At 58.9% G+C, this 113,395-nt stretch carries 104 protein-coding genes, 2 tRNA genes and 1 pseudogene (1 of these 107 cut by a window edge); 51 read left to right on the forward strand and 56 right to left on the reverse strand.

Features of this window, described 5'->3' with window-relative positions:
* Positions 1-158 precede the first annotated feature (158 nt).
* Together fdxA and mutS are read right to left on the reverse strand one after the other, a co-directional pair.
* Positions 159-482: a ferredoxin FdxA gene (gene fdxA, locus F7R06_RS17865; protein WP_007908827.1), complete on the reverse strand. Its 324-nt coding sequence runs from the start codon at positions 480-482 to the stop codon at positions 159-161.
* 141 nt (positions 483-623) lie between these two features.
* Complete coding sequence (gene mutS / locus F7R06_RS17870) at positions 624-3,203, reverse strand: DNA mismatch repair protein MutS (protein ID WP_090316999.1); 2,580 nt, start codon at positions 3,201-3,203, stop codon at positions 624-626.
* A gap of 199 nt (positions 3,204-3,402) precedes the next feature.
* Here mutS and F7R06_RS17875 point away from each other — a divergent pair, with 199 nt between their 5' ends.
* From F7R06_RS17875 to recX, 5 genes are all read left to right on the forward strand, one after another.
* On the forward strand, positions 3,403-4,137 hold the full coding sequence (locus F7R06_RS17875; protein WP_090317002.1) for a LexA family transcriptional regulator: 735 nt from the start codon (positions 3,403-3,405) through the stop codon (positions 4,135-4,137).
* A gap of 279 nt (positions 4,138-4,416) precedes the next feature.
* The gene (locus F7R06_RS17880; protein ID WP_090317005.1) at positions 4,417-4,767 is read left to right on the forward strand and encodes a phage holin family protein; all 351 of its coding nucleotides are present in this window, start codon (positions 4,417-4,419) and stop codon (positions 4,765-4,767) included.
* Positions 4,768-4,934: 167 nt separating this feature from the next.
* Positions 4,935-5,435, forward strand: coding sequence for a CinA family protein (locus tag F7R06_RS17885; protein ID WP_090318348.1), 501 nt, complete (start codon positions 4,935-4,937; stop codon positions 5,433-5,435).
* 83 nt (positions 5,436-5,518) lie between these two features.
* Positions 5,519-6,571: a recombinase RecA gene (recA, locus tag F7R06_RS17890; protein WP_090317008.1), complete on the forward strand. Its 1,053-nt coding sequence runs from the start codon at positions 5,519-5,521 to the stop codon at positions 6,569-6,571.
* Positions 6,572-6,579: 8 nt separating this feature from the next.
* Positions 6,580-7,047 carry a recombination regulator RecX gene (gene recX / locus F7R06_RS17895; RefSeq protein ID WP_090317011.1) on the forward strand — a complete coding sequence of 156 codons (468 nt, stop codon included), beginning with the start codon at positions 6,580-6,582 and terminating at the stop codon, positions 7,045-7,047.
* Positions 7,048-7,090: 43 nt separating this feature from the next.
* Here recX and F7R06_RS17900 read toward each other — a convergent pair whose 3' ends face one another.
* Entirely contained in the window at positions 7,091-8,209 is a 1,119-nt protein-coding gene (locus F7R06_RS17900; RefSeq protein WP_090317014.1) for an LOG family protein, read from the reverse strand.
* A gap of 481 nt (positions 8,210-8,690) precedes the next feature.
* On the opposite strand from F7R06_RS17900, the gene F7R06_RS17905 reads away from it, so the two are divergent.
* Positions 8,691-8,891 carry a hypothetical protein gene (locus F7R06_RS17905; RefSeq protein ID WP_090318351.1) on the forward strand — a complete coding sequence of 67 codons (201 nt, stop codon included), beginning with the start codon at positions 8,691-8,693 and terminating at the stop codon, positions 8,889-8,891.
* Here the strand turns inward: F7R06_RS17905 and F7R06_RS17910 are convergent, their stop codons facing one another.
* On the reverse strand, positions 8,892-9,314 hold the full coding sequence (locus F7R06_RS17910; protein WP_090317017.1) for a PA3611 family quorum-sensing-regulated virulence factor: 423 nt from the start codon (positions 9,312-9,314) through the stop codon (positions 8,892-8,894).
* 190 nt (positions 9,315-9,504) lie between these two features.
* Here F7R06_RS17910 and F7R06_RS17915 point away from each other — a divergent pair, with 190 nt between their 5' ends.
* The 3 genes from F7R06_RS17915 to F7R06_RS17925 all read left to right on the forward strand — a co-directional run bounded on the left by F7R06_RS17915 (position 9,505) and on the right by F7R06_RS17925 (position 11,545).
* A complete protein-coding gene (locus F7R06_RS17915; protein ID WP_090317020.1) occupies positions 9,505-10,248 on the forward strand; it encodes a tRNA-uridine aminocarboxypropyltransferase in 744 nt (247 codons plus the stop codon).
* 207 nt (positions 10,249-10,455) lie between these two features.
* Positions 10,456-11,106, forward strand: coding sequence for a response regulator transcription factor ErdR (gene erdR, locus F7R06_RS17920; protein WP_090317023.1), 651 nt, complete (start codon positions 10,456-10,458; stop codon positions 11,104-11,106).
* A 76-nt stretch (positions 11,107-11,182) separates the two neighbouring features.
* Positions 11,183-11,545, forward strand: a complete 363-nt coding sequence (locus F7R06_RS17925) for a diacylglycerol kinase (protein ID WP_090317026.1) — start codon at positions 11,183-11,185, stop codon at positions 11,543-11,545.
* On the opposite strand, the gene F7R06_RS17930 is transcribed toward F7R06_RS17925, so the two are convergent.
* Positions 11,542-12,468: a LysR family transcriptional regulator gene (locus F7R06_RS17930; protein ID WP_090317029.1), complete on the reverse strand. Its 927-nt coding sequence runs from the start codon at positions 12,466-12,468 to the stop codon at positions 11,542-11,544. The two genes, F7R06_RS17925 and F7R06_RS17930, sit on opposite strands and share 4 nt — an antisense overlap.
* 135 nt (positions 12,469-12,603) lie before the next feature.
* On the opposite strand from F7R06_RS17930, the gene fpr reads away from it, so the two are divergent.
* Positions 12,604-13,383 carry a ferredoxin-NADP reductase gene (gene fpr, locus F7R06_RS17935; RefSeq protein WP_003443014.1) on the forward strand — a complete coding sequence of 260 codons (780 nt, stop codon included), beginning with the start codon at positions 12,604-12,606 and terminating at the stop codon, positions 13,381-13,383.
* A gap of 194 nt (positions 13,384-13,577) precedes the next feature.
* On the opposite strand, the gene tsaA is transcribed toward fpr, so the two are convergent.
* The 6 genes from tsaA to rimO all read right to left on the reverse strand — a co-directional run bounded on the left by tsaA (position 13,578) and on the right by rimO (position 18,807).
* Positions 13,578-14,276: a tRNA (N6-threonylcarbamoyladenosine(37)-N6)-methyltransferase TrmO gene (tsaA, locus tag F7R06_RS17940; protein ID WP_090317032.1), complete on the reverse strand. Its 699-nt coding sequence runs from the start codon at positions 14,274-14,276 to the stop codon at positions 13,578-13,580.
* A gap of 184 nt (positions 14,277-14,460) precedes the next feature.
* The gene (locus F7R06_RS17945) at positions 14,461-15,231 is read right to left on the reverse strand and encodes an SDR family oxidoreductase (protein WP_090317035.1); all 771 of its coding nucleotides are present in this window, start codon (positions 15,229-15,231) and stop codon (positions 14,461-14,463) included.
* Positions 15,232-15,429: 198 nt separating this feature from the next.
* Positions 15,430-15,900, reverse strand: a complete 471-nt coding sequence (locus F7R06_RS17950) for a YehS family protein (RefSeq protein WP_090317038.1) — start codon at positions 15,898-15,900, stop codon at positions 15,430-15,432.
* A 75-nt stretch (positions 15,901-15,975) separates the two neighbouring features.
* The gene (locus F7R06_RS17955) at positions 15,976-16,686 is read right to left on the reverse strand and encodes an rRNA pseudouridine synthase (protein ID WP_090317041.1); all 711 of its coding nucleotides are present in this window, start codon (positions 16,684-16,686) and stop codon (positions 15,976-15,978) included.
* A 184-nt stretch (positions 16,687-16,870) separates the two neighbouring features.
* A complete protein-coding gene (locus tag F7R06_RS17960) occupies positions 16,871-17,344 on the reverse strand; it encodes a GNAT family N-acetyltransferase (protein ID WP_090317044.1) in 474 nt (157 codons plus the stop codon).
* Positions 17,345-17,469: 125 nt separating this feature from the next.
* Positions 17,470-18,807: a 30S ribosomal protein S12 methylthiotransferase RimO gene (gene rimO / locus F7R06_RS17965; protein WP_090317046.1), complete on the reverse strand. Its 1,338-nt coding sequence runs from the start codon at positions 18,805-18,807 to the stop codon at positions 17,470-17,472.
* A gap of 351 nt (positions 18,808-19,158) precedes the next feature.
* On the opposite strand from rimO, the gene F7R06_RS17975 reads away from it, so the two are divergent.
* Complete coding sequence (locus F7R06_RS17975; RefSeq protein WP_425415191.1) at positions 19,159-21,000, forward strand: potassium transporter Kup; 1,842 nt, start codon at positions 19,159-19,161, stop codon at positions 20,998-21,000.
* Between the two features lie 251 nt (positions 21,001-21,251).
* Here the strand turns inward: F7R06_RS17975 and F7R06_RS17980 are convergent, their stop codons facing one another.
* From F7R06_RS17980 to F7R06_RS17995, 4 genes are all read right to left on the reverse strand, one after another.
* Positions 21,252-22,550: a virulence factor family protein gene (locus F7R06_RS17980; RefSeq protein ID WP_090317056.1), complete on the reverse strand. Its 1,299-nt coding sequence runs from the start codon at positions 22,548-22,550 to the stop codon at positions 21,252-21,254.
* Positions 22,550-25,192, reverse strand: a complete 2,643-nt coding sequence (gene mprF, locus F7R06_RS17985) for a bifunctional lysylphosphatidylglycerol flippase/synthetase MprF (protein ID WP_090317059.1) — start codon at positions 25,190-25,192, stop codon at positions 22,550-22,552. Before mprF ends, F7R06_RS17980 begins: the two co-directional genes overlap by 1 nt.
* A gap of 276 nt (positions 25,193-25,468) precedes the next feature.
* Positions 25,469-25,545 (reverse strand) — tRNA-Met (locus tag F7R06_RS17990).
* Positions 25,546-25,774: 229 nt separating this feature from the next.
* Positions 25,775-25,851: transfer RNA gene (locus F7R06_RS17995), tRNA-Met, on the reverse strand.
* Between the two features lie 301 nt (positions 25,852-26,152).
* Here F7R06_RS17995 and dinB point away from each other — a divergent pair.
* Positions 26,153-27,214, forward strand: a complete 1,062-nt coding sequence (gene dinB, locus F7R06_RS18000; protein ID WP_090317062.1) for a DNA polymerase IV — start codon at positions 26,153-26,155, stop codon at positions 27,212-27,214.
* Positions 27,215-27,275: 61 nt separating this feature from the next.
* Here the strand turns inward: dinB and F7R06_RS18005 are convergent, their stop codons facing one another.
* The 4 genes from F7R06_RS18005 to F7R06_RS18020 all read right to left on the reverse strand — a co-directional run bounded on the left by F7R06_RS18005 (position 27,276) and on the right by F7R06_RS18020 (position 32,063).
* Positions 27,276-28,229, reverse strand: a complete 954-nt coding sequence (locus tag F7R06_RS18005; RefSeq protein WP_090317064.1) for a hypothetical protein — start codon at positions 28,227-28,229, stop codon at positions 27,276-27,278.
* Positions 28,230-28,246: 17 nt separating this feature from the next.
* Positions 28,247-29,962 carry a proline--tRNA ligase gene (locus F7R06_RS18010; RefSeq protein WP_090317066.1) on the reverse strand — a complete coding sequence of 572 codons (1,716 nt, stop codon included), beginning with the start codon at positions 29,960-29,962 and terminating at the stop codon, positions 28,247-28,249.
* Between the two features lie 143 nt (positions 29,963-30,105).
* Positions 30,106-31,665 carry an AmpG family muropeptide MFS transporter gene (locus F7R06_RS18015; RefSeq protein WP_090317069.1) on the reverse strand — a complete coding sequence of 520 codons (1,560 nt, stop codon included), beginning with the start codon at positions 31,663-31,665 and terminating at the stop codon, positions 30,106-30,108.
* 44 nt (positions 31,666-31,709) lie between these two features.
* On the reverse strand, positions 31,710-32,063 hold the full coding sequence (locus F7R06_RS18020; protein WP_090317072.1) for an MGMT family protein: 354 nt from the start codon (positions 32,061-32,063) through the stop codon (positions 31,710-31,712).
* Between the two features lie 164 nt (positions 32,064-32,227).
* Between F7R06_RS18020 and F7R06_RS18025 the strand changes: the two genes are divergently transcribed.
* Positions 32,228-33,235, forward strand: a complete 1,008-nt coding sequence (locus F7R06_RS18025; RefSeq protein ID WP_090317074.1) for a DUF481 domain-containing protein — start codon at positions 32,228-32,230, stop codon at positions 33,233-33,235.
* A gap of 109 nt (positions 33,236-33,344) precedes the next feature.
* On the opposite strand, the gene F7R06_RS18030 is transcribed toward F7R06_RS18025, so the two are convergent.
* Together F7R06_RS18030 and F7R06_RS18035 are read right to left on the reverse strand one after the other, a co-directional pair.
* Positions 33,345-33,554 (reverse strand): cold-shock protein, encoded by a 210-nt coding sequence (locus F7R06_RS18030; protein ID WP_002554837.1) that lies wholly within the window; start codon positions 33,552-33,554, stop codon positions 33,345-33,347.
* A gap of 155 nt (positions 33,555-33,709) precedes the next feature.
* Positions 33,710-33,928, reverse strand: coding sequence for a hypothetical protein (locus F7R06_RS18035; RefSeq protein ID WP_139204756.1), 219 nt, complete (start codon positions 33,926-33,928; stop codon positions 33,710-33,712).
* Here F7R06_RS18035 and dcd point away from each other — a divergent pair.
* The 3 genes from dcd to F7R06_RS18050 all read left to right on the forward strand — a co-directional run bounded on the left by dcd (position 33,909) and on the right by F7R06_RS18050 (position 35,589).
* Entirely contained in the window at positions 33,909-34,475 is a 567-nt protein-coding gene (gene dcd, locus F7R06_RS18040) for a dCTP deaminase (protein WP_007904652.1), read from the forward strand. The two genes, F7R06_RS18035 and dcd, sit on opposite strands and share 20 nt — an antisense overlap.
* A 106-nt stretch (positions 34,476-34,581) precedes the next feature.
* Positions 34,582-34,791, forward strand: coding sequence for a hypothetical protein (locus F7R06_RS18045; RefSeq protein ID WP_090317078.1), 210 nt, complete (start codon positions 34,582-34,584; stop codon positions 34,789-34,791).
* Positions 34,792-35,208: 417 nt separating this feature from the next.
* On the forward strand, positions 35,209-35,589 hold the full coding sequence (locus F7R06_RS18050) for a hypothetical protein (RefSeq protein ID WP_090317082.1): 381 nt from the start codon (positions 35,209-35,211) through the stop codon (positions 35,587-35,589).
* Positions 35,590-35,642: 53 nt separating this feature from the next.
* On the opposite strand, the gene F7R06_RS18055 is transcribed toward F7R06_RS18050, so the two are convergent.
* From F7R06_RS18055 to F7R06_RS18085, 7 genes and pseudogenes are all read right to left on the reverse strand, one after another.
* Positions 35,643-36,407 carry an ABC transporter ATP-binding protein gene (locus F7R06_RS18055; RefSeq protein ID WP_090317085.1) on the reverse strand — a complete coding sequence of 255 codons (765 nt, stop codon included), beginning with the start codon at positions 36,405-36,407 and terminating at the stop codon, positions 35,643-35,645.
* Positions 36,408-36,420: 13 nt separating this feature from the next.
* A complete protein-coding gene (locus tag F7R06_RS18060) occupies positions 36,421-37,539 on the reverse strand; it encodes a succinylglutamate desuccinylase/aspartoacylase family protein (RefSeq protein ID WP_090317088.1) in 1,119 nt (372 codons plus the stop codon).
* A 12-nt stretch (positions 37,540-37,551) separates the two neighbouring features.
* Complete coding sequence (locus F7R06_RS18065) at positions 37,552-38,262, reverse strand: ABC transporter permease (RefSeq protein ID WP_090317091.1); 711 nt, start codon at positions 38,260-38,262, stop codon at positions 37,552-37,554.
* Positions 38,259-38,987: an ABC transporter permease gene (locus F7R06_RS18070; RefSeq protein ID WP_090317092.1), complete on the reverse strand. Its 729-nt coding sequence runs from the start codon at positions 38,985-38,987 to the stop codon at positions 38,259-38,261. Before F7R06_RS18070 ends, F7R06_RS18065 begins: the two co-directional genes overlap by 4 nt.
* A 57-nt stretch (positions 38,988-39,044) precedes the next feature.
* A complete protein-coding gene (locus tag F7R06_RS18075) occupies positions 39,045-39,827 on the reverse strand; it encodes a transporter substrate-binding domain-containing protein (protein ID WP_090317093.1) in 783 nt (260 codons plus the stop codon).
* Between the two features lie 406 nt (positions 39,828-40,233).
* Positions 40,234-41,015 (reverse strand): annotated as a pseudogene (locus F7R06_RS18080) (ATP-dependent DNA ligase); the annotation flags it as partial.
* A 218-nt stretch (positions 41,016-41,233) separates the two neighbouring features.
* Entirely contained in the window at positions 41,234-43,684 is a 2,451-nt protein-coding gene (locus F7R06_RS18085) for a penicillin acylase family protein (RefSeq protein ID WP_090317094.1), read from the reverse strand.
* A 190-nt stretch (positions 43,685-43,874) separates the two neighbouring features.
* On the opposite strand from F7R06_RS18085, the gene F7R06_RS18090 reads away from it, so the two are divergent.
* Positions 43,875-44,432 carry a cysteine hydrolase family protein gene (locus F7R06_RS18090; protein ID WP_090317095.1) on the forward strand — a complete coding sequence of 186 codons (558 nt, stop codon included), beginning with the start codon at positions 43,875-43,877 and terminating at the stop codon, positions 44,430-44,432.
* Positions 44,433-44,533: 101 nt separating this feature from the next.
* On the opposite strand, the gene F7R06_RS18095 is transcribed toward F7R06_RS18090, so the two are convergent.
* From F7R06_RS18095 to F7R06_RS18110, 4 genes are read right to left on the reverse strand one after another with little or no spacing between them, the layout of a single operon-like run.
* Positions 44,534-44,734 carry an SEC-C metal-binding domain-containing protein gene (locus F7R06_RS18095; RefSeq protein WP_034146774.1) on the reverse strand — a complete coding sequence of 67 codons (201 nt, stop codon included), beginning with the start codon at positions 44,732-44,734 and terminating at the stop codon, positions 44,534-44,536.
* A 5-nt stretch (positions 44,735-44,739) separates the two neighbouring features.
* Entirely contained in the window at positions 44,740-45,225 is a 486-nt protein-coding gene (locus tag F7R06_RS18100; protein ID WP_090317096.1) for an LEA/WHy family protein, read from the reverse strand.
* 43 nt (positions 45,226-45,268) lie between these two features.
* Entirely contained in the window at positions 45,269-45,745 is a 477-nt protein-coding gene (locus F7R06_RS18105) for a YchJ family protein (protein ID WP_090317097.1), read from the reverse strand.
* Positions 45,746-45,749: 4 nt separating this feature from the next.
* Positions 45,750-46,247: a DUF6231 family protein gene (locus tag F7R06_RS18110; protein ID WP_090317098.1), complete on the reverse strand. Its 498-nt coding sequence runs from the start codon at positions 46,245-46,247 to the stop codon at positions 45,750-45,752.
* Between the two features lie 190 nt (positions 46,248-46,437).
* On the opposite strand from F7R06_RS18110, the gene F7R06_RS18115 reads away from it, so the two are divergent.
* The 4 genes from F7R06_RS18115 (at position 46,438) to F7R06_RS18130 (ending at position 49,120) form a co-directional block, all read left to right on the forward strand.
* Positions 46,438-47,133, forward strand: a complete 696-nt coding sequence (locus F7R06_RS18115; RefSeq protein WP_090317099.1) for a PA1041 family peptidoglycan-binding anchor lipoprotein — start codon at positions 46,438-46,440, stop codon at positions 47,131-47,133.
* Between the two features lie 90 nt (positions 47,134-47,223).
* Positions 47,224-47,943, forward strand: coding sequence for a PA1041 family peptidoglycan-binding anchor lipoprotein (locus F7R06_RS18120; RefSeq protein WP_090317100.1), 720 nt, complete (start codon positions 47,224-47,226; stop codon positions 47,941-47,943).
* A gap of 147 nt (positions 47,944-48,090) precedes the next feature.
* Positions 48,091-48,369, forward strand: coding sequence for a DUF1145 domain-containing protein (locus tag F7R06_RS18125; RefSeq protein WP_090317101.1), 279 nt, complete (start codon positions 48,091-48,093; stop codon positions 48,367-48,369).
* Positions 48,362-49,120 carry a collagen-like protein gene (locus tag F7R06_RS18130; protein ID WP_090317104.1) on the forward strand — a complete coding sequence of 253 codons (759 nt, stop codon included), beginning with the start codon at positions 48,362-48,364 and terminating at the stop codon, positions 49,118-49,120. The genes F7R06_RS18125 and F7R06_RS18130 overlap by 8 nt, the downstream gene beginning before the upstream one ends.
* Positions 49,121-49,284: 164 nt before the next feature.
* Here the strand turns inward: F7R06_RS18130 and F7R06_RS18140 are convergent, their stop codons facing one another.
* Complete coding sequence (locus tag F7R06_RS18140) at positions 49,285-49,749, reverse strand: CopD family protein (RefSeq protein ID WP_090317107.1); 465 nt, start codon at positions 49,747-49,749, stop codon at positions 49,285-49,287.
* Between the two features lie 99 nt (positions 49,750-49,848).
* On the opposite strand from F7R06_RS18140, the gene dinG reads away from it, so the two are divergent.
* From dinG to pdxH, 5 genes are all read left to right on the forward strand, one after another.
* A complete protein-coding gene (gene dinG / locus F7R06_RS18145) occupies positions 49,849-51,993 on the forward strand; it encodes an ATP-dependent DNA helicase DinG (protein WP_090317110.1) in 2,145 nt (714 codons plus the stop codon).
* 95 nt (positions 51,994-52,088) lie between these two features.
* On the forward strand, positions 52,089-54,602 hold the full coding sequence (locus F7R06_RS18150; RefSeq protein ID WP_090317113.1) for a beta-galactosidase: 2,514 nt from the start codon (positions 52,089-52,091) through the stop codon (positions 54,600-54,602).
* Between the two features lie 234 nt (positions 54,603-54,836).
* Complete coding sequence (locus F7R06_RS18155; protein WP_090317116.1) at positions 54,837-55,982, forward strand: serine hydrolase domain-containing protein; 1,146 nt, start codon at positions 54,837-54,839, stop codon at positions 55,980-55,982.
* A gap of 113 nt (positions 55,983-56,095) precedes the next feature.
* Entirely contained in the window at positions 56,096-57,094 is a 999-nt protein-coding gene (locus F7R06_RS18160; RefSeq protein ID WP_090317119.1) for an OmpA family protein, read from the forward strand.
* A gap of 24 nt (positions 57,095-57,118) precedes the next feature.
* Positions 57,119-57,766, forward strand: coding sequence for a pyridoxamine 5'-phosphate oxidase (pdxH, locus tag F7R06_RS18165; RefSeq protein ID WP_090317123.1), 648 nt, complete (start codon positions 57,119-57,121; stop codon positions 57,764-57,766).
* Positions 57,767-57,771: 5 nt separating this feature from the next.
* Here the strand turns inward: pdxH and F7R06_RS18170 are convergent, their stop codons facing one another.
* Positions 57,772-58,008 carry a hypothetical protein gene (locus F7R06_RS18170; RefSeq protein WP_090317126.1) on the reverse strand — a complete coding sequence of 79 codons (237 nt, stop codon included), beginning with the start codon at positions 58,006-58,008 and terminating at the stop codon, positions 57,772-57,774.
* A 168-nt stretch (positions 58,009-58,176) separates the two neighbouring features.
* Between F7R06_RS18170 and F7R06_RS18175 the strand changes: the two genes are divergently transcribed.
* Positions 58,177-58,641 carry an outer membrane lipoprotein gene (locus F7R06_RS18175; protein WP_090317129.1) on the forward strand — a complete coding sequence of 155 codons (465 nt, stop codon included), beginning with the start codon at positions 58,177-58,179 and terminating at the stop codon, positions 58,639-58,641.
* 141 nt (positions 58,642-58,782) lie between these two features.
* Here F7R06_RS18175 and nhaA read toward each other — a convergent pair whose 3' ends face one another.
* Positions 58,783-59,970 (reverse strand): Na+/H+ antiporter NhaA, encoded by a 1,188-nt coding sequence (gene nhaA / locus F7R06_RS18180; protein WP_090317132.1) that lies wholly within the window; start codon positions 59,968-59,970, stop codon positions 58,783-58,785.
* A gap of 247 nt (positions 59,971-60,217) precedes the next feature.
* Here nhaA and F7R06_RS18185 point away from each other — a divergent pair, with 247 nt between their 5' ends.
* Positions 60,218-61,315, forward strand: a complete 1,098-nt coding sequence (locus tag F7R06_RS18185) for a PLP-dependent cysteine synthase family protein (RefSeq protein WP_174552472.1) — start codon at positions 60,218-60,220, stop codon at positions 61,313-61,315.
* Positions 61,316-61,431: 116 nt separating this feature from the next.
* Here F7R06_RS18185 and F7R06_RS18190 read toward each other — a convergent pair whose 3' ends face one another.
* From F7R06_RS18190 to F7R06_RS18200, 3 genes are all read right to left on the reverse strand, one after another.
* On the reverse strand, positions 61,432-63,045 hold the full coding sequence (locus F7R06_RS18190) for an NAD(P)/FAD-dependent oxidoreductase (RefSeq protein WP_090317140.1): 1,614 nt from the start codon (positions 63,043-63,045) through the stop codon (positions 61,432-61,434).
* A 95-nt stretch (positions 63,046-63,140) separates the two neighbouring features.
* The gene (locus F7R06_RS18195; protein WP_090317144.1) at positions 63,141-63,806 is read right to left on the reverse strand and encodes a COG3650 family protein; all 666 of its coding nucleotides are present in this window, start codon (positions 63,804-63,806) and stop codon (positions 63,141-63,143) included.
* A 59-nt stretch (positions 63,807-63,865) separates the two neighbouring features.
* The gene (locus F7R06_RS18200; RefSeq protein ID WP_090317147.1) at positions 63,866-64,465 is read right to left on the reverse strand and encodes a short chain dehydrogenase; all 600 of its coding nucleotides are present in this window, start codon (positions 64,463-64,465) and stop codon (positions 63,866-63,868) included.
* A 105-nt stretch (positions 64,466-64,570) separates the two neighbouring features.
* Here F7R06_RS18200 and F7R06_RS18205 point away from each other — a divergent pair, with 105 nt between their 5' ends.
* On the forward strand, positions 64,571-65,479 hold the full coding sequence (locus F7R06_RS18205; RefSeq protein WP_090317150.1) for a LysR family transcriptional regulator: 909 nt from the start codon (positions 64,571-64,573) through the stop codon (positions 65,477-65,479).
* Between the two features lie 182 nt (positions 65,480-65,661).
* Here F7R06_RS18205 and F7R06_RS18210 read toward each other — a convergent pair whose 3' ends face one another.
* From F7R06_RS18210 to F7R06_RS18230, 5 genes are all read right to left on the reverse strand, one after another.
* Positions 65,662-66,363 carry an ABC transporter ATP-binding protein gene (locus F7R06_RS18210; protein ID WP_060541114.1) on the reverse strand — a complete coding sequence of 234 codons (702 nt, stop codon included), beginning with the start codon at positions 66,361-66,363 and terminating at the stop codon, positions 65,662-65,664.
* Entirely contained in the window at positions 66,364-67,131 is a 768-nt protein-coding gene (gene livG / locus F7R06_RS18215; RefSeq protein ID WP_090317153.1) for a high-affinity branched-chain amino acid ABC transporter ATP-binding protein LivG, read from the reverse strand.
* Positions 67,128-68,384 carry a high-affinity branched-chain amino acid ABC transporter permease LivM gene (locus tag F7R06_RS18220; RefSeq protein ID WP_090317156.1) on the reverse strand — a complete coding sequence of 419 codons (1,257 nt, stop codon included), beginning with the start codon at positions 68,382-68,384 and terminating at the stop codon, positions 67,128-67,130. The genes livG and F7R06_RS18220 overlap by 4 nt, the downstream gene beginning before the upstream one ends.
* On the reverse strand, positions 68,381-69,304 hold the full coding sequence (gene livH / locus F7R06_RS18225) for a high-affinity branched-chain amino acid ABC transporter permease LivH (protein WP_090317159.1): 924 nt from the start codon (positions 69,302-69,304) through the stop codon (positions 68,381-68,383). Before livH ends, F7R06_RS18220 begins: the two co-directional genes overlap by 4 nt.
* Positions 69,305-69,536: 232 nt before the next feature.
* The gene (locus tag F7R06_RS18230) at positions 69,537-70,664 is read right to left on the reverse strand and encodes a branched-chain amino acid ABC transporter substrate-binding protein (RefSeq protein ID WP_090317162.1); all 1,128 of its coding nucleotides are present in this window, start codon (positions 70,662-70,664) and stop codon (positions 69,537-69,539) included.
* 351 nt (positions 70,665-71,015) lie between these two features.
* Between F7R06_RS18230 and F7R06_RS18235 the strand changes: the two genes are divergently transcribed.
* Positions 71,016-71,321 (forward strand): DUF2288 domain-containing protein, encoded by a 306-nt coding sequence (locus F7R06_RS18235; RefSeq protein WP_090317164.1) that lies wholly within the window; start codon positions 71,016-71,018, stop codon positions 71,319-71,321.
* A 242-nt stretch (positions 71,322-71,563) separates the two neighbouring features.
* On the opposite strand, the gene F7R06_RS18240 is transcribed toward F7R06_RS18235, so the two are convergent.
* A complete protein-coding gene (locus F7R06_RS18240; protein ID WP_090317167.1) occupies positions 71,564-73,768 on the reverse strand; it encodes a hypothetical protein in 2,205 nt (734 codons plus the stop codon).
* A 198-nt stretch (positions 73,769-73,966) separates the two neighbouring features.
* Here F7R06_RS18240 and F7R06_RS18245 point away from each other — a divergent pair, with 198 nt between their 5' ends.
* On the forward strand, positions 73,967-74,863 hold the full coding sequence (locus F7R06_RS18245) for an NAD(P)-dependent oxidoreductase (RefSeq protein WP_162493921.1): 897 nt from the start codon (positions 73,967-73,969) through the stop codon (positions 74,861-74,863).
* On the opposite strand, the gene F7R06_RS18250 is transcribed toward F7R06_RS18245, so the two are convergent.
* Positions 74,820-77,036, reverse strand: a complete 2,217-nt coding sequence (locus tag F7R06_RS18250) for a putative bifunctional diguanylate cyclase/phosphodiesterase (protein ID WP_281198113.1) — start codon at positions 77,034-77,036, stop codon at positions 74,820-74,822. The genes F7R06_RS18245 and F7R06_RS18250 overlap by 44 nt on opposite strands.
* Positions 77,037-77,327: 291 nt before the next feature.
* Here F7R06_RS18250 and F7R06_RS18255 point away from each other — a divergent pair, with 291 nt between their 5' ends.
* Positions 77,328-78,677, forward strand: coding sequence for a spinster family MFS transporter (locus tag F7R06_RS18255; RefSeq protein WP_090317170.1), 1,350 nt, complete (start codon positions 77,328-77,330; stop codon positions 78,675-78,677).
* A gap of 186 nt (positions 78,678-78,863) precedes the next feature.
* Here the strand turns inward: F7R06_RS18255 and rapA are convergent, their stop codons facing one another.
* Positions 78,864-81,710 carry an RNA polymerase-associated protein RapA gene (gene rapA, locus F7R06_RS18260; protein WP_090317171.1) on the reverse strand — a complete coding sequence of 949 codons (2,847 nt, stop codon included), beginning with the start codon at positions 81,708-81,710 and terminating at the stop codon, positions 78,864-78,866.
* Between the two features lie 218 nt (positions 81,711-81,928).
* Between rapA and F7R06_RS18265 the strand changes: the two genes are divergently transcribed.
* The 3 genes from F7R06_RS18265 (at position 81,929) to ccoM (ending at position 82,791) form a co-directional block, all read left to right on the forward strand.
* Positions 81,929-82,270 (forward strand): aspartate-semialdehyde dehydrogenase, encoded by a 342-nt coding sequence (locus F7R06_RS18265; RefSeq protein ID WP_090317173.1) that lies wholly within the window; start codon positions 81,929-81,931, stop codon positions 82,268-82,270.
* 100 nt (positions 82,271-82,370) lie between these two features.
* Complete coding sequence (locus F7R06_RS30780; protein ID WP_007998358.1) at positions 82,371-82,532, forward strand: hypothetical protein; 162 nt, start codon at positions 82,371-82,373, stop codon at positions 82,530-82,532.
* 142 nt (positions 82,533-82,674) lie between these two features.
* Positions 82,675-82,791: a cytochrome c oxidase subunit CcoM gene (ccoM, locus tag F7R06_RS31260; RefSeq protein WP_046816669.1), complete on the forward strand. Its 117-nt coding sequence runs from the start codon at positions 82,675-82,677 to the stop codon at positions 82,789-82,791.
* Between the two features lie 183 nt (positions 82,792-82,974).
* Here ccoM and F7R06_RS18270 read toward each other — a convergent pair whose 3' ends face one another.
* Both F7R06_RS18270 and F7R06_RS18275 read right to left on the reverse strand, forming a co-directional pair.
* Positions 82,975-84,450 carry an inorganic phosphate transporter gene (locus F7R06_RS18270; RefSeq protein ID WP_090317175.1) on the reverse strand — a complete coding sequence of 492 codons (1,476 nt, stop codon included), beginning with the start codon at positions 84,448-84,450 and terminating at the stop codon, positions 82,975-82,977.
* A 375-nt stretch (positions 84,451-84,825) separates the two neighbouring features.
* Positions 84,826-85,026 carry a hypothetical protein gene (locus F7R06_RS18275; protein WP_090317178.1) on the reverse strand — a complete coding sequence of 67 codons (201 nt, stop codon included), beginning with the start codon at positions 85,024-85,026 and terminating at the stop codon, positions 84,826-84,828.
* A 686-nt stretch (positions 85,027-85,712) separates the two neighbouring features.
* On the opposite strand from F7R06_RS18275, the gene pcaR reads away from it, so the two are divergent.
* The 12 genes from pcaR (at position 85,713) to F7R06_RS18340 (ending at position 97,364) form a co-directional block, all read left to right on the forward strand.
* Entirely contained in the window at positions 85,713-86,555 is an 843-nt protein-coding gene (pcaR, locus tag F7R06_RS18280; protein ID WP_090317180.1) for a pca regulon transcriptional regulator PcaR, read from the forward strand.
* Positions 86,556-86,843: 288 nt separating this feature from the next.
* Positions 86,844-88,190 carry a 4-hydroxybenzoate transporter PcaK gene (gene pcaK, locus F7R06_RS18285; protein ID WP_090317181.1) on the forward strand — a complete coding sequence of 449 codons (1,347 nt, stop codon included), beginning with the start codon at positions 86,844-86,846 and terminating at the stop codon, positions 88,188-88,190.
* Positions 88,191-88,351: 161 nt separating this feature from the next.
* Positions 88,352-89,209 (forward strand): CoA transferase subunit A, encoded by an 858-nt coding sequence (locus tag F7R06_RS18290; RefSeq protein ID WP_090317183.1) that lies wholly within the window; start codon positions 88,352-88,354, stop codon positions 89,207-89,209.
* A complete protein-coding gene (locus tag F7R06_RS18295) occupies positions 89,209-89,988 on the forward strand; it encodes a CoA-transferase subunit beta (RefSeq protein ID WP_090317186.1) in 780 nt (259 codons plus the stop codon). Before F7R06_RS18290 ends, F7R06_RS18295 begins: the two co-directional genes overlap by 1 nt.
* Positions 89,985-91,190 (forward strand): 3-oxoadipyl-CoA thiolase, encoded by a 1,206-nt coding sequence (gene pcaF / locus F7R06_RS18300; RefSeq protein WP_174552467.1) that lies wholly within the window; start codon positions 89,985-89,987, stop codon positions 91,188-91,190. The genes F7R06_RS18295 and pcaF overlap by 4 nt, the downstream gene beginning before the upstream one ends.
* A gap of 36 nt (positions 91,191-91,226) precedes the next feature.
* Positions 91,227-91,931, forward strand: a complete 705-nt coding sequence (gene pcaH / locus F7R06_RS18305) for a protocatechuate 3,4-dioxygenase subunit beta (RefSeq protein WP_090317192.1) — start codon at positions 91,227-91,229, stop codon at positions 91,929-91,931.
* A 1-nt stretch (position 91,932) separates the two neighbouring features.
* A complete protein-coding gene (gene pcaG, locus F7R06_RS18310) occupies positions 91,933-92,499 on the forward strand; it encodes a protocatechuate 3,4-dioxygenase subunit alpha (protein ID WP_090317196.1) in 567 nt (188 codons plus the stop codon).
* A gap of 122 nt (positions 92,500-92,621) precedes the next feature.
* Positions 92,622-93,926, forward strand: a complete 1,305-nt coding sequence (locus tag F7R06_RS18315) for an MFS family transporter (RefSeq protein ID WP_090317199.1) — start codon at positions 92,622-92,624, stop codon at positions 93,924-93,926.
* Between the two features lie 45 nt (positions 93,927-93,971).
* Positions 93,972-95,336: a 3-carboxy-cis,cis-muconate cycloisomerase gene (locus tag F7R06_RS18320; protein WP_090317201.1), complete on the forward strand. Its 1,365-nt coding sequence runs from the start codon at positions 93,972-93,974 to the stop codon at positions 95,334-95,336.
* Positions 95,337-95,347: 11 nt separating this feature from the next.
* A complete protein-coding gene (gene pcaD, locus F7R06_RS18325) occupies positions 95,348-96,139 on the forward strand; it encodes a 3-oxoadipate enol-lactonase (RefSeq protein ID WP_090317204.1) in 792 nt (263 codons plus the stop codon).
* Between the two features lie 11 nt (positions 96,140-96,150).
* Positions 96,151-96,543 (forward strand): 4-carboxymuconolactone decarboxylase, encoded by a 393-nt coding sequence (pcaC, locus tag F7R06_RS18330; RefSeq protein ID WP_090317206.1) that lies wholly within the window; start codon positions 96,151-96,153, stop codon positions 96,541-96,543.
* Positions 96,544-96,884: 341 nt separating this feature from the next.
* On the forward strand, positions 96,885-97,364 hold the full coding sequence (locus F7R06_RS18340; RefSeq protein ID WP_090317209.1) for a hypothetical protein: 480 nt from the start codon (positions 96,885-96,887) through the stop codon (positions 97,362-97,364).
* 197 nt (positions 97,365-97,561) lie between these two features.
* Here F7R06_RS18340 and F7R06_RS18350 read toward each other — a convergent pair whose 3' ends face one another.
* On the reverse strand, positions 97,562-98,821 hold the full coding sequence (locus F7R06_RS18350) for an OprD family porin (RefSeq protein WP_090317212.1): 1,260 nt from the start codon (positions 98,819-98,821) through the stop codon (positions 97,562-97,564).
* Positions 98,822-99,316: 495 nt separating this feature from the next.
* Here F7R06_RS18350 and F7R06_RS18355 point away from each other — a divergent pair, with 495 nt between their 5' ends.
* Entirely contained in the window at positions 99,317-99,826 is a 510-nt protein-coding gene (locus tag F7R06_RS18355; RefSeq protein WP_090317215.1) for a hypothetical protein, read from the forward strand.
* Positions 99,827-99,936: 110 nt separating this feature from the next.
* Here F7R06_RS18355 and emhC read toward each other — a convergent pair whose 3' ends face one another.
* The 3 genes from emhC to emhA are packed head-to-tail and all read right to left on the reverse strand — an operon-like array spanning position 99,937 to position 105,719.
* Entirely contained in the window at positions 99,937-101,397 is a 1,461-nt protein-coding gene (emhC, locus tag F7R06_RS18360) for an efflux RND transporter outer membrane subunit EmhC (protein ID WP_090317218.1), read from the reverse strand.
* Positions 101,397-104,558 carry an efflux RND transporter permease subunit EmhB gene (gene emhB / locus F7R06_RS18365; protein WP_090317221.1) on the reverse strand — a complete coding sequence of 1,054 codons (3,162 nt, stop codon included), beginning with the start codon at positions 104,556-104,558 and terminating at the stop codon, positions 101,397-101,399. The genes emhC and emhB overlap by 1 nt, the downstream gene beginning before the upstream one ends.
* A gap of 3 nt (positions 104,559-104,561) precedes the next feature.
* The gene (emhA, locus tag F7R06_RS18370; RefSeq protein ID WP_090317224.1) at positions 104,562-105,719 is read right to left on the reverse strand and encodes an efflux RND transporter periplasmic adaptor subunit EmhA; all 1,158 of its coding nucleotides are present in this window, start codon (positions 105,717-105,719) and stop codon (positions 104,562-104,564) included.
* A gap of 267 nt (positions 105,720-105,986) precedes the next feature.
* On the opposite strand from emhA, the gene emhR reads away from it, so the two are divergent.
* Both emhR and F7R06_RS18380 read left to right on the forward strand, forming a co-directional pair.
* Positions 105,987-106,619 (forward strand): efflux system transcriptional repressor EmhR, encoded by a 633-nt coding sequence (gene emhR, locus F7R06_RS18375; RefSeq protein WP_090317226.1) that lies wholly within the window; start codon positions 105,987-105,989, stop codon positions 106,617-106,619.
* A gap of 916 nt (positions 106,620-107,535) precedes the next feature.
* Positions 107,536-108,429 carry a transporter substrate-binding domain-containing protein gene (locus F7R06_RS18380; protein WP_090317229.1) on the forward strand — a complete coding sequence of 298 codons (894 nt, stop codon included), beginning with the start codon at positions 107,536-107,538 and terminating at the stop codon, positions 108,427-108,429.
* Between the two features lie 153 nt (positions 108,430-108,582).
* Here F7R06_RS18380 and F7R06_RS18385 read toward each other — a convergent pair whose 3' ends face one another.
* Both F7R06_RS18385 and F7R06_RS18390 read right to left on the reverse strand, forming a co-directional pair.
* Positions 108,583-109,974: an MFS transporter gene (locus F7R06_RS18385; RefSeq protein ID WP_245706669.1), complete on the reverse strand. Its 1,392-nt coding sequence runs from the start codon at positions 109,972-109,974 to the stop codon at positions 108,583-108,585.
* Positions 109,975-110,345: 371 nt separating this feature from the next.
* Positions 110,346-111,098: an SDR family NAD(P)-dependent oxidoreductase gene (locus tag F7R06_RS18390; protein ID WP_090317232.1), complete on the reverse strand. Its 753-nt coding sequence runs from the start codon at positions 111,096-111,098 to the stop codon at positions 110,346-110,348.
* Between the two features lie 109 nt (positions 111,099-111,207).
* Between F7R06_RS18390 and F7R06_RS18395 the strand changes: the two genes are divergently transcribed.
* A complete protein-coding gene (locus F7R06_RS18395; RefSeq protein WP_090317235.1) occupies positions 111,208-112,122 on the forward strand; it encodes a LysR family transcriptional regulator in 915 nt (304 codons plus the stop codon).
* A gap of 258 nt (positions 112,123-112,380) precedes the next feature.
* On the opposite strand, the gene F7R06_RS18400 is transcribed toward F7R06_RS18395, so the two are convergent.
* Positions 112,381-112,686, reverse strand: a complete 306-nt coding sequence (locus F7R06_RS18400; RefSeq protein WP_090317238.1) for a DUF3077 domain-containing protein — start codon at positions 112,684-112,686, stop codon at positions 112,381-112,383.
* Positions 112,687-113,177: 491 nt separating this feature from the next.
* On the reverse strand, positions 113,178-113,395 hold the final stretch of the coding sequence (locus F7R06_RS18405) for an alkene reductase (protein WP_090317241.1). 832 nt of this gene lie beyond the right edge of the window; 218 of the gene's 1,050 nt are visible here — the last part of the coding sequence; its start codon lies beyond the right edge, outside the window; it ends in the stop codon at positions 113,178-113,180.

The following is a 113,395-nucleotide window of genomic DNA, read 5'->3' on the forward strand; positions in this document are numbered from 1 at the left end:
CCCGCCAGCTGATGGCGCTAATGGGCTGAAAGGCCTTTTTTCGTCTGTTGCCCGCACAAAAAACAAACGCCCCGAACAAGTCGGGGCGTTTGTTGGGCTGGCCTTCAGTGTGTTTTCACACAGTCTGACAAGGGGCCTTTTCGTGAACGCGGGGGTAATCAGCGTTCGAGATCTTTGATCTTGCCTTTGACGCCATCCCACTCTTCGGCATCGGGCAACGATTCTTTCTTCTCGGTGATGTTAGGCCAGATTTCAGCCAGCTCAACGTTGAGCTGAATGAATTCCTGCATCTCTTCCGGGACTTCATCTTCGGAGAAGATGGCCACGGCAGGGCATTCGGGTTCGCACAGTGCGCAGTCGATGCACTCATCCGGGTGAATCACCAGGAAATTCGGGCCTTCGTAAAAGCAGTCCACCGGACACACTTCTACGCAGTCGGTGTACTTGCACTTGATGCAGTTGTCGGTGACGACGAAGGTCATTTCTAATTTTCTCCTCAGGCGGCGGCAGCGGAGCCCCTTCACGTTGGGGTCGCCAGGTTCGAGAGCGATAGTCTGCAGGCCAGGCTATAACCTGCAGCATCCCAAACCGCGCGAGATTCTAACAGCTTGCAAGCTTATGCGTTAGATCCGTGTCTTTAGTGTATAGAGCATTTCGAGCGCGCGCCGAGGTGTCATGTCATCCAGGTCGAGTTTTGCCAGTTCATCCAGTACCGGATGGGGCAGGCTGGCGAACATATCGCTTTGTTGCGGCGTGGCCGGCTTGCCTTTGGCGGGCTTGGGCGCCTCATGCGGCAGAGCGGTATCTTCCAGGCGGCTCAAATGCTCTCGGGCACGCAGGATCACTTCACTCGGCACGCCGGCCAGTTGCGCAACCGCCAGGCCATAGCTTTGGCTGGCAGGCCCCGGCAGGACGTGGTGCAGGAACACGATACGTTCATTGTGCTCGGTGGCATTGAGGTGCACGTTGGCCACCAACGGCTGGGCTTCCGGCAGGACCGTCAGTTCAAAGTAGTGGGTGGCGAACAGGGTATAGGCCCGCAGGTGCGCCAGGCGCTCCGCTGCCGCCCACGCCAGGGAGAGACCATCGAAAGTACTGGTGCCACGCCCGACTTCATCCATCAGCACCAGGCTGCGCTCGGTGGCGTTGTGCAGGATGTTGGCGGTTTCGCTCATTTCGACCATGAAAGTCGAGCGTCCGCCCGCCAGATCGTCACTGGAGCCGATCCGGGTGAATATGCGGTCGACCAGGGACAGCTCACAACTGGCCGCCGGCACGAAGCTGCCGATGTGTGCCAGCAGCACGATAAGCGCGGTTTGCCGCATATAGGTGGATTTACCGCCCATGTTCGGACCGGTAATCACCAGCATCCGAGTGTTATCGTCCAGGCTCAGGTCGTTGGCGACAAATGGTGTGGTCAGAACCTGCTCAACTACCGGGTGGCGCCCCTGGGTAATGCGCATGCACGGCTCGCTGACGAAGCGCGGGCAGTTCAGGTCGAGGTTCAATGCGCGCTCGGCCAGGTTGCTCAGCACGTCCAGCTCGGCTAGCGCCGAAGCGGTATCCTGCAGCGGTGGCAACTGTGTGATCAGGTCTTCGAGCAGCGCTTCGTAGAGCATTTTTTCCCGCGCCAAGGCACGGCTCTTGGCCGAAAGCGCCTTGTCTTCGAAGGCTTTTAGTTCCGGTGTAATGAAGCGTTCGGCGCCTTTGAGCGTCTGGCGGCGGATGTAGTCAGCCGGTGCTGATTCGGCCTGCTTGCTTGGCAGTTCGATGAAGTAACCGTGAATGCGGTTGTAGCCAACTTTCAGGTGCGAGAGGCCGGTGCGGGCCTTTTCTCGTGCTTCGAGGTCAATCAGGAACTGCCCGGCGTTTTCGCTGAGTGATTGCAGTTCGTCGAGTTCACTGTCGTAACCGGTCTTCAATACACCGCCATCGCGAATCACTGCTGGCGGATTGTCGATGATGGCTTTTTTCAGCAATGCCGCCAGTTCCGGGTAGGTACTGGTGGTATTGGCCAGTTGGATAATGTGTGGAGCTTCGAGCTCAGTCATCGCCACTTGCAGTTGCGGCAGTGCGCCGAGGGCATCGCGCAACCGCGCAAGGTCGCGCGGGCGAGCGTTGCGCAGGCCGATTCGCGCGAGAATTCGCTCGATGTCGCCAATTTCCTTGAGCTGCGGTTGCAGCTTCTCGAAACGATAGCCGTCGAGCAGGCAGGTGATCGACGTCTGGCGGGCCAGCAATACCGTCAGATCACGCAGCGGACGGTTCAGCCAACGGGTCAGAAGCCGACTGCCCATGGCCGTCTGGCAACGGTCGACCACCGACTGCAGGGTGTTATCACGACCGCCGGCCAGGTTGGTATCCAGCTCCAGGTTGCGCCGGCTTGCGCCGTCGAGTACGACGGTGTCGTCCAGGCGTTCATGACGCAAGCTGCGCAGGTGTGGGAGGGCGGTGCGCTGGGTTTCTTTCGCGTAAGCCAGCAGGCAACCGGCAGCGCCGATGGCCAGGGTCAGGTTTTCGCAACCGAAGCCTTTCAGATCCTGGGTAGCGAATTGCTGGCAAAGACTTTTCAGCGCTGAATCACGCTCGAAATCCCACGGCGCACGGCGACGCACCCCACGACGTTTTTCCGCCGGAAGGTCTTTCGGCCAGTCATCCGGTATCAAAAGCTCCACCGGATTGACCCGCTCCAGTTCCGCCAGCAGGTTTTCCCAACCTTTGATTTCCAGCACACTGAAGTTGCCGCTGGTGATGTCCAGCACCGCCAGACCGAACAGACGTTCGTCACCCAGTACCGCGGCGATCAGGTTGTCCCGACGCTCATCCAGCAGCGCTTCGTCGCTGACTGTCCCCGGCGTGATGATCCGCACCACCTGGCGATCCACCGGCCCTTTGCTGGTCGCCGGGTCGCCAACCTGTTCACAGATCACCACCGACTCGCCAAGCTTCACCAATTTCGCCAAATAACCTTCGGCGGCGTGGTAAGGAATCCCGCACATCGGAATCGCTTGCCCGGCTGACTGCCCGCGGGCGGTCAGGGTGATGTCCAGCAGCTTGGCGGCCTTCTTCGCGTCTTCATAGAAGATCTCGTAGAAGTCGCCCATGCGGTAGAACATCAACTGATCAGGGTGCTGGTTCTTCAGGCGCCAGTACTGCTGCATCATCGGCGTGTGGGAGGACAGGTCGGAAAGGGCTTTATTCATCGGGAATCGGAAAACTCATTGAAAGGTGTGGGGCAAAAGCGGGGCAATCGCCGGGCTTTTCCGCAATGGGCGCAAGATTAACATGGGCGGTCCGCCGGACGCAGGCATGAACGCCACGCGGCTTGCTTCTACTGATTTATGCATTGTTTATGCTAATCGGCATTTGTCTTCCGGGAATAGAACGAGCACTATGTGTGGTATGCAAAAACGCAACGTTTCTACCGTCTTAAGAGCACTGCTCGACCAGCACGGGATTTCCCCCACGGAGCTCCACCGTCGCACTGGCGTGCCCCAATCCACTCTCTCGCGGATCCTCAGCGGGAAGATCGTCGATCCGTCGGATAAGCACATCTCGAAGATCGCCGAGTACTTCGCTGTGAGCACCGATCAGTTGCGCGGTCGTGCAGATGTCGCGTCGGCCTACCATGGGAGACGCGATGAATTGCATCCTGAACTCAAGGACATCAGTCTGTGGGACGACGATACCCCTGTCGATGACGACGAGGTGTCGGTCCCCTTTCTTCGAGAAGTTGAATTGGCTGCGGGATCGGGAAGATTCGTCATCGAAGAGAGTGAGCGCTCTAGTCTGCGCTTCGGCAAGCGCAGCTTGCGCCATAACGGTGTGCAATTCGACCAGGCCAAATGCGTGACCGTGCGTGGCAATAGCATGCTGCCTGTGCTGCGCGACGGCGCCACGGTCGGGGTCAATGCCGGCAAGTGCGGGATTGGCGACATCGTCGATGGCGACCTCTATGCCATCAACCACAACGGTCAACTGCGGGTGAAACAGCTTTATCGCCTGCCTACCGGAATTCGCCTGCGCAGCTTCAATCGCGAAGAGCACCCGGACGAGGACTACACCTTCCAGGAAATCCAGGAGGAGCAAATCGTCATCCTCGGTCATGTCTTCTGGTGGGGCATGTACGCCCGATAATCTTGTCACTGTCAGATGAACCCGTCATCAGGCGGGTTTTTTTTTCGCCTGCCAAAAGGCCCGGCATCCCTGTTTATGGGCATTTTTGTGCGCTGGTGCATTTTTAATGTATGAGCAAATGCATTTAGCCATTGACTGAGTATGCATTGATGCATAAATTTGCTGTCAAGGCGTTCTATAAAGCAGATCTAACCGAAGTTCTCTGCGTATCTAAAGTAAGGCTGCGTAATGGTTAAGTGCACTTGCACATCGCCCATCAATTACCCCAGGAGGCGTGACATGACAATTGAGCAACAAGCGTTGTTGGACATGCCAATCTGGCTGGTCATCGTGCTTGCCTTAGTGGGTGGGCTGTCAGGTGAAATGTGGCGCGCCGACAAGGATGGCGCTCGTGGCTGGACGCTGCTGCGACGGCTGGTCCTGCGCTCCGGGGCCTGTATGGTCGGCGGGGTCTCGGCGATCATGCTGTTGTATGCCGCCGGCCTGTCGATCTGGGTCGCAGGCGTCTTCGGGTGCCTCACCGCGATGGCTGGTGCGGACGTGGCGATCGGTCTTTATGAGCGTTGGGCGGCCAGGCGGATTGGCATTTGTGAAATGCCGCCCCGAGATTCTCGTCCGGACCAACAATGAATCCCGTCGATACACCCAAACGCGTGACTGCGTTTCTTGCGCAGGTCGGTCATGAGTCGTACCTATCTCAGAGCGCGTGCTCGCTAACATTTCGATCGACTCCGTAACTTGCAAGCATGGTTCGCTCGTGTACGGTAGGTTTCATTCCGCCCGATCAGGAGATGACTGTGAAAGAAATCACACAACTGGCCGCCGAACTCGGCAGACGCTTGCAGGTTCTCAACGCCCATGTCACCGCAGCAGAGTCCTGTACGGGCGGCGGAATTTCCGAAGCGATAACCCGGATCCCGGGCAGTTCGGCATGGTTCGAGGCGGGTTACGTTACTTACTCCAACCGCCAGAAGACCCAGCAGTTGAATGTCCCTGCCGAGTTATTTTCAACAGTGGGGGCGGTCAGTCGCGAGGTCGTCGAAGCCATGGTCCGTGGCGCACAGGAAAAAAGCCATGCGCGTTTTGCCGTGGCGGTCAGCGGCATCGCCGGGCCGGACGGCGGCTCGCCAGGCAAACCAGTGGGCACCGTATGGCTGGCCTGGGGCGTGGGCGAGCAAGTGTTCAGTGAGTTGCAACACTTCCCGGGCAACCGCGACGAAGTTCGCCGACAAACGGTGAAGGCCGCGCTAGAGGGGCTGCTGCGACATGCCGCCGGAGAAATCTCAAATCAGGGGTAGGCGATCCTCGAACGCTGTGGAATAATACTGTCTACTTATACAGGTGTTGGCCGTCAGGCCTTATTGATTACGTGAGGACTTTAATGGACGACAACAAGAAGAAAGCCTTGGCTGCGGCCCTGGGTCAGATCGAACGTCAATTCGGCAAGGGTGCCGTAATGCGTATGGGCGATCAGGACCGTCAGGCGATCCCATCCATCTCCACCGGCTCTTTGGGTCTGGATATCGCACTGGGCATTGGCGGTCTGCCAAAAGGCCGTATTGTTGAAATCTACGGTCCTGAATCTTCCGGTAAAACCACACTGACCTTGTCCGTGATCGCCCAGGCTCAAAAAGCTGGCGCGACGTGCGCATTCGTCGATGCTGAACACGCCCTCGATCCTGAATATGCCGGCAAACTGGGCGTCAACGTCGACGACCTGCTGGTTTCCCAGCCGGACACCGGCGAGCAAGCACTGGAAATCACCGACATGCTGGTGCGTTCCAATGCCGTTGACGTGATCATCGTCGACTCCGTGGCGGCGCTGGTGCCAAAAGCAGAAATCGAAGGCGAAATGGGTGACATGCACGTGGGCTTGCAAGCCCGTCTGATGTCCCAGGCGCTGCGTAAGATCACTGGTAACATCAAGAACGCCAACTGCCTGGTGATCTTCATCAACCAGATCCGTATGAAAATCGGCGTGATGTTCGGCAGCCCGGAAACTACCACGGGTGGTAACGCGCTGAAATTCTATGCTTCGGTTCGTCTGGATATCCGCCGTACTGGCGCAGTGAAAGAAGGTGACGAAGTCGTTGGTAGCGAGACCCGCGTCAAGGTTGTGAAGAACAAGGTGGCTTCGCCGTTCCGGCAGGCCGAGTTCCAGATTCTTTACGGCAAGGGCATCTACCTCAATGGCGAGATGATCGACCTGGGTGTTCTGCACGGTTTCGTTGAAAAATCCGGTGCATGGTATGCCTACAACGGCACCAAGATCGGTCAGGGTAAAGCCAACTCGGCCAAGTTCCTGGCGGATAACCCGGAAGTTGCTGCGGCCCTTGAGAAACAACTTCGCGACAAGCTGCTGACCCCAGCGCCGGACGTCAAGGCTTCGCCAGTCAAAGAGACTGAAGATGACCTGGCTGACGCTGATATCTGATAGAGCCGATGACCGCCGTACTCGATACCCTCGTCGCGGTGCGGCGAACCGCGATGGACCTGCTCGCACGTCGCGAGCATGGTCGAGTCGAGTTGACGCGCAAGCTGCGTCAGCGCGGCGCTCTCCCCGAAATGATCGAAACAGCACTCGACCGATTGACGGAAGAGGGGCTGTTATCTGAATCCCGTTATCTCGAAAGCTTCGTTTCCTACCGAGCTCGTTCCGGTTACGGTCCCATGCGCATTCGCGAAGAGTTGAGCCAGCGTGGCCTGCAGCGCAGCGACATCGACCTCGCGTTGCGTGAGAGCGGAATCGACTGGCAGGAACATCTGGAAGACACCTGGCGGCGCAAGTTTTCCGGGCATTTGCCAATCGACACCCGGGAGCGTGCCAAACAAGGCAGGTTCCTGGCGTATCGGGGGTACTCCATGGAAATGATCAGCCGCTTGTTCAGTGGCCGAGGGATGGATGATTGACTGAAACGGCTCGCTATTGCATAGCGGGCCGTTTTTTCATGCCTCAGATAACCTTTGACGTTTCACGAGTGTGCTGTTGCACCTGAGGTTGGGACTGCGCCCAGTTTTCCGGCAGATTGATGAAATCCACCAGTTCTCGCAGCCGGCCATGATCACGGGCATTGAAGTTAAATGCCAGTCTTGCCAGATGACTGAACTCGGCTTCGTCATGTTCCTCGCTGCTGTAGACGTGTTGATGGAAATGATCGCTCAGGCAAAGATCGGCGAACGCCACTTGCATGTGTTCGAGCGCCCGGTCACTGAGTGTGTGATTCATGCGAATCAGGAATTGATGCTTGAGCCAGCGGCTGGAGTGGAAGTTGCTGTAGAACTGGTTGATGTGCTCTACCGCTTCATCGACGCAGTAGACCAGTTTCACCAGTTTCATATCAGTGGGCAGGATGTAGCGGTTTTCCACCAATTGCTGGTGAATGAAGTCTAACGCGACCTGCCAGAATTTGCCGCCGGGAGCGTCCAGCAGCACGACCGGCACCAATGGCGTTTTTCCGGTCTGGATCAGCGTCAGTACTTCCAGTGCTTCATCCAGCGTGCCAAAGCCACCTGGGCATAGCACCAGCGCGTCGGCTTCCTTGACGAAGAACAGTTTGCGCGTAAAGAAAAAGTGGAAGGGCAGCAGGTTGGTGGTGCCGTTGACGGTCGGGTTGGCGTGTTGTTCGAAGGGCAGAGTGATGTTGAAGCCCAGGCTGTGTGTCAGGCCAGCCCCTTCATGGGCTGCAGCCATGATACCGCCACCGGCACCGGTGATAACCATCAGGTCTGAGCGGGCCAGAGCGGCTCCGAGTTCACGGGCCATTCCGTACAGCGGATGCTCTATAGGCGTACGGGCCGAGCCGAAAACAGTGACTTTACGCCGTCCTTTGAATTGCTCCAGTACGCGGAAGGCCTGCTCCAGTTCGCGCAGGGTTTGAAGGGTGATTTTGGCATTCCAGCGGTTGTGGTCTTCCTGGGCCATGCGCAGCACGGTCAGGATCATGTCGCGGTAAATCGGAATATTCGGGCTGTTGGGTGAGACCAGGTTGAGTTGTTCTTCGACCTTGTTGATGAGGTCGTGGCCGCTTTGTTCAAAATGACGGCTCAAGAGGTCATTCGGTTGGTAAGGCATTCAACTTCTCCTTCTGCACAGAACCTTCGGTAGCGACGAATTCGTTCGTCGCTACCACGACACCTCTTGTGTCGTTGTCTGCCCAAGCCCATGCCTGGGCGATCCACATGACCCGAATGATTGGCGGGTCATCCATAGAGGTTCTGTTTTTCCTTGGATGGAAGAAACGTTCGCACAACGCAACACGTTACGGGCGGCCTCTTTCCTGCCCTGAAAAAGTGATTGTGGATACGTTGAAATTTAGACCCTCGCGGAAATTTTCGCTGCCTTGATCATTGCGCCGCAAAGTCTTTCCTGGCAACCGCTATTGACGATTTGCGAGGTGGTTTCACCACTCGTCTGAAGGCACGCCCAAGGAGCAGCATTCTGATTAACTAACCTACAGGTGTATCACGACAACTTGGCGTCAAGGGTAGGCGCACGGTACGAGCGGTTTAAGGATTTGTCGCTCAAAAGAGCGAGGAGCAAGGAGGCGGGAGCCATGGCCAGAGTCATTCTGGAAATAGAGATCGATACGCAACTGTATCGATTGCTGAAGTCATCAGCCGAGACCAATCATCTAAGTCTTGAGGAGGAGTGCTGCCGGCGTCTTATGGGCGCGGAGCGGCGTTCACGTTACTTGCAGGCGTTGGTGGCGGAATTGCGCGCCGAAGATGAACAGCGGCGCGCCAAGTCTCACTGATTACTTTTTCTTCTGAGGGGCTTTCGGGCAATCCGATTCCTGGTAGCTGGCAGAGCCGACCGCGCGATTGGTCTTCACTTCGGTGAAGTCGTAACGCATGGTTGCACCTTTGGCCATCAGCTTGCGGTACGACGGGTTGTTGCATACCGCGGCACCGAGTTGGAAATACACGGCTTTTGGATCGGCGCGCATCTTGTTGGCGTGGCTGCTTTGTACGCTCAGATGGTTAATCAGCGTCGTTCCCTCGACGGTATAGCCCTGATCGAGAATGTCTTCATTGATCGCCCGTGGAGTGCCAACACTGCTTTGGGTGGCGACGTTCTGCAGCTCTTTGTTCAGATTCTGTTCACTCAGGGACGCAGCCTGGGCATTGAAGGACGCCGCCAGCAAAATGGCAGCGGTGGGAACGATAAAGCGCAGCATGAAACTCTCCTGATTCAGTGACTGAGTGCTTCGACCAGTCACGTGACTGTGCGTTCAGTGGCGGTGAATTATAGGGGAGGTGGTCGGGACGGTACAGGATTGCGCTCATCGCTCTGTTAAACTGCCGACTTTTATTGCCTTGCCGAGAATTGTACGTGTCGATTTCCCCATTTTTTCGGCGTTGCACGCGATGAGCCATGCTCCTAACGCCGTAGCCCGCTTGCGCGATCAGCGCGAAGAAGAAGGCATCAAGCCGATTCAGGCCCGTGGCTGGCGGGCGACCCGTTGCCGTGCCTGTCGTGTGATCGAGAGCCATTGCTTGTGCGCGTGGCGTCCGCTGGTGGAAACCCGCTCGGGTGTGTGCCTGATCATGACGAACAAGGAAGTGTTCAAGCCGAGCAATACCGGCTGGTTAATCGCCGATGTGGTCCGTGACAATCACGCGTTCATCTGGTCGCGCACCGAGGTCGACCCAAAGCTTTTGGCATTGCTGTCCGACCCGCAATGGCAGCCTTACCTGGTGTTCCCGGGCGAATACGTCGCGCCTGAGCGGGTGACCCACAGCGTGACGCTTGATAGCACCAAGCGGCCGCTGTTCATATTGCTCGACGCGACCTGGACCGAAGCGCGCAAGATTTTTCGCAAAAGCCCCTACTTCGACGCATTGCCGATCCTCAGCCTGCTGCCGGAAAAACTCTCCCGCTATCAATTGCGCCGCTCTACCCGAAGCGAGCACCTGTGCACCGCGGAAGTCGCGGCGTTGTGCCTCGATCTTGCAGGCGATGCGCAGGCTGCATGGGCACTGGACGCTTATTTCGACGTGTTCAGCCAGCATTACCTTGATGCCAAGCGTCAGCTTGAAATGAACGTTGAAACACCGGCGCACGCCGAGTTGATGCCGTTCGTGCAGGGTAGTGCCGCCTCAATGAACTGATTGTCGCCCATACTGCAAAGAACTGTCCGGGCCATGCACCTTGACCACCCCGGCTACGCTGGGCATGCTTGGCGCCGATTGGGGCGCGGCCAAGGTTTGATACGCCGTTTCTTTAACGTGAGAGCCACGTGATTGGCGTTGAACGTGCCCTGCTGGTGCGGCTCCGTGGCTGCACCTTGAGTGTTTGAAGAACAGGATCATTTGAAAATGGCCACATACGAAATCCTGATTGCCGATGACCACCCGCTTTTTCGTTCGGCCTTGCATCAAGCGTTGACGCTAGGTCTTGGCCCGGATGTCCGTCTTGTCGAAGTGGCGAGCATTGCCGAGCTGGAAACCCGTCTGACAGAAAAGGCTGATTGGGATCTGGTGTTGCTGGATCTGAACATGCCGGGTGCTTACGGTTTTTCCGGGCTGGTATTGTTGCGCGGTCAGTATCCGCAAATTCCGGTGGTCATGGTCTCGGCTCAGGAAGAAGCCACGATCATGGTCAAGTCCCGTGAATTTGGCGCCAGTGGCTTCATCCCCAAGTCCAGCGACCTGAGTGTGATTCAGAAAGCCGTGCGAGCGGTCCTGGATGGCGATGTTTACTGGCCACCGCAAGCGTTCGAGGCCGTCAGTGTTTCCGATGAGGCAAAGGCGGCCAGTGAGGGCCTTGCGAGCCTGACGCCGCAGCAGTTTCGCGTGTTGACCATGGTCTGTGAAGGGCTGCTGAACAAGCAGATCGCTTACGAGCTGAGTGTTTCCGAGGCGACGATCAAAGCCCACGTAACCGCGATTTTCCGTAAACTGAATGTCCGGACCCGAACCCAGGCCGCACTGCTTCTGCAACAACTTGAGTCAATTTCGAGCCATTAAGGAATAGCGTCTTCACGCTTTTTTTACTGTGGCTAATCTAGCTTTCCCACTTCTTTTTTGGTCAGTTGCATACCCTATGTCACCTTTCAAAGGCCAGACCGGCCTGAAACGCATTCTCAACGCCTCTGGTTATTCTCTGGACGGTCTACGCGCAGCCTTCACCGGCGAAGCGGCTTTTCGGCAACTGGTACTGCTCAACGTTATCCTGATTCCGCTGTCTTTTTTCCTGAGCGTAAGCCGTGTCGAGCGGGCGTTGTTGATTGCAGTCTGTCTGCTGGCCTTGATCGTCGAGTTGCTCAATTCGGCGGTGGAAGCGGCCATCGACCGTATCTCCCTTGAATTGCACCCATTGTCGAAAAACGCCAAGGACATGGGCAGTGCCGCGCAACTCGTGGCATTGAGCATGATCGCGCTGGTGTGGGCAGTCATTCTGCTTTAAGCAATCGTCGGCAGTACGATCTCGTCGCTGCGCTGAACCCCGGCGGTGAAGGCGCGGCACAGATCGAGGAACTCACGCATTGCCGATGTCTGATACTTCTGTTTGTGCCAGATGAAATAAAACTGTCGCGCCAGGTCCAGATCCGGTGTCTCCACCGGTACGAGACTACCGCGCCGGAACGCATCCCGTAGCGCCAGCCGCGAGATACAACCGATCCCCAGTCCGGACTCCACGGCGCGTTTGATCGCTTCGGTGTGCTCCAGCTCCAGGCGGATGTTCAGCGCGCTTCGGTGATGGCGCATGGCCTGATCGAAGGTCAGTCGCGTGCCCGAACCCTGCTCGCGCAAAATCCAGGCTTCGTGGCTCAACTCATCCATGGTCGCCGTGCCGCGTTTGGCCAATGCATGCTGGGGCGCGCAGAACACCACCAGTTCATCCTCGACCCAGCTTTGCACTTCGATGTCCGGATGGCTGCAATCGCCTTCGATCAGACCCAGATCAATTTCATAGTGGGCCACTTGATGCACGATGTTGGCAGTGTTCTGCACATGCAGCTTCACTTGGCTTTCCGGGTGGCGTTGCATGAAGCCGCCGATCAGCAGGGTTGCCAGGTAATTGCCAATGGTCAGGGTTGCGCCTACCGCCAATGAGCCGAAACCGGACTTGCCATTGAGCAGGTCTTCGATTTCCTTGGCCTGGTCGAGCATGGCCACCGCTTGCGGCAGCAGCTGTTTACCAAGGGCGTTGAGGCTCAGCCGCTTGCCAGCGCGGTCGAACAATTGGCAGCTCGACTGGCGTTCCAGCTCGGTGATCGAGGTACTCGCCGCCGATTGCGAGAGGTTAAGCAGGCCCGCGGCACGGGACACGCTTTCCTGCTGGGCGACGGCGACAAATACTTGCAGTTGACGGAGAGTAAATCGCATATCGATATAACCGATAACCCTTATCTTAATAATCCATTTAACAGATATTGTCGCTGCCTTTAGAATGCGATGCAATTGTGCGAAGCCAGCTATTTTTCGCAGGGCGCGCAGACAAATCTCCAGGAGTCCCCGTACATGAGCAACATGAACCACGAGCGTGTCCTCAGTGTTCATCACTGGAATGACACTCTGTTCAGCTTCAAGTGCACCCGTGATCCGGGCCTGCGCTTCGAGAACGGTCAGTTCGTGATGATCGGCCTGCAACAGCCCAATGGCCGCCCGCTTATGCGCGCTTACTCGATTGCCAGCCCGAACTGGGAAGAGCATCTCGAGTTCTTCAGCATCAAGGTACCTGATGGTCCGCTGACTTCGCAGTTGCAACACTTGAAAGAAGGCGACGAGATCATCATCAGCAAGAAGCCTACCGGGACGCTGGTACTGGATGACTTGAAGCCTGGCAAACATTTGTACCTGCTCAGCACCGGCACCGGCCTGGCGCCGTTCATGAGCGTCATCCAGGATCCGGAAACCTACGAGCGCTTCGAAAAAGTGATCCTGTGCCACGGCGTACGCTACGTCAACGAAGTCGCCTACCGCGAGTTCATCACCGAGCACCTGCCGCAGAACGAGTTCTTCGGCGAAGCGCTGCGTGACAAGTTGATCTACTACCCGACCGTGACCCGTGAGCCGTTCGAAAACGAAGGCCGCCTGACCGACCTGATGCGCAGTGGCAAGCTGTTCAGCGACATCGGTCTGCCACCGATCAACCCGCAGGACGACCGCGCCATGCTGTGCGGCAGCCCGAGCATGCTCGACGAGACCAGCGAAGTACTGAACAGCTTTGGCCTGAAAGTATCGCCACGGATGCGTGAGCCGGGTGATTACCTGATCGAGCGTGCGTTCGTCGAGAAGTGACCGTAGGTCACCCGTAGGTCACCCGTAGGAGCGAGCCAGCTCGCGATGGAGGTCAACGATAACGCGGGAAGCATGATGCCCCGCGGCGTCCTCAGGTTTTTCGCGAGCGGGCTCGCTCCTACAGTCGTTTTGCAGCGTATCTGAAAAGCCCGCATGGCCTGGTGAGGTCATGCGGGCTTTTTCGTTTCTGGCATTCAGCCCTTTGCAGGAATGACTTCCAGCACACGGATCAGCTCCGGTGTCGGGTAATGCCAACGCACATCCAGGTCCCAGAACTGCGCGCCGTACTCCCGTTCCGGTACAGGCGTCTGGTAGGCCGGGCGAGGATCTTGCGCCAGGCATTGCTCGATTAGCTCGATCAGTGGCTCCTGAAGGCGCTGAGCATGCCCATGAGCCTGTTGCAGCGCGGTGTCCGTCCATTGCACGGCAATCAACCGGGGCGCGGCGCTGGCGATGGTGTTGGTGGCGCTGTCGATGATATCGGCGTAAGGCACGTAGGGCTTGATGTCGAGAATCGGCGTGCCGTCCAACAGGTCGATGCCGGATATCCACAAGCGATTGGCTTCGACCTTGTCCAGCTTGACCACGGACTGGCCAATGCCATTGGGCCGGTGTGTAGCGCGAGTGGCAAACACCCCCATGGATTTGTTGCCGCCGAGGCGCGGGGGGCGGACCTTCAGCCGTGGCTTGTCTTCCAGGGCTTGATGAAACAGGAACAACAGCCAGACGTGACTGACCTGCTCCAGACCCTGCACTGCGTCGCCCTGATCGAATGGCGCCACCAGTTCCAGCACGCCGCGTGCGGCCGGGGCCAGTTGGGGTTGGCGCGGAATGGCGAACTTCTCCTTGAAGCAGGAGCGCACGAAGCCGATGGGAGAAACGCTGTAGGTCATGGTTTGAAATCGAGGCGGGGAGCGGGCAGGCATGATAACCCGATCAACCTTTGTATCGGTGGTGACTGTCAACTCGCCATCGCGGGCAAGCCCGCTCCCACAAGGTTTTGTTTCAGTCGCAGGGTTCGGATACGACAGACAACCTGTGGGAGCGGGCTTGCCCGCGATGGCCGCATCGCTCATTTCAAAGACTGAATCCCCCATCCAGCGGAATGATATTCCCGGTCATGTAAGCCCCCGCCGTACTTGCCAGACTGATCGCCAGGGCCGCCATCTCTTCCTCCCGACCCCAGCGCTTCATTGGAATCAACGCCGTATCTTCGGCCAATGCCTGCTCATCGTTGCCGATGTGCTGGGTCATCTTGCTCGGAAAACGTCCCGGCGCGATCACATTGACGTTGATGTGCTGGCTCACCAGTTCCCGCGCCAGAATGCGCGACAGTTGATGCAGGGCCGCCTTGCTCGGTCCATAGGCATAAGCCTGTTCGCCGAAAGAGGAAATCCCCGCCACTGAGCCAATGTTGATGATCCGTGCCGGATTCGCCGGTGAGCCGGCCTTGCGCAGCAGTGGCAGGAATTGCTGGATGCAGTTGAACACTGACGTCACATTGATCTGCATGACCTTTTCCCAGCCTTTGACCGGGTAACTCTCCAATGGCGCACCCCAGGTGGTGCCTGCGTTGTTCACCAGAATATCGAGGTGGCTGATCTGCTCGCTCAGGCGGATGGCCAATTGCTGCACGCCTTCTTCCGTGGCCAGGTTGGCGGCGACTGCGTGGCAGCGTCCAAGTGCGCCGAGTTCATCAGACGTTTGCCGGCAGGCTTCGACATCGCGAGCGCAGACGTACACGGTCGCGCCCGCCTCGACGTACGCCTTGGCGATCATTTTGCCGATACCACGAGTGCCGCCGGTCACCAGAGCGGTGCGGCCTTGCAGGGAAAAGTAGGGGTGCATGGCGAGTCCTGAGAGCTGAGGGTCTTAACACCCTAGTCGTCAGCTGCTGGAAGCGGAGCCACTATTTTCAAGCGGAATGGAGGGCCATTCGGCCTTGAGCTGGTTTGCCAGCGAAGGTCGCTAACGATAACGCGTATCGACTGGATCGACGCGGCGTTATTGAAGGCTTCGCTGGCAAGCCAGCTCCAGGCGGAGCAGTTACTGCGGGCGTACGCGCAGGGTCAGGCCCTTGAGGAAGTTGCGCAGCAACTGGTCGCCGCACGGGCGATAGTTGGTGTGGCCGAACTTGCGGAACAGGGCGCTCAACTCGGGTTTGGACACCGGGAACTCGGCGGCCTTGAGGATCGCGTGCATGTCGTCTTCTTTCAGTTCGAAGGCTACGCGCAGCTTTTTCAGGATGATGTTGTTGGTCACCGGCACTTCGATCGGCTGCGGTGGACGGCTTTCGTCCTTGCCGCGCTTGAAGATCACCAGGCCGTCGAGGAAATGCGCCATGACTTCATCGGGGCAGCGTACGAAGCCTTCTTCGTCTTCCTCTTTTTTGTCGAGGTAGCTCACCAGATCGGCCAAGGGCACGTCCATGCCACCGAGCTTGATGATCTCGATGACTTTCTTGTCGCTGATGTCGAGCATGTAGCGCACGCTGCGCAGTACGTCGTTATGAATCATGTGAGCAATCCTGATAATTCAGCTATGGGCGTCGCAGAAAACAGCGACGCCGAAATGTGTAGCGGCGCGAGCGTCTTAGAACTTCTCTTTGCCGGTCAGGTAGCGCCATTGCCCCAGGGGCACTTTGCCGATGGACACGCCGCCGATGCGGATGCGGCGGATGCCCACGACCTTCAGGCCGACGGCCTGGCAGAACAGGGCGATCACGCCCGGTTGCGGGTTCTTCATGGCAAACCGCAGGCGGTTTTCGTTTTGCCAGCTGGCCTTCACAGGCGGCAGCTCCTTGCCCTTGTAGGTCAGGCCGTGCTGCAAGCGATTGAGGCCGTGCTCAACCATGTCGCCCTCGACTTCGACCACGTATTCCTGCTCGATCTTGCTCGCGTCGGCGGTGAGTTTGCGCAGGATCTTCCAGTCCTGGGTGAACACCAGCAAGCCGCTCGCGTTGGCCTGCAGGTCGGTGCTGGCGGTCAGGCGCAGGAAGTGACCCTTGAGCGGGCGTTTGCCGTAGCGGTGTTCTTCGCTCAGGGTTTCGGCGCTGATGGTCGCCATGGCAGTGTCCGCGTCCATGCCGGCGGGCACATTGAGCAGGATGGTCACCGGCTCCGGCGCGGTAGCCTTGGCGTCCTTGTCCAGCTCGACTTTCTGGTCGCCGACCTTGAACTGCGGTTCATCGATGACTTCGCCGTCGACGGTCACCCAGCCGCCCTCGATGAACAGCTCAGCCTCCCGACGGGAGCAGCCGACGAGTTCGATGAGGCGTTTGGAGAGTCGAATCGGGTCAGTCATGACAGGGCCGCAAGAAAAAAGGGGTGGGCATTGTACCTGCCTGGCGCCGGTTAATCCCGGATCCATTTTGCCGCAGGGGCTTTTTGTAGGATTTGGCTTGCCAACCAAGGCGGCCGATTGGTCGCTGCAAGGCTCTCGGGTCTCTTCGCTGGCAAGCCAGCTCCTACAGTTGTTTTGTGCTGTGTCAGCCGTGCTGCGAACGTGTGTGGTTTTGGCGCATCCGCATATGCAGCAACGGATACGGCTGCCCCATGCCGTCGACTTCTGAGCGACCAATGACTTCGAAGCCCTGTTTGAAGTAAAAGCCGATGGCTTGCGGGTTCTGTTCGTTGACGTCCAGTTCATCGGCGTTGAGGTTTTCCATGGCATAGCGCAACAACTGCTTGCCCAGGCCCTGACCGCGATGCGCCGGGTCGATGAACAGCATTTCGATCTTGCCAGCCGCTACCCCGGCAAATCCGGTAATGCGCTGGCGTGGGTCTTTGGTGCAGATCAGCATGACCGCGTCGAGGTAACGGGTCAGTACCAGGTTCTTCAACAATTCGATGTAACTCTCTGGCAGAAAGTCGTGGGTCGCGCGTACTGAAGCTTCCCAAACCCGTGTCAGCTCTTCGTAGTCGCTCTGTTTCGGCGTATGGATGACCGAATGTTGGCGCATGCCTGACTGCTCCTTCTTTTTTCCAACCGACTGTAAAGGGATGAGAATCCGTTCTTTATCAAACGATAGCCGTAAAAAAGCCCCGCATCTCGTCAAGAGAGCGGGGCTTTTCGTATTTTGGGCGTTTAGATCTGTTCAGCCCACAGGTCGTATTCGTCGGCGTCGGTCACTTTGCACCAGACTTTGTCGCCCGGCTTCAAATTGCTGCCATTGTCGATGAACACGTTGCCGTCAATTTCCGGGGCATCGAAGAAGCAACGGCCAACGGCGCCTTGCTCGTCGACTTCATCGACCAGCACTTCGATTTCACGGCCGATGCGCAGTTGCAGGCGCGCCGAGCTGATCGCCTGCTGGTGCGCCATGAAGCGCTCCCAGCGGTCCTGTTTGACCTCGTCCGGAACGACTTCCAGATCCAGGTCGTTGGCTGGAGCGCCTTCAACCGGCGAATACTGGAAGCAGCCGACGCGGTCGAGTTGCGCTTCGGTCAGCCAGTTCAGCAAGTACTGGAAGTCTTCCTCGGTTTCGCCCGGGAAGCCGACGATGAAGGTCGAACGGATAATCAGGTCCGGGCAGATCTCGCGCCAGTTCTTGATGCGCGCCAGGGTCTTGTCTTCGAAGGCCGGGCGTTTCATCGCCTTGAGCACTTTCGGGCTGGCGTGCTGGAACGGGATGTCCAGGTACGGCAGGATCTTGCCGGCGGCCATCAGCGGGATCAGTTCGTCAACGTGCGGGTACGGGTAGACGTAGTGCAGACGAACCCAGACGCCCAGGGTGCTGAGGGCCTCGCAGAGTTCTGTCATGCGGGTTTTCACTGGCGCGCCGTTCCAGAAACCGGTGCGGTATTTCACGTCGACGCCGTAGGCGCTGGTGTCCTGGGAGATCACCAATAGCTCTTTTACGCCGGATTTGACCAGGCGCTGGGCCTCGTCGAGCACGTCACCGACCGGGCGGCTGACCAGCTTGCCGCGCATCGACGGGATGATGCAGAAGCTGCAGCTGTGGTTGCAGCCCTCGGAAATCTTCAGGTAGGCGTAGTGGCGCGGGGTCAGTTTGATGCCTTGTGGCGGCACCAGGTCGATCAGCGGGTTGTGATCCTGACGCGGCGGCACGACTTCATGCACGGCGTTGACCACTTGCTCGTACTGCTGCGGGCCAGTCACGGCCAGCACGCTCGGGTGCACGTTGCGGATGTTGCCTTCTTCGACGCCCATGCAGCCGGTCACGATGACCTTGCCGTTTTCCTTGATGGCTTCGCCGATTACTTCCAGGGATTCCGCCTTGGCCGAATCGATGAAGCCGCAGGTGTTGACCACCACTACGTCAGCGTCCTGATAAGTGGACACGACGTCATAGCCTTCCATCCGCAGTTGGGTGAGGATGCGCTCGGAGTCGACCAGTGCTTTCGGGCAACCCAGGGATACGAAGCCAACCTTTGGATTGGCCAGCGCAGGAGTGGTGGACATGTCTAACCTCGGTATTTTGTGACGCCTCCAGCCATAATCGGCAAGGCGACAGAAGGACGCTCTATCGCGCCTCTGATCAAAAAGTGCGCAATTCTATCGATGGGAAGCGCACTTGACCAGCTTTATGCAGGGAAATACGACGAGTGCTGCGCTATGCTTCGCGCCGTTGGGCTTTACCGAATTTTTACAGTCAACAAATCGTCTGTAACTTGAAGTAAAACAGCGCATGCTGCACGACAAAGCATAGTGCTTCATTCAAAGAAGCCGGGTCTGAGAAGTAGGGAGTGTTGGATGGGGCAGGCAAGTAGTCAGACGGCAGATGCCGGACATTCGGTAGCAAGACCGTTGAGCATGCTGGTCGCGGCAGTCGGGGTGGTTTACGGCGACATCGGCACAAGCCCGTTGTATACCCTTAAAGAGGTTTTTTCCGAGCATTACGGAGTACCGGTCAATCAGGACGGGGTCTTCGGGATTCTTGCATTGATTTTCTGGTCGTTGGTCTGGGTGGTCACGATCAAGTACGTACTGTTCGTATTACGTGCCGACAACCAGGGAGAGGGCGGGATCATGGCGCTGACGGCGCTGGCCCGGCGTGCCGCACACGCTTACCCGAAGTTGCGTGCAGTGCTGGTGATTCTGGGGCTGATTGGTGCGGCGCTGTTCTACGGCGACAGCATGATCACACCTGCCATTTCTGTATTGTCAGCGGTTGAAGGTCTGGAACTGGCGTTCGACGGACTAGAGCGCTGGGTCGTGCCCATGTCGCTGGTGGTTTTGGTCGCGTTGTTCCTGATCCAGAAACATGGCACCGATCGTATCGGCAAGTTGTTCGGTCCCGTCATGGTGGCGTGGTTTCTGGTGCTGGCCATTCTCGGTATCAGCGGCATCATCAAGCACCCAGAGGTATTGAGTGCGCTGAACCCGATGTGGGGCGTGCGTTTCTTTATCGTGCATCCTGGCATGGGCGTGGCAATCCTGGGCGCAGTCGTGCTGGCATTGACCGGTGCCGAAGCTCTTTACGCCGACATGGGCCACTTCGGACGCAAGCCGATTGCCCGCGCCTGGCTGGCGCTGGTGCTGCCGGCCCTGGTGCTGAACTACTTCGGTCAGGGCGCTTTGTTGCTGGAGAATCCTGAGGCGGCGCGTAACCCGTTCTATCTGTTGGCGCCTAATTGGGCGTTGGTGCCATTAGTGGTGCTGGCCACTCTGGCAACGGTCATTGCTTCGCAAGCGGTGATTTCCGGTGCTTTCTCGTTGACTCGACAGGCCATTCAGCTGGGCTACATTCCACGCATGCACATCCAGCACACTTCCAGCGCCGAGCAGGGACAGATTTACATCGGGGCGGTGAACTGGGCGCTGATGGTCGGTGTAATTCTGCTTGTCATCGGCTTTGAGTCCTCCGGGGCGCTGGCTTCGGCCTATGGCGTAGCGGTGACCGGCACCATGCTGATTACCAGTTTTCTGGTGGCGGCGGTGATACTCCTGCTCTGGAAGTGGCCGCCATTGCTGGCAGTGCCGATTCTGATCGGCTTCATTTTGGTCGATGGACTGTTCTTTGCGGCCAACGTGCCGAAGATCATTCAAGGCGGTGCGTTCCCGGTGCTGGCGGGGATCGTACTCTTCATTCTTATGACCACCTGGAAGCGCGGTAAGGAGCTGCTGGTGGAGCGTCTGGACGAAGGTGGCTTACCGCTGCCGATTTTCATCAGCAGTATCGCCGTACAACCGCCGCATCGTGTTCAGGGTACCGCTGTATTCCTCACCGCACGGCCAGATGCCGTGCCTCATGCCCTGCTGCACAATCTGTTGCATAACCAGGTGTTGCACGAGCAAGTGGTGCTATTGACGGTGGTGTACGAGGATATCCCGCGTGTGCCGCCGTCACGCCGGTTCGAGGTCGACTCCTACGGTGAGGGTTTCTTCCGGGTGATCCTGCACTTCGGTTTCACCGACGAGCCAGATGTGCCGCAAGCGCTGAAGCTGTGCCATCTGGATGAACTGGACTTCAGTCCGATGCGCACGACCTACTTCCTCAGTCGTGAGACGGTCATCGCCTCTAAAATCGAAGGCATGGCCCGCTGGCGTGAGGCGCTGTTCGCTTTCATGTTGAAAAACGCCAACAGCAATCTGCGCTTCTTCAATCTGCCGCTGAACCGGGTGATTGAGCTGGGTACTCAGGTCGAGATGTAAGCTTGAATCAACAGCCCCCGATGCCTCGCGGTATCGGGGGCTTTTTGTTGCCTGGCAATTGAATGAACCTTGCGCGGATACCGCTGTGTGCAAGCGTGCTCGCGAAGGCGGACTGACATTTAACTTCTATGTTGACTGACCCATCGCTTTCGCGAGCAGGCTCGCACACACTGGATATGCAGTACTTGCTGAAATGAAAAAGCCCCCACGCTTATGTAGCGGTAGGGGCTTTTTTGTTTGCGCGGCTCACATCACTCCTGCGCTGTCGCCTCGTCCTTGGCCTGGCGTTTTATGATGATGTCCACCAGGCGCTTGGCCAGGGCCGGGTAGTTCTCGTCGAAGTGGTGACCCCCAGGCAGCTTGATAGCTTCGCCCACGGCGGTCTTGTCGGTGCAGCCACTTTCATTGACTTCTTCTTCACCGTAGATGCACACCACTTTGGCGGCGGGCAGCTTGGCCATTTCCGGGCCGGTGGCGGCTTCTTTGCCGGCGTTGCCAAGCCAGCCTTCGACTTCGATTTCGAAGCTGCCGGTGCGGGCGAAGGCCAGCAGGATGATCGCGTCGATACGCTGCTGCTCGGACTCTGCGAGGCGGTTGTAGATCGCAGGCAACACATCGGCGCCAAACGAGTAGCCGGTGAGGATGAAGCGCTTGGTGCCCCATTTTTGCCGGTAGTGCTGCATCAGTTCGGCAAGGTCCAGCGCGCTTTGCTCGGGGCTCTTGTGCTGCCAGTAGTAGCGCAGGGTGTCGATGCCGACCACCGGGTAGCCGATCTTCGCCATTTCGCCCGCCACGTCGCGGTCGAGGTCACGCCAGCCACCGTCACCGGACAGGAACAGGGTCACGGTGTCCTTGGCCTGGCCGGCCGGCACTTCAACCACGGGAATCTGCAGCCCGCCGGAGGCCTTGTCGCCACCGACCAGGAGCTTGCGCAGTTCATTGTTCAACACTTGCGGCAGGTTGATGTCGTAGTCACTGATACTGGTTTCGGCGTTGGGTTGGTCGCGCACGAAGCCGGCACTGGTGTCATCCGGGTTGTCGTTCCACGCCACCAGCCAATGGCCGTGAGAAGCGCTTTTGGGTAGCAGGTGAGTGCAGCCACCCTTTTCCAGGGCCAGGTCGACCGAGACGGCTTGGGCGTTGTCATTTTTCTGCTCGGACAACCAGCGCCAGGCGAGTACCGCACCTGGGCCGATACCGCTGACCAGGGTTGCCGGGCCTTTGAGTTCCCTCAAGCCCGATTGCAAGGCGCGGCTTTGCAGCAGACAGTCCTGGGGCAGGATTACCTGGACAATCTGCGCCGAACCGCTGCGACTCAGGGTCATCAATTGATTGTCGCTGAGCTTCTGTTCCTCAGTGACCGCCACCAACACCTGGGCGCGAGGCGTGTTGCCCGGGATCACACGGGTCATGGCCGTGCCGTCGGCCGGGGTCAGCTGTTCGAGGGTCGGTTCCGGTGCCGGGCGTTTCAGGTACCAGTAGCCACCACCGAGAATCAGGGCCAGCACCACCAGTGTGCCCAGAACGTACCGCAAGGAGCGTCGAATCATCAGCGTTTCACCAATCCAGTCAAGCCGCCCGCGATCAGGGCAGCAGTATCGGCCAGGGCAACCAGCGGATCGAGTCCGGCGGGCACGGCCATATAACGGGGTTCCCAGTCAGGCTGGAATTTGTCTTTGAAGCGGCGCAAGCCTTGGAAGTTGTAGAGCTGCTCACCACGGCGGAAAACCATCGAGCCCAGACGCTGGGTCAAGGGGGCGCCGCGACGGGGCTGCAACCCCGACAAAGGCACCATGCCCAGGCTGAAGCGCGCGTAACCATGATTTTTATAATGTTGAATCAGGCCGACCATCATGAATTCCATGGTCAGCTTGGGGGCGTCCGGGTGGGCGCGCATCAGGTCGAGGCTGGCCAGGTCGTGGCTGTAGGTCTCGAGCAGGTTGGCGAACGCCACCGGACGGCCTTCGAAGCGGATGACCGCAATGCGGAAGTGCTTGAGGTAGTCATCACTGAAGCGGCCGAGGGAGAAGCCTTTTTCGCGTACGTTCTTGCCGGTCAGCCAGGCATCGGAAATCACCTTCAGCTCGTCCATCGGCGCCTGGCCCGGCTCGAAGATCTCCAGCGACAGGCCATCCCGTGTGCCGCGGTTCCAGGTGTAGCGCAGGTCCTTCATCTCTTTGCCCTTGGCGTCGAGATCAAAGCGGTGCAGGTCGACCCTGGCTTCTTCGCCGAGTTTGATCGCCGTCAGGCCGATGTCCATGTAGTACGGCAGGTTTTCCGCGCGCACTTGATAGAACACGGGGCGCGCATGGTGGATATCGCACAGATCGCGGAACTGCCAGATCATTTCCGCCCGTTGCTGGCTCGGACCGATCGGGTCATACAGCGCTACCAGGCTGCGGCCGCGGCGGGCGTACATCAGGAACGCTTGATCGTTGGGGTGAAACAGCAGTGCCTTGTCGCCGGTCAGGGCCAGGCCGCCATCCGGTTGCGACGAGGCCATCAGGATCTTGCTCGCGCGCTCCAGTTCGTCCGGGGTCGGCAGATGGATGACCGGACGGGCGGTACGCAGCAGCCAGGTCAGGGAAACCACCACCAGCAACACGGCGGCACCGAGCAGCGAACGCAAGCCACGTGGGGCATCGGCGTCGAGGGTGAATTGCCACCAGAGTTGATGGCTGTACGGAACATCCTGATAGGCGAACAGAAGCAGCCACATGGAGGCGCCAAGCACGCACAGGCTCGACACCAGATAGAGTGGCGAGAAAGGCACTTCTGTCAGGCGGCTGGGGCGATAGAACGAACGCCGGAAAACCCCCAGCAAAGCTGCGGTCAAGGTCATCAGGCAGGCTTCTTCCCAGTCGAAGCCCTTGAGCAGCGAGAGCAGGGCGCCCACCAGCAACAGAATGGTGGTCAGCATCCAGGCAGCCGACAGTCGACGACGCAGGCCCTGGGCCAGTAGCAGGCACAGTACGCCAATCAGGCTGGCACCAAAGTGCGAAGCATCAACCAGTCGATGGGGAATGAGAAAGCCGATGTGTTCCAGGCGAGTGTCGATTTCCGGTGTCGCGCCGGAGAACAGCAGGACCACGCCGGAGAGAAACACCAGCACAGCCAGAATCGGTGCGGCCATGCCCGATGCTGCACGCAAGGACTGGCGGGTCTGGAAGATGCGCTGACCTTCGTTGATCAGCAACAACAGGCAGGCCACCAGCATCGGCAGGACGACGTAGATCAGGCGATACAGCAGCAGGGCAGCGGCCAGTGGGGCGGCGCCGAGTTTGTCGGAGAAGGCCGCCAGCAAAATCGCTTCGAATACGCCGACACCGCCCGGAACATGGCTGAGAACGCCAGCAGCCAAGGCCAGCAGATAGACCAGCAGGAACGCACCGAACGGCGGTGCTTCCGGCAGTAACAGGTAAAGCACGGTCGCGGCGGCGGCCACGTCCAGCGCGGTAATGATCAGTTGCAGGAAGGTCAGGCGGCGTCCCGGCAGGCGCAAGGTACGACGGCCGACCTTGACCATCAGGTTGTCCGGGTAGGGTTGTTCCGGCAGGCGGCGGCGGTAGATGCCGATGGCCAGTACCGAAAACAGCAGTAATACAGCCGTGGCTACCGAACCCAGCAGGACTTCGGACAGACCCAGTGCAACGGAGGCTGCTGGCAGGTCGCTGAGCGTTGCCAGTGCGGCGAGCGGTGGCAAGGCGCAGCCTAGGGAGAGGCTGGCGAACAATGTCATGTGGGCGACCTCAGCGGCCCCCAGACCATGACGTGCATACAGACGGTAGCGAACCGAGCCGCCTGACAGCATCGAAAGACCGATGGCATTACCGATGGCGAAAGCGGTGAAGCCTCCCAGGGCCAGGGTTCGTGGTGCCAGGTTCGCGCCGGCATAGCGACTGGCTGACCATTCGTACCCCAGCAAAATGATGAAGCCCGCTACGGTTGCGCCCAGGGCGCCCAGCAATGCGGGTTTCGGAACGTCGAGGATCGAGTCGTGCAGAGCATCCAGATCGAGCTCGCTCAACAGGTGACGACAGGCAATCAGCGCAATCGCGAACAGCAGCAGAGTGACCGCCAAGCCGATGGGCTGTCGGTATTTGCTGATCAGATCGAGCAGGCGCAAGCGCTCCGCCTTGATCGGATGTGTCGCTGTGACGGTGTCTTGTGAATCAGACGAGTTGGCGCGCATCAATCACCTCTTGGATTGTGCGCGACAGGATGGGGGTATCCAGCCAAGTTACCAATCCCTGTAGAAAAAAATAATCACAAATATTAACGCTATCACCGGCTCTCGGCGACGGCATGTCATCAGTCGTGGGGGGAAAGTGTGCGTTTGAGCATAGTCGGAACTCAGCGCTTCGGTGACCCCGGACGGCTCACTACACAGTGACAGATCATTGTTGCGAAAGGGCTTTTTCAACAGATACAAAAAAGGCCACTCTTTCGAGTAGCCTTTTTTGATGTTTGGTTGCGGGAGCCGGATTTGAACCGACGACCTTCGGGTTATGAGCCCGACGAGCTACCAGACTGCTCCATCCCGCGTCTGTGTGGCGGCATTCTATAGAGATACGCCTGAGTGTCAACCGTTAATCCTGAACCCGGTCAAATAAACGTAAAAGAGCGGCAAACGGTCGCGGGGAGCGGCTTAAGATTCGGAACCAGAACGACTTCTGATTTCTGTGGCGCGGGTGCCTGCGCTAATGTCGCACCTTCTGAACAAAACAGGCGCGCACAAAAAAGGCCACTCTTTCGAGTAGCCTTTTTTGATGTTTGGTTGCGGGAGCCGGATTTGAACCGACGACCTTCGGGTTATGAGCCCGACGAGCTACCAGACTGCTCCATCCCGCGTCTGTGGATCGGCATTCTATAGAGATACGCCGGGGTGTCAATCACCAATTTCGATAAAACCTGTTCCTGTTCAAACGCTTAGCTTGATTTGAAGGTGGTCTAGTATCGCTGTGAGGCAGGCGTGGCAAGGGTTTCAGCTCTATTGGTGCACGCCTTTCGATTAAGAAAATAAATTTACTGGGAGCTTTCCCACAATTGGAAAAGAACATTCTGAGTACTGGTGCTATATACAGGTGTCAGTGAGATACTGAATGTCCGACACGGCAAGACGGCATTTCCTCTTCATGAACACCGCGTTGATATGACTCAGCGAAAAATCATCCACGTCGACTGTGACTGCTTCTACGCCGCCATCGAGATGCGTGACGATCCGCGCCTGGCCGGCAAGCCGCTGGCGGTGGGTGGGTCAGCGGATCGGCGTGGAGTGATCGCCACCTGCAATTACGAGGCGCGGGCCTATGGTGTGAGGTCCGCGATGTCGTCCGGGCACGCGTTGAAGATGTGCCCGGACCTGACCATCGTCAAGCCGCGAATGGACGCCTATAGAGAAGCATCGAAGGAAATTCATACGATCTTTCGCGATTACACCGACATCATCGAGCCACTTTCCCTGGATGAGGCCTACCTGGATGTGTCGGACAGCGCGCATTTCGGTGGAAGTGCCACCCGAATTGCCCAGGACATCCGTCGAAGGGTCTCCAATCAGTTGCATATCACCGTTTCGGCGGGCGTGGCGCCAAACAAGTTTCTCGCCAAGATCGCGAGCGACTGGAAAAAGCCCAATGGGTTGTTTGTCATCACGCCGGATCAGGTCGAGGACTTTGTCAGTGGCTTGACGGTCAATAAGCTGCATGGCGTTGGCAAAGTGACTGCCGACAAGCTGGCCAAGTTCGGGATTGTCGACTGTTTGCAACTGCGTGAGTGGGACAAGTTGGCGCTGGTGCGCGAATTCGGCAGTTTTGGCGAGCGGCTCTGGAGTCTGGCCCGCGGGATCGATGACCGTCTGGTGCATAACGACAGTCGTCGGCAGTCGATCAGCGTCGAAAATACTTACGATGTCGATTTGCCGGATCTGCGCAGTTGTCTGGATAAGCTGCCGGAGTTACTGGAAACCCTCAGAACCCGCATGGATCGAATCGACAGCAGCTATCGACCGGGCAAGCCGTTCGTCAAAGTGAAGTTCCATGATTTTACCCAGACCACACTTGAGCAGGCAGGGGCAGGGCGGGACTTGGGCAGTTACCAGTTGATGCTGACGCAGGCGTTCAATCGAGGTGGCAAGCCGGTGCGATTATTGGGCGTGGGAGTAAGGCTGGAGGATTTGCGGGGCGGGTTTGAGCAGATGGAGTTGTTTGAGCGGTAGTTATGCGGTGCCTGTGAGGCCGCTTCGCGGGCGATTCGACTTGCCCGCGAAGCTTTGAGCGTTAGTTCGGCCCTGGATCCGCCACCAGGCGTCCGGCATTCTTGGTCAGGGACTTGAGGAATTCGGTCTGCAGCTCAGGATCGTTGCGGGTCAACTCGACCAGGCTCTGTTCCAGTTCGCTGGCTTCTTCTTCGAGACCCAGCTCCGACAGGCGTTTGACCCGGTGTACCCACTGGCTCACTTCGTCGTCTTCGAGGTCGTCGTAAATCAGACTGTGAGCTTCGAGCAATTTGCCGCGCAGGGTGCTGCTGAGCACAAGGGACGAGTCGGTATGCACATCGCCCTTTGAGTCACTGACACTGATCTGCAGCTTGCCCAGATGATTGAGGTCATATTCGGCGAACGGACTGTCCAGCAGATTCAGGCGGAGCACGCCGTTCTTGTCGGTGGTCAGCTCGAAGGTTTCCTTGCCGGCCTTGACTTCGACCGGACGCTCGCTCCAAGGCAGGCTCGAGTATTCCATGCGCTTGTCGCGCTGGACTTCGTCGATGCCAGCCAGGTTCTGCTGCGCGCGACCGTTGGATTGCATGTTCATGAACGGATTGAGTCCGGCGAAACCGTAGCTGAGCCAGTCCTTGGTCATGCTGTCGGGCAGGTTGCCGAAGGCAAAGACGTTGACCACGTTCGCACAGGCACCACCCACCACAGCTACCGCGCCGAGCGGGATCTCGTAGATCTTCCGCCAGGGTTGGTATGGGGTGTAGCGATCATAATGACGGGTGACGTCGAACTCGGTGACTTCGAAGGTCTTCTGCTCGTGGATTTTCACCCGGCGTTGCGGCAGCTCAAGTACCTTGGGCTCACCGACATCGATCTGCAGACTGTGGTCGAGCAATTTGCGCTCGACCCGTTCCTCGTGCTCGCTCCGCTGTGACATGTGATTGGCACAGCCGCTGACCAACAGGGTGCCGCACAGGGCGGCACCACCGAGGCCTAAGGTGTTTCGCTTGAACATGACGTCTCTATCTGGTTTCAGCGGCGGATACGGGCCTGCAGGAAAGACAGTACGTCAGCGACCGGGAGCGCTTGGGGCTCGGCCTCGGTACGACTCTTGTATTCCAGGTTGCCTTCGGCAAGGCCGCGGTCGCTGACCACGATCCGGTGAGGAATGCCGATAAGCTCCATGTCCGCGAACTTGATGCCCGGGCTGGTTTTCTTGTCGCGATCATCCAGCAGCACTTCGAAGCCGGCTGCAGTCAGTTCTGCATACAGCTTGTCGGTGGCTTCGCGAACCAGATCGGTTTCGTAGCGCAGTGGCACCAGGGCGATCTGGAACGGTGCGAGCGCGTCACTCCAGATAATCCCTTTTTCGTCGTTGTTCTGCTCGATGGCAGCTGCAACCACACGGGAAACGCCAATGCCGTAGCAGCCCATTTCCAGGGTGATCGGCTTGCCGTTCTCGCCCAGCACTTCACACTTCATTGCTTTGCTGTACTTGTTGCCCAGCTGGAAGATGTGCCCGACTTCGATGCCGCGTTTGATTTCCAGGGTGCCCTTGCCATCTGGGCTTGGGTCGCCGCTGACAACGTTACGCAGGTCGGCAACGGTCGGAACCGGCAGGTCGCGTTCCCAGTTCACGCCGAAGTAGTGCTTGTCGTCGATGTTTGCCCCAATGCCGAAGTCGCTCATCAGTTCGACCGAGCGGTCGATAATGATTGGCAGTGGCAGGTTCAGCGGGCCGAGGGAGCCGGCGCCAGCGCCGATGGCGTCGCGCAGTTCGTTTTCGGAGGCCATGACCAGCGGGCTGGCAACGCCAGGCTGGTTGGCGGCCTTGATTTCGTTCAATTCGTGGTCGCCACGGATGATCAGGGCAATCAGCTTGCCTTTCTCTTCAGCGTGAACCACGAGGGTCTTGATGGTTTTCTCGATCGGCAGGTTGAAGCCTTCGACCAGTTGCGCGATGGTCTTGGCGTTCGGCGTGTCGACCAGGCGCAGTTCTTCGGTCGGCGCTGCTCGAGAGGTTTCGCGCGGCACGGCTTCGGCTTTCTCGATGTTCGCGGCGTAGTCGGAACCGTTGCTGAAGACGATATCGTCTTCACCGGACTCGGCCAGTACGTGGAACTCGTGGGAGCCGGCACCGCCGATGGAGCCGTTGTCGGCTTCAACCGGGCGGAATTTCAGGCCCAGGCGGGTGAACACGTTGCAGTACGCCTGATGCATGCGGTCGTAGGTGACTTGCAGCGATGGCTGGTCAGCGTGGAACGAATAGGCGTCCTTCATGATGAATTCGCGACCGCGCATCAAACCGAAACGTGGGCGGATTTCGTCACGGAACTTGGTCTGGATCTGGTAAAGGTTGATCGGCAGCTGTTTGTAGCTGCTCAATTCGTTGCGCATCAGATCGGTGATGACTTCTTCGTGGGTCGGGCCGGCGCAGAAATCGCGACCGTGGCGATCCTTGAAGCGCAGCAATTCAGGACCGTACTCTTCCCAGCGACCGGATTCCTGCCACAGCTCTGCCGGTTGAGTGCTCGGCATCAACACTTCAAGCGAGCCGGCGGCGTTCATTTCTTCACGAACGACGGCTTCGACCTTGCGCATTACTCGCAAGCCCATCGGCAGCCAGGTGTACAGGCCCGAGGCGAGTTTGCGGATCATGCCGGCGCGCAGCATCAGCTGGTGGCTGATCACGACCGCATCGGAAGGCGTTTCTTTCTGTGTGGCGAGCAAAAATTGACTGGTGCGCATGGTTGGCCGTTGTCGGTTGCTGATGACGAGAAATGACGGAGCATTGTACGGGCGAGATCCGCTGTCGTACAGGAGTGCGGTCGGCGGTATGGCAGGAGGGCGGGAATCTCAGCGCCCTCTGCAAGGTTTCCTGCGGATGTTTCCTACGATTCTTCCGCGACCTGGGTCGGAACCGGTTCCGGCGTCGGTGTCGGTCCAGCGCGGCGGCTTTCCTGGAACCAGTGCAGGGCGATCAATACCAGAGTCGGAACGCCCAGCAGGGCGGTGATCAGGAAGAAGTTGTGGTAGCCGAATTTCTCCACCATGACGCCCGAGTAGCCGCCAATCAGGCGTGGTAGCAAAAGCATGATCGAGCTGAGCAGGGCATATTGGGTCGCGGAGAATTTGAGGTTGGTCAGGCTCGACAAGTAAGCAACGAAGGCTGAAGTCGCCATGCCTGAACTGAAGTTATCCAGTGAAATGGTCACGATCAGCATGTTCAGGTTGGGGCCCATGTCCGCGAGCATCAGGAACAGCAGGTTGGTCGCTGCCGATGCGGCGCCACCGATGAACAGGATTGGCAGAATGCCGAAACGCACGATCAGCAGGCCACCCATGCCCGCGCCGACCAGGGTCATGATCAGGCCGAAAATCTTACTGACACCGGCAATCTGATCCTTGGTGAAGCCCTGGTCGATGTAGAAAACGTTGGCCATCACCCCCATGACCGTATCGGACATCCGATAGGTGGCGATCAGCCCAAGCAGCAGCAAGGCTTGCCAGCGGTAACGAATAATAAAGTCGTTGACCGGCGTCAGCACTGGCGCCAACCCACGGCGACCCATGGTCGACAGGCACAGCGCGGTCAGCGTGGTGTAGAGGATTGCCCGCAGAAATGCGCGGTCCTCCAGCAGAAGGTCGAGCAGGCTCACGCCTTTGAACAGCACGCTGGCAAAGTCGGTGTTGTACAGCTGGGTGAACATGGCCGGGACGGACACCAGCAGTACAATCAGCACGAACACGGAAGCCAGCTGATGCGCGAAGCTGTAACGCCCGGCCTGCAGTTGGGTGCGCAGCGGGACCGGTGGTTCGCGCATGAAGAAGGAGGTCAGCAGCGCCGGGATCATCAGGACGCCGAACAGTACGTAGGTGCCGGTCCAGGCGGAGTGCTTGTAGTTGAAGCCGGTTGAGCCAAAACCTTCAGCGAAGAACAGCGCGCCTGCCGTAGCCAGCAAAGCGGCAATCCGATAACCGGACATGTAACTGGCGGCCAGCGCGGCCTGGCGACTGTCTTCGGCGATTTCCAGGCGGTACGCGTCCACGGCGATGTCTTGCGTCGCCGAGGCGAATGCGACAACGACTGCGATGGCGATCAGCCAGGACAGATGTTTTTGCGGGTCGCAGAAACCCATCCCGATCAGTCCCAGTATTACCAGGGATTGGGACAACACCAGCCAGGAGCGGCGTCGACCGAGCTTGCCCAGCAGGGGCAGGCGCCATTGGTCGAGCAGTGGCGACCAGACCCATTTGAAGGCGTAGGCCAGACCGATCAGGCTTGCATAACCGATGGTTTCGCGAGCCACGCCGGCTTCGCGCAGCCAGACTGAAAGGGTCGAAAACACCAACATGTAGGGCAGGCCGGCGGCGAAACCCAACAACAACAGTACGAGCGTCGAGGGGCTGGCATAAGCGGCGAGCGCGGCGCGCCAGGTTTTACGGGGCATGGGCTGGAGTCTGCCTCAAGAAATACGGAAACAAAGCGCGCACTCTAACCGCTGTGCTCTACTGGACGCCAGCCATGGCGCTGAATATCAACACGATTGTTCAGGATACTGATGCCCTCCATGCGCAATCGGGCGCGTTGTTCATCCCCGGATGGACTGCCCGCAGGCAGGCTGATGCGCCCTCCGGCTGCGAGAACGCGGTGCCAGGGTAGTTTACTGTCGCCAGGTAATTGGCTAAGTGTTCGTCCGACCCAACGGGCGGCGCGACCCAATCCGGCCAGTTCGGCCAATTGGCCATAACTCACTACTTTGCCTTCTGGCACTTGCGCGAGTGTCAGGTAGAGTGCCGTGCGTCGGATTTGTGCCGCGCTCTCGGGGGCAGTGGTGGGGTCGATCACGTCCGGGCTTCCTGAAAAAAATTCGCAGTACTGTCTGTAGAGTAAATCCTCGATCGCCCATTTAGAAATGAACTCAGCAGATAGCGTCGGGGTCAGTCCTTGCTAGGGGCTTATTCCAGCGGATAATGCCGACTTTTTTCGCGTACCTGAGCCTTTGTTTGCTTATGTTCTCCAAAACCTTGCTGTGCCTCGCCATCGTCAGTGCTTCCACCCCCGTGCTCGCGGATACCGTCTGGTTGAAGAACGGTGACAAGTTGAGTGGCAAGATCATTCTGTTCGACGGTGGCAAGCTGTTGATCCAGACCGAGTATGCCGGCGCGGTGCCGATTGACTGGAAGCAGGTCAAAACCCTGGCAAGTGATCAGGAGTTGTTGGTCAAGCAGGACGCCTACACGGGTGAGAAGGCCAAGTCGCTGCAGGCGGCTGATGAGGGCAAAGTCACTTTGGCTAACGGTGAGGCACCCAAGACGGTAGAGCTGGCCAGTGTCCAGCAGATCCTCAAGCCCAAGCCGGTGGTCGAGGATCTGGTATGGAAGGGCAATATCGACGCGGCCCTGGATTACCAGCGTGCGGACAAAGATACCGATGATTACGACATCGACTTCAAGACCACTGCGCGCCATGGTCGTTGGCGGCATATCGCGGAAGGCGAATACAACCGCGAGTTCCAGGATGGCGTCGTCACCACGGATAACTGGCGGGCCGAATACTCCCTCGACGGCTTTATCACCGACAAATGGTTCTGGGAAGGTCGCCTGGTTTACAAGCGCGACAAGGTAGAAGACCTGTCTCGTCAGCGTACTGTGGGTACTGGTCCCGGCTATCAGTTCTGGGATGACGAATTGGGTGCCTTTTCCCTGGGGTCGCTGGTCAACCGCACCGATTACGAGTACCGCGATGGCAGCCAGGAGAATTTCTATTCTTTGGCCATGAAGTGGGATTACAACCGTTACCTGATAGGCAAGAAGGTAGAGTTCTTCACCAATGGCGAGGTGGGCAAGCCGTTGTCGGGCGTGGCCGACTACGCGCTGGATGCCGAGATGGGCTTGCGCTACAAAGTGACCGACTGGGCGTCGCTGAACCTGAAGGCGGAGAGGGATATCGTCAGTGGTTCCGATGAGGCTGACTTGAGCAAGACCCGTTACACCGCAGGGTTTGGCGTTACTTGGTAAATGCTGAAAACGCAGTTTGGGCTGCGTTTTTTCATGACTGGAAAAAAGCACGCAGGCACAAAAAAGCCCCGCTGTTGAGGGCGGGGCTTTTTACTAAAGCAAGTACAAGTTAGATAACTTGAACTTCTTCAGCTTGCATGCCTTTCTGACCGCGGGTAGCGATGAAAGAAACCTGTTGGCCTTCTTTCAGGCTTTTGAAGCCGTCGGATTGGATAGCTTTGAAGTGAACGAACAGGTCGTCACCGGATTGTGGAGTGATGAAGCCGAAGCCTTTTTCATCGTTGAACCACTTAACGGTACCGGTTTGGCGATTAGACATGGTGTAACTCCTTGAACAAAGATAACTGCGACTCAGGAAGAACCCTGGCCGAGACTGAGTGCAAAGAGCAGGAAAAATTCTTGTAGATGGTTGGATCGAAATTCAACATATCGTGTAGAGATTCTCAGTGACACAAGCAGCACAGTGACGTCACCTTAACCCTTTTTCCGGAACGTGCCAATGTTTCTTGCGAAGGTTTCTCTGTTTTCATGACTGACGGTGCGGGGTATTGCTTCGAAGGTCCGTAAATCCGGCAGGATCGTCGAGAATTGTGCCTCGCGCTTTGAACCCGGCGGCGCGCCCCGGTAAGATGCCGGACAGATTTTTTCCACCACGTTATTCAGGACACCCGCCATGAGCATCAAATCGGACAAGTGGATTCGCCGCATGGCGCAAGAGCACGGCATGATCGAGCCCTTCGTAGAGCGCCAGGTGCGCGGCAGCGACGATAGCCGGGTGATCTCCTACGGTGTTTCGAGCTACGGCTACGATGTGCGTTGCACTAATCATTTCAAGGTGTTCACCAACATCAATTCGGCAATCGTCGACCCGAAGAACTTCGATGCAGGCAGCTTCGTCGATATCCACAGCGACGTGTGCATCATTCCGCCCAACTCCTTCGCCCTGGCCAGTACCGTCGAATACTTCCGCATTCCGCGTAATGTGTTGACCATCTGCCTGGGTAAAAGCACCTACGCGCGCTGCGGCATCATCGTCAACGTCACGCCGCTGGAGCCTGAGTGGGAAGGCCACGTGACCCTGGAGTTCTCCAACACCACCAATCTGCCGGCGAAAATCTACGCCAATGAAGGCGTGGCGCAGATGCTGTTCCTCGAGTCTGACGAAGAGTGTGAAGTTTCCTACAAGGATCGCGGCGGCAAGTACCAGGGCCAGCGTGGCGTGACCTTGCCGCGGACCTGAGTCAGCCGTCTGACAAACCGTGGGAATTCTTGAGTGAGCGTACACTCTATGGAGTGTACGCTCCGATTCGCGCAAGGCGGATCGGGCCATCGCTCAGGAGTGCTTTATGAAGATCGACCCGCGAATAAGTGCCGAACTGGCAAGGCTGGAGCCCAATCAGGTTGGCGTCTTGGCCTGGTCCTTGTTGGCACACCCGCCGATCAACATGGCAGGGGGCATCCCCGGTCAACCCGATCCCGATACGCCCAACGAACAACCCAACGAGCCTGGTGAGCCCACCCTGCCGGATGAGCCGCCTCCCACGCCCGTGGTCTGATTCCCTGCGCAGAAAAATGAATGGCCAGTCAGATGAGGTCTGCGAAGACTTCAGCTGACTGGCCATATTTCGTTGTCGCCGATGACACCGCTCTACAGTTGTCGCCCCGGCGGACTTCATAGCCACCAGTAAACGCATCGGGCCATAGCCCACTACAGTTGCACGCCACGCTTGTTGCCGGGCAATTCGTGCCATTTATCGACCACCACCCTGCGTAATGCCGAGAGTGCTGCTTGTGCTTCGGTACGGGCGAGGCTCGCTCCCGTGTTGATCGATTCATATCCGGCAATAACTGTAATCGCCGTCGAAACCACTTGGTGATCCTGCCATGTTCTTATCCCGGAGTTACTCGTTCTGCGACCTTTTGGAAAGGGTCGGCATCGAGCAGTTATCCATGTCTATGAAAAGGACATTCAAATGAGTACAAATCGAGCAGGGCATTTAAGTGCCGATGTGGACACGGCCGGCGGTCCCCAGCCGTTTCGCGTGACGCATGGACTCTACTTCTATGATCGGCCAGGTATCCATTGTATCGAGGCTGATAACGGGCAAGGGACGGCGTTTTATGTCTATCTGCCGGTTGGCATCCAGAGCGGCAGTTTCAATTTGGGGCTTACTGAAAGCTCCCCGATGATTATCCACGTGACAGGCACCTCCGAAGCGGATTTGTATCGAGGCGTGCTTGAGTTGACCGTGGGCGGGGGAGCAAAGTTTGCCGGGAGCTTCAGTGGTATGGATGCTGACGGTCTGGAAGTGACCAATGGCCGTTTCAGGCTTGAGCACGAAGCGACTGTTTGACGTTTGAGTGGGGGGGAGCCGGGAATACGGCTCCCCCTTTTTTCGCTCGGCGTTTATTTCAGGTTACCGCTGAGGAATTGCTTCAACCGCTCACTCTTCGGATTGCCCAGTACGTCTTCCGGCGCGCCTTCCTCTTCCACTAGACCCTGATGCAGGAACAGCACCTGGCTCGAGACCTTGCGGGCGAAGCTCATTTCGTGGGTCACCATGATCATGGTCCGGCCTTCTTCGGCCAGGCCCTGGATCACGCGTAGCACCTCACCCACCAGTTCCGGGTCCAGCGCCGATGTGGGCTCATCGAACAGCATGACCTCCGGCTCCATGGCCAGCGCCCTGGCTATGGCCACCCGCTGTTGCTGACCGCCGGACAGGAACGCCGGATATTGGTCCGCCACGCGCGCCGCCAGGCCAACCTTGTCCAGATAGCGGCGCGCGCGGTCTTCGGCTTCCTGCTTGCTGCAACCCAGCACCCGGCGCGGAGCCATGGTGATGTTCTCCAGCACGGTCATGTGGCTCCACAGGTTGAAATGCTGGAACACCATGGCCAGGCGGGTACGGATCCGTTGCAGTTCATCCGGATCGGCGACATGCATGCCGTGTCGATCCTTGATCATGCGGATCGCCTGGCCATCGAGGCTCATGGCGCCGTCGTTGGGTTGTTCGAGAAAATTGATGCAGCGCAGAAAGGTACTTTTGCCCGAGCCGCTGGCGCCGATCAGACTGATGACGTCGCCGGTGTTGGCCTTGAGGGAAACGCCTTTGAGCACCTGATGATCGCCATAGCTTTTATGCAGGTCTTCGATGGTCAGTTTGTACATGGAACAGACATCCTCAAGGCGAAAGTAGGTAACCGCTGCGATAGGCTTCGGTGCCCGCGACATGGGCGATCACCATGCCGGCAGTGGCCATGCGGCGCAGCGAGCGGGCGTACATCAACCCGGCGGCGGTGCAATGAACAGGAGTGACGCGATCAGCGATCGGATCAATGATTTCAGCGATCAATTGCCCGGCTTCCAGGTACTCTCCTGGCAGCGCGGCGAACACCAGCAGCCCGCCGACAGGCGTGGCCACAGGTTCGACACCGGCCAGTGGAGTGGCCGGGTAGGGCAGTTCGGGCAGGGACGCCGGTTCGCCGGCGATCGCTCCGAAATGAATCAGGTAATCGATCAGTGCCTGGCTGTCCAGGCTGGCCAGCGGGTGGTTGACGTCGCCCTGACCGCGCAGTTCGACGGTGACGGAAAAGCTGCCGGGCGGAATCTCGAACTGTTCGCCGAAGCGTTCTTTCAACTGCCACCAGAGCAAGGTGAAGCATTCGTCGAACGACTGACCGCCGGAGTCGGTGGCCAACAGGCTGGCCTCGGCGCCGATATAACGGGCCAGTGGCTCGACCTGCGGCCAGGCATCCGGCGTGGTGTACAGGTGCGCGACGGCTTCGAAATCGCAATGCAGGTCCAGCACCATGTCGGCATCGCAGGCCAGTCGTTGCAGAGTCAGGCGTTGGGATTGCAGTTGGGTGCTGGCGGTCTGCCGGGCAAGTGCGTGGCGCAGGCTGATGCGGATCAGTTCGAGATTGCGCTGCGGGTCGTCGCCCAGTTGGCCTTCGATCTCGTTGCCGACCTCTTCGCTCAGATCGACGAACCAGCGGTTGAAGTTCTGACCGCTTTCCAGTTCGTAGCGGCCCAGCGGCACGTCCATAAGCACTTGCTCCAGGCCGACCGGATTGGCCACCGGCACCAGAACGATTTCGCTGCGCAGGCGGCCGGCGGCTTCCAGCTCCGCCAGGCGTTGCTTGAGGTGCCAGGCCACCAGCATGCCGGGCAATTCATCGGCGTGAAGGGATGACTGGATGTAGATCTTGCCTTTGGCCGGTTGCGGCCCGAAGTGAAAACTGTGGATCTGTCGTGCGGTCCCCGGCAGCGGGGACAGCAAGTCATGTATCTGGTGGCGCATGTGCGAGAAGTCCTAGTGGGTCGGCCCGAGGAAGGCCAGCCATCGGCGTTCGGCGAGACGGAACAGGCCGACCAGCGCAAAGGTGACGGTCAGGTAGATCAGCGCGGCGATGCCGAACGACTGGAAGGTCAGGAAGGTCGCCGAGTTGGCGTCCCGAGCGACTTTCAGAATGTCCGGGATGGTCGCGGTGAACGCCACGGTGGTCGAGTGCAGCATCAGAATCACTTCGTTGCTGTAGTACGGCAACGAGCGACGCAGGGCCGACGGCATGATCACGTAGGCATACAGCTTCCAGCCGGTCAGGCCGTAAGCCTTGGCCGCTTCGACTTCACCGTGGTTCATGCTGCGAATCGCCCCGGCGAAGATCTCCGTGGTGTAGGCGCAGGTGTTCAGGGCGAAGGCCAGGATGGTGCAGTTCATCGCATCGCGGAAAAAACTGTCGAGCAGCGGCTGCGCGCGCACGGCGGCCAGGCTGTAGATCCCGGTGTAGCAGATCAGTAGCTGGATATAGAGCGGCGTACCACGGAACAGGTAGGTGTAGAACTGCACCGGCCAGCGAATGTAGAGCTGCGGCGAGACCCGGGCGATGGACAGTGGGATCGACACCAGGAAGCCGAAGAAGATCGACGCGCTGAGCAGCCACAGAGTCATGGCCAGGCCGGTGATGTTCTGACCGTCTGTGTAGAGGAAGGCTTTCCAGTATTCCTGCAAGAGTTCGATCATCGCACGGCCTCCCGTGTACCGGCGGAGTACCGGCGTTCCAGCCTGCGCAGAATGAAGTTGGAGGCACTGGTGATCGCCAGGTAGATCAAGGCGGCGAGTACCAGGAAATAGAACAGCTGATAGCTGCTTTTACCGGCGTCCTGCGCAGCCTTGACCAAGTCGGCCAGGCCAATGATCGATACCAGCGCGGTGGCCTTGAGCATGACCATCCAGTTGTTGCCGATACCCGGCAGGGCAAAACGCATCATCTGCGGAAACACCACGATCCAGAAGCGCTGGCCGCGTTTGAGGCCATAGGCGGTGGCGGCTTCGACCTGACCCCGCGGTACTGCGAGAATCGCGCCACGGAAGGTTTCGGTGAAATACGCGCCATAAATGAAACCCAGGGTAATGACCCCGGCGCTGAACGGGTTGATCTCGATGTATTCCCATTCCATGTAGTCGGTGAACGACGTCAGCCAGGTTTGCAGGCTGTAGAAGATCAAGAGCATCAGTACCAGATCCGGCACGCCGCGAATCAGCGTTGTGTAGCACTGGGCAGGCAAGCGCAGCAATTTGACTTTTGACAGTTTGGCACTGGCGCCGAGCAGGCCGAGCAACACGGCCACCAGCAGCGACATCGCCGATAATTTGATGGTCATCCAGGTGCCTTCCATCAGCAACGGGCCGAAACCCTTGAGGCTGAAGGCTGCGAGCCCCAGATTTTGCAGGAGGTTTTCAAACATAAAATCAGCAACCAGATCGGAAGAAAAAAGCGCCCATCGCGAGATGGGCGCCGGGCATTATTTGCCGCTATACAGATTCAGATCGCCAAAGTGTTTCTTCTGAATGGTGGCGTAGGTGCCATCATCGTGTAACGCTTTGATACCTTTATCCAAAAGTGCTTTCAGCTCAGTGTTACCTTTCTTAATACCGACCGCTGTTTTAGCCGGCAGCAGTTCGTTATCGACCGGCTTGCTGATTTCGAAATTGGCACCGTTTGGCGACTTCAGGAAGCCCAGTTCGGCTTGCAGCATGTCCTGGATACCGGCGTCGAGACGACCGGAAGTCAGGTCGGAATACACCTGGTCCTGGTTTTGATAGGCCTGGGTTTTCACGCCAGCCTTGTCCAGAACGGCTTTGGCATAGGCTTCCTGAATGGTGCCTTGCTCGTAGCCGACGGTTTTGCCTTTGAGCGAAGCGACGTCTGCGGTGATGCCAGAACCTTTCTTGGACACGTAGGCAGTCGGGCCGGAGAACAGCTCGCTGGAGAAGTCGATGACTTTTTCGCGGGCCGGGGTGACGGTCATCGAAGAGATCACGCCGTCGAATTTATTGGCCTTCAGGCCAGGAATCATGCCGTCGAAATCGCTTTCGACCCATTTGCACTTGACCTTCAGTTCGGCACAGATTGCGTTCCCCAGATCGATGTCGAAACCTACCAGGCTGCCGTCGGCCGCTTTCGACTCGAACGGTGCGTAGGAAGGGTCAACGCCAAAACGCAACTCTTTGTATTCCTTTGCCAGCGCGGAGCCAGCAGCTACGCACAATGCCAGTGCAGAAAGGGTCAGCAATGCTTTTTTCATTATTCAATCCCTAAGAACCAATATGAGCGCTTGTGGCGCAGATTTATTGTTACTGGTAAGCGTAAGACCTACTGAAAGTAGCAATTTCCGAACCAGAGTGCCGAACAAGCGTTTTAAAAGGTGTTCAGGAAATTGCCGGATGGGATTAGTGCACGAAAATGGGCGGCGTGGGAAGCCTGCACTATTTCGGTTCGACTTGCTGCCAATGCCTGTGGCGAGGGCGCTTGCTCCCGCTGGGTTGCGAAGCGACCGCAAAACCTGTGTACGCAATTCTGTAGTCGGCCCTGATGAGGCGCGATTACGGCTGTTTCGTAGCCGAGCGGAGCAAGCTCCCTCGCCACAGGGGACTGGTGTTCACAGGGGCTGGTTAACTGAGTAAGTCCTGCAACGTGCCGAGATGGTCAGCCTCGTCGGTCAGCCCCGAGTAAGCCTTGGCGAAGGGCACCAGCGAGCGCTCTCTGGCATCGGGCGGGCCGTCCCAGACGGCGAAAGTGTAGTCGCTGTAGAGGCTTGCCCGGCGGCCATGACCGCGTTGCGCGTAAATGAGCACCGCGTCGATGCTGAACGGGTCGACTTTCCATTTCCACCACACCCCCATGTCCTTGGTGCGACCAACGCCATACAACGCCTCCCGGGCCTTGAGCATCATGCCTTCGACGCCCAGGCTGCGCGACGCTTCGCGCTGCCGGGCCAGGTCGAACCAGTCGTTGCCGGTCAGCAGTGGCGAGGCGAGCAATACCGGGTTGTTGCTTCGGACGATGACCTGTTCCAGCTGACTGCGCCGCCGGGCCTGAGGCTGGTTGCGCCAGCCCTGGCCTTTCCACTCCAGCAAAACGTAGGCAAGGTTCACTACCGGCACGTCATTGAGTATTTTTCTGCCAAGGTTTTACGGCCAATCCGCTGCTGCAGAAGGGCGAACGGTTGCACGGCGGGTGCTGCCGGTAACTGTGGATCGAAGGCATCCGCGGTCTCGGCTTGAGCAGTTTTCCAGACGACGATTTCGCCATCGACCACCGTGCCGGCGGGCAGGCAGTGAATCAGGCTCTCGAACTCAGGGAGGCACTCGGTCACCAGTTCCTCCCCCCGCGAACAGACCCATAGCCGACCATCGCGTTTGATCAGTTGGGCGCGGATGCCATCCCACTTCCATTCCACTTGCCACTCGTTGGCGGGGCAGTACAAACCTTCGGGACGCGCGATAACAAGATCCACGATGGTGACCGGAATGGATGGCTTGTTAGCCAGGAGGCTGGCGTGGAGCGAGAAGTTCTATCGGGATTTGATGGGGTGGCGCTGTACCGATGTGGGAGCCTGCTCGCGATGGCGGCATGTCAGTCACCACTTGAGTTGACTGGCATGGCCTCATCGCGAGCAGGCTCGTTCCCACCGGGTATGGGTGTCGGTCCTTATTTGCCCGGCGTCAGGGTCAGACGCTGGGTTCCGTAGACCTTGTCAAAGTTCTGCGGCTGCATCGGCAGGCTCATGTACTGGCCTTTCAGCCATGGGTCGATACTGTTCAGGTAATTCGCACTGGCCGGGTTGCCGGACTGGCCGGTGGCGTTCTGCCCCATCAGCGGTTCGGCCAGGCCGAAGTCGACGATAAAGCGCATGGCAGGCGCCAGCGTGGTGTTGAAGTCCTGGCCCCAGGCGAACGCAGCGGTGTTGAGCGTGGTGTGATCGCCGCCGGCCGGCAGCGGACCGCGCACGGTCTGGCCACTGGCATTCTTCCATTCGTAGCGGTGCAGTTTGCCCCACTGCCAGGCTTTGTGGTCGCCACCCAGCTGATTGTCCCCGGCGCTGATCGCCGCTGCCAGGCTGCGGGCGAGAATCGCCGGTTTGTCTTCTTTTTGCGCGGTGCGCACGTCATCCCAGAATGGACTGTCTTCACGACCCAACAGGTGATCGGCCTGGGCGGAGTAGGACAACTTGCCGTTGGCGACAAAGGCCTTCCACGCCGGGCTGCTTTCCGGTCCCAGTTCGTCGAGGAAAATCTGCTTGGCGCTTTCCTGCAGGAACAGCTCGTAGATCGCCGCGTCGGTGGAGGTCGGGCTGAGCTTGCCATCGAATGCCATCAAGCGGCTCAGTGCCTCTCGTGCCTTGGCTCCATCCGCTGCGGGCAATGCCGCGATGGCTTGTTTGAGCGGTTGCGACATGCCCGGCGCTTCGAACATTTTTTTCAGTTTGGTGGCGAAGGTGGTGGTCTGGTCATACTGCATCGCGATAAGGCTTCGGGTGTCATGCTTGCCCACGCCGGCCAGTTCAGCCAGGCGCTCGCCACGTTCCGGTGCCGACCAGGAATTGGACAGCTGCATGCCATAGCCATGGGGGATGACCCGCTGGTTTGCGGTGCCGAGCCAGCCCTGTGCCGGGTCTTGATCGTAGGGGTGCAGCATCGGGTCGGCATAGCCGTCCCAATCGTAGCGACCTTCCCAACCCGGCGACGGCAGCAGGCCTTCACCCTCGCGACGGTTCGGGTAGCGACCGGTGACTTGCCAGCCAATGTTGCTGGCATCGGCAAACACCAGATTCAGTGCAATGGCGCGGATCTCGCGGCTGGCGTCCGACGCCTTCTCGACATTCTGTGCGCGGGACAGGTCAAAAAAAGCATCCAGGGTTTTGTCATCGGTGAAGCTCGGCGTCTGCAAGGCCAGGCCGAAGCCGCTGCCCTGGGCAAGACCCTGGGCGCTGTTGAGCAGAGGGCCGTGGCGGGTTTCGTACACCGCTTCGCGAATCGGCCGCTGGCCTTTGATGAAGTAGGTTTCGTTACGCACGATTGCCGGCTGCCACTTGCCGCCGCTTTCGTAGGCCAGGCCGTTGCCCTGGCGTTTGATTTTTTCCAGGAACAGGTCCTGGTTGTCGCCCATGACGCTGGTCGTGCTCCACGCGACTTTGCCGTTGAACCCGCCGAGCACCATTGGCAACCCGGCAATGGTCACGCCGGACGCCTGGTATTTCGGTGCGCGAATCTGCACGTAGCTGAACAACGACGGCACGCCCATCGGCCCATGGCTGTCGCTGGCCAGCAGGCTCTTGCCGCTACGGCTGCGTTGCGGGGCGATGGCCCAGTTGTTCGATGAAGTGGCACCGAGCAGATTCAGCTCGGCGAGCTGGCTCGTGGCTTTGCTGATTTCCGCCAGCCCCGGTACTTGTCCGTTGAGTTTGATGCCTTGCAGCTTTTCGCTTTCGGCCACTGGCAATTGTTCATCGGGGGCGGAAGGGGTCAGCCACGGCAGTTTGTCGGTAGACACCGTTTGGGCCAGCACCAGCTCGGAGATTTCTTCGGGCAGGTTGGCTGACTGGCTGAAGTTGAGCAGGCAGAAAATCAGCGCCGAATCTTCCGGTTGCCAGTATTCAGGTTTGTAGCCGCTGGCGGCGAGATCGGCCGGCAGCTTGTCGCGGTAGCGGAACAGGTAAGCGTTGACCCCGCGGGCATAGACCTCAAAGAAACGCTTGAGGCGTGGCGAAGACGCCTTGTATAGCTCTCCTGCGCTTTTCTTCAGGTTGACTGCGCGCATGTAGCGGTCGGCATCGAGCAGGTCCGAACCGCGCATCTCGGCCAGACGGCCCTGTGCCAGCAAGCGCAAGGTGACCATCTGCGTGATGCGGTCGCTGGCGTGCACGTAGCCGAGGGTGAACAGGGCGTCATGGAAGCTGCTGCTTTCGATCAGCGGCATGCCCATGGCATTGCGGCGTACCGAAACGTTCTGCGCCAGACCTTTGAGCGGCTGTACGCCGGAAGTCGGCGGAACGGTGTCCTGTGCGTTGAAGTTCTGACAGCCGGTCAGGCTCAAAACACCTGCAACTGCTGCGGCAACGCCGAACCGGGGTAGAAAATGTGTAAGGGCTGGCGAGGCCATGGCAAAGCTCCTGCGGGGCGGTAACGTCAGTAAAGGCGCTACGTTAGTGAGCAGGAGGTGGCCGCGCAAGCAGGTGGCGAGGTTATTTCAGGATTTGTCCGGGATCCGGTTTGCATTCGATGGCTTGCCACCGGCCGGGGCCGATGTTGAAGTGCAGCGAATCAACTGACCTGGCGTGAGAAGAGCGAGCATGGAGCTTGAGAAGAACGCGGCACTGATCATCATCGATCAACAAAAAGGCATCCTTCACCCCAGACTCGGCCGGCGCAACAATCCTCGGGCCGAAGATCGCATGTTGGAGCTGTTAGCCCACTGGCGTCGCAGCGGGCGGCCGATCATTCACGTGCAACACCTGTCCCGCTCGCAGGATTCGGTGTTCTGGCCGCAGCAATCGGGCGTGGAGTTTCAGGAGCGCTTTCAGCCATTGCCTGGCGAGCAGTTGATTCAAAAACAAGTGCCGGATGCGTTTTGTTCGACGGGGCTGGAAGCGCGTTTGCGTGAATCGGGGATCGAACAATTGATCATCGTCGGCGTGGCGACCCACAACTCCGTGGAGTCCACTGCGCGTACCGCGGGCAATCTGGGGTTCGATGCGTGGGTGGTGGAGGATGCGTGCTTTACCTTCGACAAGCCTGACTTTTTCGGTAAGGCCCGTTCCGCCGAGGATGTACACGGGATGTCGCTGGGGAATCTGCATGGCGAGTATGCGACGGTCGTCAGTACCGCACAGATCTTGATGGCCGACTGAAAACCTGAGGGAGCTGGCTTGCCGGCGAAGCGGTGCGTATGACAAAACGCGTCGCATTGATCGCCAGCAAGCCGGTTCCACAGGGAAATGGGTCTAACCCATCAAGCGCCGTGGCACTTCTTGAACTTCTTGCCATTGCCGCATGGGCACGGGTCATTGCGGCCAACATCTTTCAGGGCGTTGCGCACCGGTTCCTGGTGAGCATGGCCGCAGTTCGGGCCGTGGACATGGCCGTGGTCGTGATCATGGTGGTCATGATCGTGGTTGCAGTCTGGGCCATGTACATGGGGTTGCTGGGTCATCGGGGTTACTCCGGAATTAGATCGGCGGGGATTATCACGCCATTACGCGCCAGGTGCACGTAGTGGGCGATGAATAAACCGGTTTCCATTTCACCTTCCAGCCGATAGGGGACGGGTTGTCTGGGGCTTTTCAGTTGCTTGACCAAATCCCTCACTTTCGACCACAGGTTGGTGCGGATCGGTACTTTGTAAAAACCGCTGCTTTTGGGCCCGACGGTGATCCAGTGTTCATGCTCGCCTTCGGCCAGCAGGAGGTCGCCAAGATGAATGCGATACTCCAGCCCTCGCACCGTCAGGTCGCTGTCGTTGGGATTATCGATCCGGAAATGCAGCACAAACCGCTGCTCCAGCAACTTGGCCCGCACGACTTCGACCCTGACCAGATGGACCTCGGGGTCCGGTTCCTCATCGCTGAACCACGACGCACAACCGCCGAGCCCAAGAAACACCAGCAGGATGAGGGATTGAAGTGTGCGTCGTCGACTGAGCATGGCGGGACTCCTTTGATGCCCAGTCTAGCTCCCTGGATTTACCTCAACGGGCGAAATAACCTGAGCAGCACTTCTTGAACTTTTGCCCGCTGGCGCAGGGGCAGGCGTCGTTACGCCCGATGTCGAGGGGCACGGTGGGGTCGATGAAATACCAGCGACCGGCGTTCTGTACGAATGACGAACGCTCACGATGACTGTGTTCGCCGCTGCCATCGTGCCAGCGTGCGGTGAAGGTCACGAAGGCGTGTTCCGGTTGACCGCCGAGGACTTCGGAGCTTTCCACCTCAAGACCCAGCCAGGTGCTCTGGGCGCTCCAGTTGCTGATCGATTGCCGATCAAGGCCGGCCTGCTGCGCGGGCAGGGTCGTCGCCACCAGATAATCGATCAGGCCCAGCACGTAAGCGCTGTAGCGCGAGCGCATCAGAGCTTCGGCGCAAGGGGCCGGGTGCCCGGCATGGTAATGACCGCAGCAAGCATCGAGCAGAGTGCCGCTGCCGCAAGGGCAAATGGATGTACTCATTGCGTTACCACCAATATTTCCCGAAGTTTTCCGGATTGGCCCAGAACCGCGAGTTGAGCCAGTCGGGGACTTGCTTGTAGTCAAGCAGATCATAGGTGAACAGTGTCAGCACTTGATCGTCACGCTGGAAACGTTCGCTGGCTTGCAGGGCCAGGGAGAAAAAGTCCGTTTCTTGCCAGCCGCTGGCGGGCAGGTCTGCCAGCACCGCGATGCGGCTGGCATTGAGGTTGCGGATACCGCCGAGCAAATTCAGGCCGTCACGCTTGGGCAAGTGCTCGAGGCAATCGACCACCAGTGCCAGGTCAAATCGGCGCGCCGCCAGTTCGGCCGGCAATGGCCCTGGTGCCGCGTGCGCCACGCAGGTGTCCGGATGGGCGAGCTTGAAAGCTTCAAGCGCGGGGAATTCGCTGGCGCCGATCAGCAACAGGCGCGAAGGGGCGTAAAGATCCAGCAAAGCGGCCAGCGCTTGCTGCGGCGTGCGCGAAGAGTTACCTGCAATCATCAAAGATCCTCAATCAGATCTGCCAAGACTAGCTTGCCTGCGAGTCCGAGCCTAGAGCGGCTTTGACGCAAAAGTGGCGATTGGTCCTGAACACTGGACAAAACAGCAATGGCCTATTGCTGGCGGAGATTAAAACTCCGGTCTTTACTCCCTGAATCGGTTCTAAGCCGATCCTTCAGGAGAAAACTAGATGAGCATAGTTCGGACAGCATTACCCCTGGTTCTGCTTACCAGTGTGTTGACTGGTTGCGCAGGTTTGCAAAAAACCGACTGGCCGACCTGTGCGGCCGTCGGCGGTGTCGTAGGTGCGGGTCTCGGCGCAACCGAGAGTTCGTCCTGGGCGGGTTATGGCGCGCTGCTTGTCGGTGGTACGGCAGCAGCCTATTGCTGGGTTCACGGCGATGGCGACGAAGACGGCGATGGTGTGCCGGACAGCCGCGACAAGTGCCCAGGCACGCCTCATGGCGTGAAGGTCGATGCCAATGGTTGCCCACCACCGGCACCTGCACCAGTGGTCGAAGAGGCCGTGGTGGTCAAGGAAGAAACGATTGTCATCCGCGATGTTCACTTCCAGTTCGACAAAGCGACACTCACCGCGTCGGACAAGCAGGTGCTCGATAAGATCGCCACTCGCTTGAAAGCCGAAGCCCCTACCGCACGGATGACCGTTGTGGGTCATACCGACAGCGTGGGCAGTGCCACCTACAACCAGAAACTGTCGGATAAACGCGCCCACTCGGTGGTTGATTACCTCATCCAGCAAGGTGTGCCGCGTAGCAACTTCGTGTCTGTTTCCGGTGCCGGTGAAAGCCAGCCGGTTGCCGATAACAAAACCGCCGACGGCCGTGCGCAGAACCGTCGCACGGAAATCAAAATCGAGCGCTAAGCCCCTCGCATCCGCGCCTTGTGCAGTCGCGGATGCGGGTCTTTACTCCTGTGTAACCGGCACTGGCCGGTGACACAGGAGCTTCTGAAAATGACCAGACTCACACGGACCGTCTTGCCGGTTCTGCTGCTTGGCAGCCTGTTGACCGGTTGCGCCACTCACAGTGATGGTACTGCCCCCCTCAATCAACGTACCTGGCCGATCTGCAGCGTCATTGGCGGACTGGTCGGTGGAGGCCTGGGCGCATTCGAAAGTGGTGGATGGGCGGCCGGCGGAGCGGCGCTCGGTATTTTGACCGGTGGTTTGATTTGTTATGCCCAGGATGGCGACGAGGACGGCGATGGCGTTTTCGACCGTCGTGATCGCTGCCCTGACACACCGGCCAATACCCCTGTCGATCATCATGGTTGCCCTTTGCCGCAGTATCCGGCCAGCGTGAAGCCAGCCGAACCGGTGCAATCGGAGGTCATCACCCTGAGCGATGCCGGCGATGTCCTGTTTGCCTTTAATCAGTCCGAGCTGACGCCCGCCGCGAAGAGTCAGCTGGACGCGATCATGGGCAAGCTCGAGGACGCCGATGTGGTCAGCATCAAGGTGGTTGGCTTCACCGACAGCGTCGGGTCCGATACCTATAACCAGGCACTCTCGGAGCGGCGCGCCAGCAGTGTCGCGCAATACCTGTTGAGCCAGGGCGTGGCGCCGAACAAACTCACCAGCGAGGGCAAGGGCGAAAGTCAGCCCGTGGCCGATAACGAAACCGATGCAGGACGCGCGAAAAACCGTCGGGTGGAATTGCATATCAATCGCTAAACCACGGAATAGAGCTGTCGGGCTTTTTTTGCGGCGTTCCGGCAGCCATTCGGCGGTCTTCTTGAAGAATTTTTGTTTGCCCTCTGGCTTATCCCGAGCGGAAGCCGTTACTGTGCGTGCAAATAATAATTCTCACCGGGGGAGCGTATGAAGGTGATATGGGGGCTGGGGAAGCTGTTGTCCCTGCTGTTCTGGTTAGTGGTGCTGGTCAATCTGCTCACGCCGTTCATCCATCCGCTGCATCTGTTGGTCAACCTGGCCGGCAGCCTGCTGGCAGGGCTCCATCTGCTGGAGGCCGTCTTCAGCTTCCGCAGCCTCAGGGGCCGCGACCATCCCTGGCGTGATCGCTTGAAAATCCTCTTTTTCGGCGTTTTCCACCTGCAAACCATTCCCGCTCCGACCGCACCGAAGGCTTCTCATGCGTAAACTCTGTCTGCTCGCCGTACTCATCAGCCCTCTGGCCTGCGCGCAGGTAGTGAGTGTTGAAACCAACTCGCTGATGCGCCTGCCCAACTCCGCCAGCACCTTGCAGCTGGAACGTCTGGACGTGGCCGATTACGGCACATTGCTGATCCCGTCGAATGTCACCGAGGTCACCGTCGGTGAATTGCACCTGGGCCGTGATGCGCGGATTGCTATCGTGCCCAGTGAACAGGCGCTGGAGTTGAAGGTCAGTCGTGCGGAGTTGTCCGAGGGCAGCCAGATCACCGCTCGCGGTGCACCCGGCACTTACCAGAAGGCGGCCCGCTCCGGGCGTAATCTGAATTTGCAGATCAAGGCACTGAAGGCGCCGCAATTATTGGTGGATGCTCGTGGTGGCGCGGGAGCGCCGGGATTTGTCGGCCTTGACGGGGCCAATGGCCAGGCGCCGGGCTGCGCCTGGGGGCAGGCCGGTCGCGGTGCTGATGGCAGCGATGGCAGTAATGGTCAGCCAGGTGCGCCGGGGGCTTTGGTCAAGCTGGCAGTGCCGCGCGATTACCCTGCGCAGCAAATCAAGGTTCAGGTGGCCGGTGGAGCCGGTGGCTTGGCCGGCCCTGGCGGCAAGCCAGGCGCGGGCGGCAAAGCCAAGGGTTGCTTCATCTACGAGGCCGATGGCGGCAAAAGCGGAAAACCTGGCGCCGATGGTCAGCCAGGGCCGGCCGGTGCGGCAGGGGCAGTGACGGTTCAGCGGCTGTAAGAACAACCGACAACCCTGGTGGCGAGGGAGCTTGCTCCCGCTGGGCTGCGCAGCGGCCCCGACATCGGCAATCGTGTTTTTCCAGAATGTACAGGGTCGCTGGATTACGACTGCTATGCAGCCGAACGGGAGCAAGCTCCCTCGCCACAGAACTTATGTATTCATCAAAACATCGGACGCGCTGCGGCAATCGCCACCAGCAGCAAGCCGACAATCAGATTGATCCCCACCAGGCGCCGAATCTTCCCGAGCACCGCCGCCCCGACCGGCCAGTCCTGTGCGGTGACCGCCGTGCGTAACTCAGGCAGCATCAGCGCCTGAATCCGGATGAACAGCGCCGTCATCACCACATACAAGCCCATCATCACCTGCACATATCGCGGGGCGGTTTCAAAACCGTTGAAGTGCATATGCAACATGCCTACGCCGCTGACGGGCAGCAGTACGACGGCGACCCAGACCCAGCGGAAAAAACCTTGAAACACTTCTACCCATAACTTCAGTCGGGCAGGGCCCTCAAGGGCCTTCACAGCCGCGGGGCGCAAGACCATCCAGGCGAAAAACATGCCGCCCACCCACACCAGTGCGGCGAGGACATGCAGGCTATAGACAAGGCTAAAAGCGGTCATTGGGGTACTCCGTTCTGCGCGGGATTAATTAGCGGGGTATGATAGCCGTCGTTCCGAACCACTGAAAATTTATCCAGCGTTTTTTGCGCCCGACAATCCATGATCAGCACTGAACTCAAAACCACGATCCAGGGCGCCTATTCGCGTTTTCTCGAAGCCAAGAGCCTCAAGCCGCGCTACGGCCAACGCCTGATGATTGCCGAAGTGGCCAAGGTCCTCGGGGATATCGACACCGATGACGAAGGCCGGCGCAGCGGCGAGCCCGCGATTGTCGCGGTGGAAGCCGGCACCGGTACCGGCAAGACCGTCGCCTACAGCCTGGCCGCCATCCCGACGGCGAAAGCGGCCGGCAAACGCCTGGTGATCGCCACGGCCACCGTCGCCCTGCAAGAGCAGATCGTCTACAAGGACTTGCCTGACTTGATGCGCAACAGCGGGTTGAATTTCAGCTTTGCGTTGGCCAAGGGGCGCGGGCGCTATATGTGCCTGTCCAAACTCGACATGTTGCTCCAGGAAGGTCATGCACAGACCGCCACGGCACAGTTGTTCGAAGAGGAAGGCTTCAAGATCGAGGTCGATGAGGCTAGCCAGAAGCTGTTCACCAGCATGATCGAAAAACTCGCCGGCAATAAATGGGACGGCGATCGTGACAGCTGGTCCACCGCGCTGGAAGACGCCGACTGGGCGCGCCTGACCACCGATCACAGCCAGTGCACCAACCGACATTGCCCGAACTTCGGCCAGTGCGCCTTCTATAAGGCCCGCGAAGGCATGGGCAAGGTCGACGTCATCGTCACCAACCACGACATGGTCCTGGCTGACCTGGCCCTGGGCGGCGGCGCCGTGCTGCCGGACCCGCGAGACACTATTTACGTATTCGACGAAGGCCATCACCTGCCGGACAAGGCCATCGGCCATTTCGCCCACTACACGCGCCTGCGCTCCACCGCCGATTGGCTGGAAACCACGGCCAAGAACCTCACCAAGTTGCTGGCACAACACCCGTTGCCCGGCGATCTGGGCAAGTTGATCGAGCAGGTGCCGGAGCTGGCGCGGGAGATCAAGACCCAGCAGCAGTTCATGTTTACTGCCTGCGAGCAGGTCGCTGAGTTCAAACCCGGCGAAGATGTCGAAGGTCGCGAGCGGCCGCGCCACCGGTTCGTCGGCGGGGTCATCCCCGAGCACATGCGCGAAATGGGCATCGAGCTGAAAAAAGGCTTCGCGCGCCTGACCGACCTGTTCACGCGCCTCACCGATTTGCTCAAGGAAGGCATGGACGGTGAGGTCAACATCGGTATTGCCAGCAATCAGGCCGAAGAGTGGTATCCGCTGTTCGGCAGCCTGTTGTCGCGTTCTTCGGGCAACTGGGAGTTGTGGACCGCCTTCACCGTCGAAGATCCGGAAGACAACCCGCCCATGGCGCGCTGGCTGACCCTGGCCGAGAGCGGCTCGCTGTTCGACATTGAAGTTAACGCCAGCCCGATCCTCGCGGCGGAAATGCTGCGACGCAACTTGTGGAACGTAGCCTACGGTGCGCTGGTGACCTCAGCCACATTGACCGCCCTCGGCACCTTCGACCGCTTCCGCATGCGCGCCGGTCTGCCGAAAAAAGCGGTGACCGCCGTGGTGCCCAGCCCGTTCCATCACGCCGATGCCGGAGTGCTGCGGGTGCCGAATCTGAATGCTGACCCGCGGGATGCGGCGGCGCACACGGCCGCGATCATCCGCGATCTGCCGGAACTGGTAGAAGGCTCTCGTGGCACCCTGGTGCTGTTTTCCTCGCGCAAGCAGATGCAGGACGTGTTCGACGGCCTGGATCGCGATTGGCGCAAGCAAGTGTTCATTCAGGGCAACCTGTCGAAGCAGGAAACCCTGAACAAGCACAAGGCGCGGGTTGATGGCGGCGATTCCAGCGTGCTGTTCGGCCTGGCCAGTTTCGCTGAAGGGGTCGACCTGCCCGGCGCCTATTGCGAGCACGTGGTGATCGCCAAGATTCCGTTCTCGGTGCCGGATGACCCGGTCGAGGCGGCGCTGGCCGAATGGATCGAAGCCCGTGGCGGCAATCCCTTCATGGAAATCTCCGTGCCCGACGCTTCGCTGAAGCTGGTACAGGCTTGCGGCCGCTTGCTGCGCACCGAAGAAGACCGCGGCACCATCACCTTGCTTGACCGGCGCCTGGTCACCCAGCGCTATGGCAAGGCGATCCTCAATGCGTTGCCGCCATTCCGTCGTGAAATTTCCTGACACATCGGTGGGCAAATCAGCCCACCGTGTTGTCTATCTCTCTGTCATTGCTTTTCCACTGGCCCATCCGGGTCGCTAGGGAGAATTCCGTTCTCATGATTCGCCGTTCGTTGCGTCAATCGTTACCTGCCGTTTTTGCCCTGTTGTTTGCATCGCCTTTGCTGGCGGCTACTGCCAACCAGCAGACGCTGTTCAACTTTGTGCGTCCCGCCGATGTGGTCCAGGTAGCGACCCAGGATGCGAGCCTGCCGCAATCCAACGCCGAGCAAACCGCCGAAGGTGAAGTGCTGCGCCGGGTGACATTCAATCCGGTCGCCCGGCCAACCTTGCGTTTGAGTCCCCAGAACGGGGCCTGGGACTGGTCTCAGTCAGGCTTCATGAGCTTGCGCGTGCAAAACGCCATGGATTGGGCGCTGACCCTGTACGTGGCCATCCAGAGCAACGATGGCAAGACGCTGGTCAGCCGTGTCGATCTGCCGGCCGGCCCGGCGCAGACCCTGTTGGTGCCGTTGCAGCCGACGTCGCCGTTGAGCATGGGCATGAAAGCCGGGCCGCCCATGCCGATGACGGTCGAGGGGCAGCGCATCCTTCTGGCCAGCAGCGCTGGTGATCTGGATCGCGGCCAGGTCGTGTCGGTGAGCGTGTCGATGGATCAGCCGAAAGTCGCCCAGAGTATTCTGCTGGAGCGCTTCGGTGTGCAGAATGCCGAGGCCGTGACCCAGGCCGTGTATGGCGGATTGGTGGATGCCTACGGTCAATCGACCCGGGCCAAATGGCCGGAAAAGGTCAGCAGCGACGAACAACTGAAAAGCGCTGCGGCCAAGGAACAGCAACAGCTGAAAACCTGGCTGGCCGAGCGCGAGAAGTCTTCGCTGGACAAATTCGGTGGCTGGACCAAAGGCCCGTCATTCAAGGCCAGCGGTTTCTTCCGCACGGAGAAACGCGACGGTCGCTGGTACCTGGTCACGCCACAAGGGCACCCGTTCTATTCGCTGGGGGTCAACACCGTTACCCCGGACGTCAATCAGACCTACACCGCCGGTCGCGAATGGATGTTCGAGTCCCTGCCCAAGGCTGATGAGGCACTGGCTCATCACTTCGGTGAAGGCGACAACCGTGGCGGTAACGGCGTCGACCTGGGCCGGGGCTTCAATTTTGGCCAATGGTATGACTTCTACGGCGCGAATCTGCAGCGTTTGTACGGCGACCCTTGCGTTTTGGATCGCGATACCAAGTCTGGCGTGGCTGAAGCGGCCAAGGCCGAAGCGGTAGAGGCGACGACCGAGGAGGCTGCCGAGCAACCGGTGGTTCCTTCAACCGCCGAAGCCGGTATCGCCGAAGCCGCCAAGACCGGCGCCGTCGATGCCACGGCAGCGAAAGTGGCTGAGACAACCCCTTCTTGCCCCTGCAAAACGACGATCGATGAGCCGCGCTGGACCCGACACACCCTTGATCGACTGCAAGCCTGGGGTTTCAACACCATCGGCAACTGGAGCGCGCCGGTGCTGGGTGATGCTGAACGGGTACCCTACACCTTACCGCTGTCAATCGTCGGCGATTACGCCAGCATCAGCACGGGGACCGACTGGTGGGGCGGCATGCCAGACCCGTTCGATCCGCGTTTCGCCATGGCCACCGAGCGCGCGGTGGCCATTGCGGCCCGCGATCATCGTGATGACCCTTGGCTGATCGGTTACTACGCCGATAATGAACTGGCCTGGGCTGGCCCGGGCGACGACCCGAAAGCCCGCTACGCCCTGGCCTACGGCACGTTGAAAATGACCACCGACGTGCCGGCCAAACGAGCGTTCCTTAAGCAATTGCGCGACAAGTACCGCAATCAGGCAGGGCTGTCGAAAGCCTGGGGCATTGATCTGCCGGCCTGGGAATTAATGGAAGACCCCGGTTTCGTGCCGCCGCTGCCAAGCGCTGACCACCCGGAAATCGAGGCCGACTTCAAATACTTCCAGAAGGTCTTCGCCGACACTTACTTCAAGACCATTTCCGATTCGCTCAAGTGGCACGCGCCAAACCAGTTGTTGCTCGGTGGCCGTTTTGCCATCAGTACGCCAGAAGCCGTGGAGTCCTGTGCCCAGTATTGCGACGTACTGAGTTTCAACATGTACACCCTGCAACCCCAGGACGGCTATGACTTCGCCCAACTGAAAAGCCTCGACAAACCGGTGCTGATCACTGAGTTCAACTTCGGTTCGACGGATCGCGGGCCATACTGGGGCGGCGTGACTCAATTGGCGAAGGAAGAGGACCGTGGGCCGGCCTACGCGAATTTCCTCAAGCAAGCACTGAGCGAGCCGTCGATTGTCGGGGTGCACTGGTTCCAATACCTCGACCAACCGGTAACCGGGCGACTGCTGGATGGCGAAAACGGTCATTTTGGCCTGGTCGGTATTACCGATCTGCCATTCCAGGGCTTTGTCGACAGTGTGCGCAAAAGCAACCTGGCAGCCATTGAACAGTTGGGCAAAGAGGCGCAGAAGGCCAGTACCGAGGCCAATAAAGCCAACCATGACACCGAGGGCGGGCGCAAAGGCGAAGCTGGCCAAGGGCCAGGCAAGGCCACTGGCGGGCATTCCGGCAAGGGGCACTGAGTCCAGACGGACCGCGTTATCGTATATCGCGAGCAGGCTCGCCCCACAGGAACCTATGAATCGATTGAAATCCAGTGTGTGCGAGCCTGCTCGCGATGACGTCTGTACGGACGCCAGAAACAATTTGATCACTTCCAGGGGCAGCTGACCGCCCGGCCTGGCCCTGTTCCCAAATCCCTCAAAGGCTGGAACAATGCGGGGCATTTTGTAGAACGCTTATCCGGAGAGTAGCGGGTGCAGATTCAGGGTTATTACGAGCTCAAGTTCGAAGCGGTACGCGAGGCGTTCGCGGCGCTGTTCGACGATGCTCAGGAGCGTGGCGCGGCGTTGTGCATCCGGATCGGTGGCGAAACCGTCGTCGATCTCTGGGCCGGTACTTCCGACAAGGACGGCGCGCAAGCCTGGCACAGCGACACCATCGCCAACCTGTTTTCTTGCACCAAAACCTTCGCTGCCGTTACGGCCCTGCAATTGGTCGCCGAAGGAAAGCTGCAACTGGATGCACCGGTTGCCCGGTACTGGCCGGAATTCGCCGCAGCCGGCAAAGAGTCTGTGACGTTGCGCCAATTGCTCTGTCACCAGGCCGGTTTGCCGGCGCTACGGGAGTTGCTGGCGCCCGAAGCACTTTACGACTGGCAAACCATGGTCGATGCCCTGGCTGCCGAAACTCCGTGGTGGACGCCGGGGCAGGGGCACGGGTATGCGGCAATCACCTATGGCTGGCTGGTCGGTGAGCTGTTGCGTCGTGCCGATGGGCGCGGGCCGGGTGAGTCCATCGTGGCACGGGTAGCGAAGCCTTTGGGACTGGATTTCCACGTCGGCCTGGCCGACGAAGAGTTTCATCGGGTGGCGCATATCGCCCGTGGCAAGGGCAACGTCGGTGATGCAGCGGCCCAGCGGCTGCTGCAAGTGACGATGCGCGAACCAGCGGCCATGACCACCCGGGCGTTTACCAACCCTCCGTCAGTGCTGACCAGCACCAACAAGCCGGAGTGGCGGCGCATGCAGCAACCTGCGGCCAACGGCCACGGTAACGCCCGTAGCCTGGCCGGGTTCTACGCCGGCCTGCTCGATGGCAGCTTGCTCGAAGGCGAAATGCTCGACGAACTGACCCGCGAGCACAGCCTCGGCGAGGATAAGACTTTACTGACCCGGACCCGATTCGGTCTGGGTTGCATGCTCGATCAGCCGGATGTGCCCAACGCTACGTTCGGCCTGGGCCCGCGAGCGTTCGGACATCCGGGCGCGGGCGGTTCCATCGGTTTTGCTGACCCGGAGCACGATGTAGCTTTCGGTTTTGTGACAAATACACTGGGCCCGTACGTCTTAATGGATCCGCGCGCGCAAAAGCTTGTGCGGGTATTGGCCACTTGTCTGTAAATCAGGCTTTCGGGTTTCGGAGCTGGAACCCGAAAGCCTTTTAAGTTTCCAACCGTCTGTTTTAGCGGGCCAATCCGGCCTGATTTTTATGACTTCATTTTTGTGGATATCCAATGTCATCCAAACCAACCCTCGCTTTGGCACTGTGCTTCGCTATTACCGGTTGTGCACAGACTCCTAAAAATGATGCAGATGGCGGCAGTTGGTGGCCGTTTGGTTCATCCGACAAAGTCGCAGCCAAAGCCCCGGCGCCTGCCCCGCTGAAACCTGCCGTTGCCGCTCCGGTTGCCAAGGCCGATGCCGATGCCGGTACCAAGTGGTGGTGGCCGTTCGGTGGCAAGGAGCAGAGCACCACCAAGGAGCAGGGCACCGCCAAGGCCGTGCCGATGCCGGACCCTAAAGTGACCCAGGCCTGGCTCGACGACTACGAACCGCGCCTGCGCGAAGCGATCAAGGGCAGCAACCTGCAACTTGAGCGTCGTGAAAACGTGCTGGTGGTGACGGCACCGGTCGAAGGCTCGTTCAACCCGGCTCGCCCGGCGATGCTGCTGCCCGTGACCCTTGGCCCGTTCACCCGCGTCGCGAAAGTCCTCGAAGTCGATCCGAAGACTGCTGTACTGGTGCTGGGCCACAGTGATACCTCGGGAGCCGCAGCGGCCAACGTAACGTTGAGTCAGGAGCGCGCGCAAGCGGTGGCCGCGATTTTCCGTCTCAGCGGTCTGCAGCGTGATCGCCTGATGCTGCGCGGCATGGGCGGTGATGCCCCGCGTGCCGCCAACGACAGCGCTGAAGGCCGTGCCTTGAACCGTCGTGTAGAGTTGCTGGTCACTCCGCAGAACACCATGGTTGCATTGCTGAGCAAGTACAACATGCCGGCCCCGGCGCCGGTGACGATGGTTGCCGCGCAAGACGTCAAGCCAGCTGCCAAGCCAGTGACCCCGGCACCGGCGGCCAAGAAAGCTACGGCTTCAGCGAAGAAAAAAGCGCCGGCCAAGAAAGCCACCGCCAAGAAGACTCCGGCTAAAACCGCGACTCCAGCGAAAAAGACTGCACCGGCCAAAGCTGCTGCAGACACGAAAAAAGCCGCCGACGCCGATACCACTAAGCAGTGATTCGTTAACCAAAAGGAAAATGCCATGACCAAGGCCCTGGTTGATATGCGTCGCGATTACACCCGTGATGGCTTGACCGAGGCGCAAGCCCCGGCCGAGCCGTTTGCGCTGTTCCACCAATGGTTCGCCGAGGCGGTGAAAACCGAACAGGCGCCGGTGGAGGCAAACGCCATGACCTTGGCCACGGTCGATCAGGACGGTCGACCGCACTGCCGTATCCTCTTGCTCAAGGGGCTGGATGCGCAGGGTTTTACCTTTTTCACCAATTACGACAGTGCCAAGGGCCAGCATCTGGTTGCGAATCCGTTCGCGGCCATGACCTTTTTCTGGCCAACCCTGGAGCGCCAGGTGCGCATCGAGGGGCGGGTGGAGAAGGTCACGCCTGAAGAGTCCGATGCTTACTATCAGGTTCGCCCGTTGGGCAGCCGCCTCGGTGCCTGGGCTTCGCCCCAGAGCCGGGTGATTGCCGACCGCGCCGAACTGGAAGCGCTGCTCAAGGACACCGAACAACGTTTCAGCGACACCCAGCCGCACTGCCCGGAACATTGGGGCGGTTACCGTCTGCTGCCGGAGCGCATCGAGTTCTGGCAAGGTCGTCCTAGTCGCTTGCACGACCGCCTGAACTATCGCTTGCAGGGCGCCGACTGGACGCTTGAGCGTCTGGCGCCCTAAGCAGTCTACTGATCGGGATAGTCTGCCGCAGCGGCTTCCAGCCATTGCGGCAGGTCTCGACGCTTGATCTTTTGCGCTTGAGCGTTCGCCAGTTGCTGGAGCATGAACGCTTTTTTCCGCTCGTCCTTTCCGGCCAGTGCCAGAGCCAGATCGCGGTCCATCCAGCGTTTGATCCGCACGTACAACCACCCATGGAAGTACAAACCGGCAACCGTAGTGACGACAATGATAAAGTAATCCATGAAAATCCTGGGTCAGTCGCGCAGATCGAAGAATTTCCCGCTACCGTGTGATGAAATTCGTGAAAGTGCCTGTACATGTCCTGAATCAAAACATTTTTATCCGGGCGATGCCGTGACAGGCGTCAAGCCTCGGAGTTAAATGATTACTTGTCCTTTGGAGTTGATGCTATGCGTAAGTCTGTTTTGCTGGTTGCTTCCTTTTCCACGATGGCGATGTTGCTCGCCGGCTGCCAATCGAGCCTGACCGGTGACTCCTACTCCCGTGACGAAGCGCGTCGCGTGCAGACCGTTCGCATGGGCACCATCGAATCCCTGCGTCCGGTGAAAATCGAAGGTACCAAGACCCCAATCGGCGGCGCTGCCGGTGCAGTCGTTGGCGGCGTTGGCGGTAGCGCCATCGGTGGCGGCAAGGGCAGCATCGTCGCTGCGGTCATCGGCGCAGTCGCCGGCGGCCTGGTGGGTTCGGCAGCCGAAGAAGGCCTGACTCGTACCCAAGGTGTCGAGATCACCGTACGCGAAGACGACGGCAGCATGCGCGCCTATGTCCAGGAAGTTCAGCCGAACGAAGTGTTCCGCGTGGGTGAGCGTGTACGCATTTCCACCGTTGGCGGGACCAGCCGCGTTTCGCACTAAGCCAGAATAAGCGTTAAAGAAAACCCCGATCAGGTGAACTGGTCGGGGTTTTTTGTTGGTGAAGCGGTTGTTCTGGCTGAGCCGGGCTACCTTGTGGCTTCCGGTTGGCTCTTTGACGACCTTAAAAGTGGCCTCTGATTCTCAGGATGGCAACGCAGCGTGCTTGCGACTCGACATCGCCGTCACCGCATAACCGATCAACGCAGCCAGTATCGAACCGGTCAAAATCCCCATCCGATCCATACCCGCATAGTCGCTGACACCCGGTTCGAAGGCCAGGGAGCCGACAAACAGGCTCATGGTGAATCCGATCCCACAGAGGACCGCTACACCCAGCACCTGACCCCAGTTGGCACCTTGGGGCAGGGCGGCGATGCCGATTTTTACCGCGAGCCAGGTCAGGCCGAATACGCCGAGGGTCTTGCCCAGCAACAGGCCGACCGCGATGCCCATTGGCACGTGGTGGGTGAAGCTCTCGACGGTGACGCCGCTTAGGGACAGGCCGGCGTTGGCGAAGGCGAACAGTGGCAGGATGCCGTAGGCCACCCATGGGTGGAGGGCATGCTCCAGGTTCAGCAGTGGTGAGGGTTCGGCGTTTTTCGTGCGCAACGGGATGCAGAACGCCAGAGTGACGCCGGCCAGCGTCGCGTGGACACCACTCTTGAGAACGCATACCCACAGGATCAAACCGATGATCATGTAAGGACCGAGCTTGACCACGCCGAGCCGGTTCATCGCGATCAATGCAACAATGCACGTCCCGGCGAGTGCCAGTGAAAGGGTCGACAGGGTTCCCGAGTAGAAGATCGCGATGACGATGATCGCGCCCAGGTCATCAATGATGGCCAGGGTCATCAAAAACAGTTTCAGTGATACCGGCACGCGCTTGCCCAGCAGTGCAAGGACACCAAGGGCGAAGGCGATATCAGTCGCCATTGGAATGGCCCAACCACTGAGCGCGGCGGGGTTGTCACGGTTGAAAAACCAGTAGACCAGAGCCGGCACGACCATGCCGCCAATTGCTGCGGCACCGGGCAGGACGACCTGCGAAGGTTTCGATAACTGACCGTCGAGGACCTCGCGCTTCACCTCCAGGCCGATCAGCAGGAAGAACAGGGCCATCAAGCCGTCGTTGATCCAGAGTAGCGCCGGTTTGGCGATTTGCAGCGCACCGATCTGCGCCACCACCGGAGTATCCAGAAAGCTGCTGTACAGCCATGACAGCGGCGAGTTGTTGATGACTAAAGCGAGGGCAGCCGCAGCGATCAGTAACAGACCGCTGGCAGCTTCCAACTGAAAGAAACGCGTGAAAGTGCTACGCAGAGGCAAGGTTGCTCTCCATCGATGAATTAAAAAGGTGGGACACCCTAACCCGTACGGTTAGTTGTTAAAACAAAAGTTATATTCTTTTTTGTTATATGTCGTTACAACGCGATCGTCCTGCAAGGTCATGAGCCTAGCAGTTGCCGGGCGTATTGAAGCTCAGCTGTACCTGTGCGTGATGTAGGATTTTTCCTAAGCTTGATGGCTGAGGCTTGCGACAAGGCCGACTCCTGCCCGATTTCACGAGAAAACCATCATGAGCGACAACCGACAGTGGGCCCGCGAAGCCATCCGGATCATTGAAGCCGACTTCCAGCGCAGCGCCGACACCCACCTGATCCCTTTGCCGCTGCCGGGTTTTCCGGGCATCGAGTTGTACTTCAAGGATGAATCAAGCCATCCCACTGGCAGCCTCAAGCACCGTCTGGCCCGTTCATTATTCCTTTATGCCCTGTGTAACGGCTGGCTCAAGCCCGGCGCGCCGGTGATCGAGGCGTCCAGCGGCTCGACGGCGATTTCCGAGGCGTACTTCGCCCGCATGCTGGGCTTGCCGTTCATTGCCGTTATGCCGGCAACCACCTCCAGGGAAAAAATCGCACAGATCGCTTTCTATGGCGGCCAGAGTCATTTGGTGGATGATCCGACACAGATCTATGCCGAGTCCGAGCGCCTGGCCCGTGAACACGATGGGCATTTCATCGATCAGTTCACATACGCCGAACGCGCCACCGACTGGCGGGCGAACAACAACATCGCCGAATCAATTTTCCAGCAGATGCGTTTCGAGCAGCACCCAGAGCCGAGCTGGCTGATTTCCAGCCCTGGCACCGGCGGCACCACGGCGACCCTGGGGCGCTATGTGCGTTATCGCCAGCATTGCACCCGCGTGCTGTGTGCCGATGCCGAGCGTTCGGTGTTTTTTGATTATTACCAGAGCGGCGACGCCAGCTTGCGCCTGCCTCATGGCTCACGCATTGAGGGCATAGGCCGGCCACGGGTAGAGGCATCGTTTCTGCCCAAGGTGATCGACGCGATGGTCAAGGTGCCGGATGCATTGTCACTGGCGGCCATGCATTACCTGGCCGAGCGTCTGGGTCGTCATGTGGGCGGATCAAGCGGGACCAATCTGATCGGGGCATTGATGGCGGCACAGCAGATGGCCGCGGCGGGAGAGACAGGGTCGATCGTGGCGATTTTGTGCGATGGCGGTGAGCGCTATGCCACGACTTACTACGATCAGGATTGGCTCAAGGCCGAGGGGTACGCGTTGAGCGGGTTGATCGAATCGGTTGCGGCAACGGTCGAGCGCGGCGAGCCCCTGCCGGCCAGCATTCTGCGCGCCAATATCTGACACACCGAAAACCAATGTGAGAGCGGGCTTGCTCGCGAATACCGGGTCACATTCAATAGAGATATTGACTGATCAACCGCATTCGCGAGCAAGCCCGCTCCCACCTTTGATTTGTATCAGGCTTGCAGGCCGAGAATATCCCGTGCCACGGCTTCGGCAATGCGAATGCCATCGACACCCGCCGACAGAATCCCACCCGCATAACCCGCGCCTTCACCGGCCGGGAACAAGCCCTTCACGTTCAGGCTTTGCAACGACTCGTTACGGGTAATGCGTAGCGGCGACGAAGTACGGGTTTCGATACCGGTCAACACCGCATCATGCAGCGAATAACCACGGATCTGTTTCTCGAACGCCGGCAAGGCTTCGCGAATCGCTTCGATGGCGAATGCCGGCAGGGCCAGGGCCAGGTCACCCAAGGCAACGCCCGGTTTGTAGGACGGCTCGACAGTGCCCAGTTCGGTGGACGGCTTGCCGGCAATGAAGTCGCCGACCAGCTGCGCCGGGGCTTCATAGTTGCTGCCGCCCAGCACAAAGGCGTGGGACTCCAGGCGTTCCTGCAACTCGATACCCGCCAGTGGACCGCCCGGGTAATCGACTTCCGGGGTAATGCCGACGACGATCCCGGAGTTGGCGTTGCGCTCGTTGCGCGAGTACTGGCTCATGCCGTTGGTAACGACGCGATTCGGTTCGGAGGTCGCCGCCACCACCGTGCCGCCTGGGCACATGCAGAAGCTGTACACCGAGCGACCGTTCTTGGCGTGGTGCACCAGTTTGTAGTCGGCGGCGCCGAGTTTCGGGTGCCCGGCGTATTTGCCAAGGCGTGCGCGGTCGATCAGCGATTGCGGGTGCTCGATGCGGAAGCCCACCGAGAACGGCTTGGCTTCCATGAACACGCCGCGGCCATGCAGCATGCGGAAGGTGTCGCGGGCACTGTGGCCGAGGGCCAGAATCACATGCCTGGAGTGGATTTGCTCGCCACCATTGAGTTCGACACCAACCAGTTGACCGTCTTCGATCAACACATCGGTAACCCGCTGCTGGAAGCGTACTTCGCCGCCCAGGGCGCGAATCTGCTCACGCATGTTTTCCACAACGCCAGTCAGTCGGAACGTACCGATGTGCGGTTTGCTGACGTAGAGGATTTCTTCCGGCGCACCGGCCTTGACGAACTCATGCAGGACTTTGCGACCGAGGAATTTCGGATCCTTGATCTGGCTGTAAAGCTTGCCGTCGGAGAATGTCCCGGCGCCGCCTTCACCGAACTGCACATTGGACTCGGGATTGAGCACGCTTTTGCGCCACAGGCCCCAGGTGTCCTTGGTGCGCTGGCGCACTTCGGTACCGCGTTCGAGGATGATCGGCTTGAAACCCATCTGAGCCAGCAGCAGCCCGGCAAAGATCCCGCAGGGGCCGAAGCCGACGACGATCGGGCGGACGCTCAGGTCAGCCGGCGCCTGGCCGACCATTTTGTAACTGACATCCGGTGCCACGTTGACGTTACGGTCATCGGCGAACTTGTGCAGAACCGAGACCTCATCGCGCACGGTGAGGTCGATGGTGTAGATGAAGCACAGCTCGGAAGATTTCTTGCGCGCATCGTAGCTGCGCTTGAACAGGGTGAAGTCGAGCAGGTCATCACTGGCAATGCCCAGGCGCTGCACAATGGCAGGGCGCAGGTCATCATCGGGATGGTCGATCGGCAACTTGAGTTCGGTGATTCGTAACATGACGGGATCCGGTTCGCGGGGCGCACAACTGCGCCAGGGCGTTTGAAGCCGGCGATTATAAGCCTCAAACGCCCGGTCCCGTGAGGCAAAAACGATCAGTCGTTGCGCGAACCGCCGAAATACCCGCAGCCACGCTGTACCTGCCCATCGATGCGCAACTCGGCACTCATGTGCTGAATACTGCCGGTGCTGCCGTCGACGCAGCGTTGCGGCGCGACCCACAGTTCGATGTGCTGATTGTTGGCTTCGGTGCTGAGGTTGAAGCGGCCATCGCCCAGTTGTTCTTCGACATACGGGACGGCGAGGGGAGGCTGGCCGGCACGGTCGATGACCATGCCCTTGCCGCTGACTTTGACGTTCCACTCCGGGGAATGGCCGGCGGCGCGCAGGATCAGCAATTTGAAGTTGGGATCGTCACAGGCCGTGCCCGAGCGCTCGACGCGGTACAGCGTTTCCAGGTCGAACTGACCGTCGCCGCTGCCGGAAACGATCCGCCCGCGCACGTCGGCAAACAGCGTTCCCCGGGTATCGGCCAGGCTGGCCGCCTGTTGCAGGACGCTGGTGCCGCCTGTGTCGTTGACCACATAACGACGCTGTTCGCCGCAAGGCTGGAACAACAGCTTGCCATCGGCTGCGCTCAACTGGCCTTGCAGGCGGGTCTGGCCGACATGGGAGGCGCTTTCACGCGAGCCGTCGACTAACTGGCAGGCGGCGAACAACGGAAGCAGGGCAACGAGGACTAAGGAACGGGCGGCACGCATCTTGGGGTCTCCTGACAAGTGCCGCCACGTTACTCAGCCTGACCGTTCATCACAAGGCTTTAGCCCACGTGAATGGTCTGGCCTGTCTGCAGGCCTTCCACGCTTTTGGCGTAGGCCAGTGCGACATCCGCCGCAGGAACCGGTTTGAAACCACGGAAGTACGGCGCGTATTTGCCCATGGCTTCAGCCAGCACGTTCGGGCTGATCGAGTTCACTCGCAGGCCACGTGGCAGTTCGATGGCGGCGGCGCGGACGAAACTGTCCAGTGCACCGTTGACCAACGCTGCCGAGGCACCGCTACGGATCGGGTCGTGGCTGAGTACGCCGGTGGTGAAAGTGAACGAAGCGCCGTCATTGGCGAACTCGCGACCGATCAGCAGCAGGTTGACCTGGCCCATCAGTTTGTCTTTGAGGCCCAGGGCGAAACTCTCCTCCGTCATTTCGGCCAGCGGTGCGAAGGTCACGTTACCGGCGGCGCAGATCAGCGCATCGAATTTTCCGGTTTGCTCGAACAGCTTGCGAATCGACCCGCTGTCGCTGATGTCCACTTGAAAATCACCGCTCTTGCGGCCGATGCGGACGATTTCGTGGCGTTGAGACAGCTCCTTGTCGACCGCTGAACCGATGGTGCCGCCTGCGCCGATCAAAAGAATTTTCATGGTGCTGATCCTCGAGTGGGTGGAATGAGGCTTCAGTTTAGAGTGGTTTTTTACGTTGATAAGCGCGCTAATAGGCAACCTTTGGTTTTCTATTGGAAACAATCCATGAGCGAAATGGATGATCTCGCGGCGTTCGCGGTGCTGGTCGAGGCGGGGAGTTTTACCCTGGCGGCGCAACAATTGGGTTGCAGCAAGGGGCAACTGTCCAAGCGGATCAGTCAGTTGGAAGCGCAGTTTTCCGTGGTCTTGCTGCAGCGCACCACACGGCGCTTGAGCCTGACGGCCGCTGGCGCTGCCATGCTGCCGCAGGCGCAGGCGCTGGTGGTGCAGGTCGATCGGGCGCGTCAGGCCTTGGCACGACTGAAGGACGACATGGCCGGCCCGGTGCGAATGACAGTCCCGGTTTCGCTGGGAGAGACCTTTTTCGATGGCTTGCTGCTGGAGTTCTCGAGCCGGTACCCACAGGTGCAGGTCGAATTGGACCTGAGCAACAACTATCGTGATTTATCCCGTGATGGCTATGACCTCGCGGTTCGCTCGGATGTGGCCAATGACCAGCGCCTGGTGGCGCGCCCGTTGCTGGCGTGGCACGAAATGACCTGCGCCAGCCCGGCGTATCTCGAGCAATACGGCGAGCCGCTGACGCCTCAGGCATTGGCCGACCATCGCTGCCTGCTCAACAGCCACTACAGCGGTCGGGAAGAATGGCTGTATCACCAGCAACATGAATTGTTGCGGGTGCGCGTGTCCGGGCCCTTTGCCAGCAACCATTACAACCTGTTGAAGAAGGCCGCCCTGGCCGGCGCGGGTATTGCGCGTTTGCCGTCCTACTTGCTGCCCGCGGAATTGGCTGACGGACGTTTGCGCTGGCTCCTGCGCGATTATCAGACCCGGAGCATGCCGATGTACCTGGTGCATCCGTATCAGGGTGGGCTGCCCAAGCGTACGCAAGTGTTGTCGGATTATCTGATTGGCTGGTTCAAACGCAGTGGGGAGGCGCTGGATCGGCTGTAGGAGCAAGCTTGCTCCGGGCGGGTCCGACGATGGTCGTCAACGCTAACGAGGACGGCCTTGATGAACGCGGCGCTCTCAGGTTCTTCGCGAGCAAGCTCGCTCCTACAAAGGATCTGTATGGCTATAGAGGTGGCGGGCATAAAAAAACGGCCCGAAGGCCGTTTCTTGTCTGCCGTAAAGCCTTAGCCGCCGAGGTACGCTTCGCGCACTTTCGGATCGGTCAGCAGTGCTTCACCGGTGCCTTGCATCACCACACGACCGTTTTCCAGCACGTAGGCACGGTCGGCGATTTTCAGCGCCTGGTTGGCGTTTTGCTCTACCAGGAACACCGTCACACCGTCCTTGCGCAGTTGTTCGATGATGTCGAAGATCTGCTGGATGATGATCGGTGCCAGGCCCAGCGATGGCTCGTCGAGCAGCAGCAGCTTGGGTTTGCTCATCAGCGCACGGCCGATGGCAAGCATTTGCTGTTCACCGCCGGACATGGTGCCGCCGCGTTGGTTAAAGCGCTCTTTCAGGCGTGGGAAAAGTCCGAGGACCTTGTCCATTTGCTCCTGATAATCGCCCTTTGCGGTGAAGAAACCACCCATGGAGAGGTTTTCTTCCACGGTCAGGCGCGAGAACACCCGACGGCCTTCCGGAACCACGGCAATACTCTTGCGCATGATCTGTGCCGAGGTCTGCCCCACCAGCTCTTCACCCATGTAACGGATGCTGCCGCTGTGAGCCTGCGGCGAGCCGCAGAGGGTCATCAGCAGGGTGGATTTGCCCGCGCCATTGGCGCCGATCAGCGTCACGATTTCGCCCTGGCGGATTTCCACGTTGACGCTGTGCAGGGCCTGGATCTTGCCATAGAAGGTGGAAACGTTTTCGAACTGCAGCATTTACGCTTCCCCCAGGTAGGCTTTGATCACTTCAGGATTGTCGCGGATCTGTTCCGGCGTACCGTCGGCCAACGGCGTGCCCTGGTTGATCACGACGATGTGGTCGGAAATGCTCATGACCAGTTTCATGTCGTGTTCGATCAACAGCACGGTGACGTTGTGTTCTTCGCGCAGCACGCTGATCAGCGCCTTGAGGTCTTCGGTTTCCTTCGGGTTCAGGCCGGCTGCGGGCTCGTCGAGCATGAGGATCCGCGGGCGGGTCATCATGCAGCGGGCGATTTCCAGGCGACGCTGCTGACCGTAGGCCAGGGTGCCGGCCGGACGGTTGGCGAACTCCTTGAGATGAACCTTTTCCAGCCAGTATTCGGCGAACTCCATGGCCTCGCGTTCGCTTTTGCGAAACGACGGAGTCTTGAACAGGCCGGACAGGAAGTTGGTGTTCAGGTGACGATGCTGGGCGATCAAGAGGTTCTCGACCGCGGTCATGTCCTTGAACAACCGCACGTTCTGGAAGGTGCGCACTACGCCTTTGAGGGCGATCTTGTGGCCAGGCAGGCCTTCGATCGGCTCGCCGTCCAGCAGGATGATGCCGCCGCTTGGCTTGTAGAAGCCGGTCAGGCAGTTGAATACGGTGGTCTTGCCGGCACCGTTGGGGCCGATCAGGGCAACCACTTGTTTCTCTTTCACGCTCAAGGCTACGCCGTTGACCGCCAGCAAGCCGCCGAAGCGCATGCTCAGGTTTTCTACTTTCAGGATCTCGCGGCTCATTTGCGCAGCTCCATGTGAGGACGTTGCATGGGCAGCAGACCCTGAGGGCGCCAGATCATCATCAGTACCATCAAGGCACCGAACATCAACATGCGGTACTCACTGAACTCACGCATCATTTCCGGCAACAGGATCATCACCACGGCCGCGAGGATCACACCCAGCTGCGAGCCCATGCCACCCAGCACGACGATGGCGAGAATGATCGCCGACTCGATGAAGGTGAAGGACTCTGGCGTCACCAGGCCCTGACGGGCAGCGAAGAAGCTGCCGGCAAAACCGGCGAAGCTGGCACCCAGGGTAAAGGCCGAAAGCTTGATGACGGTCGGGTTCAGACCCAGTGCGCGGCAGGCGATTTCGTCTTCACGCAATGCTTCCCACGCGCGGCCCAGCGGCATGCGCAGCAAGCGGTTGATGACGAACAGCGCACCCAGAGCCAGGAGCAACGCAACCAGGTAAAGGAAGATCACCTTGTTGATCGAGTTGTATTCCAGGCCGAAGTACTCGTGGAAGGTCTGCATCCCTTCAGCGGCTTTACGTTCGAATGTCAGGCCGAAGAACGTCGGTTTCTCGATGTTGCTGATACCGTTCGGACCGCCAGTGAGGCCGGTCAGGTTACGCAGGAACAGACGGATGATCTCACCAAAACCCAGGGTCACGATCGCCAGGTAGTCACCGCGCAGACGCAGTACCGGGAAACCGAGCAGGAAGCCGAAGGTGGCGGACATCAGGCCGGCGATTGGCAGGCAGATCCAGAAGCTCAGACCGTAGTAGTGCGACAGCAGCGCGTAGCTGTAGGCGCCGACGGCGTAGAAGCCGACGTAACCGAGGTCGAGCAGGCCGGCCAGGCCGACCACGATGTTCAGGCCGAGGCCGAGCATCACGTAGATCAGCACCAGGGTCGCGATGTCCACCGCGCCGCGCGAGCCGAAGAACGGCCAGACCAGCGCACCGGCGATCAGCGCAATGATGATCCAGCGCTGGGTGGTCGGCAGGGTCAGGAAGTTACTGGCCTTGGCCGGAATCAGCGGCACGCCGGGCGAGGAGCGCCAGGCCGAGCTGATCTGCCGGTCGAAGATCACACGCAGGAACATCAGCACCGAGCACACGGCGATGGTGATCAGCGTGGCGTTGCTGGTGCCATGGACTTCGAGGTTGATGCCGACGATGGTCAGCTTCAGACCGAGTACCGGGTAGGCCACGGCCCACACCAGCAAGGCGCTGAACAACGCCTGTTTAAGATTCCTAGTCATACTTTCTCAACCTCCGGACGGCCCAGCAGGCCGGTTGGCCGGAACAACAACACCAGAACCAATAGGCCGAACGCCACGACGTCCTTGTACTGGTCGCCGAAAATATCGGCACCGAAGGCTTCCGCCACGCCAAGTACCAGCCCGCCGAGCATGGCGCCCGGAATGCTGCCGATACCGCCCAATACCGCAGCGGTGAAGGCCTTGAGGCCGACCAGGAATCCGGCGTTCGGGTTGATCACGCCGTATTGCATGCTCAGCAGCACGGCAGCGATGGCCGCCAGCGCGGCACCGATGACGAAGGTCAGGGCGATGATGTTGTTGGTGTTGATACCCAGCAGGTTGGCCATCTTGATGTCTTCGGCGCAGGCGCGGCAGGCGCGACCCAGGCGAGAGCGGGAGATGAACAGCGTGAGGCCGAGCATGGCGACCAGGGTCACCACGAACACCACGATTTGCATGTAGGAAATCAGCACTTCATGTGCGCCACCTGGCCCGATGGAAAAGTTGCCCGGAATCAGGTTGGGAATGGATTTGTCCTTGGAGTCTTGCGCCAGCAGAACCGTGTTCTGCAGGAAGATCGACATGCCGATGGCGGAAATCAGCGGGATCAGACGGTTGCTGCCGCGAAGTGGGCGGTAGGCGATCCGTTCGATGCTGTAACCGTAGGCACTGGTTACCACGATGGTGGCGAGAAAAGCGGCGGTCATCAACAGTGGAACACTGTCGAGTCCCAGCATGGACAGTCCGGCGATGGCGATGAACGCCACGTAGGAACCGATCATGTACACCTCGCCGTGGGCGAAGTTGATCATTCCAATGATGCCGTAAACCATCGTATAGCCGATGGCGATCAGGGCATACGTGCTGCCAATGGTCAGACCATTAACCAGCTGTTGGAAAAAGTGATAGATGTCAGGCATTACAGCGCTCCTAAAAACCTGATACGCATTTCACTGGTGGAGTCATTTTCCCGCTCGAGCCCCATGGATCTGCATCCACTTCGAATTCGAGGTTTGCCAGCGAACCGCTGATGACGGTTTTGAGATTTTCAGGTGGGGAGACTAGCGGATCACGCCAGCGCGGCCCAATACGTTCGTAAAACAAAGCCCACGGCACGCCGTGGGCTTTGTTGGCAGTCAGTCAGGCAAGGCCTTACTGAGGCGAAACTTCAGTTTTAGGTTTGCCGAAGTGCCACTCGTAAACCACGAATTTGAAGTCTTTCAGGTCGCCCTTGGCGTCGAAGCTCAGGTCGCCAGTTGGAGTCTTGAAGGTACCGGCGTGGATGGCAGCAGCCACTTTGGCAGGGTCTTCGCTCTTGGCGGCGGTGATACCACCGGCAATGACTTCAACAGCCGAGTAGGCCGGGAACACGAACGGACCGCTTGGGTCTTCTTTCTTGGCTTTGAACGCATCAGCCAGGGCGACGTTGGCCGGATCCTGGTCGAAGGATTTCGGCAGGGTCACCAGCAGGCCTTCGGAAGCGTCCTTGGCGATCTGCGAAATGGAGTCGTTACCCACGCCTTCCGGACCCATGAACTTGGCTTTCAGGCCTTTTTCCTGGGATTGACGCAGGATCAGACCCAGCTCCGGGTGGTAGCCGCCGTAGTAGACGAAGTCGACGTTGGCTTGCTTGAGCTTGGAGATCATCGAGGAGAAGTCTTTGTCGCCAGCGTTGATGCCTTCGAATACGGCAACCTTGACGCCTTTGCTTTCCAGGGTTTTCTTCACGGCGGTGGCGATGCCTTCACCGTATTGCTGTTTGTCGTGCAGCACAGCAACGATTTTCGGTTTTACGTGATCGGCAATGTAGTTACCGGCGGCAGGGCCCTGGGCGCTGTCCAGGCCGATGGTGCGGAACACCATTTTGTAACCACGGTTGGTGATGTCCGGGCTGGTGGCAGCCGGGGTGATCATGATCACGCCTTCGTCTTCGTAGATGTCCGAAGCCGGTTGAGTGGAGCTGGAGCACAGGTGGCCAACCACGAATTTCACGCCGTCGTTGACGACTTTGTTCGCGACCGCGACCGCTTGTTTTGGATCACAGGCGTCATCGTATTCAACGGCTTCGAGTTTCTTGCCGTCGACGCCGCCCTTGGCGTTGATTTGCTCGATGGCCATTTTGGCGCCACTGAACTGCATGTCGCCGTATTGGGCTACAGGGCCGGTTTTAGGGCCGGCGATGCCGATCTTGATGGTGTCAGCTGCGAACGAATGGCTGGCAACCCCGGCCAGAACCATAGCGGCAAACAGTTTGGAAATCTGCTTAGTAGCCTTAGTCATAGTGCTCCACTCTTACTGTTGTATTTTTTATAGTCCTGGCGCCGTTGGCAGCAAGAACCGGGTCAGATATCCACGACATCCCCCGGAAAAGCCCCCCGGCAACTGTACCGGTACAGTGTAGAGCGCCGATTGTCAGCCTGGGAAGCTGGCGGCGGGGGGCAAAACTCGGGGGTGTCGCTTTTTTGAAAGAAAAAGACAGAATTGCGGCGGGTCTTTGGAGGGCTAATAGCCAGATTCCGTGCATTCCTTGGCATTCCTGCTCTTTTCATTCGGTGACTCCACGTGTATCTGGGTTTTTCTGCCAGATGACCGACGTTATCATTGCGTCGATTTCTTTTCCGGACAGGACCCATGACTCAAGAACCTAGCACCCTCTATGCCAAGCTGCTTGGAGAAACTGCATCTATTACCTGGAAGGAGTTGGAGCCGTTCTTCGCCAAGGGTGCCCTATTGTGGGTCGACCCTGGTCTGGATTTGATCGCCGCCGCCGAGGCTGTGGCCACTGATGAGAGCGAGAAAGTGGCTGCCTGGTTGGCTGCCGATAAGGTCGCCAAGCTCTCTGAAACGCGGGCGCTGGATCTTTTTGAACGTGATCCCGAGCTGTGGGCGGTGGTCGTTTCGCCGTGGATAATGATCCAGGAAAGAGCAAGGGCGTAAATGTCTGCACTTGTTTGGTGCGCCGTGCTGACGATTAAAAGTGTGTAGGCGAGTAGCGTGATGGCACGTTGCCGTAGAGAAAGACCACAGCCTCACGGTGACGTAAACGTAACGGGAACAGTTAAGAGAGTAGCCTGAGGGCTGCTTAATTGTTTCTGGATGTTGAGATTTGTATGGTTTGCGAGGCCGTCATCGCGAGCGAGCTCGCTCGCGATTGGCCAAGACGCGGTATGGCGTCGGTGTCAGTAAGCGGTTTTACCCGTATGGTTATTCAGCGAAATAACCTTGGTTTTGCCAATGCGGTGACGGTAGATCTCGCGCAGGTACTTGATCGCTTTCTTCACACAGTCCCGGGACAGGCGAATGTCGTTGATCGAGACAAACTTCTCCTTGTCGTTGATCAGTTCGCGATACTTTTTCTCGTACATCGGCTTGATCGCATACCAGTTGGTGTCGAGGATCTTGGCCGGGTTTTCGAACTCGTTGAGCAGGTCGTCAATCAGGTCCTCGTCGAACTGTTCATTAATGATGAAGTCCAGGATCGAGTTGTCGAGGGTGTCATCGAAGCGGTACGGAGTTTTCGCAAAGCAACGCTTGATGAACGCCACGATCAGCGTCAGGAAGTCGTCCGACAGGCATGGGCTCTTGGCGATCAGCGTGGTCAGGGACAGGTTGGCCGAGGCGCCGATCACCAGTGCATAGCGCTTGAGCGTGGTGTTGGGGAACAGGCTGTTGAGGTGGGTCTTGAGCCGGTTCAGATCCATGTAGGACAGTTTGTAGTCCTTCGGCAGGGAGACGATCGACACCACCGACGAGCAGTTCTTGAAGAAGTGCAGGTCGTGCAATGCGGCCGCGTCATACCCTGAATTCTTGTACTGCTCCAGCGACGCCCGATAACGCTTGGACTCGATGGGCAGCAGGCTGATGCCCTCGATGGCCTGGGTGACCTTGTTGAAGTGCGGCAGGTCGATGGAGCGGAAGAACAGGTCGTCGATGTTCAGGCGCTGCGGCTCTTTCTCGAACACCTTGAACTTGTCGCTGGTCGGCGGCGGGGTTTCCGGTACGACGGATTCGGCGTAGGCAATGGCCACCGGGCCGGCCAGACTCATGAACAGGTCGTTGGCATCGAGACGAATGGTCTCGCCGATGTCGATGCCCGCGCGACGGAAATAATTCTGGTCGTAGTCGGTGGTGACCGCTTGCGCCGTCAGAATGTTGAAGATCTGCTGCGAGATGTATTGGTTGGCATGCTTTTCCATGGCATTGACATCAATGTTCTGGATGTTGCCGTCGTCGCTCTCTTCGGCGTAACGCATGATGTCGTTGGAGATCAGCATCATGGCGTTCCATGGGCGGATACGGCCCATGACGCTGGCTTCGCTGCTGTCTTCATTGGCGAAGTTGTAGGAGAAGTCCCACTCTTCCGACAGGTATTTGCACAACAGGCGACCGGCGTTGATATGCAACGCTTCGGACATTTCGCTGCGGTGATCGGAAATGTTCGGCAGCACGCAGATGCCGCTGGTGAAGATCGGCTCGAAGACGAAGGAATGACCACTCTTGCCGTCATGCTCATCCATCGGCTTGGTGTCGAACGTCTTGTTCATGTACGAGTGCTGTTGGGCCAGGCCGAACTCCGAAGCCATGCCCGAACCGGTACCGCCACCGGCACTGAAGATAGAGAAGTAAAGACGCGACTGGTTGGCTTTGATGCCGCAGCTGTCGATCAGGTACGAGTGAATCATTTTCCAGTCAGGGCTGGAGAAACGCTGGGTGTCCTTGTTAAGGATGATCTTGGCCAGGTACTGACCCAGGATCGGCGCGTTACCGGCACCTCCGGCGTGGACTTCCGACAAGTCCATGATTTTCATCTTGCTGTAGTCGCGCAGGAATCCGCTCTTTTCGCCCTTGCGCGAGAAGCGAATACGGCCGGCGATGTCTTTGTCCAGGTCTCCGAGCATGACCAGCGGCTCTACCAGGAACACCGGTTTGGTGGCCTTGTTCGGCCCCAGGCGCAGATTGTTGCGAATCCACTGTGCCGGGCTGTAGCCCTTTTCGGCAAAGCGTTTGTCCGGCGACAAACGATCTTCGTTATTGAATTCGTTGAGGTAGAACTTGCGGGCGTTGTACACCAGCTCCGCGACGTCCAGGGCGATGTTCGAGCCGCAACGACCCAGGCCGATCAGGCACACCGACGGGAATTCCTGATCGTTGTGCTGTTCGTTGTCGCCTTCCAGATGCGGTGGGCGCGGGAACACCATGTCGCGCAGTCCATCGAGGTTATCGAGGATGCGGTCGGTATTGGTTTCCGTGAAGTACAGGTATTGCTGAGTCCCCAGCGGGCGTGACGGCAGCAGAGGCTTTGACGGAGCAAGGGCAGGCGCGTTCGCTGCGGGGCTCAAGGTCAGGTCGGATACCGCAGTGGCCGGATTGTTTTTAGAAGTCATTGTTCGCCATGTACCTGGGCAGGATGGTCGGGCGACTCACTGTCGTCGACCGTCACGGAATGAGAACTCGCGTCTTTTTTCAGCGCGTATTGGGTCCAAGCGTCAGTGGCCGTGGCCTGAACGTCGCTCGGGAGAATCCTTTCCTAAGTCATGATGAATCGGCCACTATTCAGCGATCTTTAATCAAAAGGAGGCCAAATGATGTCAACGCTACCTTCGTTGGGGTTCGCCGGTATCGGTTTGATGGGGTTGCCGATGTGCCGGCGCCTGCTCGCGGCGGGTTATCCGCTGACGGTGTGGAACCGTCATCCGGCCAAGTGCGCATCACTGGTCGAAGCCGGCGCTCGCCAGGTCGCGACGCCCGCCGAGCTGTGCCGGCACGCCGATGTGGTGATGCTGTGCCTGGCTGACACCTCGGTGGTACGTGAGGTGGTTTTTGGTGTGGCAGGGGTTGTCGAGGGCGCGAAAAAGGGCCAGTTGCTGGTGGATTTTTCCAGCCTGGAGCCTACCGCAACGCGGGAAATGGCTTCGGAGCTTGTCAGTAAAACCGGTATGGGCTGGCTGGATGCGCCGGTATCCGGCGGCGTGGTCGGTGCCGAGGCCGGCAGTCTGGCGATCATGGTCGGTGGCGATGCGGCAAACCTTGAGCGGGTCAAACCTGTTTTATTGAGCCTGGGTCAGCGAGTGACGCACATGGGCGCAGTCGGCGCGGGGCAGGTGACCAAGGCCTGCAACCAGATGATCGTGGCGTGCAACGCCCTGGTGATTGCCGAAGTGGTGGCGCTGGCTGAGCGCTCCGGTGTCGATGCGAGTCTGATCGCCGAGGCGCTGGCCGGTGGCTTTGCCGACTCGAAACCCTTGCAGATCCTCGGCCCGCAAATGGCTGACAGCCGTTTCGAACCGGTCAAATGGCACGTGCGAACCCTGCTCAAGGATCTGGATACAGCGGTGAAGTTTTCCCGCGAGCAAGGCTCGGCAACCCCGATCAGTGGCCTGGCTGCACAGTTGATGCGATTGCATGGCAGTCAGGGTTTCCTGGAAAAAGATCCCGCTACATTAGTGCAGTTGTACCGTGAACCAGGCTCAGGGGCGTAACGCTGAAGGTGTGCCTGCGCTGGTTGATTTCATCCAGCACCGGACGTAAGCCAGCCAGTGGTATCGGGCGGCTGAGCAGGTAGCCCTGGACGTAGTCGCAGCCGTGGTGTTCGAGAAGCTGGTACTGCTCGAAAGTCTCGACGCCCTCGGTGACCACCTCCAGGTGCAGGGTGTGGGCCATCACAATAATGGCCTGGACGATTTCCATGTCCTGGGCGGACCTGGGGATGTCGACAATGAACGAGCGATCGATCTTCAATGTGTTGAGTGGCAAGCGCTTGAGGTACGCGAGGGACGAGTAGCCGGTGCCAAAGTCATCGATCGACAGCGACACGCCCAGGGCGCGAATCTGCTGCAGCAACACCAGCGTATCGGCGATTTTGCCCATCAGGGCATGCTCGGTCACCTCCAGCTCCAGCCGTTGCGGTGCGACCCCGGCACTGCGCAGCGCCTGCTCGATTTCACTGGGCAACTCTTCGCGCACGAGGGTCAGGGGGGAGCAATTCACGGCGATCTTCAGGCTTTCGCGGCCCTGGCGCGATAGCTCGCCGAGGTCCTCGCAGGCCTTGCGCAGCACCCACTTGTCGAGTTCGGTGATCAGGCCATTGGCCTCGGCGATGGGAATGAAGCGGTCCGGTGCGAGAAATCCGTGGATCGGATGCTGCCAGCGAATCAGCGCTTCAAGCTTGCTGACTTGCCCGGTCTTCAGGTTGTAGATGGGTTGGTAATAGAGCATCAGGCCGGCATCTTCTCGCAAGGCGTGGCGCAGCTCTTCTTCCAGTTGCAGCTCCAGCGTGGCCCGGGCCTTGAGATTGGCGCTGAAAAAATTCAAGCCGTTACGCCCGCTACCCTTGGACTGATACAGCGCCAGGTCGGCATTCTTCAGCAGCTCCTCGCAAGTCTTGCCGTCCTCCGGGAACACGCTGATGCCGATGCTGGTGGTCATCACCATGCGCCTTCCGGCCAGTTCGATGGGGTCTTTCATTTTCTGCATGATGCGCTGGGCCATCTGCCGGGCCTCGTCGCGATCGTGCAGATCGATGAGGATGCAGAACTCGTCGCCACCGAAGCGCGCAACCACATCTTCGTGGCTGCGCACCGAGGCCTTGATGTGGCTGGCCAGTACCTTGAGCAGTTCGTCTCCAGCGTCATGGCCAAGGCTGTCGTTGATCCTCTTGAAATGGTCGATGTCGAGGAACAGGACCGCTAGCATGCCGCCTTCGTGGGTTTTCTCGATGAGCTTCTCGGCGAAGATCTGGTTGAAGCCGCGTCGGTTGATCAGGCTGGTCAAGGCATCGTAATGCGCGACCTGTTGCAGGGATACTCGAGCCTGGTCGAGTTGGCTGAGCAACGAGTTCACCCGTTGCAAATCGTGATCCTTGATTTGCAGTTTCTTGTCCGCCAGGGCTGCGCTGATGCAGCTGCCAATGATGAGCAGCGTCATGATCGCGACAGTCACCCCCAGCTGCAGGTGGTTGTGTTCCCCCGGCTGCGGCAAGGGGGTGCCGCTTGGCAGCGCCAGATTGAAGGCCGCCATTCCCGTGAAGTGCATGCTGATGATGCCGGCTCCGAGCACCAGGCTCGCGCTGTACTTGAGCAGCTGATGAAACATCCCGGTGCCGTTGCGCAAATGGCGAGCCAGTAACAGTGCCGCCAGACTGGCGCCTATCGCGACCAGTATGGAGAGTGCGAACAACACTGGCTGGTAGTAGACCATTGCCTGCGACTTCATGGCGCCCATGCCCACGTAATGCATGGTCGAGATGCCCATGCCGATCCAGACCGAGGCTTTAAGGCATCGCCAAAAGCTCAGGGCGGGACGGCTGAGGGTGTACATCACCAGCCAGGAGGTGAGCAGGGCGATCAACAGGGACAACAAAGTAACGGGCAGTTGGAAATGAACATCCACCGGCACTTTGAACGCGAGCATGCCAATGAAATGCATGGCCCAGATACCGCCTGCCAGGCATCCGGCACCGACCCAGCGCCAAAGGCGTTGGGAGGAGGGATTTTCTGCATGAGCAACCCGCTCGGCCATGTCCAGTGTGGCAAAACTGCCAGCACAGGCGACGAGATAGGCCAGTAACACCAGAAATGGGTCGTGCATGCAATTGAGTATGACTTGCCCGCTTTCCGATAGCTCGGTAATGAAATGCAAACCAAGCCACTCCATAGCATGCCCCATCAAGATCATCCCGGCCCGCGCAATCGGCGCTGGCGAATGCATTGGAGTATAGAAGCCATGTGCGAAGCGCAAGCCGTAGTGGCTAATTGAACCCAACCTTTTTGGAATTAGGTTTAGAGCGTTTGGAAATAAATTGTTGCATGGGCTGCGCCCGTCCCCATGGTTGGGTATCAGTCTTGCGAATAATGACAGACAGCATTGGAGGGGCTGACTAGATTGCAAACTCCGGGCTCGGATGCGCTGGCAGTGAAGCCCCATAACAATAAAAGAGATGGACCCATGCAGAACTCGACCCAAGCGGCGAATGCCTGGCGCATTCTGTTCCTGCTGTTCCTGGCCAACCTGTTCAACTTTTTCGACCGCACCATCCCGGCCATCATCATTGAGCCGATCCGCATGGAATGGCACCTCAGCGACTTTCAGCTGGGGATCATCGGCACTGCCTTCACCCTCGTCTACGCCATCGCCGGCCTGCCATTGGGGCGGATGGCCGATACCGGTTCGCGCAGCAAGTTGATGGGCTGGGGGCTGGCCGTGTGGAGCGGGTTGACCGCAATCAACGGCATGGTCGGCAGTTTCTGGAGTTTTCTGGTCGTGCGCATGGGCATCGGCATCGGTGAGGCCAGTTACGCGCCCGCCGCCAACTCGTTGATCGGTGATTTGTTTCCAGCTCACCGGCGGGCGCGGGCCATGGGTATCTTCATGCTTGGCCTGCCTTTGGGGCTGTTGCTGGCGTTCTTCACCATCGGTGCGATGGTCAAGGCATTCGACAGCTGGCGCGCACCGTTCTTCATCGCTGCCGTGCCGGGACTGATCCTGGCGGTCTTCATGTTCTTCATCAAAGAGCCGAAACGGGGCGCTGCCGAGAGCGTACAGGTCTCGCAGGAGCGCGTAGACCGACCAATTCGCCGGGTGCTGGCGGTGCCGACTTTCCTGTGGCTGGTGTTGGCCGGTCTCTGCTTCAACTTCGCGACCTATGCCTGCAACTCGTTTCTGGTGCCGATGCTGCAGCGTTACTTCCTGATGCCGTTGCAGGAGGCGGCGGTGGCGACCGGTGTGATTGTCGGTGTGACCGGGTTGGTCGGCTTGACGCTGGGTGGCTGGGTCGCGGACAAGATTCATCAGCGCGTCGCCAACGGACGTCTGCTGTTTGCCGCGGTGAGCCTGATTATTTCGACCCTGTGCACGGCCTGGGCGCTGCATGCGGGGCGAATCGATATTGGCGTATTCGTGGCGGTGTTCAGTCTGGGCTGGTTGTTTGCCTATAACTTTTACACCTGCGTGTACACGGCGATTCAGGACGTGGTCGAACCGCGCCTGCGAGCGACGGCCATGGCGCTGTTTTTTGCCGGGTTGTACCTGCTGGGCGGTGGACTGGGTCCGGTGGTGGTGGGCGCGTTGTCTGATCACTTCGCCCATACAGCGATGCTTGCCGCCGGTGCCGAACAGATGACCGAGGCGTTCAAGGCCGTCGGCCTGCATGATGCGATGTACCTGATCCCGGTGGCGCTGTTTTTCACCATGGTGTTTCTGTTCCTGGCTTCGCGGTGTTTTGTGCGCGATGCCAAGCGGATGAAGGAGGGGTTGATTGCTGTGGTTGAGCCAGACGGGGTTGCCGCGACTGCATAATCGCTTTCGCGAGCAAGATCGCTCCCAGGGGTGTTGAGGTATTTACAGATGCTATGCACGACTCGAACACCGTAGGAGCTGGCTTGCTCGCGAAGAGGCCATCAGCAGCAGCCGATGAAATTCAGGTAACAAAAAAAGGCCCGCATCGCTGCGGGCCTTTTCATTTATAGCGGTGGAGCAGGGGACTTAACCCGCCACCAACACCCGGATCGCTTCCAGTCGTAGCGCGGCCTTGTCGAGCATGGCCAGGCCTTGCTCGCGTTGTTTGCGCAGGGCAACCAGTTCGCTGTCACGTACGGTCGGGTTGACCGCTTGCAAGGCGGTCAGGCGAGCCAGTTCTTCATCGGTATCGGCCGCCAGACGACGTTGCGCCTCGGCCACACGCTCGGCGTGACGCGGGTAGATCTTGTCTTCGCCAGCATTGATCCGTGGCGTCAGCTGATCGCGCTGGGCCTGGATGAATTTGTTGGCGCTGGCGCGCGGTACGCTTTCCAGCTGATCGTTCAAGGTCTCGAACGACACCCGGGCCGACAGGTCGTTACCGTTCGGGTCGAGCAGGCAGCGCAGGGCGGCCGGTGGCAGGTAGCGGCCCAGTTGCAGCGAACGCGGGGCAACCACTTCGCTGACATAGAGCAATTCGAGCAACACCGTGCCGGGTTTTAACGCCTTGTTCTTGATCAGTGCCACGGCGGTGTTACCCATGGAGCCGGACAGCACCAAATCCATACCGCCCTGAACCATCGGGTGTTCCCAGGTGATGAACTGCATGTCCTCGCGGGACAGCGCCTGGTTGCGGTCGTAGGTGATGGTCACGCCTTCGTCGTCGCCCAGCGGGAAGCTGGCGTCAAGCATTTTCTCGCTCGGCTTGAGGATCAGGGCGTTTTCCGAATGGTCTTCGCTGTCGATGCCAAATGCATCGAACAGGGTTTCCATGTAGATCGGCAGGGTGAACTGGTCGTCTTGCTCGAGGATGGCTTCGACCAGTGCATCGCCTTCGCCAGCGCCACCGGAATTGAGTTCCAGCAAGCGGTCGCGGCCGGTGTGCAACTCGGCTTCCAGGCGCTCGCGCTCGGTGCGGGCTTCGTCGATCAGCGCTTGCCATTCAGCGTCGTCGGCTTCTTCCAGCAGCGGCAGCAGACGCGGGCCGAATTGATGCTGCAGAGCGTTGCCGGTCGGGCAAGTATTGAGGAACGCGTTCAGCGCTTCGTGGTACCACTGGAACAGGCGCTCTTGGGGGCTGGTTTCCAGGTATGGCACATGCAATTCGATGACGTGCTTCTGACCGATACGGTCCAGGCGACCGATACGTTGTTCCAGCAGGTCCGGATGCGACGGCAGATCGAACAGCACCAGGTGATGGGAGAACTGGAAGTTGCGACCTTCGCTGCCGATTTCCGAGCAGATCAGCACTTGCGCGCCAAATTCCTCGTCGGCGAAGTAAGCAGCGGCGCGGTCACGTTCGAGGATGTTCATGCCCTCGTGGAACACCGTGGCCGGAATTCCCGAGCGCACGCGCAGGGCGTCTTCCAGGTCCATGGCGGTTTCGGCGTGGGCGCAGATCACCAGCACCTTGGTGCGCTTGAGCATCTTCAGGGTGTCGATCAGCCACTCGACGCGCGGGTCGAATTTCCACCAGCGCTCTTCTTCGTTGGCGTCCGGTTGCGCCTGAAAGCTGACTTCCGGGTAGAGCTCGGCGTGATCGCCCAATGGCAGCTCGAGGTATTCGTCCGGGCACGGCAGCGGGTACGGATGCAGTTTGCGCTCCGGGAAACCCTGCACGGCCGCGCGGGTGTTACGGAACAGCACGCGGCCAGTGCCGTGACGGTCCAGCAGTTCGCGCACGAGACGGGCGCTGGCTTCGGTATCGCCATCGTTGACTGCGCTCAGCAGGGCTTCGCCTTCGTTACCGAGGAAGCCATGGATGGTCTTGTGCGCTTCAGGCGACAGACGCCCCTGGTCCAGCAATTCCTGAACGGCCTCTGCCACCGGGCGATAGTTTTCGCTCTCGGCGCGGAAGGCGTGCAGATCATGGAAACGGTTTGGATCGAGCAGGCGCAGACGGGCGAAGTGGCTGTCCTGGCCCAGTTGTTCTGGGGTCGCGGTCAGCAGCAGCACGCCGGGGATGGTTTCGGCAAGTTGCTCGACCAGCGAGTACTCGGGGCTGACCTGATCTTCGTGCCACACTAGGTGATGCGCTTCGTCGACAACCAGCAAGTCCCAACCGGCTGCGAACAGCGCGTCCTGGGCTTTTTCATCTTCCACCAGCCATTCGAGTGCCACCAGCGCGAGCTGAGTGTCTTCGAACGGGTTGCCGGCATCGCTTTCGATGAAGCGTTCTTCGTCGAACAGCGCGACCTGCAGGTTGAAACGGCGACGCATTTCCACCAGCCACTGGTGCTGAAGGTTCTCCGGCACCAGGATCAGCACGCGATTGGCGCGCCCCGACAGCAATTGGCGATGGATCACCAGACCGGCTTCGATGGTCTTGCCCAGACCCACTTCGTCGGCCAGCAGAACCCGTGGAGCGATACGGTCGGCGACTTCACGGGCGATGTGCAGCTGGTGCGCGATCGGTTGCGCACGCACGCCACCCAGGCCCCAGAGCGCGGATTGCAATTGGCGGCTGGTGTGTTCCAGGGTGTGATAGCGCAGGGAGAACCAGGGAAGCGGGTCGATCTGCCCGGCGAACAGGCGGTCGCTGGCCAGGCGGAACTGGATGAAATTCGACAGTTGGGTTTCCGGCAGGGTGACCACTTCGTTCTGTGCGTTGAGGCCGTGATAGACCAGCAACCCATCGATGTCGTCGACTTCGCGAACGATCAGCTTCCAGCCTTCGAAGTGAGTGATGGTGTCACCCGGCGAGAACCGCACGCGGGTGAGGGGCGCATTCCGAAGCGCGTACTGGCGGGTGTCGCCAGTGGCCGGGTAGAGCACGGTCAACAAGCGGCCGTCCTGTGCCAGAACGGTGCCTAAACCCAGCTCGGCTTCGCTGTCACTGATCCAGCGTTGCCCCGGTTGATACTGCTGCGCCATGCTGCCTGACTCCCACCTTGAAAAAGCGGGCTATCTTAACGGAATGAGGGCTTGAGGGCCAAAAGACTCTCATAAAAACTCTGAGTCTTACGTTAGCCCACCCACGTCAGGTGTGCGGGGAAGGGCACTCTTTCGTGCCAATTGGGTCACAGTTTGCGACCGATGGCTCAAGTCGCCCTCTGCGCGGCCGACAGCCTGCTCACAGGAGACTGATAAATATGCTGCCACCGATGCTCCCCTTGAGTGCCGTACCAATCACCTCACAGCATGACCCGGTCCGTCCGCGCCCTGACATCGCGCCCGTGGTTCCTGCGCAGGAGAGTTCCAGCGACAGCACGATCGACCTGAAACATCGCGATTCTGACGAAGCTACCTTGCTGTTGCGTGAGGAGCAGCGTCGGCAGCAGGAACGCCGGCGCCGCCGTCGGGAAGCCGATGATGACCCCGAAGCGCACTTGGCGATTCCGGGCGATGAACTTAACGCCGATAACACCGTGCCGGTGGCGCCACTGATGGAGGATCAGCCCCGTCAAGGTTTGTGGGTGGATATCGAGATTTGAGTTGGCGGCTGGTCAGCGCCGTCGTCAGACCGCATTATTGGCAAAATCCTGCCAACCGATGCGGCAGCGCACCCTCAATTCAAGCGATGCACTTAACGCCATGAGCCAAGACGACAAGCTGATCGACCTCAACGCCGAACGCGCCAAGCGTATCCATGACCTTAATGACAAACGCCTGAATGAAGTGCGCCAGGCGTTCGAGCAAGCGATGCCTTTGGGCAAAGCCAAGAAAAAGCCAAAAAACAAACCGAAAAAGCGTTAAACCCGTAGCGCTAATTGATGTAGGTCAGTTTTTCCCCTCCTTTATCCCCGTTATCGGGCGACATTGACCCCGGTCAATATTTTCTCCTGCCTGTTTGGTTAACTTAATCCCATCGCAACAAGGCAACTGCAGGAGACGCGTCATGTTTTTCGACAACGTGGTGATCGCTGGAGTGCTGACCGTCAGCCTCATGTTTGTTTTTTTTGCAGGATTCGGATTGTTTATCTGGAAGGACTCGCACAAGCGGAAAAAACCGTAAGTCTTTCTCGATGTAATGGGCACGCAAGGCATTTTGGGCAACTTCGGTTGCCCTTTTTTTTGTCTGCGAAAAACTGACCGACAATGCAGGGCTCGTACACAGGAGGATTGCTGTTTCTGCAGAATTGCAGCAATAAAAAAGGCGCGGTCCTTGCGGAGCGCGCCTTTTCCGTTTGGCTGCGTATCAGCTGCCGAGTGCCTTCGAGGCCAGCCAGAACAGACCGGCCGACAGGCCCACCGTGGCTGGCAGGGTCAGGACCCAGGCCAGCAGGATGTTTCTGACGGTGCCGCCTTGCAGTCCGCTTTTGTTGGCGACCATGGTACCGGCCACACCCGAGGACAGGACGTGAGTCGTGGACACCGGCAGGCTGAAGATGTTGGCCATGCCGATCAGGCTCGCGGTGGTGATCTGTGCCGACATGCCCTGGGAATAGGTCATGCCCTGCTTGCCGATCTTCTCGCCGATGGTCAGTACCACGCGTTTCCAGCCGACCATGGTGCCCAGGCCGAGGGCCAGTGCGACCGCCAGAATCACCCAGAACGGGGCGTATTCGGTGGTGGTGGTCAGGTCTTTGCGCAGCTTGTCCAGGTCAGCTTTTTCTCGTGCTGCCAGGCCAGGCAACTTGCTGACTTTCTTCGCCGTGTCGTCCAGGCAGAGCAGGTAGCGACGAACTTCGATGCGGTGTTCCGACGTCAGCGAGTGGTAGTCGGCTACGCCCTTGAGCGTGCCAAGCAGGGCGGTAATGGTCGGTTCGGTCTGTTGCGGGTTGCAACGGAATTTCTCCGGAAGATCGCCTTCCACGCTCTTGCCCAGGGCCAGGAACTCACCCAGGGTTTCGTGGTTGCGCTGGTAGAACTGACTCAGGTGCAGGGTCGCGTCGCGGGTGCGCTCGATCTGGTAAGTGGTGCTGTTCAGGTCAAGCACGAACTGCGCCGGCACGATACCGATCAATACCAGCATGATCAGGCCAATACCTTTCTGGCCATCGTTGGAACCGTGCACGAAGCTCACGGCCATTGCCGAAATCACCAGCACCAGGCGGTTCCAGAATGGCGGATGTTTCTTGTCGTCGATCTTGCGGCGCTCTTCCGGTGTCTTGTGCATCTTCGACAGCGGACGCCACCATTTGAGACCGATCAGGATCAATGCGGCGATCAGGAAACCCGCCATCGGCGAGAACACCAGCGATGCGCCGATATCAATCGCTTTCTGCCAGTTCACCCCGTCGGCCAACGGAATGTCGTTGATCAGGGCGTTGGCCAGACCGACGCCGAGGATCGAGCCGATCAGGGTGTGGGAGCTGGAGGCGGGGATACCGAAATACCAGGTGCCCAGGTTCCAGGCGATGGCGGCGGCGAGCAACGAGAACACCATTGCCAGGCCGTGGCCGGTATTCACATTGATCAGCAGCTCCACCGGCAGCAGGTGAACGATGGCATACGCCACGCCAACGCCGCCCAGCAATACGCCGAGGAAATTGAACACACCGGAAAAAAACACGGCCAGATGGGGCGGCATTGCTTTGGTGTAGATAACAGTGGCGACCGCGTTAGCGGTGTCATGAAATCCATTGATGAACTCGAAGGCGAGGACAAAAGCCAGGGCGAGCAAGAGGCTCACAAGCACCCAAGCATCCAGTCCGCTGAATAAATCGATCATGAAGGTTTTCTGACCCGGTCATAAGGGGGCGCGATTATGCCAGAAAAGACTGTGAATCGATGCACTTGCTGCTCATCGGTAACATTCTTCAACGAATTATTTTGTATCCATACCCGAAGCGTCAGTGAATTTTCGGGTTTCACAAGTCGTTGAATTTATTTGGAAAGCCTTGCGCCACAAGGGTTTCCCTCACCGGCAGGCGGGGCTGAGTACTTGTGTGAAAATTCTGAAATGAGGGTCAGATATGAGCCTTTTACCTCGTCCGATGGACAAGATAGCTTCAGCCCGCTCGTGGCGGGCGTAAAAGGCAACATCAGTACATCCCGCTTTTAACGGGGCAAATGCAGACCCTTGAAAGGATTCAGGCCGAAGCAGTCATGGCTCTTCGGCTTTGAGTTCCTTTTCCATTTTCTGCAATTCCTGAATGAAAGCCTGATCCTGAACGGTGGCGCGTTTACGCCAGGGTTTGCGTTCCGGCTCGGGCTGGGCGGCGTAGGTGGTGACTTCCCCGCCGTAAACTTCCTTGTAACGTTGTTCCTGGCGCTCAAGTTCCGCGCGCAGTTCGTCTTTCGTCACAGTGCTACCTGATTGAGTTGAGATGAATTCTGGTGAATCGCGCTGCGTTCAATGTATTGACCACACTCGTCGAACCAACGAGGCTCGAAAACCATCGTTTTCGGTTGTGTGATCGATACTTCCGTTTTGCAGGCGGCTACGGCACCAGAGATAAACAGCTGACGTAGCATCAGTATCCTATTTCGGCGAGCGCGATGGCGAACCTTGTGCGGTCAGCGTCGGGCACTTGCCGGGGGCAGCAGCGATGGAACATCGCGCCACCGGGTAGCGTGTTCGGCGAATAAAATGCCGCTTGGCTACTGTTTGTATTATAGCGAGCGAATCACAGAACACTATCGCCAACTCAGTAAAAGTAGATATTGATGTGTGATTGTGTTGTTGCAGGCAACTTTTAGTGTGAACTAGATCGTTGGCCGGTATCACTTTGCAGCGATGCCTTTCTGGCGCCATTAAGTCGAACAAGTAAGGCAACTATAGCGAAGCCTGAAGTCCGCATTGGCGCCTGGGTAAAAGCGTATTAAGGAAGACAGCACGACCCGGTCAGTGAGCGTACGGTTCACGGACTGCGTCAATTGCGATTATCGGTCGATGGTTCGATAATCGCCCAATGTTGGCGGTGCGGGCTTGTATAGCAGGTCGATAGCCGCTTGTAATAGTCGCTGATCCGTGTGGGAAAAGGACCTTAAATGAACGATCAAATGCGTAACTCCTTCGCTTCAGTGGCACCGCCGATCGTTGCCTCGCCAGCCAAGCGGATCCAGGCCCTGACCGGCGATCCGGATTTCATGACCTCCCTGGCGCGTGGATTGGCCGTCGTGCAAGCATTCCAGGAGCGCAAGCGGCACCTGACCATCGCCCAGATCAGTCATCGCACGGAAATTCCCCGCGCCGCCGTGCGCCGTTGCCTGCACACGCTGATCAAACTCGGCTACGCCACCACCGACGGGCGCACCTATTCCCTGCTACCCAAAGTGCTGACCCTCGGGCACGCCTATGTCTCTTCCACGCCGCTGGCAGTCTCTGCCCAGCCGTATCTGGACCGCATGAGCGAGCAACTGCATGAGGCCTGCAACATGGCGACCCTGGAAGGTGATGACATTTTGTACATCGCCCGTTCGGCGACCACTCAGCGTCTGATTTCCGTTGATCTCTCGGTGGGCGGGCGCTTGCCGGCCTATTGCACGTCGATGGGCAGGATCCTGCTCGCTGCGCTGGACGACACGTCGCTGGGTGAATATCTCGACCACGCCGACCTGCAAGCCAAGACCAGTCGAACCATCCACACCCCCGAAGCACTGCTGGAGTGCCTGCAAGAAGTGCGGCAACAGGGCTGGTGCATCGTCGATCAGGAGCTGGAACAGGGGCTGCGCTCGATTGCCGTTCCGGTGTACGACGCGTCCGGCCAGGTCGTCGCGGCCCTGAACGTCAGCACCCACGCCGGGCGAGTCAGTCGCAACGAACTGGAGCAGCGCTTCCTGCCCGGCCTGCTGAGTGCCAGCCGCGACCTCAGTTCCCAGCTGTTCACCTAAGCTGTTCGATAAACGCACAGAGTCGCGTTTGGCGAATTGACGCTCTTTCCTCAGGCTCATTAATGTCGCGGCAGCGTCACCCGGCGCTGTCGATGCCGATTCGGCGACGGACGACGACCCCATAATAATGAGAAGAGGCCCCCCTATGCGCATGTTCCCCACCTGCTGGCGTTCCCGTTGTTTTTCTTGCCAGACCTGGATCGCCTGATCCCGACACCCCTTTCCCAGTAACAGCGTCAGCCGCGGCTGGCAGCTGTTCGACTGCGTTTTTTGCGTGGAATAAAAACAATGAACCAGCCTCAGTCTGCTGTAGGTCACTGCCTTGATGTGCAGTCCTTCATCAACGCTCAACCCATTTCGCGCTATCAGTGGCGCGTGGTGATCCTGTGTTTCCTGATTGTCTTCCTCGATGGCCTCGACACGGCCGCCATGGGGTTTATCGCGCCGGCCCTGTCCCAGGATTGGGGCATTGATCGGGCCAGCCTTGGACCGGTGATGAGTGCGGCACTGATCGGCATGGTCTTCGGAGCACTGGGCTCCGGTCCCTTGGCTGACCGCTTCGGGCGAAAAGTCGTATTGGTGGGGGCGGTGCTGTTGTTCGGTGCGTTCAGCCTGGCCTCGGCCTACAGCACTAATGTCGACCAGTTGCTCGTGCTGCGTTTCCTGACCGGCCTGGGACTGGGGGCGGGTATGCCCAACGCCACGACGCTGCTGTCGGAATACACCCCGGAGCGCAAGAAATCCTTGCTGGTGACCAGCATGTTCTGCGGTTTCAACCTTGGTATGGCCGGGGGCGGATTCATCTCCGCCAAGTTGATACCGACGTTCGGCTGGCACAGCCTGTTGCTGATCGGTGGGATCCTGCCCTTGATCCTCGGTGTCGTGTTGCTGCTGTGGCTGCCGGAATCGGCGCGCTATCTCGTCGTGCGCAACCGTGGCACCGACAAAGTGCGCAAGGCGCTGGCGCCGATTGACCCGACAGTGGTGGCCCAGGCTTCCAGTTTCAGCGTGCCGGAACAGAAAACCGTGAAGGCGCGCAACGTGTTCGCGGTGATCTTTTCCGGCACCTACAGCGTCGGCACTTTGTTGTTGTGGCTGACCTACTTCATGGGGCTGGTGATCGTGTACTTGCTGACCAGTTGGTTGCCGACCCTGATGCGTGACAGTGGCGCGAGCATGGAACAGGCAGCCTTCATCGGAGCCCTGTTCCAGTTCGGCGGGGTGTTGAGCGCCGTGGGTGTGGGTTGGGCGATGGACCGGTTCAATCCGCACAAGGTCATCGGCACTTTCTACCTGTTGGCCGGGGTGTTTGCCTACGCGGTGGGGCAGAGCCTGGGCAACATCACGATATTGGCGACCCTGGTGCTGATCGCCGGGATGTGCGTCAACGGTGCGCAATCGGCAATGCCTTCGCTGGCTGCGCGGTTCTATCCGACCCAGGGGCGTGCCACCGGGGTGTCGTGGATGCTCGGTATTGGCCGCTTCGGCGCCATCCTTGGTGCGTGGATGGGCGCAACGCTGTTGGGCCTGGGCTGGAACTTCGAACAGGTGCTGACTGCGCTGGTGATTCCGGCGGCTCTGGCCACTACGGCGGTGGTGATCAAGGGCCTGGTCAGCCATGCGGATGCGACCTGATCGACGATCGGTAGTTAGACAACAATGTGTTCGATAAACGAACACTCAGTCGATTATCGGATTGTTTGGCGTTTTTCAGGGGCTTAATCTTCAGTCATTCCGGCGCCGCGCATCGGCGCCTTCTTCCACTGTCGGTTAATAACAAACGGGAGCCTGCCCCAATGGCTGAAATTCTTTCGCTGCACGACGCGGTGAAGCAATTCGTAAACGACGGCGATACGGTCGCGCTCGAAGGCTTCACTCACCTGATCCCGACGGCGGCGGGTCACGAAATCATTCGCCAGGGCAAGAAAGACCTGACCCTGGTGCGAATGACCCCTGACTTGATCTACGACCAGTTGATCGGTGCCGGTTGTGCCCGCAAGCTGATTTTCTCCTGGGGCGGCAACCCGGGTGTCGGTTCTCTGCACCGCCTGCGCGACGCCGTCGAAAAACAGTGGCCGCATGCGCTGGAAATCGAAGAACACAGCCACGCCGACCTGGCCAATGCCTACGTCGCGGGGGCTTCCGGCCTGCCGTTTGCGGTACTGCGCGCCTACGCCGGTTCCGACTTGCCGAAGGTCAACCCGCTGATCAAATCCGTCACCTGCCCGTTCACTGGCGAAGTGCTGGCCGCCGTGCCTTCGGTGCGTCCGGACATCACCGTGATCCACGCGCAGAAAGCCGACCGCAAAGGCAACGTATTGCTGTGGGGCATCCTCGGCGTGCAGAAAGAGGCCGCCCTGGCCGCCAAGCGCTGCATCGTGACCGTTGAGGAAATCGTCGACGACCTCTACGCGCCGATGAATGCCTGTGTCCTGCCGACCTGGGCCTTGAGTGCGGTCTGCCACGTACCCGGCGGCGCGCATCCTTCCTACGCGCACGGCTACAACGAGCGCGATAACCGTTTCTACCAGGCCTGGGACCCGATTGCCCGCGACCGTGAAACCTTTACCGCCTGGATCAACGAGTACATCCATGGCAGCGCTGACTTCAGCGAGTTCCAGGCCAAACTGGCCGCCGCTTCGGAGGCTAAGTAATGACTTACACCACCAATGAAATGATGACCGTCGCCGCCGCTCGCCGTCTGAAGAACGGTTCGGTGTGTTTCGTCGGTATCGGCCTGCCATCGAAAGCGGCCAACCTGGCGCGCCTGACGTCCTCGCCGGATGTCGTGCTGATCTACGAGTCGGGTCCGATCGGTGCCAAACCGAGCGTACTGCCACTGTCGATTGGTGACGGTGAACTGGCGGAAACCGCTGACACCGTGGTGCCGACCGGTGAGATTTTCCGCTATTGGCTGCAGGGCGGGCGCATTGACGTCGGTTTCCTCGGTGCCGCGCAGGTCGACCGTTTCGGCAACATCAACACCACCGTGGTCGGTGATTACCACGCGCCGAAAGTGCGTCTGCCGGGTGCCGGTGGGGCTCCGGAGATTGCTGGTTCGGCCAAAAGCGTACTGATCATCCTCAAGCAGTCGTCCCGTTCGTTCGTCGACAAGCTCGACTTCATCACCTCGGTCGGCCACGGTGAGGGCGGCGATTCGCGCAAGCGTCTGGGTCTGCCAGGCGCCGGTCCGGTCGGCATCATTACCGACCTGTGCATCATGGAGCCGGAGGCGGGTACCAACGAGTTCGTGGTGACCGCGCTGCATTCGGGCGTGACCCGTGAGCAAGTGGTTGCTGCCACCGGTTGGCCGATCCGTTTTGCCGATCACGTCGAAACCACTGCCGAACCGACCGAGGTCGAACTGACGGCATTGCGTGACCTCGAAGCCCGCACTGCAGCGGCCCATGGCCAAGCCCCCGGAGAAGCGTGATGCGTGACGTTTATATCTGCGACGCGATTCGTACCCCCATCGGCCGTTTCGGCGGTGGTCTGTCGGGTGTTCGCGCCGACGACCTGGCCGCCGTGCCGATCAAGGCGCTGATGGCGCGTAACCCGTCGGTGGACTGGAACGCGGTGGACGAGGTGTTCCTCGGCTGCGCCAACCAGGCCGGTGAAGACAACCGCAACGTGGCGCGTATGGCGCTGCTGCTGGCGGGGCTCCCGGAAACCATTCCGGGCGTGACCCTCAATCGCCTTTGCGCTTCGGGTATGGATGCGATCGGCACCGCATTCCGGGCGATTGCCAGCGGTGAAATGGAGCTGGCGATTGCCGGTGGCGTCGAGTCGATGTCCCGCGCGCCGTTCGTGATGGGCAAGGCCGATGCCGCGTTCTCGCGCAACATGAAGCTCGAAGACACCACCATTGGCTGGCGTTTCATCAACCCGTTGATGAAAGCCCAGTATGGTGTGGATGCGATGCCGCAGACCGCCGACAACGTGGCTGACGATTACAAAGTCTCCCGCGCCGATCAGGACGCCTTCGCCCTGCGCAGCCAGCAACGCACCGCCGTCGCCCAGGCTGCCGGCTTTTTCGCCGAAGAAATCGTCGAAGTACGCATTGCCCACAAGAAGGGTGAAACCGTGGTCAGCCAGGACGAGCATCCTCGCGCCGACACCACCCTCGAAGCCCTGACCAAACTCAAGCCGGTCAACGGTCCTGACAAAACCGTGACCGCTGGCAACGCTTCCGGCGTGAACGATGGTGCGGCGGCGCTGATCCTGGCCTCGGCTGAAGCGGTGAAAAAACACGGCCTGACCGCTCGCGCCAAGGTGCTGGGCATGGCCAGCGCCGGTGTTGCACCACGGGTGATGGGCATTGGCCCGGTGCCGGCGGTGCGCAAACTGACCGAGCGCCTGGGCGTGGCGGTGAGTGATTTCGACGTCATCGAACTCAACGAAGCCTTCGCCAGCCAGGGGTTGGCGGTGCTGCGCGAGTTGGGGATCGCGGACGACGCGCCGCAGGTCAACCCGAACGGTGGCGCCATTGCCTTGGGTCATCCATTGGGCATGAGCGGTGCTCGGCTGGTCTTGACTGCTTTGCACCAGCTGGAAAAAACCGGTGGCAAGAAAGGTCTGGCGACCATGTGCGTCGGCGTTGGCCAAGGGCTGGCGTTGGCAATCGAACGCGTCTGACACGCTTCGAAGAAAAGAACAACAGAGGAATGCTTCATGACTGACAAGCCTGGTTACCGTCGTCCGCAGGAAGGCACTCAGCCGCCTTACCTGCACCCGACTTATCAATCCACCAACCTGCGCTCGCCGTCCAAGCCTCTGGTGTTCTTGCCCCATTCGCTGTCGGAAATTACCGGGCCGACCATTGGCGCCGAGCGCATCCACGAGCAGGACAATGACCTGACGGCTCAGCATAAGGGCGAGCCGTTGGGTGAGCGCATCATCATCCACGGCCGCGTGCTGGACGAGAACGGTCTGCCGGTGCCGGGGATTCTGGTGGAAATCTGGCAGGCCAATGCTGCCGGTCGCTACAACCATGCTCGCGATCTGCACGACGCGCCCCTGGACCCAAATTTCACCGGCACCGGCCGCACCGTCACTGACGCCGATGGCTGGTACCAGTTTCAGACCATCAAGCCCGGCGCCTATCCGTGGGGCAACCACCACAATGCCTGGCGCCCGGCGCATATCCATTTCTCTCTGTTCGGGCCGAGCATCCTGACGCGCCTGGTCACGCAAATGTACTTCCCGGGCGACCCGCTGTTGGCGTACGACCCGATCTACAACTGCGTGCCCGACACCCGCGCCAAGGAACGCTTGATCGCCAGTTTCGATCTGGAAAAAACCATCCCTTCCTACGCCCTCGGTTATCGCTGGGACATCGTGTTGCGCGGCCGCGATGCCACGCCGATGGAGAAATAAGATGACGCTGACTGCGACCACGTCCCACACCGTTGGACCGTACTACCACATCGGTTTGACCTGGTTGAACCGCGAAAACCTGACGGTCGAAAAAACCCTGGGCGAGCGCGTGGCCATCACCGGGCAGGTGCTCGATGGCAACGGTGACGTTGTCAACGATGCGATGCTGGAAGTCTGGCAGGCCAATGCTGCCGGCAAATACGACCATCCGGAAGACGACCAGGACAAACCCCTGGACCCGCACTTCGAAGGCTTTGGTCGTATACCCGTGGATGCCGAAGGGCGTTTCCGTTTCACCACCATCAAGCCAGGCACGGTGGAAGGCCTCAAGGGTACGACCCAGGCGCCGCATCTGGTGGTGCTGGTGTTTGCGCGCGGTTTGGTGAAGCACTTGCTGACGCGGATTTACTTCGACGGCGAACCGGCCAATGTGTCGGACCCGCTGCTCGAGTGCGTGCCGGCCGAACGCCGTGGCACCTTGCTGGCGAAGCAGGATGCGTCCGGTGTTTATCAGTGGAACGTTGTTCTGCAGGGTACCGATGCCGAGACGGTGTTTTTTGATTATTGAGTGAACAATGCATCCCCTGTAGGGGCTGGCAAGCCAGCTCCTACAGGGGATTGATGCATCTGCGGAACGGGGCTGTTGCAAAGTGTGTCTAGACTCTCACTGTCCCCCTTGAGTGAAAAACAATGACAACCAACACCGTTACAGAACCTCTATACACCGGCGAAGAACGTAACAAAAGGATCTTCGCCATTGTCGGCGCCTCGTCCGGCAACCTGGTTGAATGGTTCGATTTCTACGTATACGCCTTCTGTGCGATCTATTTCGCGCCTGCCTTTTTTCCGTCCGATAACCCTACGGTACAGCTGGTCAACACGGCGGGTGTGTTTGCCGCCGGGTTCCTGATGCGGCCGATTGGCGGATGGATCTTTGGCCGAGTCGCGGACAAGCACGGGCGCAAGAATTCGATGCTGATCTCGATTCTGATGATGTGCTTCGGCTCATTGCTCATCGCTTGCCTGCCGACCTACCACAGCATCGGCGTCTGGGCACCGATCATGTTGCTGTTCGCCCGTTTGCTCCAAGGGCTTTCGGTGGGTGGCGAATACGGCACCACCGCCACCTATATGAGCGAAGTCGCGCTCAAGGGGCAGCGTGGCTTCTTTGCTTCTTTCCAGTACGTGACGTTGATTGGCGGGCAGTTGCTGGCCGTTTCCCTGGTGGTGATCCTGCAACAGTTCCTCAATGAGGACGAATTACGTGCTTACGGCTGGCGGATCCCGTTCGTGGTCGGTGCGGTGGCAGCGCTGATTTCGTTGTTCCTGCGTCGTACGCTCAAAGAAACCACCAGCAAGGAAATGCGTGAAAACAAGGACGCCGGCAGCATCGGCGCGCTGTTCCGCGACCATAAAGCCGCGTTCATCACCGTGCTCGGCTACACCGCCGGCGGCTCGCTGATTTTCTACACCTTCACCACCTACATGCAGAAGTACCTGGTGAACACTGCCGGCATGCCCGCCAAGACCGCCAGTTACATCATGACGGGCGCACTCTTCCTTTATATGTGCATGCAGCCATTGTTCGGCATGCTCGCCGACAAGATCGGCCGCCGTAACTCGATGCTCTGGTTCGGCGCCCTCGGTACGCTGTTCACCGTGCCGATTCTGCTTAGCCTGAAAAGTATCAGCAGTCCGTTCCTCGCCTTCATGCTGATTACCGTGGCGCTGGCGATCGTCAGTTTCTACACCTCGATCAGCGGTCTGGTGAAAGCCGAGATGTTCCCGCCGGAAGTCCGGGCACTGGGCGTGGGCCTGGCTTATGCGGTCGCGAATGCGATCTTCGGCGGTTCGGCGGAATATGTGGCCTTGAGCCTTAAAGCGGGAGGCATGGAAAACTCTTTCTACTGGTACGTGACCGTGATGATGGCGATCGCGCTCCTGTTCAGCCTGCGCCTGCCCAAGCAAGCGAAGTACCTGCATCACGACCTTTGAACCATACCCGCGGGCCCGAGCGGCCCGCGCCTTCAGGGACTGTTTATGAACGAGCGACCGGGCAATCAATTGTTCGATGCCTATTTCACTGCCCGCGATATGCGTGAAGTGTTCTGCGATCAGGGCCGGGTTCAGGCCATGCTCGATTTCGAAGCGGCGTTGGCCCGGGCCGAGGCGCGGGTCGGGCTGATTCCGCAGACGGCGGTGGCACCGATCGAAGCGGCGTGCCAGGCCGGGCATTACGATTTTGCCGCTCTGGGCGAAGCCATTGCCACGGCGGGTAATTCGGCGATTCCGTTGGTCAAGGCCTTGGGCAAACAGATCGCGGCGAACGATGCCGAAGCCGAGCGCTATGTGCACCTGGGCGCCACCAGTCAGGACGTGATGGACAGCGGCCTGGTGCTGCAACTGCGCCGGGCGCTGGAACTGATCGACAGCGATCTGGCGCAACTGGGCCAGACCCTCGCCACCCAAGCCCAACGCTATGCGGCCACACCGCTGGCCGGTCGAACCTGGTTGCAACACGCGACGCCGGTCACCCTCGGCATGAAGATCGCCGGCTGGTTGGGTGCAGTCACCCGCAGCCGCCAGCGTTTGCTCGAACTCAAACCGCGTTTGCTGGTGCTGCAGTTCGGTGGCGCCTCGGGCACCCTCGCGGCACTCGGTGAGCAGGCAATGCCGATTGGCCAGGCCTTGGCCGAAGAACTGCACCTGACCTTGCCCGATCAACCCTGGCACACCCAGCGTGATCGTCTGGTGGAATTCGGTTCGGTGCTGGGTTTGATCGCCGGCAGCCTCGGCAAGCTCGGGCGCGACATCAGCCTGTTGATGCAGACCGAAGCCGCTGAAGTGTTCGAGCCTTCGGCACCGGGCAAGGGTGGTTCCTCGACCATGCCGCATAAACGCAACCCGGTGGGCGCGGCGGTGCTGATCGGCGCGGCGACTCGCGTGCCGGGCCTGCTCTCGACGCTGTTCAGTGCCATGCCGCAGGAACACGAGCGCAGCCTGGGGCTGTGGCATGCCGAATGGGAAACTCTGCCGGAGATTTGCTGCCTGGTGTCCGGCAGCCTCAAACAAGCGCTGTTGGTGACCCAGGGCCTGGAAGTGGACGCCGATCGCATGGCGCGCAACCTCGACCTGACCCAGGGCCTGGTGCTTGCCGAAGCGGTGAGCATCGTTCTCGCCCAACGGGTGGGGCGCGATACAGCGCATCATCTGTTGGAGCAATGCTGCAAACGCGCGGTGGCCGAACACCGGCACCTGCGCGCGGTGCTCGGCGACGAGCCGCAAGTGACCGCCGAGCTGTCGGCGGCTGAACTCGATCATCTGTTGGACCCCGCCCATTACCTCGGTCAGGCCCGTACCTGGGTCGAGCGAGCGGTGGCTGAACATTCTGCGTTGACTGCCTGAAGGAGATTGCTGTGGCTTTCGTACAACTCGCCGAGGGCGAACTGCATTACCAACTCGACGGCCCGGCCAATGCGCCGGTGCTGGTGCTGTCCAACTCCCTGGGCACCGACCTGCACATGTGGGACGCGCAAATGGCGGCCTTCACCGAGCATTTTCGCGTATTGCGTTTCGACACCCGTGGCCACGGCCAGTCGCTGGTAACGCCGGGGCCTTATAGCATCGAGCAATTGGGTCGCGACGTGCTGGCACTGCTGGATGCCTTGCACATTGAGCGAGCGCATTTCTGCGGCCTGTCCATGGGCGGCTTGATCGGCCAGTGGCTGGGAATCAATGCCGGCGAGCGCCTGAATTCGTTGGTGGTGTGTAACACCGCGGCGAAGATCGGCGATCCGTCGGTGTGGAATCCGCGCATCGAAACCGTTCTGCGTGACGGTGCGGCGGCCATGGTTGCATTGCGCGATGCGTCGATTGCGCGCTGGTTCACCCCGGACTTCTCTGCCGCCAACCCGGCGGCGGCCAAGCAGATCACCGACATGCTGGCGGCCACTTCGCCTGAAGGCTATGCAGCCAACTGCGCCGCAGTGCGCGATGCCGATTTCCGTGATCAATTGGCCTCGATCAAGGTGCCGCTGCTGGTGATTGCCGGCACCGAAGATGCGGTGACGCCGCCGTCCGGCGGGCACTTCATTCAGGAGCATGTGTCGGGCGCCGAGTACGCCGAGTTCTATGCGGCGCACTTGTCCAATGTTCAGGCCGGCGCCGCGTTCAGTGAGCGTGTGCTGGCGTTTTTGTTGGCTCATTAAGGGGATCTGTCGTGGACGAGAAGCAACGTTACGACGAGGGCATGAAAGTCCGTCGCGCCGTACTGGGCGACGCCCACGTCGATCGCAGCCTGAACGCATTGACCGAGTTCAACTCGGAGTTTCAGGAAATGATCACCCGCCACGCCTGGGGCGACATCTGGACCCGCCCAGGGCTGCCGCGCCACACCCGCAGCCTGATCACCATCGCCATGCTGATCGGCATGAACCGCGAGGGCGAGCTCAAACTGCACCTGCGCGCCGCCGCCAACAATGGCGTGAGCCGGGGTGAGATCAAGGAAGTGATCATGCAGAGCGCGATTTACTGCGGCATCCCGGCGGCCAACGCGACGTTCCACCTGGCTGAGTCGGTGTGGGATGAGTTGGGGATTGAATCGCGGGATTAAGCGGCAAGAATGCAAACCTGTGGGAGATTCTATGTTTGGGGGGAACCCCCAAACATAGAATCTCCCACATTTGATTTCTGCTTACAGCCGGCTGATCGGATAGCTGATGATCAGGCGGTTCTCATCGAACTCGTTATTACTGTAATCCCGGCGCATGGTCAAGTTGCGCTATTTCACACTGATAGTTCAGTGTGGAATCAGCTTGTTGAGTGAAAAATATTAAAGTCTACTAGTTTTGCGTGCCTCATGCTCCTAGCAGTTCTGACAGTAGTATTTACGTGCTTTTGTATTAAGATTTTGTAGGTAAATATCTTTCAAGTTCTGCTATCGAGGTCACTGTAATGAGCGAAGAATTTTTTAAGTTGAATTCGGATTTAGCTTCGGCTGAGGCTGATAAGGATTTTCCCAGTTTGAAAGCAGCTACTGGGGAAATGAAGTTGGAGCTCATTAGGGGTGCTAATGTTGAAAAACTTGTAGCTACCAGTTTTTATATGGGGGCGGGTGAGAATAGGGCTCTAATTTACGCGCACTTTGACGATAAAGCAGATGGTCGTAAAGTTAAATTGGACTGTTATAAAAAGCTGGAAGCGGGGAAGAGCTACAAGTTCTATCCTCACAGCGGCGCAGAACTGTATGTATGGTTTGTTGATAATTATCATGATTCCTTCGGTACAGGAATTCTGGATGTTGAAAAAATTCTAATGCAACCACCTGAGCCTTATATTAAGGGTTCGTTCAATTTTGAGTGTGAAGATACGTCCGGGAGTGGGTTTATGACGGTGGTGGTGAAAGACTTTTGGATTAAAGGCGATATGTCGTAAAGTTAGTAAAGGTTCGTTGTGAAAAGCATGGCATTAACATGCACTGGGCAACTTTACAGCTGCAACCCGGCGACCCACGCGACGTTCCACCGGGCTGAGTCGGTGTGGGATGAGTTGGGGGTTGAGTCGCGGGGGTAAGCGGTAACGGTGAACAACCTGTGGGAGCGAGCAAGCTCGCTCCCACATTTGTTTTGTATTTACAACAGGCTGATCGGGTAACTAATGATCAAGCGGTTCTCATCGAATTCGTTATTGCTGTAATCCCGGCGCATGGTCGAATTGCGCCATTTCACGTTCAGGTCTTTCAGCGCACCGCTCTGCACGGTGTAGCCCAGTTCACTTTCACGACCCCATTCCTTGCCGTCGGTGATGTTGCCAGTATGCACGTTGTCGCCGCTGATGTAGCGGTTCATCAGGGTCAGGCCCGGCACGCCGAGGGCGACGAAGTTGTAGTCGTGACGCACCTGCCAGGATTTTTCCCGGGCGTTGTCATAGCTGGAGTTGTAACTGTCGTTGGCCAGGGTGCCGCCGCTGGTGCCGTTGACCCGCATCCACGGACTGTCGCCGGTGAGCTTCTGCAGGCCGACGTAGAAGGTGCTGCCGCCGTACTTGGCCGAGAACAGGCCGTACATGGTTTTGTTGTCCAGCTCACCGGCGCGGGCGCTGCCGTCATCCTTGCCGTAGAAGAAGCCGAGGTTGGCGCCCAGGGTCCAGTCGCCCAATGGCTGGGTGTGCACCAGGTTGATGAATTGCTGGCTGTAGATGTCCTTGAGTTCAGCGTTCCACACACCGATCTGGGTGCGTTTTTCGTTGAACAGGTATTCGCCGCCCTGGAAGTTGAAACGGTCAGAGGTGAATGCCGCTTTGCCGGTCATCGACATGTCGCTCATGCTGCTGTCGTCACGCGGGCTGTTCTGCCGGAATTGGCCGCCGTAGAGCGTCAGGCCGTCGATTTCCTTCGACGTGATCTGGCCGCCGCGGAAGGTTTGCGGCAGGGAGCGGCCGTCGTCCGAACGAAGGATCGGCAGCACCGGCATCCAGTCTCCCACCTTCGCTTCGGTCTGCGACAGCTTGGCTTTGAACGCCACGTTGGTGCGACCGAAGTTGTCCGCCGGACGGCCATCGTGATCCAGCGGCAGTAACTGTGTACCACCGGTACCTTTGCCGCCGTCGAGTTTCACCGAGTACAGCCCCAATACATCCATGCCGAAGCCGACGGTGCCTTGGGTAAATCCGGATTTGGCATCGAGGATGAAACTCTGCGTCCACTCCTCAGCCTTGCCTTGAGCCTTGGTCGGGTTGGTGAAGTTGCGGTTGATGTAGAAGTTGCGCAGGTTCAGGTTGACCTTGGCGCCTTCGACAAAGCCCGACTCCTCGGCCTGGGCAGGGAGGGTTGCGCTCGCCAGGGCAATGGCGATCAGGCTGGGAACGAAATACGGCGCGGTGGAAGGCTTCATGGGCTCGGGTCTCTCTAATTCTTGGGGGTGAACGGGGGCATGCCGCTACCCGATGGGTGCAGACAAAAAACGGGTTAATTCGGGGGATGAAACCTTGGGGTCAGCCGGACAGGGCAGGGCGCGGGGGCATGGTGTCGAACCTGTTGTTATTGGTCTTGTGGAGCGGATGGTGCGGGGAATGTACTAGATGGTTCAATTGCTGGGAGCGGATTTTGGGCGATTATCGAACGAAAGATTGGACAATGGTTAAGCGCGGCGTAACGGGCTTTTTCACGAGTAGGCTTGCCCACCAATATTATCGATAAAAGCAGAGATTACGATTCGCGTTTATGTGCCGGTATATTTCGTAAAAATATTCAACTCTAAATTGTCGCCTTCCCTTTGTAACTGGTATTTCTGACAGTGGATTAGTCGTTTTTTGGGGAGTAGTGTTTTGTCTCGGATGGTTCAGTAAGTAAGTTTTTCGTAGCAATTTATATATTTGGAGGAAATGACATGTTCAATCTAGATGCTGAAAAGCGTTCATTTACTACTATTGACGTTGCGCATCCACTGTATGAAAAACCAAAAGTCGCTCAGGGCTTTATCAGGCTTGAAGTTACAAGAGGTGATGGCGCTCCGGTATCGATCGAAACTAATTGGATCAGCTTCGCAATGGGGCAGACGAGTTTCGCATTCGAAGCGTATTTTGGGGAGGATACCGGTCATCTGGTGGAAACGGTCGGTTTGATGACCATCATTAAAATGGCGAAGGGAAGTTACGAGATAAGGGATCCATTTGGAAATAAACCTTGGAAGGTGGCTGCGTTATTTGGCAAGGGAAGGCCAGATGAAAATTTGCAAGGTGATAATTTTGGGCAAGGAAAGTTTGTCGTCTCTGAGGTTCTCGACGGGCCCGCGAGAAAATATATTAAAGGTGTATTTGAGTTTACTTTTCTTGATCGAAATAAGGAATTGGTAAGAGTAGAGGCAAAGGAGTTTTTTGCTGAGAGCAATAACGGATGATGTGTTTGAGTTTGTGGTGAGTCAGTTTGAAAGTGCTTTATCGTATGGCAGGGAGTTGTTTTGATAAAGAAGCCCACCAATCGGTGGGCTTCTTATGTTTCACAGCGCTATCAGAAATACTTCATCTTCGGCGCTTCTTCCTTCAACGGCTCGTTCTTCGCCGTCTGCTCGTTCCAGCCACCACCCAGTGCCTTGTACAGATTGACCTGGCTGACCAGTTGCGCCAGACGATCGGTGACCAGCGCTTGTTGGGCGCTGAACAGCTGACGCTGGGCATCGAGGAAGGTCAGGTTGCTGTCGACACCGATGCGGTAGCGGCGCTCGGCCAGACGGTAGTAGTCCTGGTTGGCACTGACGAAGTCTTGCTGTGCCTGCAACTGCTGGACGTAGGTCTGGCGCGCGGCCAGGCCATCGGCGACTTCCTGGAAGGCCGTTTGAATGGACTTCTCGTAGTTCGCCACGCCGATGTCTTTCTGGATCTTCGAGTAGTCCAGGCTGGCGCGCAGGCTGCCGGCGTTAAAGATCGGCAGGTTGATCTGCGGCTGGAACAGCCAAGTGCCCGAACCGCCCTTGAACAGACCGGACAGATCCGGGCTCAGGGTGCCGGCGTTGGCCGTCAGGCTGATGCTCGGGAAGAACGCGGCCCGTGCGGCACCGATGTTGGCGTTGGCAGCCTTGAGGTTGTATTCGGCCTGGAGGATGTCCGGACGACGTTGCAGCAAGTCCGACGGCAGGCCTGGCGGTACATCGGCCAACAGTTCGTCAGACAACGGTCTGGCGGCGGGCAGGTTGGCCGGCACGCCCGTGCCGAGCAGCAGCACCAGGCTGTTTTCATCCTGGGCGACCTGACGGGTGTACTTGGCCAATTGCGCGCGGGCGTTTTCCACCGAGGTACGCGACTGCGCCAGGTCCAGGGCCGAGGCGACCCCCACTTCGTTGCTGCGGGCGGTGAGCCTGTAGCTCTCCTCGAACGCGGCGAGGGTGTCCTGGGTGACTTTCAGCAGTTCCTTGTCGGCTTGCCAGGTCAGGTAGGCATTGGCCACGCTGGCCACCAGACTGATCTGCGTGCTGCGACGGCCTTCTTCGGTGGCGAAGTACTTCTGCAAGGCTTCTTCGCTCAGGCTGCGTACCCGACCAAACAGGTCGAGCTCGTAAGCGCTGATACCGACTGTCGCCGAGTAGGAGCTGTTGATGCCGGCCTGACCGGTTTGCGAGGAGTCGGCCGGAACGCGTTGACGGCTACCGGTGCCATTGGCCGAAACGGCCGGGAACAGGTCGGCGCGCTGGATGCGGTATTGAGCCGCGAACGCATCGATATTCAGGGCCGCGACGCGCAGGTCACGGTTGTTTTCCAGGGCGACCTGGATCAACTGCTGCAGCGCAGGATCATGGAAAAACTGCTTCCAGCCTTGTTCCGCGGCGGCTTGGGCGGGCGCAGGGGCCGGCGAATACGCCGGCCCCTGCGGGTATTGATCCGCCACCGGTGCTTGCGGCTGCTGATAATCTGGTATCAGCGAGCAGCCACCGAGTACGAAGGCGGCGACTGCCAGGGAGAGTAGCGACTTGCTCATTAGCCAGCCTCTTTAGGAGTTTCAGTGGCGTCTTCCTGGTCGACGATTTTACGCTGACCCATGGCCGACACGGTGACGAAGAACAGTGGGACCCAGAAGATCGCCAGTACGGTTGCAGTGATCATACCGCCGATTACCCCGGTACCGATTGCATGCTGGCTGCCCGAGCCTGCACCGGTGGAAATAGCCAGTGGTACCACGCCGAGGACGAAGGCGAGCGAGGTCATGATGATCGGTCGCAGACGCATGCGGCAGGCTTCGATGGCGGCATCGCGCAGACTGCGTCCTTGCTCGTGCAACTCCTTGGCGAACTCGACGATCAGAATGGCGTTTTTCGCCGCCAGGCCGATGGTCGTCAACAAGCCCACCTGGAAGTACACGTCGTTGGACAGACCACGCAGGCTGGTGGCCATCAGCGCACCAATGATCCCCAGCGGCACCACCAACATGACCGCGATCGGGATCGACCAGCTTTCATACAGCGCTGCCAGGCACAGGAACACCATCAGCAGCGACAACGCGTACAGCGCTGGCGCTTGCGAACCGGACAAACGTTCCTCGTACGACAGACCAGTCCAGGAAATACCGACACCCGCCGGCAGTTTCTGGGCAATGGCTTCGACTTCGGCCATGGCTTCACCGGTGGAATAACCTGGCGCCGGAGCACCGAGGATTTCCATTGCTTCCACGCCGTTGTAACGGGCCAGTTTCGGCGAGCCGTAGATCCACTCGCCCTTGGCGAACGCCGAGAACGGAACCATGGTGCCGGTGGTGTTACGCACGTACCACTTCTTCAGATCTTCCGGGCTCATGCGCGCGCCGGGCTGGCCTTGTATGTACACCTTCTTCACCCGACCGCGGTCGATGAAGTCGTTGACGTAGCTACTGCCCAGGGCGATGGACAGGGTGTTGTTGATTTCGGCGATGGTAATGCCCAGGGCACTGGCCTTCTCGTCATCGATTTCCAACTGGTACTGCGGTTCATCGTTCAGTCCGTTCGGACGGACTTGCGACAGCACCTTGCTCTGCGCCGCCATACCGAGGAACTGGTTACGGGCTGCCATCAGCTTTTCGTGACCGATGCCAGCGCGGTCTTGCAGGAACACGTCAAAACCGGTGGCGTTACCCAGTTCCAGTACGGCCGGTGGCGCGAAGGCGAACACCATGGCGTCGCGGAAGGTGAAGAAGTGCTGCTGGGCGCGGGCCGCGACTTTGAACACGTTGTTGTCGGCGTTACGTTCATGCCAGGGCCTGAGCATGATGAATGCCATACCCGAACTCTGGCCACGACCGGCGAAGTTGAAACCGGTCACGGTAAACACCGAGTTCACCGCATCCCCTTCACCACCATCCTTGCCGGGGCGCAGCAGGAATTCACGCATCTCGTCCACGACCACCTGAGTGCGCTGGGCGGTCGAGCCGGCAGGCGTCTGCACCTGGGCGAACAACACGCCCTGGTCTTCTTCGGGCAGGAACGCCGTTGGAATACGGGTGAACAGCCAGATCATGCCGACCACGATCAGCAGGTAAGCCAGCAGGTACGGGGCCTTGTTCGCGAGCATACTGCCCACTCCGCGCTCGTAACTACGTACGCCACGGTCGAAGTTGCGGTTGAACCAGCCGAAGAAACCGCGTTTGGGCGTGCCGTGGTCGCCTTTGGGAATCGCCTTGAGCATGGTGGCGCACAGCGCCGGGGTGAAGATCAGGGCCACCATTACCGACAGGGCCATGGCCGAGACGATGGTGATCGAGAACTGCTTGTAGATCACACCGGTGGAGCCGCTGAAGAACGCCATCGGCAGCAGTACCGCCGACAATACCAGGGCGATACCGACCAGGGCGCCCTGGATCTGCCCCATGGATTTCTTGGTGGCTTCCTTGGGCGACAGGCCTTCTTCGCTCATGACCCGTTCGACGTTTTCGACCACGACGATGGCATCGTCCACCAGCAAGCCAATGGCCAGGACCATACCGAACATGGTCAGGGTGTTGATGCTGAAACCGGCCGCCGCGAGGATTCCGAACGTACCGAGCAATACCACCGGCACAGTCATCGTGGTGATGACGGTGGCGCGGAAGTTTTGCAGGAACAGGAACATCACCAGGAACACCAGCACGATTGCTTCGACCAGGGTTTCAACCACACCCTTGATCGACTCGGTCACCACCGGGGTGGTGTCGTACGGGAACACCACTTCCATCCCTTGCGGGAAGAACGGCTTGAGGTTGTCGATGGTCTTGCGCAGGGCTTTTGCCGTATCGAGGGCGTTGGCACCGTTGGCCAGTTTCACCGCCAGGCCGGAAGCCGGAGCACCGTTGAACTGGGCGTTGATGCTGTAGTTCTCACCGCCCAGGCCGATTTCGGCGACATCCTTGAGGCGAACCTGGGAACCGTCCTTGTTGACCTTGAGCAGGATCTTGTCGAATTGCTCGGCGGTCTGCAGGCGGGTCTTGCCGATGATCGTTGCGTTCAACTGCGTGTTGGGCAAGGCGGGCAGGCCGCCGAGCTGGCCGGACGAAATCTGCACGTTTTGCGCCGCGACGGCGGTTTTGACGTCCACCGGAGTCAGGTTGTAGTTGTTCAACTTGGCCGGATCGAGCCAGATACGCATGGCGTATTGCGAACCGAATACCTGGAAGTCACCGACACCGGCAGTCCGGGAGATCGGGTCCTGCATGTTCGATACGATGTAGTTGGACAGGTCGTCCTTGGTCATGCTGCCGTCGCGCGATACCACGCCGATCACCAGCAGGAAGTTCTTCACCGCCTTGGTCACGCGGATACCCTGCTGCTGCACTTCTTGGGGCAGCAGCGGGGTGGCCAGGTTTAGCTTGTTCTGGACCTGAACCTGCGCGGTATCGGAGTTGGTGCCTTGCTCGAAGGTCGCGGTGATGGTCATGGTGCCGTCGGAGTTACTTTCCGAAGACACATAACGCAGGTTGTCGATACCGTTTAGCTGTTGCTCGATCACTTGCACAACAGTGTCCTGCACGGTTTGCGCGGAAGCGCCCGGGTAGGTCACGGAAATGGCGATCGCCGGAGGCGCAATGCTCGGGTACTGGTTGATCGGTAGCTTGAGGATCGAGAGTGCCCCGACCAGCATGATCACCAGGGCAATTACCCAGGCGAAAATCGGACGGTCGATGAAGAATTTTGACATGGTTTACTCCCCTTTACCGCCAGCGGCTTTATTAGCTGCCTGAGCGGGTGCCGGGTTCTTTGCGCCAACGTTGGTCGCTTCACTGGCTTTGACTTCGATGCCAGGTTTGACGAATTGCAGTCCTTCGGTGATCAACCGATCGCCAGCCTTCAGGCCGTCTTCGATCAGCCACTGGTTGCCGACGGTGCGGCTGGCCTTGAGCTGGCGCAGTTCGACCTTGTTGTCGGGACCTACGACCAGTGCGGTCGGGCTGCCTTTGAGGTCGCGGGTCACGCCCTGCTGCGGAGCCAGAATCGCCGCGCTGTTCACGCCGGCCTGCAGCTGGGCATGCACGAACATGCCCGGCAGCAGCGTATGGTCAGGGTTGGGGAACACCGCGCGCAGGGTCACGGAGCCGGTGGTCTGGTCTACCGAGACCTCGGAGAATTCCAGCTTGCCGTCCAGTTTGTACTGGCTGCCGTCCTCGAGGGTCAGCTTGACCTTGGCGGCGTTGTCGCCAGCCTTTTGCAGGCGACCGCTTTCCAGTTCGCGGCGCAGTTCAAGCAGCTCGACCGAGGACTGGGTCACATCGACATAGATCGGGTCCAGTTGCTGAATCACGGCCATTGCTTCGACCTGGCCGTTGCTGACCAGCGCACCTTCGGTCACCGAAGAACGACCGATACGGCCGGTCAACGGCGCGTAGACCTTGGTGTAGCGCACATTGATCTGGGCGCTTTGCAGCGCGGCTTCCGATTGCAGGCGGTTGGCCACGGCGGTGTCGTATTCCTGACGGCTCACGGCCTGCTCATCGACCAGTTGCTTGTAGCGGTCGGAGATCGATTTGGTCGAACGCAGGTTGGCTTCGGCACTTTTGAGCGTCGCTTCATAGACCGACGGATCGATCTGATACAGCTGCTGGCCGGCTTTGACATCGGCGCCTTCCTTGAACAGGCGCTTGAGAATGATGCCGTTGACCTGGGGACGGACTTCAGCGATGCGGAACGCACTGGTGCGGCCCGGCAGTTCGGACGTCAACGTAAACGTTTGCGGTTGCAGGGTAACGACGCCGACCTGAGGCGGTGGTGCGGCCGGGGCTGCCTCTTCCTTTTTACATCCGCTGAGCAGCGATGCCAGGGCGACGGCGGCGACCAGAGCGGTAACAGCTGGCTTGAATTGCATGAAAATCCTCGGGTCAGGCGCGCAATACACGCACAAGAAAAGATGGAAGGTTAAAAAATGGGTGCCGGGTGGATAAGTAGCTTGCTAAGGAATATACTTACATTCATGGTTGTTTGTAAACACCTTGGCACTGTACCCACACCGTTACAGAAGCCGCTTAAAGGTCCGAATTGTTGGTCCGGGGACGACACCCGAAAGGGCTCGTCCCCCTTTTATTCAGCTGATACTCAAACATCGCTGAAGCATCCTGATTGAGGTTGTACTGCCATGGTCCGTCGTACCAAAGAGGAAGCTCAAGAAACGCGCAGCCAGATACTCGAAGCGGCCGAAAAAGCCTTTTTTGAAAGGGGCGTGGCGCGCACGACGCTGGCCGACATCGCGACCCTGGCCGGCGTCACGCGCGGGGCTATCTATTGGCATTTCAGCAACAAGGCGGACCTGGTTCAGGCCATGCTCGATACCTTGCAGGAGCCACTGGACGAAATGGCCAAAGCCAGCGAAAACGAGGACGAACCTGATCCGCTGGGCTGCATGCGCAAACTGTTGATTCATTTGTTCCATCAAATTGCACTGGACCCGAAAACCCGGCGCATCAACGAAATTCTGTTTCATAAGTGCGAATTCACCGACGAAATGTGCGACCTGCGTCAGCAGCGCGTGTCAGCCATCCTCGACTGCAATGTGCGGATCGGCCTGGCGCTGAGCAATGCAGTGAATCGTGGGCAGTTGCCGGAAAACCTCGACACCGCCCGGGCGGCCATCAGTTTGCACGCCTATATCGATGGCATCCTGTATCAGTGGCTATTGGCCCCCGACAGCTTCGAACTGCACACCGAAGCCGAGCGCTGGGTCGATACAGGGTTGGACATGCTGCGCCTGAGCCCCAGCCTGCGTAAGTGAAACAAAATGCTTAATCGGTTCCGCGTGTGTCAACCGCTGAAGCGGTAGATGAACAGTTATTCACGCGCTTTGCCGTAATGGGGAGCTTTTATATACGTACGTACGCCCGGATGACAGGTAGTGAGCTACGTAATTTGTAGGAATTTTGTGTAGATTCTGTGGGCGGTGTGGGCACTTGGCATAAATCCCAAGCAAAACACCGCACTCTGTAGGAGTGAGCCTGCTCGCGATGGCAGTGGGTCAATCGACCGAAAATTGACGGTGATCACCGACCTCAGACTGTCGTTCAGCTAATGGGTAATTGCACGGACTTGCCCACCCATTTGCATTCGACCTGACCAGTCATTTGCATCGGATTTGACCAGCACGATGCGTGGATGTGAGCGGCAGAGATCGACCCAAAGCGGAAGTGGCCGGCTTGGGAAGCAGACATTCAAGGTCTGACATAGCCCACTGCTACGCGGCCTCGTCGCCCGGCGTCCATGTTGATCGATACGTTAATCCCAGGCTTTAGATGCACCTAAGTGTCAGCGAAAAATCTTCCCTCGATTCCGCAACCCCAAATTCTCCAATCGCAGCGTGGCTCTGAAGCTGACGCGCGGAAGCAGGACGCGCCGATCAGGCTCCTCCGTGAGGAGGCACGAGCAGTTAGTTCAGTCGTAGCAGTGCTAGTGAAACCGGCGGTCCGAGCGGTATAAATTTAATGAAAATTACTAATCTGCCGCCCGGACATCGCGATGGAATTCGTGCGATTTCGCAACATGACTCATTTTTTTGATCTGGCGCAAAGTATTTACCGTCTCTGGGCGTACATTTTTCAATAATGTTTCGTAGACACGCAGGAAATTGGGGCCTTTACGTTTGTCAGTGTGTTTTTGATATTTTTTTGTCTTTTTCATGCTTTCAAGGGAGTCCCATGAAAACCTCATATTTCGTAGCTGCGACAATCCTCGCCGCAGGCTTGTCTGCCATCGCATCTCACGCTAACTCGCAGACACTCGAGAAAGTTGCCGATAGTAATAAAATCACAGTGTCTTACCGCGAGGCATCGGTACCTTTCAGCTACTTGATCAGTCCCACCAAAGCCGTGGGTTTCTCAGTCGATTTAACCGATGCCATCGTTGATGATGTGCGCAGGAAGCTCGAGAAGCCGAACTTGGAAGTGGCTTACATTCCTGTGTCTTCGCAAACCCGCATTCCGTTGCTGGTCAACGGCACCTACGATCTGGAGTGCGGTTCCACCACCAACAACGCTGCGCGTGGCAAGGACGTGGCTTTTGCAATTAGCCATTTCTACACCGGCACGCGTCTTCTGACTAAGAAGACCTCCGGCATAAAGAACTACGCCGATCTCGCAAAGAAGACTGTCGCCAGCACCGTCGGCAGCACGAACGAGAAGGTCCTCCGCCAATACAGTGCCGACAACAATCTGGACGTACAGGTCGTCTTGGGCAAAGACTATGACGACGCCTTGGCGCTGGTTGAAGATGATCGTGCCGTGGCGTTTGCCATGGACGATATTCTGCTGTTTGGCCTCATGGCAAACTCCAAAAATCCCGATTCGCTCGAAGTCGTGGGTGATGCGCTGCAAGTCGAACCCTACGGCTGCATGCTTCGCAAAGATGATCCTGAATTCAAGGAATTGGTCGATGGCACCATAACCCGTCTCATGAAGTCGGGCGAATTCGCAAGGCTATACACCAAGTGGTTTCAATCACCGATTCCTCCAAAAGGAATGAATCTGAACATGCCGATGAGCGAACAGCTCAAAGCCAATCTCGAGGCGCGCAGTGATAAACCAGCGCTGTAATGCTTGAGTGGGTGCGAGCGTCTTCTTTGAAGCGAAAGGACCAAGGTCCGGAATTGGCCGATTATTGCCTATGTTCAAGGCCGGCAATCGGCTGAGCGGTCATTAAGAGTATTTACAGAACGTGGCGCGATTCAGTTCATGGCGTTTGCCAGCTCAAGTTCGGACAGCAACGACTCGGGCAAAGCTTGCAATGCTTGCAATGGTTGCGAATGCGACTGCCCCCCATAGCGCGAACGTTGCTCCGTGCTCGCTCGATAACATGAAGCAATAAGCAACCAGCGCTGCACCAGTTGCCTGTCCAACCAACCTTGACGTAGCAACCATGCCGCTTGCACTGCCGGCACGTGTCGGTGGCGCGCTACCCATAAAACCTTTGAGGTTAGGTGCTTGGAAAAAACCAAACCCAATGCCTGACATGCCCATGCGCCAGCCTATATTCAAAGTCGACGGATCATCAGGCATAAGTACTAGAGCTACCAACCCAAGGGCCAGTATCGAAAGACCGACTCCACCTAGTGCGCCGGGAGAATAGTGATCACTCAAACGACCGGCAATTGGGGCCATTATCGCTACCATGACAGCCCATGGCGTCAATAAGAAACCCGCCTCTACTGGCGATTTGCCAAGCGTCACAAAGAAATAAAACGGCAAGGCTACGAACGCCAGCCCTTGTGCTGCGAAGGTACATACGGACGTCACGACAGAAAGCGCAAACATGGGTCGACGGAGCAAATCAATCGGCAGCATGGGCGCCTTATGACCTGCCTGCCGATGTATGAGCAGTGCGAAGAACAAGGCCGTGCCCGCCAATTCCATTGCAAGGGTAGTGAATTTTTCCTGGTGGGCTGCATCGCCGAACAACAAAATCAAAAAGCTGAACGCGACTATGTTGTAGAGGGCAGTCAGACCATCAAACTTGTGGGTCGCCCGGCGGGTATCAGGCAATACTTTGCGCCCCAGGAAAAGTGCGACCAGGCCGAGTGGAACGTTGATTGCGAATAACCACGACCAACTGGCGACTGACAAAATAAGGGATGACATGGTCGGTCCGATCGCAAAAGCGACTGCAACCACCAAGGCGTTGGTCCCATAACCACGTCCTAGCATACGCGTCGGGTAAATGGCTTTAAGCATGGCTGTATTCACACCCATAACGGCGCTAGCGCCAATTCCTTGTAACAGCCGAGCTATGACCAGTGAAGGCAATGACCACGCCAGCGCACAGGCAAGTGATGCCAATGTGAATAAGAACAGTCCGAAAATCAGAACCCGCCGGTAAGAGATGATTTCACCCAATGCAGCGAACGGGAGGAGCGTTGCGACCATCGCTAACTGATAGACGTTGATGATCCAAACCGATGATGCAGGTGTTGTGTGCAATTGAGTCGCTATTGCAGGTAAAGCGACATTGGCTATTGCGGTGTCGAGTGATGCCATGGCGACACCGATCGCCAACGAAAATATCGCGAGGCGACGGGCGTTTTCGGGCAACCCATCGGGCTGAGAAGTGGCGGTCTCTGCATCCATTGTTGTTTGTCTGGACATGCTGGCTCCTAGATGTTGAGGAGGTTTCTTCTATCAAGTTTGCTTCGTTGGTATTGCTCACTTGGTGGTGCTTAGGTGTGAAGCAATCTTCCGCCGCTTGTTTGATAGCGTCCAAGACCGATATGCAATCCTTTATATAGGTCCATCCTATGGATAAATGTCGTTTCGTGCTCACATGGTCGATGGTCGAAACGTGAAGCGGGGCGGATGAGTTCATGGCCGGAGCGCGCTCGGCCGTGGTGGTCGCTGCCTGTGCCGCGACGCCGAGGGTGACACGCCGACTGCGAGCCCTAGCCGTTTCAGCGTGTTCATTGAATGGCCTTCCTTAAGCCGGTTAACGGGGCGGCTTTTGCAGCCGCCCGATAGAGTCATCAGACTTGTGCCTGGCCGCCGTCGACGAACAACTCAATGCCGTTGACGAAACTGGCATCATCCGACGCCAGGAATAGAGCGGCGCTGGCAATTTCTTGCGCTTCACCCACACGACCCATGGGGATCTGCGAGGCCAGATAGTCCAGCAACCCCTGCTGCTGAGCGGCATCCGGGCCAGCCAGATCGACCAGGCCAGGGGTGCGCGTCGCACCGGGGCTGATGGTGTTGACCCGCACGTGGCGATCTTTCAGGTCGAGTATCCAGTTGCGAGCAAACGACCGTACGGCAGCCTTGGAGGCGGCGTAAACGCTGAACGCGGCGGTACCGGAGCTGCCAGCGGTTGAACCGGTGAGAATCACCGAAGCGTTTTTGGCAAGCAGCGGCAAGGCTTTTTGTACCGTGAACAGCACCCCTTTGACGTTGCGGTCGAAGGTGTCGTCGTAGTGCTGTTCGGTGATTTCTCCGAGCGCCAGCATCGAACCGCCACCGGCGTTGGCGAAGAGCACGTCGATACGACCGTGGGCAGCGCCGATCTGGCTGTAAAGCGCGTCGAGTTGGTCAAGCCGGGTGGAGTCGACCTGCACGCCGGTGGCGTTGCCGACTGCGGCTACCGCGGCGTCCAATTCAACCTGGCGGCGACCGGTGATGTACACGTGGGCACCTTCTTCAGCGAAGCGTTTCGCAGTAGCCAGGCCGATACCGGTGGTGCCGCCGGTAACCAGTGCAATTTTGCCTTTGAGTTTGTCAGTCATGGTGTTTCTCCCGTTTTTCGGTTGAGTAAGTTGCGGTGTGGGAGAAGCATATCGACGGCGGTTTCATTTCAAAATAGAATTGTCTGAAACCTATCGTTGCAGAAATGAAATGAGCAAACTTCCGGATTTTGAAGGGTTGGCCATGTTTGCCAAAGTGGCCGAAGAGGGTTCGTTCGCCGCCGCAGCGCGTGTCATGAGTGTTTCGGTGCCCACCGTATCGCGGTCCGTGGCCCGGCTGGAGGAGCGATTGGGCGGGCGATTGTTCAATCGCACCTCACGGCAGCTGGCGCTTACCGAGTTTGGTGCGAGCATGGCGGCGAAAGCAGGGGAGATCTATCGGCAGGCCGAAGAGGTCGAGAGCGAGGCCCAGGAATTAGCGATTCAACCCCGTGGCCAGGTTCGACTGGCCATACCCATGTCGTTCGGTTTGCGCTGGGTCGCGCCCCTGATGCCAGAATTGATGCGACGGTACCCTGAACTGTCTATCGATCTGCACCTTTCAGATGCGTCCGTTGACCTTATCGCCGACGGCTTTGATGCGGCGCTGCGCATTGCGGTTTTGCCCGACTCGTCTCTGGTGGCTCGCCGACTGTGTGCAGTCACACAATACCTGGTCGCGTCTCCGGGCTATCTGGAAGCGCACGGTTGGCCCAAGCATCCGCGTGAGTTGGCCGCCCGGTCATGCCTCAGTTATGCATATCGGGCTCGCAGCCAGGTGTGGCGCTTTACCCATGAGAATGGGGTCGAGGAAGATGTGGTACCCAGCGGCCAACTGAGAGTAACCAATTCGGACGCTTTGCTGCCCGCCTTGCTTGAAGGGTTGGCTATCGCCGAACTCCCTGAATTCATCGCGAGTGAATACCTTGCCGATGGTCGATTGGTCGTGCTTTTGCCTGAGTGGAGCATGGCGCGGGGTGGGCTTTACTTCGTTACACCATCGGCACGCACCAGGTCGGTAAAGATCAAGGCGCTGTCGGATTTCTTTGCCGAGCACCTATCGGAACCAGAGTGGCGCTGGTCGTGAAAGGGTGGAGGTCAGGCCTGTGCTGAGGCACGGATCGGTTCCTGAATTGGTCCTGCTTGATACAAAGATCGACCGCTTCTGGCCGTTCTCTGCCGATCATGGTTGTAGCGCGTGCTGGTCAAATCCGATGAAATCGTCGGTCAGAACCAATGCAAGTGACTGGTCAGGTCGGATGCAAACGGATAGTCAAATGGAGCGCAATTTCGCAGTGAAAAAAGCCGCGTTCGTACGCGGCTTTTTTACGCCCATGAGCCGTTCCTATGGCGTTACCGTGCGCTCACGATCTGCCTCTCGATCCAGCACCTTCGCCACATCATCGATCACCGCTTTGCTCATCGCTGTCAGGTAATGGGCGGCCCAGGCGTGGCGGTCGGTGTCTTTGGCGTAGGCGGCGTCGACGGCGAGCTCCTTGACCAGGAAAAGCAGATTGGAGGCCTGGGCTAACGCGTCGGCGAGGGGCACGCCGCGGCTGACATGAAACAGCGCCTGGTTTGAGCAGTAGATGAAAGGGGTGAAGCCGATGGTTTTGAGTTCTGAGGGATCGATTGGATTGGTTTTAGCCATGGTGAAGCTCCTAATTTGAAGGGCTGCCACATTCGTTTCCAAGCGAATGGGTGGCAGCTGTGCGCAGGTTGGAAAACCGGGAAATTAGGAAACCGGCACGCCCGAAGGCGTCCCGCGCACAGCCGCCATGACTCAAGATCGTGACGGGCAAACTGTAGCGTTCAATTTCGACGGGTTTCCAAGCCCGATCGCTGAATGGGTCAGCGACGTCCGGAGACTATCCCGTCAAAGAAAAGCGCAACAAGGCACCAAAGTGCCCAAACGCAAGATTCGGAGTTTGCCTACAAGGTCCTACGGCGTCATCCGGTAATGCGATTTCGTAATTAAACGAAACCAAACAAAAAGCGCACTGGCGCAAGAGGGGGCAGCGGCAAGGTGTCCGCTGTCCTGGGACTGAGGACACCTTGAGCATCCGGGTCGGGTCGCTGTCAAGGGCAACAAAAAGCCCCAACTCTTACAAGTCGGGGCTTTTGCGTTTCAGGCGCTGAGGCTTACAGCGTCGGGTAGTCGATGTAGCCGACCGGGCCTTTGCCGTAGAAGGTTTCCGGATGAGCCTCGTTCAGCGGCGCATCGGCCTTCAGGCGTGCTGGCAGGTCCGGGTTGGCAATGAACGGTACGCCGAAAGCGACGGCATCAGCCTTGCCGGCGGCCAGCCAGGCGTTGGCGCTGTCCTTGGTGAAGCGTTCGTTGATGATGTACGGGCCGCCGA

Source organism: Pseudomonas moorei, from assembly GCF_008801475.1.
In the GTDB taxonomy this organism is placed as follows: domain Bacteria; phylum Pseudomonadota; class Gammaproteobacteria; order Pseudomonadales; family Pseudomonadaceae; genus Aquipseudomonas; species Aquipseudomonas moorei.

Bases quoted from the DNA above. Each gene is read 5' to 3' on its own strand.
- F7R06_RS18220 (WP_090317156.1), bottom strand. From the start codon at position 68,384: ATGACTAGGAATCTTAAACAGGCGTTGTTCAGCGCCTTGCTGGTGTGG.
- F7R06_RS18065 (WP_090317091.1), bottom strand. From the start codon at position 38,262: ATGATCGAACTCTTGCAGGAATACTGGAAAGCCTTCCTCTACACAGAC.
- F7R06_RS18350 (WP_090317212.1), bottom strand. From the start codon at position 98,821: ATGAAGCCTTCCACCGCGCCGTATTTCGTTCCCAGCCTGATCGCCATT.
- fpr (WP_003443014.1), top strand. From the start codon at position 12,604: ATGAGCAACATGAACCACGAGCGTGTCCTCAGTGTTCATCACTGGAAT.
- F7R06_RS18075 (WP_090317093.1), bottom strand. From the start codon at position 39,827: ATGAAAAAAGCATTGCTGACCCTTTCTGCACTGGCATTGTGCGTAGCT.
- emhB (WP_090317221.1), bottom strand. From the start codon at position 104,558: ATGTCAAAATTCTTCATCGACCGTCCGATTTTCGCCTGGGTAATTGCC.
- F7R06_RS18200 (WP_090317147.1), bottom strand. From the start codon at position 64,465: ATGAAAATTCTTTTGATCGGCGCAGGCGGCACCATCGGTTCAGCGGTC.
- rapA (WP_090317171.1), bottom strand. From the start codon at position 81,710: ATGGCGCAGCAGTATCAACCGGGGCAACGCTGGATCAGTGACAGCGAA.
- F7R06_RS18100 (WP_090317096.1), bottom strand. From the start codon at position 45,225: ATGCTCAGTCGACGACGCACACTTCAATCCCTCATCCTGCTGGTGTTT.
- F7R06_RS18090 (WP_090317095.1), top strand. From the start codon at position 43,875: ATGGAGCTTGAGAAGAACGCGGCACTGATCATCATCGATCAACAAAAA.
- F7R06_RS18060 (WP_090317088.1), bottom strand. From the start codon at position 37,539: ATGCGCCACCAGATACATGACTTGCTGTCCCCGCTGCCGGGGACCGCA.
- F7R06_RS18085 (WP_090317094.1), bottom strand. From the start codon at position 43,684: ATGGCCTCGCCAGCCCTTACACATTTTCTACCCCGGTTCGGCGTTGCC.
- F7R06_RS18160 (WP_090317119.1), top strand. From the start codon at position 56,096: ATGTCATCCAAACCAACCCTCGCTTTGGCACTGTGCTTCGCTATTACC.
- F7R06_RS30780 (WP_007998358.1), top strand. From the start codon at position 82,371: ATGAGCCAAGACGACAAGCTGATCGACCTCAACGCCGAACGCGCCAAG.
- F7R06_RS18245 (WP_162493921.1), top strand. From the start codon at position 73,967: ATGATGTCAACGCTACCTTCGTTGGGGTTCGCCGGTATCGGTTTGATG.
- F7R06_RS18320 (WP_090317201.1), top strand. From the start codon at position 93,972: ATGAACGAGCGACCGGGCAATCAATTGTTCGATGCCTATTTCACTGCC.
- F7R06_RS18010 (WP_090317066.1), bottom strand. From the start codon at position 29,962: ATGCGCACCAGTCAATTTTTGCTCGCCACACAGAAAGAAACGCCTTCC.
- dinG (WP_090317110.1), top strand. From the start codon at position 49,849: ATGATCAGCACTGAACTCAAAACCACGATCCAGGGCGCCTATTCGCGT.
- F7R06_RS18050 (WP_090317082.1), top strand. From the start codon at position 35,209: ATGAGTACAAATCGAGCAGGGCATTTAAGTGCCGATGTGGACACGGCC.
- F7R06_RS18130 (WP_090317104.1), top strand. From the start codon at position 48,362: ATGCGTAAACTCTGTCTGCTCGCCGTACTCATCAGCCCTCTGGCCTGC.
- F7R06_RS18395 (WP_090317235.1), top strand. From the start codon at position 111,208: ATGAGCAAACTTCCGGATTTTGAAGGGTTGGCCATGTTTGCCAAAGTG.
- F7R06_RS18170 (WP_090317126.1), bottom strand. From the start codon at position 58,008: ATGGATTACTTTATCATTGTCGTCACTACGGTTGCCGGTTTGTACTTC.
- rimO (WP_090317046.1), bottom strand. From the start codon at position 18,807: ATGTCCACCACTCCTGCGCTGGCCAATCCAAAGGTTGGCTTCGTATCC.
- F7R06_RS17950 (WP_090317038.1), bottom strand. From the start codon at position 15,900: ATGATTCATAACGACGTACTGCGCAGCGTGCGCTACATGCTCGACATC.
- F7R06_RS18265 (WP_090317173.1), top strand. From the start codon at position 81,929: ATGCTGCCACCGATGCTCCCCTTGAGTGCCGTACCAATCACCTCACAG.
- F7R06_RS17980 (WP_090317056.1), bottom strand. From the start codon at position 22,550: ATGATTCGACGCTCCTTGCGGTACGTTCTGGGCACACTGGTGGTGCTG.
- F7R06_RS18190 (WP_090317140.1), bottom strand. From the start codon at position 63,045: ATGTTACGAATCACCGAACTCAAGTTGCCGATCGACCATCCCGATGAT.
- F7R06_RS17955 (WP_090317041.1), bottom strand. From the start codon at position 16,686: ATGACTGACCCGATTCGACTCTCCAAACGCCTCATCGAACTCGTCGGC.
- F7R06_RS17915 (WP_090317020.1), top strand. From the start codon at position 9,505: ATGAGCCATGCTCCTAACGCCGTAGCCCGCTTGCGCGATCAGCGCGAA.
- pdxH (WP_090317123.1), top strand. From the start codon at position 57,119: ATGACCAAGGCCCTGGTTGATATGCGTCGCGATTACACCCGTGATGGC.
- F7R06_RS18295 (WP_090317186.1), top strand. From the start codon at position 89,209: ATGACTTACACCACCAATGAAATGATGACCGTCGCCGCCGCTCGCCGT.
- F7R06_RS17975 (WP_425415191.1), top strand. From the start codon at position 19,159: ATGCTGGTCGCGGCAGTCGGGGTGGTTTACGGCGACATCGGCACAAGC.
- F7R06_RS18270 (WP_090317175.1), bottom strand. From the start codon at position 84,450: ATGATCGATTTATTCAGCGGACTGGATGCTTGGGTGCTTGTGAGCCTC.
- F7R06_RS18175 (WP_090317129.1), top strand. From the start codon at position 58,177: ATGCGTAAGTCTGTTTTGCTGGTTGCTTCCTTTTCCACGATGGCGATG.
- erdR (WP_090317023.1), top strand. From the start codon at position 10,456: ATGGCCACATACGAAATCCTGATTGCCGATGACCACCCGCTTTTTCGT.
- livH (WP_090317159.1), bottom strand. From the start codon at position 69,304: ATGCCTGACATCTATCACTTTTTCCAACAGCTGGTTAATGGTCTGACC.
- F7R06_RS17875 (WP_090317002.1), top strand. From the start codon at position 3,403: ATGCAAAAACGCAACGTTTCTACCGTCTTAAGAGCACTGCTCGACCAG.
- emhC (WP_090317218.1), bottom strand. From the start codon at position 101,397: ATGAGCAAGTCGCTACTCTCCCTGGCAGTCGCCGCCTTCGTACTCGGT.
- tsaA (WP_090317032.1), bottom strand. From the start codon at position 14,276: ATGACCTACAGCGTTTCTCCCATCGGCTTCGTGCGCTCCTGCTTCAAG.
- F7R06_RS18210 (WP_060541114.1), bottom strand. From the start codon at position 66,363: ATGCTGCAGTTCGAAAACGTTTCCACCTTCTATGGCAAGATCCAGGCC.
- F7R06_RS17960 (WP_090317044.1), bottom strand. From the start codon at position 17,344: ATGCGCCAACATTCGGTCATCCATACGCCGAAACAGAGCGACTACGAA.
- F7R06_RS18045 (WP_090317078.1), top strand. From the start codon at position 34,582: ATGAAGATCGACCCGCGAATAAGTGCCGAACTGGCAAGGCTGGAGCCC.
- F7R06_RS18315 (WP_090317199.1), top strand. From the start codon at position 92,622: ATGACAACCAACACCGTTACAGAACCTCTATACACCGGCGAAGAACGT.
- ccoM (WP_046816669.1), top strand. From the start codon at position 82,675: ATGTTTTTCGACAACGTGGTGATCGCTGGAGTGCTGACCGTCAGCCTC.
- F7R06_RS17900 (WP_090317014.1), bottom strand. From the start codon at position 8,209: ATGCCTTACCAACCGAATGACCTCTTGAGCCGTCATTTTGAACAAAGC.
- F7R06_RS18005 (WP_090317064.1), bottom strand. From the start codon at position 28,229: ATGTTCAAGCGAAACACCTTAGGCCTCGGTGGTGCCGCCCTGTGCGGC.
- F7R06_RS18120 (WP_090317100.1), top strand. From the start codon at position 47,224: ATGACCAGACTCACACGGACCGTCTTGCCGGTTCTGCTGCTTGGCAGC.
- F7R06_RS18070 (WP_090317092.1), bottom strand. From the start codon at position 38,987: ATGTTTGAAAACCTCCTGCAAAATCTGGGGCTCGCAGCCTTCAGCCTC.
- F7R06_RS18235 (WP_090317164.1), top strand. From the start codon at position 71,016: ATGACTCAAGAACCTAGCACCCTCTATGCCAAGCTGCTTGGAGAAACT.
- F7R06_RS18025 (WP_090317074.1), top strand. From the start codon at position 32,228: ATGTTCTCCAAAACCTTGCTGTGCCTCGCCATCGTCAGTGCTTCCACC.
- pcaR (WP_090317180.1), top strand. From the start codon at position 85,713: ATGAACGATCAAATGCGTAACTCCTTCGCTTCAGTGGCACCGCCGATC.
- F7R06_RS18250 (WP_281198113.1), bottom strand. From the start codon at position 77,036: ATGGAGTGGCTTGGTTTGCATTTCATTACCGAGCTATCGGAAAGCGGG.
- F7R06_RS18150 (WP_090317113.1), top strand. From the start codon at position 52,089: ATGATTCGCCGTTCGTTGCGTCAATCGTTACCTGCCGTTTTTGCCCTG.
- dinB (WP_090317062.1), top strand. From the start codon at position 26,153: ATGACTCAGCGAAAAATCATCCACGTCGACTGTGACTGCTTCTACGCC.
- F7R06_RS17930 (WP_090317029.1), bottom strand. From the start codon at position 12,468: ATGCGATTTACTCTCCGTCAACTGCAAGTATTTGTCGCCGTCGCCCAG.
- emhR (WP_090317226.1), top strand. From the start codon at position 105,987: ATGGTCCGTCGTACCAAAGAGGAAGCTCAAGAAACGCGCAGCCAGATA.
- F7R06_RS18385 (WP_245706669.1), bottom strand. From the start codon at position 109,974: ATGTCCAGACAAACAACAATGGATGCAGAGACCGCCACTTCTCAGCCC.
- livG (WP_090317153.1), bottom strand. From the start codon at position 67,131: ATGAGCCGCGAGATCCTGAAAGTAGAAAACCTGAGCATGCGCTTCGGC.
- pcaH (WP_090317192.1), top strand. From the start codon at position 91,227: ATGACTGACAAGCCTGGTTACCGTCGTCCGCAGGAAGGCACTCAGCCG.
- F7R06_RS18015 (WP_090317069.1), bottom strand. From the start codon at position 31,665: ATGCCCCGTAAAACCTGGCGCGCCGCGCTCGCCGCTTATGCCAGCCCC.
- F7R06_RS18380 (WP_090317229.1), top strand. From the start codon at position 107,536: ATGAAAACCTCATATTTCGTAGCTGCGACAATCCTCGCCGCAGGCTTG.
- emhA (WP_090317224.1), bottom strand. From the start codon at position 105,719: ATGCAATTCAAGCCAGCTGTTACCGCTCTGGTCGCCGCCGTCGCCCTG.
- F7R06_RS18205 (WP_090317150.1), top strand. From the start codon at position 64,571: ATGAGCGAAATGGATGATCTCGCGGCGTTCGCGGTGCTGGTCGAGGCG.
- F7R06_RS17925 (WP_090317026.1), top strand. From the start codon at position 11,183: ATGTCACCTTTCAAAGGCCAGACCGGCCTGAAACGCATTCTCAACGCC.
- F7R06_RS18290 (WP_090317183.1), top strand. From the start codon at position 88,352: ATGGCTGAAATTCTTTCGCTGCACGACGCGGTGAAGCAATTCGTAAAC.
- F7R06_RS18030 (WP_002554837.1), bottom strand. From the start codon at position 33,554: ATGTCTAATCGCCAAACCGGTACCGTTAAGTGGTTCAACGATGAAAAA.
- F7R06_RS18355 (WP_090317215.1), top strand. From the start codon at position 99,317: ATGTTCAATCTAGATGCTGAAAAGCGTTCATTTACTACTATTGACGTT.
- dcd (WP_007904652.1), top strand. From the start codon at position 33,909: ATGAGCATCAAATCGGACAAGTGGATTCGCCGCATGGCGCAAGAGCAC.
- F7R06_RS18125 (WP_090317101.1), top strand. From the start codon at position 48,091: ATGAAGGTGATATGGGGGCTGGGGAAGCTGTTGTCCCTGCTGTTCTGG.
- F7R06_RS18195 (WP_090317144.1), bottom strand. From the start codon at position 63,806: ATGCGTGCCGCCCGTTCCTTAGTCCTCGTTGCCCTGCTTCCGTTGTTC.
- pcaK (WP_090317181.1), top strand. From the start codon at position 86,844: ATGAACCAGCCTCAGTCTGCTGTAGGTCACTGCCTTGATGTGCAGTCC.
- F7R06_RS18255 (WP_090317170.1), top strand. From the start codon at position 77,328: ATGCAGAACTCGACCCAAGCGGCGAATGCCTGGCGCATTCTGTTCCTG.
- F7R06_RS18105 (WP_090317097.1), bottom strand. From the start codon at position 45,745: ATGAGTACATCCATTTGCCCTTGCGGCAGCGGCACTCTGCTCGATGCT.
- F7R06_RS17910 (WP_090317017.1), bottom strand. From the start codon at position 9,314: ATGCTGCGCTTTATCGTTCCCACCGCTGCCATTTTGCTGGCGGCGTCC.
- mprF (WP_090317059.1), bottom strand. From the start codon at position 25,192: ATGCGCGCCAACTCGTCTGATTCACAAGACACCGTCACAGCGACACAT.
- F7R06_RS17905 (WP_090318351.1), top strand. From the start codon at position 8,691: ATGGCCAGAGTCATTCTGGAAATAGAGATCGATACGCAACTGTATCGA.
- F7R06_RS18400 (WP_090317238.1), bottom strand. From the start codon at position 112,686: ATGGCTAAAACCAATCCAATCGATCCCTCAGAACTCAAAACCATCGGC.
- F7R06_RS17945 (WP_090317035.1), bottom strand. From the start codon at position 15,231: ATGCACCCCTACTTTTCCCTGCAAGGCCGCACCGCTCTGGTGACCGGC.
- recA (WP_090317008.1), top strand. From the start codon at position 5,519: ATGGACGACAACAAGAAGAAAGCCTTGGCTGCGGCCCTGGGTCAGATC.
- F7R06_RS18055 (WP_090317085.1), bottom strand. From the start codon at position 36,407: ATGTACAAACTGACCATCGAAGACCTGCATAAAAGCTATGGCGATCAT.
- F7R06_RS18140 (WP_090317107.1), bottom strand. From the start codon at position 49,749: ATGACCGCTTTTAGCCTTGTCTATAGCCTGCATGTCCTCGCCGCACTG.
- F7R06_RS18230 (WP_090317162.1), bottom strand. From the start codon at position 70,664: ATGACTAAGGCTACTAAGCAGATTTCCAAACTGTTTGCCGCTATGGTT.
- pcaG (WP_090317196.1), top strand. From the start codon at position 91,933: ATGACGCTGACTGCGACCACGTCCCACACCGTTGGACCGTACTACCAC.
- fdxA (WP_007908827.1), bottom strand. From the start codon at position 482: ATGACCTTCGTCGTCACCGACAACTGCATCAAGTGCAAGTACACCGAC.
- F7R06_RS18115 (WP_090317099.1), top strand. From the start codon at position 46,438: ATGAGCATAGTTCGGACAGCATTACCCCTGGTTCTGCTTACCAGTGTG.
- recX (WP_090317011.1), top strand. From the start codon at position 6,580: ATGACCGCCGTACTCGATACCCTCGTCGCGGTGCGGCGAACCGCGATG.
- F7R06_RS18390 (WP_090317232.1), bottom strand. From the start codon at position 111,098: ATGACTGACAAACTCAAAGGCAAAATTGCACTGGTTACCGGCGGCACC.
- F7R06_RS18095 (WP_034146774.1), bottom strand. From the start codon at position 44,734: ATGACCCAGCAACCCCATGTACATGGCCCAGACTGCAACCACGATCAT.
- F7R06_RS18340 (WP_090317209.1), top strand. From the start codon at position 96,885: ATGAGCGAAGAATTTTTTAAGTTGAATTCGGATTTAGCTTCGGCTGAG.
- F7R06_RS18240 (WP_090317167.1), bottom strand. From the start codon at position 73,768: ATGACTTCTAAAAACAATCCGGCCACTGCGGTATCCGACCTGACCTTG.
- F7R06_RS17880 (WP_090317005.1), top strand. From the start codon at position 4,417: ATGACAATTGAGCAACAAGCGTTGTTGGACATGCCAATCTGGCTGGTC.
- mutS (WP_090316999.1), bottom strand. From the start codon at position 3,203: ATGAATAAAGCCCTTTCCGACCTGTCCTCCCACACGCCGATGATGCAG.
- F7R06_RS18110 (WP_090317098.1), bottom strand. From the start codon at position 46,247: ATGATTGCAGGTAACTCTTCGCGCACGCCGCAGCAAGCGCTGGCCGCT.